Origin of the sequence: Marinospirillum insulare DSM 21763 (genome assembly GCF_000686905.1) — a bacterium.
Classification (GTDB): domain Bacteria; phylum Pseudomonadota; class Gammaproteobacteria; order Pseudomonadales; family Halomonadaceae; genus Marinospirillum; species Marinospirillum insulare.
On record NZ_JMLW01000001.1, the window covers coordinates 1 to 115,343 of the forward strand.

Genomic DNA, 115,343 nt, shown 5'->3' on the forward strand with positions numbered 1-115,343 from the left:
TTTGCTTCTGTTGGTTTAGTACATACTCTAACGGCAGATAATGGTAAAGAGTTTGCTGAGCATCAAGCCATTGCAAAAGCACTGAATTGTGACTTTTACTTTGCAGACCCTTATGCTTCTTGGCAACGTGGATTGAATGAAAATACAAATGGCTTAATACGTCAATACTGCCCCAAAGGTTCATGCTTTAAGCACTTAGATGATGAGCATTTTGAATTCATTATGCATCGTTTAAATAACCGACCTAGGAAAACACTTGGAATGAAAACACCAAATGAAGTATTGTTTGAAGAATTACAGGCTGTTGCACTAGCAAGTTGAATCCAAGAAATATTGCTGAATAGCCTAGCCGCTCATTAAGGTTTATGGGTTACATATTATTTACAAGAGGCTAAAATAGTGCTGACTTAGGAGTAATAAATGAATCTATACCCACTTATTAAATTATTAAGTAATGGACACTTCCATACAGGTACCCAGCTAGGACTTGATTTAGGGGTAAGCCGAACGGCTGTATGGAAACAAATTCAGCAGCTCCCAAATTTAGGGCTAGAAATTATAACTAAAAAAAATGATGGGTATAAATTAGTAAAGCCACTAGAGTTGTTGGACATAGAACAAATTCAAGGATTGTTTCAAGAGCACAATTCATCGCTAACATTAAATTTTTATCCTAGTTTAGATTCTACAAATCTAGAGTTATCCCGACGCTGTTCAGACGGTTCAGGTTTATTAAATAAGCAGCTAATGCTAGTAGAAAAGCAGACTGCAGGGTTAGGTCGCCGTGGTAGAGGGTGGTACAGCCCTTATGCTTCTTCGCTAAGTATGTCTTTAGGGTTTAAAGTAGAGGGTGGTGCAAACGTTCTTCAAGCATTAAGTTTAGCTGTAGCAGTCGTAATTAAGCGTGAATTAGAAACCCAGGGTTTTGTAGGTATTAAATTAAAATGGCCTAATGACCTTTATTTTAATGATGCAAAATTGGGTGGGATCTTAATTGAGTTAAAAGGAGATTTAGCCGGCCCTTGTAGCCTAATAGTTGGCGTAGGGATTAATGTATATCGTACTTCTAACCTACCCGATCTAGACCAACCAATTTCTTTTTTAGATGATCAGCAGGAAGCCATAATTAATAGGTCAGCCTTAGCAGCAAACATTGCTCTAGCAATAGAAAAACTGGTTGATAGCTATCCTGAAACAGGCTTTGAGCCCTATATGGAAGAATGGAACCAAGCCCACCTATGGAAAGGAATGCAGTCTTATATTATGACTAGTAAAGAATCTATACCTGTTACCTTAGGTGGAGTTACTTCTACAGGTGAACTCGAGGTTGTTTATGAAAGTGGTGAGGAGGGATTAATTAATGCTGGCGAAGTAAGCCTGAGGCCAAAAAAATGATATTAGACTTAGATATAGGTAATACATTAACTAAATGGCGATTAAAAAAAAGTAGTAATAATGAAATTATTGATCGTGGATCAATTTGGACACGTGATCGCTGGGAAAACTCTGAATCTATTCCAGATTTTCGTGATATCAAAGTAATGCGTGTCTCTAATGTAGGTGGTAAAGAAGTCTTAGCAGAGGTAGAGCGTATAGCAAGGCGGTTCCGTGTTCCCTTGCATGTTGCTAGGTCAACTATAAAATTTGCTGGTGTAAGGAATGCGTATAAAGAGCCAGAAAAGCTAGGTATCGATCGATGGCTAGGTTTGCTCGCAGCATATCACGGGTTTGGTGCTTGTTTTGTCGTAGACTGTGGTAGTGCAATCACTATTGATTTAGTTAAAGCTGATGGCGGTCACTTAGGTGGGTTTATAGCACCAGGAATAAGGCTTATGAAGGAAAGTTTAAAGCTGGGTACCAAGAATGTAGCGATTGACCCAGATGATAGCCACAAAGGCTTGATGAACTTTGGTCAATCAACACAAGAAGCAGTCAGCCATGGTATTTACCTATCTGCACTTGGTCACATTAGTTTAGCTTATAAACAAGCCTACAATACGACACAACAAGAATTGCCAATAATATTAACCGGTGGTGACGCTTTACTTGTAGGTGGTGGATTAGAGCATGAAAGCTATTGTTGGCCAGATATGGTTTATGCTGGTTTAGAATTGATGTTTCCTGTGACTGATAAAGAAAAACAAGGTCTACTTTCAGGTAAGCCAATAAATAAAATTAAAATAGAGCTTGCCGAACTAGTGGGGAGCTGTTAAAGTTGCCGCCGTTGTCGAGAGAGATAAAGAAAAGTTTGACAACGGCGATAACTAGACTATAATTTGTCGCCTAGTTGGAGGGGTACCCTAGTGGTCAAAGGGAGCAGACTGTAAATCTGCCGCGCGAGCTTCGAAGGTTCGAATCCTTCCCCCTCCACCAAATTCTAAGGCTGCGGGCATGGTATAGTGGCTATTACCTCAGCCTTCCAAGCTGAAGAGGCGGGTTCGATTCCCGCTGCCCGCTCCAAGATTGCTCATGTAGCTCAGGGGTAGAGCACACCCTTGGTAAGGGTGAGGTCGACGGTTCAATTCCGTCCATGAGCTCCATGCTATAGTTTTTATTGAGCAGTAGCTCAAATGCCAGATACAGGCCAGTAGCTCAATTGGCAGAGCGACGGTCTCCAAAACCGTAGGTTGGGGGTTCGATTCCCTCCTGGCCTGCCAATCATCCTCAGATTGGTATTTTATCTATTTCCCAAAACCTGCTGATGCAAGGAGTTATCTTCTCTAATGAAAGCAAAAGCCGAAGCTCAGCCAGCCAGTCTGGATGCACTAAAGTGGTTTGCAGTACTTCTACTCTTGACCTTGGCTATAGCAGGTAATATGTACTACGCTGATTCACCTATGATATATAGGGTGATTGGCGTTGTTGTGCTTTGTGTGCTCGCGGGCTTAGTGTTTATGCTTACTAGCAAGGGAAAGCAGCTTGCTAATCTTGCACGCGAAGCAAGGGTTGAAATTCGTAAAGTGGTATGGCCAACACGTCCGGAAACAACGCAAACCACTCTCATTGTTTTAGCAGCCGTTATTTTGGTTGCTTTTTTGCTCTGGCTAGTAGACTCATTGCTAAGCTGGATCATTAAAAGTCTGATTTATTAGGGGTAGAAAATGTCCATGCGTTGGTATGTTGTTCACGCCTACTCCGGTTTTGAGAAGCAAGTTATGCGCTCACTGCTGGAGCGTATTAGTATTAAAAAGATGGAAGATTTGTTCGGGCAAATTCTTGTGCCAACGGAAGAAGTAGTTGAAATGCGTGATGGAAAAAAACGCAAAAGCGAACGTAAGTTCTATCCTGGTTATGTTTTAGTAGAAATGGATATGAATGATGACAGCTGGCACCTAGTTAAAGAAACGCCTAAAGTTCTTGGCTTTATTGGTGGCACTGCAGAAAAACCCGCACCCATTACATCGCGTGAAGCAGATGCCATTCTGCAAAGGGTTCAAGACGGTAGTGACAAGCCTAGGCCACGCACCATGTTTCAGCCGGGTGAGATGGTTAGAGTTCTTGATGGTCCTTTTGCAGACTTTAGCGGCACGGTTGAAGAAGTGAACTATGAGAAAAGCCGTCTGCAAGTATCAGTTAGTATTTTTGGTCGGCCTACACCGGTCGAGCTAGAATTTGGTCAAGTCGAAAAAGAGTAAGCTTGGCATTTTGAAATGCTGCTTAGGCAGTTTAATAAAACGGGGAGCCGAAAGGCGTTATACCCACTGGAGTTATCATGGCTAAAAAAGTACAGTCGTACATTAAGCTGCAAGTAGCAGCTGGTAAAGCAAATCCAAGTCCACCTGTTGGTCCTGCACTAGGTCAGCACGGTGTAAACATTATGGAATTTTGTAAAGCATTTAACGCTGCTACACAAGATGTAGAGCCTGGCTTACCTACGCCAGTCGTGATCACTGTTTATAGTGATCGTAGCTTTACCTTCATTACCAAAACACCCCCAGCAGCTATTTTATTGAAAAAAGCGCTAGGTTTGCAGAAAGCTTCTGCTGAACCCAACAAAAACAAAGTGGGCAAAGCAACGCGTGAGCAGCTTGAAGAAATTGCAAAAACAAAAGAACCTGACTTAACCGCGGCTGATTTAGATGCTGCTGTTAGAACCATTGCTGGCAGTGCGCGCAGCATGGGTATTGACGTGGAGGGCGTGTAAATGGCCAAGTTAACTAAGCGTCAAAAAACAATTGCAGAAAAAATTGATACAGCCAAAAGCTACAGTGTTGAAGAAGCTGTAGCTCTTTTAGCTGGACTACCTGCGGTAAAGTTCAAAGAAACAGTTGAGCTAGCTATCAACCTAGGTGTTGATCCACGTAAATCAGACCAGGTTGTTCGTGGTGCTACTGTATTGCCTAATGGTACTGGTAAAAGTGTTCGTGTTGCAGTTTTTGCCCAGGGCGCTGCTGCAGATGCTGCTAAAGAAGCAGGTGCAGACTTAGTAGGCATGGACGATCTAGCTGAACAAGTTAAAGCTGGTGAACTGAATTTTGACGTAGTCATTGCTGCGCCTGATGCAATGCGTGTAGTTGGTATGTTAGGTCAAATTCTAGGTCCACGTGGACTTATGCCTAACCCTAAAGTTGGCACAGTAACACCCGATGTTGCTACAGCTGTTAAAAATGCAAAAGCTGGTCAGGTGCGTTTTCGTACCGACAAAAACGGTATTATTCATGCTGGTGTTGGCAAAATCGATTTCTCTGCTGATGCTATACGTGGCAATATTGACGCGCTAATTTCAGACCTTAAAAAGCTTAAGCCTGCATCTGCTAAAGGTGTTTATGTTAAGAAAGTTACTCTTTCTAGCACCATGGGCCCTGGCTTAGCAATTGATACAGCAACTTTAGATTTAAAATAGTTGTGTAACTAACTTTGCGGATGCTGCCAGTTACATTTGCTGGCAGTAGCCTTCAAAGACCGTAGGTGCTTTTAAATTATTAAATAGCTTAATTTCCTACGCAGATGGATGACCGCCTACTTTCTGTAGGTCCAACCATCCTACCAGCTTCGGATCCCCGAAGGGTTGGAAACCGTGGAGTGCGATTCAATCGTATCTCTATATTAGGAGCAAGATAAAGTGGCACTTAATCTAAAAGACAAACAGGCCATTGTTGGCCAGGTCAACGATGCTGCCAAAGCTGCTCAATCTGTAGTTGTTGCTGATTCACGCGGCGTAACTGTTGGCGCAATGAGTGATTTGCGTAAACAAGCCCGTGAAGCTGGCGTCGATATGCGTGTTGTTCGTAACACTTTAGCACGTCGCGCTTTTGCAGAAACTAGCTTTGAATGCTTGACCGAAGAATTTACTGGTCCAACGCTTATTGCTTTCTCTATGGAACATCCTGGTGCAGCTGCCCGTTTGTTCAAAGAGTTTGCTAAAAGTGAAAAAGCTTTTGAAGTTAAGGCTATGGCTTACGAAGGTGAGTACATTCCTGGTACAGATATCGATCGTTTGGCTACCTTGCCAACTTACGACGAAGCGATTGCACAGCTTATGGCAACAATGAAAGAAGCAGCAGGCGGCAAATTTGTACGCACACTGGCAGCTTTACGTGACCAAAAAGAATCAGAAGCTGCTTAAGTTTTGCAGTCTTAATTCTGAATCTAAAAATACACTATTACCTAGGTAAAAAATATCATGGCACTTACTCAAGACGATATCCTCAACGCTATTGCCGACATGTCTGTGATGGAAGTTGTTGAGCTGGTTACAGCAATGGAAGAAAAATTTGGTGTTTCTGCAGCAGCTGCTGTAGTTGCTGGTCCTGCTGGTGGCGGTGAAGCTGCAGCTGAACAAACTGAATTTGACTTAGTTCTAACTGCTGCTGGCGAGAAAAAAGTTGGCGCAATTAAAGCAGTACGTGAAATCACCGGCCTTGGCTTGAAAGAAGCTAAAGCAATGGTTGATGGCGCACCTGCAACTGTTAAAGAAGGCATGTCAAAAGACGATGCTGAAGCAGCAAAAGCAAAACTTGAAGAAGCCGGTGCATCGGTGGAACTTAAGTAATTTGCATGGCAGCTTAAGGCTGCAGCAGAGTGGCTGGTGGTGCAAATGCACTGCCGGCCTTTTTCTGTTCAAAGCAGCTTAATTAATTAACTGCATATCACCATTTTACTGGGTAGATAGCAGCGGGGCGCGCCTCCCCTTGAAGGTGTTGTGACCACTGCGGTCTGGTTTTTGGTGAACAAGCTGGGGAAAATTGATGGCTTACTCGTACACTGAGAAGAAACGCATCCGTAAGGATTTCAGCAAATTGCCGACGGTAATGGATGTGCCTTACCTTTTAGCAATACAGCTAGACTCCTATCGTCAGTTCCTCCAAGAGGACATGGCAGGTGATGCTCGTACCGAAACTGGTTTACATGCGGCTTTTCAATCCGTATTTCCAATCGAAAGCTATTCAGGCAATGCAGCACTTGAATACGTAAGTTATCGTCTTGGAACCCCAGTATTTGATGTTAAAGAGTGTGTTCTGCGAGGAATAACCTTTGCAGCACCCTTGCGCGTTAAAGTGCGTCTGGTTATTTATGATAAAGACTCACCTAATAAAGCTGTAAAAGATATTAAAGAACAAGAAGTTTACATGGGTGAAATGCCACTCATGACTAAGAACGGTACCTTCGTTATTAATGGTACTGAGCGAGTAATAGTTTCGCAGTTGCACCGTTCACCAGGTGTGTTTTTTGACCATGACCGCGGTAAAACGCACTCCTCAGGTAAGCTACTTTATTCAGCTCGTGTTATTCCTTACCGTGGCTCTTGGTTAGACTTTGAATTTGATCCTAAAGATTTAGTTTATGTTCGAATCGATCGTCGTCGTAAACTGCCAGCAAGTATTTTATTGCGTGCTCTAAACTTTAGTTCTGAACAAATTTTAGACATGTTCTTTGATACCAGTAGCTACCATTTCAAAAAAGATGGTATCTATGTGGATTTAGTTCCCGCACGTTTGCGTGGTGAAACCTCCTCTTTTGAAATTAAAGACAAAGATGGCAAGGTTTTAGTTGAACAAGACAGACGTATTACTCAGCGTCATATTCGCTCACTAGAAAAGGCAGGTATTAAGCAATTAGCTGTACCGCTTGAATACTTGCATGGCAAAGTGCTTGCCAAAGATATTATCGATCCGTCCAGCGGTGAGCTACTGATCGAGTGCAATACAGAAATAACTGAAGAAGTCTTAACTAAGCTAAGTGAAGCTAAAATTAAGACCTTCGAAACGCTTTATACCAATGACCTAGATTGTGGTCCGTTTATGTCGGACACTCTGCGTGTTGATCCAACCCGCAGTCAGCTAGAAGCTCTAGTTGAAATTTACCGCATGATGCGCCCCGGCGAGCCGCCAACTAAAGACTCAGCAGAAGGCTTGTTTAATAATCTGTTCTTCTCGCCAGAGCGCTATGACCTTTCCAGTGTAGGTCGTATGAAATTTAACCGTCGCTTACATCGTGATATAGATACAGGCGAAGCTGTTTTATCGCACGACGATATAGTTGATGTGTTGCGTGAGTTACTGAATATTCGTAATGGTAAAGGTGAGGTTGATGATATTGATCACCTAGGTAACCGTCGTATTCGTTCAGTTGGTGAAATGGCAGAAAACCAATTCCGTGTTGGTTTGGTGCGTGTAGAGCGTGCTGTTAAAGAGCGCCTATCTTTAGCAGAAAGCGAAGGCTTAATGCCCCAAGACTTAATTAACGCTAAGCCGGTTGCTGCAGCGGTTAAAGAGTTTTTTGGTTCTAGCCAGCTGTCTCAATTTATGGACCAAAACAACCCGCTTTCAGAAGTGACACATAAGCGTCGTGTGTCTGCGTTAGGTCCAGGTGGTTTAACGCGTGAGCGTGCAGGTTTTGAAGTACGTGATGTTCACCCAACTCACTATGGTCGTGTTTGTCCTATCGAAACACCTGAAGGGCCAAACATTGGTCTAATTAACTCCTTAGCGACCTATGCTCGAACTAACTCTTATGGTTTTTTAGAAACACCTTACCGTAAAGTTGTTGATGGCAAAGTAACCGATGAGCTCGCTTATTACTCTGCAATTGAAGAAGGTAAGTTTGTAATTGCTCAGGCCTCTGCAACATTAAATGAGCAGGGTGAGCTAATTGATGAGCTAGTACAGGTTCGTCACAATGGTGATACTACCTTTGTTACACCAGACCAAGTGACCTTGATGGATGTATCACCTAGGCAGGTAGTGTCTGTAGCAGCCTCGCTCATTCCTTTCTTAGAGCATGATGATGCTAACCGTGCCCTCATGGGTTCTAACATGCAGCGCCAAGCTGTACCAACTCTAAAAGCTGACAAGCCTTTGGTAGGTACTGGTATGGAGCGAGCTGTTGCTCGTGACTCAGGTGTGTGTGCAGTTGCACTTCGCGGTGGTATCGTTGACTCAGTTGATGCGTCACGCATTGTTGTGCGCATTAATGAAGATGAGTTAATAGGTGGTGAAGCGGGTGTCGATATTTACAATCTCACCAAATACACCCGCTCTAACCAAAATACTTGTATCAACCAGCGCCCCATTGTTAAACCAGGGGATAAAATTACCCAAGGCGATATTTTAGCCGATGGACCATCGGTCGACATGGGTGAGTTAGCACTAGGGCAGAATATGCGTATTGCATTTATGCCTTGGAATGGCTTCAACTTTGAAGACTCGATTTTAGTATCAGAGCGGGTTGTTGAAGAAGAGCGCTTTACGACTATTCATATCCAAGAGTTAACCTGTGTATCGCGTGATACCAAGCTAGGTTCAGAAGAAATTACTGCTGATATTCCTAACGTAGGTGAATCAGCACTTTCTAAGCTTGATGAATCAGGTGTTGTATACATTGGTGCTGAAGTTGGTGCTGGCGATATTCTAGTGGGTAAGGTGACCCCTAAAGGTGAAACACAGCTGACACCTGAAGAAAAACTGCTACGTGCAATCTTTGGTGAAAAAGCATCAGACGTAAAAGACACTTCCCTTCGTGTAGCCACAGGGATGAAAGGTACAGTTATTGATGTTCAAGTCTTCACACGTGATGGTGTTGATAAAGACAAGCGTGCTTTATCCATTGAAGAAACACAGCTAAACGAAGTTCGTAAAGATTTAAAAGAAGAATATCGTATAGCCGAAGAAGCGACCTTTGCTCGTTTACGCAATGCCCTATTAGGGCAGGGTGTTAACGGCGGGCCTCAACTCTCTAAAGGTGCAAAAATCACTGGTGAATACCTGGATGATTTAGCCTTTGTTGAATGGTTTAAATTGCGTATGCAAGACGATGCGCTCAATGAGCTACTTGCACAAGCACAAGTGCAGCTTGATGAGCGTAAAACCATCATGGAAGAGAAGTTTGAGGATAAAAAGCGCAAGCTTCAGCAAGGCGATGATCTAGCACCCGGTGTACAAAAAATTGTTAAGGTTTATGTTGCCGTTAAGCGTCGTATTCAGCCAGGCGATAAAATGGCTGGCCGTCATGGTAACAAAGGTGTTGTTTCCGCAATTATGCCGGTTGAAGACATGCCTTATAACGAACAAGGCACACCCGTGGATATCGTTTTAAACCCGCTAGGTGTTCCTTCGCGTATGAACGTAGGGCAAATCTTAGAAACCCACCTTGGCCTTGCATCTAAAGGTTTAGGTGAGCGAATTGCTGAGCTATTAGAAAATGAACGTAGCGCGCAGATTAAAGAAATTCGCAGTTTCTTAGAAAAAGTTTATAACTTATCTGACGGTTTGCGTTTAGAAGACCTAGATAAGCTAAGCGATGATGAAGTAATTGAATTGGCTCATAACCTGAAAAAAGGTGTGCCTATGGCTACACCTGTATTTGACGGTGCTAAAGAGCATGAAATCAAAGCAATGCTTGAGTTAGCAGGTTTGCCGCGTAGTGGTCAAATGGATCTCTACGACGGACGAACAGGTGAGAAGTTTGATCGACCTGTAACTGTTGGCTATATGTATATGCTTAAGCTAAACCACCTTGTAGATGACAAGATGCATGCTCGTTCTACTGGCTCTTATAGCCTAGTAACTCAGCAGCCTCTGGGTGGTAAAGCGCAATTTGGTGGTCAGCGTTTTGGTGAAATGGAGGTGTGGGCACTTGAAGCTTACGGTGCAGCTTACACTCTACAAGAAATGCTTACTGTTAAATCAGATGACGTTAATGGTCGTACCAAAATGTATAAAAACATAGTGGATGGCAACCATAAAATGGAGCCAGGCATGCCTGAATCCTTTAACGTACTGGTTAAAGAAATACGTTCCTTAGCGATAGATATCGATTTGGAATATTAAGAGTAAAGCCGAGTAGTTTTCTACTCGGCATTTTCCAGTTTTACTGGATGAAAAAGATTGCATGACGGGCTTATTGCCCGTCGCCACTCCAACGGGAGCTGCGGCTGATGAAAGATCTGGTTAGTGTGTTACGCAATCAGGGCCAACCTGATGAATTTGAATCATTAAAAATCTCTCTGGCTTCCCCAGACCTGATACGTTCTTGGTCTTTTGGTGAAGTTAAAAAGCCAGAAACAATCAACTACCGTACGTTCAAGCCAGAGCGTGACGGTTTATTCTGTGCCAAAATCTTTGGCCCTACCAAAGACTATGAGTGCTTATGTGGTAAATATAAGCGCATGAAACATCGCGGTATTATTTGTGAAAAATGCGGTGTTGAAGTCACTCAGGCCAAGGTTCGACGTGAGCGCATGGCGCATATCGAGCTTGCATCACCTGTTGCGCATATCTGGTTTTTAAAATCTTTACCTTCACGTATTGGTTTAATGCTTGATATGACGCTACGTGATATCGAACGAGTGCTTTACTTTGAAAGCTTTGTAGTTATTGACCCAGGTATGACTACGCTAGAAAAGGGTCAATTGCTAAACGATGAACAATACTTTGATGCTTTAGAAGAATTTGGTGATGACTTTGATGCCCGTATGGGTGCTGAAGCTGTCCAAGAATTATTGCGTGATATTGACCTAGACGATGAAATAGAAATCATCCGTGAGGAAATACCGCAAACTTCATCTGAAACTAAGATGAAGAAAATAACCAAGCGTCTAAAAATTCTTGAAGCTTTCCGCGACTCTAACAATCAGCCAGGTTGGATGGTTTTAGAAGCACTGCCGGTATTGCCGCCTGATTTACGACCGTTAGTTCCACTCGACGGCGGTCGCTTTGCTACATCAGATTTAAACGACCTTTATCGTCGTGTCATTAACCGCAATAACCGTTTGAAGCGTTTATTAGAGCTTAACGCTCCTGACATTATTGTGCGTAACGAAAAGCGTATGCTGCAAGAATCAGTCGATGCCTTGCTAGACAATGGTCGTCGTGGGCGTGCCATTACAGGAAGCAATAAGCGACCATTAAAATCTCTTGCCGACATGATTAAAGGTAAGCAGGGTCGTTTCCGCCAAAACCTTTTAGGTAAGCGCGTAGACTATTCTGGCCGTTCAGTGATTGTGGTTGGTCCAACCTTGCGTCTGCATCAGTGCGGTCTGCCTAAAAAAATGGCATTAGAGTTATTTAAGCCATTTATTTTTGCCAAGCTAGAAGCGCGTGGTTTAGCGACAACCATTAAAGCTGCCAAGAAAATGGTTGAGCGTGAACTACCTGAGGTTTGGGATATTCTTGCCGAAGTTATTCGTCAGCACCCAGTTATGCTTAACCGTGCACCCACACTGCACCGTTTAGGTATTCAAGCTTTTGAACCTGTCTTAATTGAAGGTAAAGCGATTCAGCTACACCCCTTAGTTTGTGCGGCTTATAACGCTGACTTTGATGGTGACCAAATGGCTGTACACGTACCTCTAACTTTAGAAGCTCAGTTAGAAGCACGTGCCTTAATGCTATCCACTAACAACGTGCTATCACCTTCTAATGGTGAGCCAATCATTGTTCCTTCACAGGATGTGGTTCTTGGTCTTTACTACATGACACGTGAAAAGATTGGTGACCTTGGTGAAGGCATGGTGTTTAGTGGTATAGACGAAGTTGAGCGTGCTCAGGCTACGGGTAGCGTTGCTCTTCATGCAAAGATCAAGGTTCGTATTACAGAAACAGATCAAGAAATTGAAGGCGAAGCGGTTACACGCACAATGCTTGTCGATACAACGGTTGGCCGTGCGCTACTTTCTCGCATTATGCCTTGTGGCCTGCCTTACGAATTGGTTAACCAATCGCTAAATAAAAAGGCAATTTCTCGATTAATTAACGAAGCCTACCGTCGTGTTGGTTTGAAAGACACGGTTATCTTTGCCGACCAATTAATGTACACCGGCTTCCAGTATGCAACCTGGTCTGGTTGTTCTATTGGTGTTAACGACTTTGTTATACCTGAAGAAAAAGCTGCAATCATCGCCGACTCTGAAGCAGAAGTTAAACAAATTGAACAGCAATTTGCTTCGGGTCTAGTAACTCAAGGTGAAAAGTACAACAAGGTGATTGATATCTGGTCTAAAGCCAACGATAAAGTTGCTAAGGCTATGATGGTTGGTATCTCAAAAGAAACAGTGAAAGATAAAGAGGGTGTAGAGTCTGAGCAAGACTCTTTTAACAGCGTCTTTATTATGGCCGACTCAGGTGCGCGTGGTTCTGCAGCGCAGATACGTCAGCTAGCCGGTATGCGTGGTCTTATGGCTAAGCCAGATGGCTCGATCATTGAAACACCTATCGTGGCAAACTTCCGTGAAGGTCTGAACGTACTCCAGTACTTTATTTCTACTCACGGGGCGCGTAAAGGTTTGGCAGATACTGCACTTAAAACAGCTAACTCTGGTTACTTAACCCGTCGTCTAGTGGATGTTGCCCAAGATTTAGTGGTAACAGACCAAGACTGTGGAACAGAAGAAGGCTTAACTATGCACCCAGTTATCGAAGGGGGTGATATCATTGTTCCTCTTTCGCAGCGTGTGCTAGGCCGTGTGGTTGCTCGTGACGTGCTAAATGCGGTAACGGGTGATGTGGTTATTGATAAAGGCACCTTGCTAGATGAGAAATGGTGTGACCGTCTCGACTCTTTAGGTGTAGATGAGATAGTTGTTCGTTCAGCGATCACCTGTGATACACGTTTTGGTGTTTGTTCCCTGTGTTATGGACGAGACTTAGCACGTGGACACCAAGTAAACGTAGGTGAGGCAGTGGGTGTTATTGCGGCTCAGTCTATCGGTGAGCCAGGTACTCAGTTAACCATGCGTACTTTCCACATTGGTGGTGCGGCTTCACGTGCCTCAGCTGTAGATAGCGTGCAAGTTAAGCATGGTGGTAAAGTTCGCTTCCACAACATGAAGTTTGTGACGCGTGAAGATGGTAAGCAAGTAGCTGTTTCACGTTCTGGTTCCTTGGCTGTTGCTGACGTCAAAGGTCGTGAGCGTGAGTACTACAAGCTGCCCTACGGTGCTGAAGTAAGTGTTGCGAATGACGAAGCAGTTGAAGCTGGACAGTTGGTTGCTAAGTGGGATGCACACACTCACCCAATTGTTGCTGAAGTTGCTGGCCGAGTTCAATTCATTGATATGGAAGATGGTATTACTATCAACCGTAACATTGATGAGCTAACGGGCCTTTCTTCAATCGAAATTATTGAAACCCAGCATCGCCCTGCTGCTGGTAAAGATAAGCGACCAATGATGTTGTTGCTTGATGCTCAGGGTAAAGAGGTAACTCTACCAGGTAGCCAAACAGCTGTTCAGTACATCTTGCCAGGCAAAGCCGTTGTTACAATAGATGACGGTGTCGAGGTAGGTGTTGGTCAGGTGATAGCGCGTATTCCGCAAGAAAGCAGTGGTAACCGAGATATTACCGGTGGTCTACCAAGAGTTGCTGACCTATTTGAAGCACGTCGTCCTAAAGAGCCATCGATTATGGCTGAAATTAGCGGCACCATTTCAATGGGTAAAGAAACTAAAGGCAAGCAGCGTATAGTGATTACACCCACTAATGGTGATGATCCTTATGAAGCTCTGATTCCTAAGTGGCGTAAAATCAACGTATTCGAAGGTGAAAACGTTGAGCGTGGCGAGGTAGTTTCAGATGGGCCTTCTAGCCCGCATGATATTCTACGCCTACTAGGTGTTAGCGAGCTGGCAAAATACATTACTACAGAAGTTCAAGACGTTTATCGCTTACAAGGTGTTGTCATAAACGATAAACATATTGAAGTTATTGTTCGTCAAATGCTACGTAAGGTAGAAATTCAAGAAGCTGGCGATTCTAGTTTCTTGGTGGGTGAGCAGGTTGACTACTTCAAAGTCTTGGAAGAAAACGAAGCGCTAATGAAAGCTAAGAAGTTCCCAGCTAAATTCGAGCGTCTACTGCTTGGTATTACTAAGGCATCTCTAGCAACTGAATCATTTATTTCAGCTGCATCTTTCCAAGAGACAACTCGAGTATTAACTGAAGCAGCCGTAAATGGTAAGCGCGACTTTTTACGTGGTTTAAAAGAAAACGTTGTAGTTGGTCGATTAATTCCAGCTGGTACTGGTCTTACTTACCATGCGCAACGTAAGCGTCACCGTGAAGATCAGCAAAATAATTTGGGTGGTCCTAGCGCGAGTGAAGTGGAAGCAGCATTGACTAGTGAGCTGTCTGCACTAGATCAAGACGAAGACTAAGTAATAAAACGAGAGGAATAGGGTTGAATAATCCTACTCCTCTTGACCTTTTATGCTTTATAAACGTAGAATGCGCTTCCTCAAATGAGGGGATAGGTGCGTCTATCCATTTTGTATTATCAGAAATCTGCCTTGTTGACGTACATAAGTACCGAAACAAATATTGGAGATTGCTTGCATGGCAACAATTAATCAGTTGGTTCGCAAGCCACGCAAACGCAGACTAGCTAAAAGCGACGTTCCAGCGCTTCAGGCTTGCCCGCAAAGACGTGGCGTTTGTACTCGTGTTTACACGACTACACCTAAAAAACCTAACTCGGCACTGCGTAAAGTTTGTCGTGTGCGCTTAACTAATGGTTTTGAAGTTTCTTCATACATTGGTGGTGAAGGTCATAACCTTCAAGAGCACTCGGTTGTACTTATTCGTGGTGGTCGTGTTAAAGACTTACCTGGTGTGCGTTACCACACCGTACGCGGTGCTTTGGATACCTCAGGTGTTCAAGATCGTAAGCAGGGTCGTTCTAAATATGGCGCTAAGCGTCCGAAGTAATTTTATTTAATACCGTCTGATAAGAGTAAGGCCAGGCCGTTCACGCTTTATGCATGTCCTGGGGTTACCTGAAGACCGTTTAGAGGGCTTATCATGCCAAGAAGAAGAATTGTGGCAAAACGTGAGATTTTGCCAGATCCAAAATACGGAAGTGACCGTTTAGCTAAATTCATGAACCACGTTATGGAACATGGAAAAAAAGCTACTGCTGAGCGCATTGTTTATGGTGCTCTGAGCAAAGTGGAAGAACGCACCAAAAAAGACCCGCTAGAGCTATTTGAAAAAGCACTAGAAGGTATTCAGCCGTTGGTTGAAGTTAAATCACGCCGTGTAGGTGGTGCTACTTATCAAGTACCTGTTGAAGTTCGCCCTTCACGTCGTACAGCACTTGCAATGCGTTGGTTAGTTGATTTCGCCCGTAAGCGTGGTGAAAAATCTATGGATCTACGCCTAGCTGGCGAGATCATGGATGCTGCCGAAGGTAAAGGTGCAGCAGTCAAGAAGCGTGAAGATGTTCACCGCATGGCTGAAGCTAACAAGGCATTTTCACACTACCGCTTCTAAGGGAGGCCTCAAGTGGCACGTACTACTCCAATCAAATACTACCGAAATATAGGTGTATGTGCGCACGTAGATGCTGGTAAAACTACCACCACTGAACGTGTGCTTTATTACACAGGTGTTAACCATAAGATGGGTGAAACCCATGATGGTGCATCAACCACTGACTGGATGGAGCAAGAGCAAGAGCGTGGTATCACTATCACCTCGGCTGCTGTTACTGCCTTCTGGAAAGGTATGAATCAACAGTTTGATGAGCACCGTGTTAATATCATCGATACGCCTGGGCACGTTGACTTCACTATCGAAGTTGAGCGTTCGCTGCGTGTTCTAGATGGTGCTATCGTAGTTTTCTGTGGTTCTTCAGGTGTTGAGCCTCAGTCTGAGACTGTGTGGCGTCAGGCCAACAAATACGAAGTTCCACGTATCGTGTTTGTAAATAAGATGGACCGTTCAGGCGCAAGTTTTGAGCGTGTTTTAGGTCAAATTAAATCACGTTTAGCAGCCAATCCTATAGCTATTCAAATGCCTATTGGCGCTGAAGAAGACTTCAAGGGCGTTGTCGATCTAGTTAAAATGCAAGCTATTTACTGGAACGAAGCAGATATGGGTTTAACCCATGAATATGCTGATATTCCTGCAGAGCTAGTAGAAGAAGCAGAAGCACTTCGTGAAGAAATGGTTGAAGCAGCTGCTGAAGCTAACGAAGAGCTAATGAATAAGTACCTAGAAGAAGGCGAGTTGACTGTAGAGGAAATTAAAGTAGGTCTACGTCACCGCGTTATCAATAACGAAATTGTACTAGCGCTTTGTGGTACTGCCTTTAAAAACAAAGGTGTTCCAGCGGTACTAGATGCGGTTATTGATTACCTTCCTGCGCCTAACGAAGTAAGCGCTATTGAAGGTGAGTTAGAAAATGGTGAGATTGGTGTTCGTCCAGTTGACGATAAAGAGCCCTTCTCTGCTCTAGCATTTAAAATTGCTACCGACCCTTTCGTAGGTACTCTAACTTACATTCGTGTTTATTCGGGTGTGCTAGAAAGTGGTTCGGGTGTATTTAACTCGGTTAAGGCTAAGCGTGAGCGTGTTGGTCGTATTGTGCAAATGCACGCTAATGACCGTGTTGAAATAAAAGAAGTGCGTGCGGGTGATATTGCTGCATGTATTGGTCTTAAAGATGTTACTACAGGTGATACTCTCTGCGATGCCGACCACAAAATTGTGTTGGAGCGTATGGAGTTCCCTGATCCAGTAATCTCTGTTGCTGTAGAACCTAAATCCAAAGTTGATCAGGAGAAAATGGGTGTTGCGTTAGGTAAGCTAGCACAAGAAGATCCATCTTTCCGTGTTCAGACAGACGAAGAGTCAGGTCAAACAATCATCTCGGGTATGGGTGAGTTACACTTAGATATTATCGTTGACCGTATGCGTCGCGAATTCAAAGTAGAAGCTAACATCGGTAAACCACAAGTTGCTTATCGCGAAACTATCCGTACGGGTGTTGAGCAAGAAGGTAAGTTTGTGCGTCAATCTGGTGGTCGTGGTCAGTACGGTCACGTATTGCTTAAAATTGAACCACTTACCGATAAAGGTGAAGATGGTGAGAAAAGCTATGAGTTCGTTAACGAAATCGTTGGTGGTGTTGTGCCACGCGAATACATTCCTGCAGTAGACAAAGGTTGCTTTGAGCAACTGCAGAATGGTGTTCTTGCTGGCTACCCAATGATCGACGTTAAGGTAACCCTATTTGATGGTTCCTACCATGACGTCGACTCTAACGAAATGGCCTTCAAAATTGCTGGTTCTATGGCAATTAAAGAAGGTGCTAAGAAAGCAGGTGCCATGCTACTTGAACCAATGATGAAGGTTGAAGTGGTTACACCTGAAGAGTACATGGGCGACGTCATGGGCGACTTGAACCGCCGTCGTGGTCTCGTACAGGGCATGGAAGACATACCAGCTGGTAAGGTCATTCGTGCGGAAGTTCCACTGGGCGAAATGTTTGGTTACGCAACAGACTTGCGTTCCGCAACCCAGGGCCGTGCTAGCTACTCCATGGAGTTTGCTAAGTACTCAGAGGCGCCGGCTAGCATTGTTGAAGCCGTCATAAACCAGAAGTAAATTTATAATCTGCCGTTAACTGAAGAGGTTATCGTTGTGGCTAAAGAAAAATTTGAACGTAGTAAACCGCACCTAAACGTAGGCACCATTGGTCACGTTGACCATGGTAAAACAACCCTAACAGCTGCACTTACACGTGTTTGTGCTGAAGTTTATGGTGGTGAAGGTGCAACCCGTGGTTACGACCAAATCGACAACGCTCCAGAAGAGCGCGAGCGTGGTATTACCATCTCAACCTCACACGTTGAGTATGAGTCACCTACTCGTCACTACGCACACGTAGACTGCCCAGGTCACGCTGACTATGTTAAAAACATGATCACCGGTGCTGCGCAGATGGATGGTGCTATCCTAGTTTGTTCTGCTGCTGATGGCCCTATGCCTCAGACTCGCGAGCACATCCTACTTTCTCGTCAGGTTGGTGTTCCTTACATCGTTGTATTCATGAACAAAGCGGACATGGTTGACGATGAAGAGCTACTAGAATTAGTAGAAATGGAGATCCGTGATCTTCTATCTACTTACGAGTTCCCTGGTGATGACACTCCTATCGTTATTGGTTCCGCACTAATGGCGCTAGAAGGTAAAGATGATAACGAATTGGGTGCTACTGCTGTAACTAAGCTAGTTGAAGCGCTAGATAGCTACATCCCTGAGCCTGAGCGTGCTATCGATATGCCATTCCTAATGCCTATCGAAGACGTTTTCTCTATCTCTGGTCGTGGTACCGTTGTTACTGGTCGTGTAGAGCGCGGTATTGTACGTACTGGTGATGAGATTGAAATCGTTGGTATCGTAGATACAGTAAAAACTGTATGTACTGGTGTAGAGATGTTCCGTAAGCTGCTTGACGAAGGTCGTGCAGGTGAGAACATTGGTGCACTACTACGTGGTACTAAGCGTGATGACGTTCAGCGTGGTCAAGTACTAGCTAAGCCTGGTTCTATTAACCCGCACACAGTGTTCGAAGCAGAAGTTTATGTTCTGTCTAAAGATGAAGGTGGTCGTCATACTCCTTTCTTCAAGGGCTACCGTCCTCAGTTCTACTTCCGTACAACTGACGTAACTGGTTCTTGTGAGCTACCTGAAGGCGTAGAAATGGTTATGCCTGGTGACAACGTTAAGTTAGTTGTTACTTTGATTGCACCTATCGCAATGGACGAAGGTTTACGCTTCGCTATTCGTGAAGGTGGTCGTACTGTTGGTGCTGGTGTTGTAGCTAAAATTGTTGCTTAATTTAGCTGATCGCTAGTCCAAAATAAGAGGGCTTCCAAAAGGGAGCCCTCTTTGTTGTTAATCTTTTTTTAATAAAAGTTTGACACGCAAGAAAACACGGCACTATAATGCTGCTCCTTTTTTAGGTGCAGGTGTAAGTGTCTGTACCCATGTAGCCCGTATCGGAGCATTGGATAATGCAAGACCAGAAAATCCGCATTCGGTTGAAGTCGTTTGATCATCGCCTTATTGATCAGTCCGCGCTTGAAATAGTTGAAACAGCTAAGCGTACTGGTGCTCAGGTGAAGGGTCCGATTCCACTGCCGACGCGCAATGAAAAATTTACAGTGCTAGTATCACCGCACGTAAACAAGGATGCCCGTGACCAGTATGAAGTTCGTACTCATAAGCGTGTGCTCGACATAGTTGAGCCAACTGAAAAAACAGTTGATGCGTTAATGAAGCTTGAGCTGGCTGCAGGCGTTGATGTGCAAATTAGCCTTGGTTAATTTGTTTAAGTAGTAAAGTGGTTAGCGTCGCGAGACGCAGTACAATTTAGATAGTGGAATGCCCTGGAAAAGGCAGCCATAGCGGGTGATAGCCCCGTACACTGATAGGAGACATACAATGGCTCTTGCTTTAATCGGAAAGAAAAGCGGCATGACCCGTATTTTCACCGAAGACGGTGCGTCAATACCAGTCACCGTTATTGAAGTCACTCCTAACCGTGTTACTCAGATACGTTCACCCGAGGTGGATGGTTATTCTGCAGTACAGGTTACTGCTGGTTCGCGTAAAGCGAAGCACCTATCCAAAGCGCAAGCTGGGCATTTTGCCAAAGCTAACGTTGAGGCTGGACGCATCGTTCGTGAATATCGTCTTGCTGATGGTGAAGAAGCTCCTGATCTAGGATCTGATTTAACCGTTAGTCTATTTGAGGCCGGTCAGTTAATTGACGTGATCGGTACATCTAAAGGTAAAGGTTTTCAAGGCGGCGTAAAGCGTTGGAACTTTGCCATGCAAGATGCAACTCATGGTAACTCTCTCTCTCACCGTGCACCTGGTTCCATAGGTCAAAACCAAACTCCTGGCCGTGTATTTAAAGGCAAGAAGATGGCTGGTCACATGGGTGCAGAGCGTGTAACTGTGCAATCCCTAGAAATCGTTCGGATCGATACAGATCGTAACCTACTATTAGTTAAAGGCGCTGTGCCTGGATCTACTGGTGGTGATGTTCTTGTACGCCAAGCGGTCAAGGCTCGCAGCTAAGAGGATAAAGACACATGAACCTGAATCTAGCCGGAGCTCAGGGTACTGTTGAAGTATCCGATGCGACCTTTGGTAAAGAATTTAACGAAGCCCTTGTTCACCAGGTAGTTACTGCTTATATGTCTGGTGCAAGACAAGGTACTCGTGCTCAAAAAACACGCGCAGAAGTTGCTGGCGGTGGTAAAAAGCCATGGCGTCAGAAGGGTACAGGTCGTGCCCGTGCTGGTACTGCAACATCTCCAATTTGGCGTAAAGGTGGTGTAACCTTTGCTGCTCGTCCTCAAGACCACTCGCAGAAAGTAAACAAAAAAATGTATCGTTCAGCGATGCGTTCTATACTTTCAGAGTTGGCTCGTCAGGATCGTTTGATCGCTGTTGAAGAGTTTACAGTTGAAGCGCCTAAAACAAAGCTACTAACGACTAAGCTTGATGAAATGAAGCTTAGCAAAGTACTGATTGTTACTTCTGAACTTAACACCAACTTGTATTTGGCTGCTCGTAACCTGCCACACGTTGAAGTTATTGAAGCTAGTGCCGTAGACCCTGTAAGCCTGATCGCCTACGAAAACGTGTTGATGACTGTTTCAGCACTGCGTCAATTCGAGGAGAAATTGGGATGAACCAGGAGCGCATATTTAAAGTGCTACTCGGTCCACACATGACCGAAAAAGCTACCTTGCTAGCTGATGAAAAAAATCAGTATGTATTTAAAGTAGCTACAGACGCGACTAAGCTAGAAATTAAAAAAGCTGTCGAGAAACTGTTTGATGTTAAGGTAAATGCAGTTAGCGTAATTAACGCTAAAAGCAAAACCCGACGCACTCTTCACGGTCTCGGTCGTCGCAAAGGTTTCCGCAAAGCTATGGTTAGCTTAGCGGAAGGACAAGCGATCGATTTCGCTGACGCGGAATAAGGCAAGGGGTTAATCATGGCAATTGTTAAAGCTAAACCAACATCCCCCGGTCGCCGCCACCTAGTTAAGGTGGTGAATAAAGACCTGCACAAGGGTGCACCTTATGCACCTCTGCTAGAAGCACAAAGCAGATCGGGTGGTCGTAATCACAACGGTCGTATCACTACTCGCCATATTGGTGGTGGTCACCGTCAGCATTACCGCATTATAGATTTTAAAAGAAATAAAGACGGTGTAGTAGGTATTGTTGAGCGTTTGGAGTATGATCCAAATCGTTCCGCAAACATCGCTTTGATCAAATACTTAGATGGTGAGCGCCGTTACATTATTGCCCCTAAAGGCGTAGTGGCTGGTGATCGCATTCAGTCGGGTGTAGATGCACCTATCAAAGCTGGTAATACTCTACCACTTCGTAATATGCCGTTGGGTTCTACACTTCACTGTATAGAGTTGAAGCCAGGTAAAGGGGCGCAATTAGCCCGTTCAGCTGGTGCCTCAGTACAGCTTGTTGCCCGCGAAGGTACTTATGCCACGCTAAGACTGCGTTCTGGCGAAACCCGTAAAGTTCTTGTTGATTGCCGCGCCACCTTAGGTGAAGTTGGTAATAGCGAGCACAGCCTACGTGTACTAGGTAAAGCTGGTGCAAGCCGCTGGCGTGGTGTTCGTCCAAGTACTCGTGGTATGGCAATGAACCCGATCGATCACCCTCACGGTGGTGGTGAAGGTCGTACTAAGGGTAAGAATCCAACAACTCCTTGGGGTGTTCCAACCAAGGGTTACAAAACTCGCAAAAACAAGCGTACAGACAATTTAATTGTTCGTCGTCGTAAAGCGAAATAACGTTAAGGGGATCCGCTGTGCCTCGTTCACTGAAGAAAGGTCCATTCATTGACCTTCATCTGTTGAGAAAAGTGGAAGTTGCGGTCGAAGGTAAAGACAAAAAACCAATTAAAACTTGGTCGCGTCGTTCAATGATCATTCCAGATATGATCGGCCTTACAATCGCTGTCCACAATGGACGCCAGCATGTACCGGTATTCATCACTGAAGAGATGGTCGGTCACAAGCTGGGTGAATTTGCTGCAACCCGTACATATCGCGGTCATGTAGCTGACAAGAAAGCCAAGCGCTAATCAGGAGGTTATGATGGAAGTCGCCGCTAAAATGCGTGGTGCACGTCTGTCCGCACAGAAAGCCCGCTTGGTTGCTGATCAGGTACGTGGCAAGAAAGTTGCTGATGCACTTAATTTACTAGCCTTTAGCCCTAAAAAGGGCGCGGTTCTAGTTAAAAAGGTTTTAGAATCTGCAATTGCGAATGCTGAGCATAACGAAGGTGCTGATATAGACGAACTGCGTGTTTCCACTATTATGGTGGATGAAGGTACAACCATGAAGCGTATTAAACCACGCGCTAAAGGTCGTGCCGATCGCATTCTCAAGCGCACTTGCCATATCACTGTCAAGGTTGCAGACCGGTAAGGAGTTAACCCTATGGGTCAGAAAGTAAATCCAACCGGCATACGCTTGGGAATCGTTAAAGAGCATACTTCTACTTGGTATGCTCAAGGTTCTGCTTATGCCGATAAACTGAATAATGACTTAAAAGTACGTAGCTTCTTAGAAGAACGTCTTAAGCAAGCAGCTGTTAGTCGTATTCAAATTGAGCGTCCAGCAAATAATGCCCGCATTACTATTCACACTGCCCGTCCAGGCATAGTGATAGGTAAAAAAGGTGAAGATGTTGAGCGCTTACGTAAAGACGTTTCCGACATGATGGGTGTGCCTGTGCACATCAATATCGAAGAAGTCCGTAAGCCAGAGCTAGATGCCGCGCTTGTTGCTCAAAGCGTTGCTGGTCAGCTAGAGCGTCGTGTAATGTTCCGTCGTGCTATGAAGCGCTCGGTGCAAAATGCAATGCGTCTCGGTGGTAAAGGCATCAAGATTCAAGTTGGCGGTCGTCTAGGTGGTGCTGAGATTGCCCGCTCTGAATGGTATCGCGAAGGTCGTGTTCCACTACACACCCTGCGCGCAGATATCGACTACGCTACTGCTGAAGCTCATACCACCTACGGCATCATTGGTGTCAAAGTGTGGATCTTCAAAGGTGAGATCCTGGGCGGGATCGAAGAGGTTCGTGCCAATGCTGCTAAGCAAGCTCAGCAGCCACAGCATGCACCTAAGAAAAAAGGTTCCAAGTAAGGGGATAGTCGATGTTACAGCCTAAGCGTACAAAATTCCGTAAGATGCATAAGGGTCGTAACCGCGGCCTGGCTCTACGCGGAAACAAGGTCAGCTTTGGTGAATTCGGTCTGAAAGCTACTGACCGTGGCCGTCTAACCGCACGTCAAATTGAAGCAGCGCGTCGTACTATGACACGTCATATCAAGCGTGGTGGTAAGATTTGGATCCGAGTTTTTCCAGACAAGCCGATCACTGGTAAGCCGTTGGAAGTTCGTATGGGTAAAGGTAAGGGTAACGTAGAATACTGGGTAGCCCTAATCCAACCTGGCAAGGTTCTGTATGAAGTTGAAGGCGTGAGCGAAGATTTAGCGCGTCAAGCCTTTGCACTTGCAGCAGCTAAACTTCCTATCCCGACAACTTTTGTTAAACGGACGGTGATGTAATGAATGCTCAAGAATTACGCGGCAAAACTGCGGAAGAGCTAAACGATGAGTTGCACAACTTATTACGTGAGCAATTCCAGCTACGCATGCGCAAAGTGACTGGTCAGCTTGGCCAATCGCATTTGCTTAAGCAATTGCGCCGTGATATTGCACGTATTAAAACCGTGCTGAACGATAAGGCGGGTAACTAAAATGGCCGAAGTCGAAAAGAAAGCTAAAACTGTCACCGGTAAGGTGGTTAGCGACAAAATGGAGAAATCCATTATCGTCATGATTGAGCGTAGTGTTGCTCATCCTCTGCTCGGTAAATATGTTCGCCGCTCCACTAAACTACATGCACATGACGAGAAAAACACCGCTCGCATGGGTGACACAGTAACCATTCAGGAAACACGTCCGATCTCTAAGACAAAATCCTGGAATTTGGTTGAGGTAGTTGAACAGGCAAAAGGTATTTGAGTTAACTCAAATACCCAAGCTGTTCAAGTTTGGAGATAAATTATGATTCAGACACAATCAATGTTGGAAGTTGCTGACAACAGTGGTGCCAAACGTGTCATGTGCATCAAGGTGCTAGGCGGTTCACATCGTCGTTACGCACGTGTTGGTGACATCATTAAGGTCACCGTTAAGGATGCTATTCCGCGTGGTAAGGTCAAAAAGGGCCAAGTCCTTAATGCCGTTGTAGTCCGCACTAGGGCAGCAGTTCGTCGTCCAGACGGATCAGCTATTCGTTTTGACGGCAATGCTGCCGTTATACTCGATGGTAAGGATGCCCCTATGGGTACCCGTATTTTTGGTCCGGTAACACGTGAGCTACGCGGTGATAAGTTCATGAAGATCATTTCCTTAGCACCCGAAGTGCTGTAAGGAGCGAGGCCGGATATGCGCAAGATTAAACGTGACGATGAAGTGATCGTCATTGCAGGCAAAGACAAGGGTAAGCGTGGCACAATAAAGCGTGTTCTTAATGATGATCGCTTTGTGGTGTCTGGTGTGAATATGATTAAACGTCACACCCGCCCAAACCCCTACGCCAATCAACCTGGTGGTATAATTGAGCGCGAAGCGCCCATTCATGCTTCCAATGTTGCCATTTTCAATGCTGAAACTGGTAAGGCTGATCGAGTAGGGTTCAAGGTCCTGGACGATGGTTCCAAGGTACGTATTTTCAAGTCGACTCAAACCGAGATCGGCGCCTAATCAAGTCAGGTATCAGTATGGCTAGATTGAAAGAGCTTTACAGTAAAGAAGTAGCAGCCAAACTGAAAGAAGAGCTTGGCTTAAAAAATGTAATGGAAGTTCCGCGCATTACCAAAATCACCCTTAATATGGGTGTTGGTGAAGCACTTAGTGATAAAAAACTATTGGACAACGCCGTTGCAGATTTAGAGAAATTAAGTGGGCAAAAAGTACTTGTAACCAAGGCTCGCAAATCTATCGCAGGCTTTAAAGTCCGCGAAGATTGGCCAATTGGTTGCAAGGTAACCCTACGCGCTGAGCGTATGTGGGACTTCCTCGACCGCCTAGTTGATGTTGCGATTCCTCGTATTCGTGACTTCCGTGGCCTAAACCCCAAGTCTTTTGACGGTCGTGGTAACTACAGCATGGGTGTACGTGAGCAAATTATCTTTCCTGAAATCAACTACGATAAAGTTGATAAGGTTAGAGGTTTAGATATCACCATCACTACTACTGCCCGTAATAATGACGAAGGCCGTGCGCTATTAACTGCACTTGGCTTTCCGTTTAAGAAGTAAGGGGATATAGATGGCGAAGGTATCTATGGTTCAGCGTGAGCTGAAACGCGCCAAACTGGTAGAAAAGTATGCTGCAAAGCGTGCTGAGCTGAAAGCAATTATTGCCAACCCACAGACTTCTGAAGAAGATCAGTGGGCTGCACTTCAGCAACTCCAGAAGCTGCCACGCGACTCCAGCAAATCACGTCAGCGTAATCGCTGCCGCGAAACTGGTCGTCCGCATGGTTTCTATAACAAGTTCGGCCTGGGCCGCACCGCACTGCGTAGAGCAGCTATGCGTGGCGATGTTCCCGGTCTGCGCAAGTCCAGCTGGTAAGCAGGATCCAGGAGTGCAAAGCGAATGAGTATGCAAGACACCCTGGCGGATATGGTTACCCGTATTCGCAATGCACAAATGGCAACTAAAGAGACGGTCACCATGCCGTCTTCTAAGATGAAAGTCGAAGTTGCTAGAGTGCTAAAAGAAGAGGGATACGTCGTGGACTTTCAGGTCCAGGGTGATGTCAAACCCGAACTGACTGTAACCTTGAAGTATTTTGAAGGCAAAGCGGTCATCGAAAAGATCGAACGTGTTAGCAAGCCAAGTCTGCGTAGCTATAAAGGTAAGAGTAGTTTGCCTACGGTTAACGCTGGACTAGGTGTTGCGATTGTTTCCACCTCTAAAGGTGTGATGACAGATCGCGCAGCTCGTGCGGCCGGTGTCGGTGGCGAAGTCATCTGCACCGTGTTCTAAGGGGAAGGTAAAAATGTCCCGCATTGCAAAACAATCGATAGAATTGCCAGCAGCTGTTGAGTTTAATCTCAACGACAGCAAGGTAACCGTAAAAGGTGCCAATGGCACACTTGACCTTAACCTTAGTAAATTGGTTGACGTTAAAGTGGAAGACAAAACTGTTACGGTTGCACCAAGCAACCCTAACAACAAGGCTGCCTGGGCACTTGCAGGTACCACCCGTTCACTCATCAATAATATGGTGGTTGGAGTTTCTGAAGGTTTTACTAAAAATCTTGAGATTTCAGGTGTTGGTTACCGTGCGCAAGCCAAAGGGCAAACAATTAATCTTACCTTGGGCTTCTCCCATCCGGTGGATTACACCCTACCTGAAGGTATTAGTGCAGAAACTCCTAGCAATACCCTTATTATTCTTAAGGGCGCTGACAAGCAAGTACTTGGTCAGTGTGCTGCAGAGATCCGTGACTACCGCCGTCCAGAGCCTTATAAAGGCAAGGGCATCCGCTATAGCGATGAACAAGTTCGTCGTAAAGAAGCCAAGAAGAAGTAAGGCAGGGTTATGAACGCGAAGAAAGAATCTCGTTTACGTCGTGCCCGCCGTGCCCGCGCCAAAATCCGCGAGCTAGGTGCAGTGCGCTTGTGTGTTAACCGCACACCGCGTCACATCTATGCACAGATTATTTCTGCAGATGGAGGCCAAGTTTTAGCGAGTGCCTCTACTCTCGACGGAAGTCTGCGTACTGGTACGACTGGTAATATCGAAGCCGCCACTAAGGTTGGCAAGCTAATCGCTGAACGTGCTAAAGCTGCTGGCATTAATGCTGTTGCTTTTGACCGTGGTGGTTTTAAATATCATGGTCGCGTAAAAGCCCTGGCTGATGCGGCACGTGAAGGCGGCCTAGAATTCTAAAGGGTGTAACAATGGCGAATAACGAAAAAACAGCCGGTGACCTGCAAGAACGTCTTGTTCAGGTTAACCGTGTCGCCAAAGTAGTTAAGGGTGGACGCATTTTTGCGTTCACTGCCTTGACTGTTGTTGGTGACGGCAAAGGCCGCGTTGGTTTTGGTCGTGGTAAGGCGCGTGAAGTGCCTGTTGCGATACAAAAAGCGATGGAACAGGCACGCCGCAATATGGTCTCCGTTAAACTAGACGGTACCACTTTGCAGCACCCTGTACGCGCTGCGCATGGTGCTTCTAAAGTATTCATGCAGCCAGCTTCAGAGGGTACGGGTGTAATCGCCGGTGGTGCGATGCGTTCAGTGCTCGAGTTAGCTGGTGTGCACAACGTTTTGGCCAAGATCTACGGCTCTACTAATCCAGTAAACGTAGTTCGTGCCACGATTAAGGGTCTGGTTGCTATGCAAGCACCAGAAGACATTGCTGCTAAGCGCGGCAAGACCGTAGAAGACATTCTGGGGTAATACCATGGCGAAAATAAAAGTAACTTTGGTACGCAGCCCCATTGGCATTTTGCCAAAGCATAAGCTGTGTGTTAAAGGTCTTGGTCTACGCCGCATCGGCCATCAGGTCGAAGTGGAAGACACACCCTCAGTACGTGGCATGATCAATAAGGTCAACTACCTACTGCAGGTTGAAGGAGCTTAATCATGCATTTAAACGATCTAAGCCCGGCACCAGGTTCTAAGCCTGCGGGTAAGCGCGTTGGTCGCGGTATTGGTAGTGGCCTGGGTAAAACCGGTGGTCACGGCCATAAAGGTCAGAAATCGCGTTCAGGCGGCACAGTAGCTCCAGGTTTTGAAGGTGGTCAAATGCCCCTTCAGCGCCGTCTACCTAAGTTTGGTTTTACATCTGTAAAAGCACCTCTATCTGCAGAAGTGCGCTTACACGAAATTGCCAAAGTTGAAGGTGAGTTAGTTACTGTACAAACTTTAAAAGATGCAGATGTAATCAAAGATTCAATTCTGTACGTTAAAGTAATTCTGTCCGGCGAAATCGACCGTGCTGTTACCCTACAAGGCGTTAAAGCCACTAAGGGTGCACGTGCGGCTATCGAAGCGGCTGGCGGTAAAGTCGAAGACTAGAAGTCGAGGACGAAATGGCAAAACCAGGAACCCTACCAGGTAAGCAAGGCGGATTAAGTGAACTTTGGATACGTCTAAGGTTTGTATTCTTAGCGATACTTGTCTATCGCTTAGGTGCTCATGTGCCTGTGCCTGGTATTAATCCTGACCAACTTGCTGCTATCTTCGAGCAAAACAAAGGCACCATTCTTGACATGTTCAACATGTTTTCGGGTGGTGCTCTTGAGAACATGAGTATCTTAGCCTTGGGTATCATGCCCTATATTTCTGCTTCGATAATCATGCAGTTGCTTTCAGCGGTTGTACCTAAGCTAGAAGCGCTGAAAAAAGAAGGTGAAGCCGGTCGTCGTAAAATAAACCAGTACACTCGCTACGGCACTGTCGTACTGGCAATATTCCAAGCGATAGGCATGTCAGTAGGTTTGGCCGGGCAAAGTGGCGTCGTCTATATGGCGAACTTCGGGTTTTACTTTGTAGCGGTAACAACACTGGTTTGTGGTGCAGTCTTCCTAATGTGGTTAGGTGAGCAAATTACAGAGCGTGGTATTGGTAACGGTATTTCACTGCTTATTTTCTCCGGTATCGTAGCAGGTTTGCCTGGTGCAATCGGTAGCTCGCTAGAAGTAGCCCGTAGTGAAGGTTCATGGAACCTAATTCCCTTATTGGTAATTGGTGTTCTTGGTGTAGCAACAATTGCTTTTGTGGTGTTTATTGAGCGTGGTCAGCGCCGTGTAACGGTTAACTACGCAAAACGTCAGGTTGGCAATCAAGTTTACGCAGCGCAATCTAATCACTTGCCGTTAAAAGTGAATATGGCTGGTGTAATACCACCCATTTTTGCTTCAAGTATCCTGTTGTTCCCCGCGTCCATAGGACAATGGTTTGGAAGTGCTGAAGGCTTTGGTTTGTTGCAGGACTTGTCGCAGCTTCTTGCGCCAGGTGCTCCACTCTATATCTTGCTTTTTGCACTCAGTGTTGTATTCTTCTGCTTCTTTTATACAGCACTCATGTTTAACCCCAAAGAAATTGCAGATAACCTGAAAAAATCAGGTGCTTTTTTACCGGGCATTCGCCCTGGACCACAAACTGCAAGTTATATTGATGGGGTAGTAACACGCCTAACCCTGTTCGGTGCACTGTATATCACGGCTGTTTCACTGATGCCTCAGTTTCTGCAGGTAGCTTGGGATATTCCTTTCTATGTTGGCGGCACATCACTTTTGATTGTCGTAGTCGTAGTAATGGATTTCATGGCACAACTGCAGTCACACATGATGTCGCACCAGTACCAGAATCAGTCTTTGCTTAAAAAAGCTAACCTTAAAAGCTACGGTCGTCGCTAAGTCTGAGAGCTTGAAAGGTAGGAGTAGAAGATGAAAGTTCGTGCATCTGTAAAAAAGATCTGTCGTAACTGTAAGATCATTCGTCGTCGTGGTTCAGTACGCGTTATCTGTATCGAACCGCGTCACAAACAGCGCCAGGGTTAATCTCTGGACAGGACCATAAAAGGTCTTGCAAAGCTACCCCTTGATATTTTTCTTATCAAGGGGTATGCTTTTTCGCCCTTTATGGACATAAAAACTGGAGTCGGCTTTTACCGGCTTGGAATCGGAGAATTTTGAATGGCACGTATTGCTGGTGTCAACATTCCGGATAACAAACATGCAGTTATCTCGCTAACCTATATTTATGGTGTTGGCAAAACGACTTCTAAGGCTATTTGCCTAAAGTCCGGAATAGAGCCCACTCGTAAAATTGGTGACTTATCTGTTGAAGAACTCGACACACTTCGTGGAGAAGTAGCAGCTTACACTGTAGAAGGTGATCTGCGTCGTGAAGTTACCATGAGTATTAAGCGTCTGATGGACTTAGGCTGCAACCGTGGTATTCGCCACCGTCGCAACTTGCCAGTTCGTGGTCAGCGCACTAAAACAAATGCGCGTACCCGTAAAGGCCCGCGTAAACCAATTCGTAAATAAGCCAATGAGCGTGTAGTTGCATCGCACGCCATTCGTGAATATTCAGGAAAAAAAGTACTATGGCTAACCCGCGTACTCGTAAAAAAGTTAGAAAGTCGGTAGTGGATGGCATTGCCCATATTCACGCCTCTTTTAACAACACGATCATTACGATAACTGACCGCCAGGGCAACACCCTATCTTGGGCTACAGCCGGTGGTTCGGGTTTTCGTGGTTCTCGTAAGAGCACCCCGTTCGCAGCACAGGTTGCTAGTGAACGTGCCGCAACTGCGGCAGCCGAGTATGGTCTGAAGAACGTCGATGTTATGGTCAAGGGTCCAGGCCCTGGCCGTGAATCTGCCGTTCGTGCCCTGAACGCTGCTGGTTTCAAGGTCACCAATATTACCGATGTGACCCCGATCCCACACAACGGTTGTCGTCCACCGAAGAAACGCCGCGTATAAGGAGGCAGACTCATGGCTCGTTACTTAGGTCCAAAATGTAAACTCTCTCGTCGTGAGGGAACAGATTTACTACTCAAGAGCGGTGTAACTGCTTACGAAAAGAAATGTAAGTCTGAATCAGTACCCGGTCAACACGGTCAGCGTCGTAGTCGTTTATCAGACTACGGTTTACAGCTGCGTGAGAAACAAAAAGTTCGTCGTATGTACGGCGTACTAGAAAAGCAGTTCCGTAACTACTATAAATCAGCGGCTCGTCAAAAAGGTGCAACGGGTGAAAACCTTCTGCAGCTTTTAGAAGCACGTTTGGATAACGTAGTTTATCGTATGGGCTTTGGCTCTACTCGTGCAGAAGCACGTCAGTTAGTTAGCCACAAGTCACTTACAGTTAATGGTAAGACAGTTAATGTACCTTCTTACCAGGTTCAGCCCGGTGATGTCGTAGCCGTGCGTGAGAAGGCAAAGCAGCAGCTACGCATTAAAAGTGCATTGCAACTGTCTGGTCAGCGTTCTGACGTTTCCTGGGTTGAGGTTGATTCCACTAAATTAGAAGGTACTTTCAAGTCTAAGCCTGAGCGTACTGATTTATCTGGTGAAATTAACGAAAACCTTATCGTCGAGCTTTACTCCAAGTAATTGGGGTAACCGTCAGGCAGCTAAACAGGTGTTTTTATGCAGCGTTCAGTGACAGAGTTTCTTCGCCCTCGTGACATAAAAGTCGAGACCCATAGTCCGACTCGTGCAAAAATCATTCTCGAGCCTTTTGAGCGTGGTTTCGGACATACCCTAGGGAATGCTCTGCGTCGTATTCTTCTTTCTTCGATGCCCGGTTGCGCGATTGTCGAGGCAGATATAGAAGGGGTTGAGCACGAATACAGTGCTATTGAAGGTGTTCAAGAGGATGTTATCGAAATTCTTTTGAATCTTAAGCAAGTTGCGGTGAAAATGTTTAGCCGTGATGAAGCTATTCTGACGCTGAGCAAAAAAGGCCCGGGTGTTGTTACTGCTGGTGACATCAAAGGTGATCACGATATAGAGATCATCAACCCAGACTTAGTTATTGCCAATCTAAACGCAGGTGCGTCTTTAAATATGACCCTGCGTGTAGAGTCTGGTCGTGGCTATGTTGCGGCTGACGCTCGTCAGGCTGATGAAGACGAAACTCGTCCTATTGGCCGTCTAGCGTTAGATGCTACTTTTAGTCCAGTAACTCGGGTTGCTTATACTGTTGAAGCCGCTCGTGTAGAGCAGCGTACAGACCTAGATAAGCTGGTTCTAGAATTGGAAACTGATGGTACTTTGGATCCTGAAGAGTCGATCCGTCGTGCTGCCACTATCCTACAAGAGCAGTTGGCTGCTTTTGTTGATCTAGAAGCAGATAACCAACAAGAGCCGGAAGAAGAGGAAGATCAAATTGATCCAGTCCTACTCCGTCCGGTGGATGATCTTGAGTTGACTGTTCGTTCAGCTAACTGCCTAAAAGCCGAGAATATTTACTATATTGGTGACCTTATTCAGCGCACAGAAGTTGAGCTGTTGAATACACCAAACTTAGGTAAAAAGTCCCTGACTGAAATCAAGGATGTTCTTGCAGCCCGTGGTTTGTCCTTGGGTATGCGGTTAGAGAACTGGCCACCTGCTAGTTTAAAGAACGACGACAAGGTAACTGCCTAAGCGTCAATTCAAGTCCCAAGGTTTGAAAGGATAAACGACAATGCGTCATCGTAAGAGTGGTCGTAAGCTAAATCGTAATAGTTCACACCGTAATGCTATGTTTAAAAACATGAGCGTTTCTTTGGTTGAACATGAAGTAATTAAAACAACCCTAGCCAAAGCTAAAGAATTGCGTCGCGTTGTAGAGCCGCTAATTACTCTAGCTAAGGTAGACAGCGTTGCTAACCGTCGTCTTGCTTTTGCTCGTACTGGTTCTGATGCTGCTGTGGGTAAACTTTTCACAGACCTAGGTAAGCGCTTTGCTACCCGTCCTGGTGGTTATGTTCGCATTCTAAAATGCGGCATGCGTGCTGGCGACAGTGCTCCTATGGCCTTTGTTGAGTTAGTTGATCGCCCTGAGGCCTCTGAAGCAGCTGAATAATAAGCTGTTTGATCAACCTAAAAAAACCGGCTTATGCCGGTTTTTTTATTACAACTTTTTATTATAAGTTAGAGTTAAGTTATAAAACCTTAGCCAGGAATTGGCCAGTATAAGACTCAGCGCACTTAGCAACCTCTTCAGGTGTTCCTTCTACTACCAGTTCACCCCCTCCTTTACCGCCTTCTGGGCCAATATCTACTAACCAGTCTGCTGTTTTTATGACGTCTAGGTTATGTTCAATAATAACCAAGGTATTACCTTGATCTCTTAAACGGTGTAAAACATTCAGTAGCATACGAATATCTTCAAAATGTAAACCTGTAGTGGGCTCATCTAAGATATACAGTGTTTTACCTGTATCCCGCTTAGCCAGTTCTTTTGCTAGTTTAACCCTCTGTGCTTCACCGCCAGACAGCGTAATCGCACTTTGCCCCAGACGTATATAAGACAAACCAACATCCATTAAGGTTTGTAATCGCCTTGCTACAGCAGGTATGGCACTAAAAAACTCTCGTGCTTCTTCTATGGTCATATCTAGCACTTCGTGAATATTTTTACCTTTATAACGTATTTCTAAGGTTTCACGGTTATAGCGCTTAGCTTTGCAGAGATCACAAGGTACATAAATATCTGGCAGGAAATGCATTTCAACCTTAATAAGCCCATCACCCTGACAAGACTCGCACCTGCCACCTTTTACGTTAAAGCTAAAGCGGCCAATTTTGTAACCTCTAGACCTTGCCTCTTGTGTGCCTGCAAAGAGTTCACGTATTGGTGTGAAAATACCTGTGTAGGTGGCAGGGTTGGAACGAGGTGTGCGTCCTATAGGGCTTTGGTCAATATCAATAACCTTGTCTAATAAATCTAAGCCATCAATAGCAGCGCAGGGCTGAGGTGTTAAGGTGGTTGCACCATTCAAAAGAGTAGCGGCATGTGGGTAGAGGGTACCGTTAATAAGCGTAGACTTACCTGACCCAGAAACACCCGTCACACAAGTCATTAGACCCAATGGAATACTAACGGTAGTTTCTTTTAGGTTGTTACCGCTGGCCTTATGTATGACTAGCTGCTTTTGTGGGTCATTCAAATGCCGTGGATGAGGAATGGCAATTTTACGTTTGCCCGTTAAATAGTCTGCTGTAATGGAACCTTCGCTTGCCATGACTTCTGTAGGGCTACCCTGAGCAACAATTTGTCCTCCATGCACACCTGCACCTGGGCCTATGTCTATTAGCCAGTCTGCTTGGCGAATAGCGTCTTCATCATGCTCAACCACTATAACTGTATTACCTAAGTCGCGTAGGTGGGTCAGAGTTTGTAGTAGGCGCTCATTGTCACGCTGGTGTAAGCCTATGGAGGGCTCGTCCAGAATGTACATAACACCCACTAACCCAGCACCAATTTGGCTAGCTAAGCGAATGCGTTGCGCTTCACCGCCTGAGAGGGTTTCAGCACTGCGCTCAAGTGATAAATAATCTAAGCCTACGTTCACTAAAAATGTTAAGCGCTCAACAATTTCTTGAAGAATGCGTATTGCTATTTCACCGCGTCTGCCCGTTAGCTTTAGGTTTGAAAAATATTCATGCGCTTCACCTAAAGACATGCTCACCACTTCAGGCAAAGTGATTTCACCTACAAACACATTACGAGAAGCTTCTTTAAGTCGGCTGCCTTTACAAGTGGGGCAAGAATGGGTTGTAAGCAAGCGCGATAAATCTTCGCGTAAGCTTTGCGATTCAGTTTCGTGGTAGCGGCGTTCAAGATTAGGAATAACCCCTTCAAAAGGGTGAGCTTTAAGCACTTTTTTGCCGCGGTCACTTATATAGCTGAAGTCTATATCTTCAGTACCGCTACCATGGAGTACAATTTGCTTAACTTTAACGGGCAATTCTTGCCAAGGCGTTTCTAGTTCAAAATCATAATGTTCGGCAAGGTTGTTTAATAGTCCAAAATAATAAACACTACGCCTATCCCAGCCTTTAATTACCCCTTCTGCTAGCGAAAGTTCGGGCGCAACAATTAGTTTATGGTCATCAAAAAACTGCTTCATGCCTAAGCCATCACAAGTAGGGCAGGCACCTGCTGGGTTGTTAAACGAAAAGATACGCGGCTCTAATTCGGCTACCGCATACCCGCAGTGTGGGCAGGCGAAGCTAGCTGAAAAGAGCATATCTGGCTGTTTGCCATCCATAAAGCTTACTAGCGTTAAGCCTTCGGACAGGTTTAACGCTGTTTCAAAAGACTCTGCTAAACGTAACTGCTGATCAGGCTTTACTTTTAAACGGTCTACAACCACTTCAATTGTATGTTTGCGTTTTTTGTCTAGGGTTGGGGTTTCGTCTAGCTCAACAACAGCGCCATCTATACGCGCACGAATAAAACCTTGGGCTCGTAAGTCTGCTAAAAGATTGACCTGCTCGCCTTTGCGGTCTTGAACGACCGGGGCCAAAATTAAAATGCGTGAATCTTCAGGTAATTTAAGTACTTCGTCGACCATTTCAGAAACAGTTTTTGCTTCTAAAGGAACTTGATGTTCAGGGCAGCGAGGAATACCTGTTCGTGCATAAAGTAAACGCAGGTAATCATAAATTTCTGTAATGGTCCCCACGGTAGAACGAGGGTTGTGAGAGGTCGATTTTTGCTCAATAGAAATAGCCGGAGACAGCCCTTCGATGTGGTCTATATCAGGCTTTTCCATCATGGATAAAAACTGCCGCGCATAAGCAGACAGGGACTCTACATAGCGGCGCTGCCCTTCAGCATAAAGCGTGTCGAAAGCAAGGGATGATTTGCCCGAGCCTGAAAGGCCGGTAATAACCACGAGTTTATCACGTGGGATTTCAATCGAAATATTCTTCAGATTGTGGGTTCGTGCTCCGCGTAAACGGATTTTATCCAAGGCCACCTGTTTTCTCCTAGTTAATCGCAACCGCTTATTATAGGTTTTATCTGACCCGCCTGTCTGCCTTTGTCTGGTTAGAAAAGGGTTAGCAGGGTACAATTCCAGCATTAAAGTAGCTTCCACTAGGTAAGCCATCACGAGTAAAAGGTAAAATGCGACAAGATTCACTAGCTAAGACTGAACTAAGAGCCATTAGCGGGTTAGCAGGCTTGTACGGCTTGCGAATGCTGGGTTTGTTTATGGTATTACCAGTAATGCCCTTGTTACTTTTAGAATATGAAGGTGCCGAGCCTTTTATTATTGGCTTAACTATAGGTATTTATGGTTTTACTCAGGCACTACTGCAACTGCCTTACGGCTGGTTATCAGATAAGTTTGGACGCAAGCCACTTATATATCTAGGTTTGCTCATTTTTGCTTTAGGCAGCCTGGTAGCAGCTATGGCCGACTCAATGCTTGGCTTATTAGTTGGTCGCGCTTTACAGGGGGCAGGAGCCATAGCCAGCGTTTTAATGGCGCTCTTAGCAGACCTAACCCGAGATGAAAAACGTACTCAAGCTATGGCTAGTGTAGGTATTAGCATAGGTTTAGCTTTTATTGTGGCTATGGCTGCTGGTCCGCTATTAGCTGGGTGGGTGGGTCTGTCAGGTTTATTCTGGCTGACTGCTGCTTTTAGTCTGCTAGGTATGTTTATTGTGTGGCGCTGGGTGCCTACACCACAAAGGGTAAGAAAACATCTAGATGCTGGGGGTATTGATACCAAGCAGGTCGGCAAGGTGCTGGTTAACCCACAATTGTTGCGTTTAGATTTCAGTATTCTTGTCTTGCACCTATTATTAACGGGTGTATTTATTGCCGTACCAGGCTTGCTTATTAACGCTGGTTGGACACTAACGCAGCATGGCTGGATTTACTTAACCACTATGCTGTTGGGTTTTGGTCTCATGATCCCGCTCATTATAATGGGTGAAAAAGGCCGTAAAATGAAAGCTGTGCTTATGATAGCGGTCAGTCTTATAGCTGCAGCGCTGGTGTTAATGCCAACTAACTTGGGTAGCTGGGCGCTACTGCCTGGTTTGTTGTTATTTTTTACTGGCTTTAACTTATTAGAAGCGAGCCTACCTTCTTTAATTAGCAAGCAGTCACCGGTTCAAGCTAAAGGTACGGCAATGGGTATTTACTCCACTTCACAGTTTGTAGGTGCTTTCTTAGGTGGGGTTTTAGGTGGTTTTATTCTTACCTACTGGGGGCCGGTAGAATTATTATGGAGTGCGGCTAGTTTGTGTCTGCTATGGTTAGTGGTATTGGTAGGATTTAAGCAACCTAGGCATTTGTCGAGCCGCATTTTTACTTTGCCTGCAATCAACAGCCAAGCCTTAGAGGCCCTTAAAAGTGAATTGGCTAGTATGCAAGGGGTGGTGGAAGTGGTTTTTTTAGAAGAAGAAACAACCGGCTACCTTAAACTTGATAAGCAACAATTAAATGAACAAGCCTTAGATAACTTGTTATTGAATTAGCGATAGTTAATTAATTAATATTTTAAAGATTTAAAAGGGGAAAAATATGGCACGCGGTGTAAATAAAGTCATTCTTATAGGTAACCTAGGTAATGATCCAGACATTAGGTTTACTCAAAACCAAAAGCAAGTTGCTAATTTAAGTATAGCAACCAGTGAACAATGGACAGATCGCCAAACAGGGCAAAGACAAGAAAGAACCGAATGGCATAAGGTGGTTTTCTTTGATCGTTTGGCAGAAATTGCAGGCCAATATTTAAAAAAAGGTAGCAAGGTTTACGTTGAAGGTAAGCTGCAAACGCGTAAATGGCAGAACCAGCAAGGTATAGACCAATACACCACAGAAATTGTGGGTAACGAGATGCAAATGCTTGATGGTCGTGGTGATGGCGGTGGTCAAAACTATGGTAATGCAGGCCAACAAATGCAGGGTGGCTACCAACAGCAGCAACCACAAAACCAAGCAGCACCTCAGCAACAAGCCTACGCTAACCCTGTTGCTCAACAGCCACAGCAGCCTGCTCCACAACCACAGCAGCCTGCTCCACAACAGTCTTATGCATCTCAAGCACCACAAGCCATGGCGCAGCAGCAACAGCCTTTTGCTAACAACCCTGCCCCCGTAGCTTCACAACCTGCTATGCAGCCAACGCACCAACAACCAGCACAGCCAGCCGCACCAACTCAAGCGCCTCAGCAGCCAGCGCAACAACCGCAACAATCATCGCCTCAAGCCTTCAATGATTTTGACGATGAGATACCTTTTTAGGATGCACCTAAGGCATGCAAAGTAAAGAACCTCCTTAAAGACCTGTTTTTACAGGTCTTTTTTAATTGTAAGGCTTTATATGGCGAGCTTGTGAACTTTGTCATTGATAGCCTACTATCCTTAAACTTACAAGAAACCAATGATGGAATGACTGGGTCAATAACAGGTCGATTTATAGCTAACTAAAACCCCTCCACACCCATCTCTGCTAAAAAGCTTGTCTGCTTTTTAATTTCCGGATGGTTGAAAAATACTTGCAGGTCTTTAGCTCTTTTTATTCCCACACCCTTTCTTAGTTGCCACTTTTCTAGGCTTTTATTTGAAAGGTTTTGCCAATTAGTTATTTCGCCATTATCAAATAGCCCATTATTTCCAGCTGGTGGCATACCTAAAGCTATTAACCAGGTTTCTAAAGGTTGGCTAGCTGCCAGCTTAAAATTACGAACCAAAAGCCTGCTGCGCTTTATTCCTATGCCTTTCACTTTTTCAAGTTGTTCTTGGGTTAGGTTAATCCAGTTGGTTAAATCAACCAGTAAGCCAGCTTCAAGTAAAGCCTCCCAAGTTGATTCGCCTACACCCTGCATAGCTAAACCTTGTTTAGAGCTTAACCAAGTTAAACGAGCTAAATACTGTTGCTTGCAGCCAATTGGGTAGGGAGAGTTTTGTATATCACTTGCCTTTAAACAGCTTAGGAAGTGAAAAGTATTTTCTGGTGGGTGATTGGCTTTTATTCTGGGTAGGCTTCTAACCAGCACTTCTTTTAACTGTGGAATGGTTAAACCTGCCAGCTGAATCGTTACTAAATCACCTGTTTGTAGATCAAGTTGTTTAAGCTTATTTAAACTACCAAGGCTAGTGCGGCTAAGGGTGCGCTGGTCTAATTCAAAGGGTTCTAACTCTAAAATAGGTGTAATGCGCCCCGTGCGGCCAACTGTATAAACAATTTTACTTACACGGGTAACCGCTTGTTGTGCTGGGTGCTTCCAAGCAATCGCCCAATCGGGTGGTTTGGCTTGCCAGTTTTCTGCCTTGGGTCTTTCTTGCTGGCGAATAACCACGCCATCGGTCGCCATAAATAGCGGCTGGGTGTACCACTGATTTTGCCAATGCTTAACGTCATTCAAACTCTTAACGGGCTGGGTTAAGCCTTGGCTGCGGGTAAAACCCCAATCGGTTAGCTGCCTTACTTGTGCCTGCATAGTTAAATCGGAGTTAGGCCAATCCCAAATATAAATTTCGACTTGCTTAGCTTCTTCAAGGTTGGTTTGCTGGCGCTGCATAAAACCGGCAATTTGGCTGCGTGCGCCTTGGCTATCTTGCTTGGCTTGAATATGCTTTTCTAAACGCCACACCAGCTCACCTTGTAGAACAAGCTGCGGTAAATTGGTGTTTATTTGCTGGGGAATATTAGGTAATTTTTTTACTTTCTCTGTCCAATCTTCACCTAGCTCGCCATTCCCTCGGCTAATGGCTTGGGTTAGCTCCCCATTTAAGTAGACCAAGCTAACTGCAACCCCATCGGCTTTGGGCTGCACCCATAATTCTTTATGTTGGTGTAGAGCTAACCACTTGGCTAGTTCTTGGCTGGAATACACCTTGTTTAAGCCGGTTTGTACAAGAGGGTGCTTAACCTTGTGTGATTGCTGAGGGGTTAAGCTGGGTAGTTGTAGTTGAGGAAAACAGCTTTGTAAAGCCAGAAAACGTTTAAGAGTTTGGTCATAAACATCATCGTTTACTAAAGAAATGCCTTGTTCATAGTAGGCAAGGTTCCACTGGCTGAGTAGTTCAGTTAAGCTTTTAGCTTCTGCGGCTTGGGCTTGGCTAATAGTTTGTTGATGAGTAGAGCAGTCTGCAAAAGTGAGCGTTGAAAAAATTAAACTAGCTAAGACAAAGACTAAACTAATTAATTTGCTGGCTGGCATAGAAGTCCCTCTCTCTCACTTAGGTTTTTTTAGACTAAGCTGTTTTAGTTGCCTTCAATTTGCCGTAATGCACTCACCTTGACCTTGTGACAGATCAAGCTTAAATAGCTTTCTAGTCATGGCTTTCTAAGAAAGGAATTTTATGAACCTACTTGCAGCTTTGGCAGTTGCTGCTGGTGCTAGTTGTGGTGCTTTAGGGCGCTGGTGGCTTTCGTTACAGCTAAACACTAGCCTAGCTTTTATACCTTTGGGTACCTTGTTAGCCAATTTAATCGGTGGTTACTTTATTGGCTTGGCTTTAGCATTTTTTGCCCAAAACCCGAATTTATCACCCGAATGGCGCTTGTTTTTAGTCACGGGTTTGTTGGGCGGCTTAACCACCTTCTCTACTTTTTCTGCAGAAATATTTAGTCTGTTACAGCAAGGACGTTACATTTGGGCTTTGTTAGGTGTTGCGGGGCATTTGTTAGGTAGTTTGTTGATGACGGCTTTAGGTTTTTTTACTTACAGCAGCGTGAAAGGCTTTTTTTAACAAGCTTTATATTCAGATAAAAAAGCCGAGCACTTGGCTCGGCTTCAAAAAAGTAACCTAAGGGTAAATAAGTTACCTACTAGCCTTGGGCTTTTAGCTTCAGGCGGCTGCGGTGCAGAACAGGTTCGGTGTAGCCATTGGGTTGGGCTCTACCGTCAATCACCAATTCTAGGGCTGCTTGGAAAGCAACCGATGCATCGAAGTCTTTATGCATGGGTACATAAATAGGGTCAGCAGCGTTTTGCTCATCCACAACTTTTGCCATGCGTTTTAGGGTTTCAACCACTTGTTCTTGGCTGCAAATGCCGTGGTACAACCAGTTAGCAATGTGCTGGCTAGAAATACGCAAAGTCGCACGGTCTTCCATTAAGCCAATGTTGTTAATGTCGGGCACTTTAGAGCAACCTACACCTTGGTCTACCCAGCGCACTACATAGCCTAAAATACCTTGAGCGTTATTATCTAATTCCTGCTGAATTTCTTCCGCTGACCAGTTAGGGTCAGTTGCTACAGGAATAGTTAAAATATCATCTAGGTTGGCGCGTTCGCGTGATTTCAGCCTTTCTTGAACTTCAGCAACATTCACCTGGTGGTAATGCAGGGCGTGCAAAGTAGCAGCCGTTGGCGAAGGAACCCAAGCAGTATTTGCACCGGCTTTAGGGTGACCAATTTTTTGCTTCAACATTTCTGCCATTAAATCTGGCATAGCCCACATACCCTTACCAATTTGGGCGCGGCCTTTTAAGCCAGTGCTTAGGCCAATGTCCACGTTCCACTGCTCGTAGGCTTGAATCCAGCTAGAGGTTTTCATATCGCCTTTACGAATCATCGGGCCAGCTTCCATGGAGGTGTGCATTTCATCGCCAGTACGGTCTAAGAAACCCGTATTAATGAAAGCAACTCGGTCTTTAGCAGCACGAATACAAGCTTTTAGGTTAACCGTAGTACGACGCTCTTCATCCATAATGCCCATTTTCAGGGTGAAGCGTTCAAGGCCAAGCAGGTCTTCAACCTTGCCAAATAGCTCATCGGCAAACTCAACTTCTTCTGGACCGTGCATTTTAGGTTTAACTATGTACATGCTGCCAGTGCGTGAGTTGGTTAGTTGGTTTTTGCCCAGCAAATCATGCTTAGCGATAAGAGCCGTTACCGCACAGTCCATAATGCCTTCAGGAATTTCAGAACCATCTTTAAGCAGAATGGCAGGGTTGGTCATTAAATGACCTACATTACGAATAAACATTAATGAACGACCGGGTAGCGTGAAGCTTTCACCGTTGGTGTTGGTGTAGTCACGGTCGCTATTCATAGTACGGGTAAAGGTTTTACCACCTTTAGATACAGGCTCTTCTAGATTGCCCTGCATTAAACCTAACCAGTTACTGTAAGCAAGGGTTTTATCTTCAGCATCAACCGCTGCTACCGAGTCTTCACAGTCCATAATGGTGGTTAAAGCGGCTTCCATTAATACGTCTTTAACACCGGCTGCATCAACCTGACCTATGTGATGGTTAGGGTCGATTTGAATTTCTAAGTGCATACCATTGTTTTCTAAAAGTACGCCTGAGGGTTGGTTAGCTTCGCCCGTGAAACCTTTTAACTGAGCAGCATTTTTAAGCCCAGTGGTGCTACCATCTTTTAAGCTAACCGCTAGCTTGCCTTCAACAACTGCATAACCTGTGGCTTCTTTATGGCTAGAGCCTTCGAGTGGAGCGCTTTGGTCTAAAAAGTCACGTGCAAAAGCAATAACTCTTTCGCCACGTACTGGGTTATAACCTGGGCCTTTATCGGCACCATTATCTTCGGGTAGTGCGTCGGTGCCGTAAAGGGCATCATACAAACTACCCCAACGCGCATTCACAGCGTTAAGAGCAAAACGAGCGTTAGTAATGGGTACAACTAATTGTGGGCCAGCTTGAAGGGCTATTTCTGTATCCACTTTGGCAGTGCTGGCTTGGAAGTCTTCGCCTTCAGCTTCTAAGTAACCAATTTCAGTTAAAAAAGCTTTGTAAGCTGTAAAATCAAACTTACCTTTATTGGCTTGGTGCCAAGCGTCAATTTTGGCTTGTAGCGCATCACGTTTTTGTAAAAGAGCAAGGTTTTTAGGAGCCAGCTCGTGAACTAGGGTGTCTAGTCCGGCCCAAAAAGCGTCACTTGTAATTCCGCTACCTGGAATGGCTTGTTCATTAATAAAGTTATAAAGCGTTGTGGCGACTTGAAGTCCGCCGGTTTGAACGCGATCAGTCATGTTAAATCGCCTCTTGGCTGGTTGAGTTAAATAATAATTAAAACCTGTAAACTTGCTAAAAGTTAGTGCTAACGCACTGTTTTATGTAGTAAATTTACAGAGTTGTTTAATTCAGTAATTAAAAGAAGATACAGTAATTTAGTCGGAAATACACCCTGCCTTTAGGTGAAGGGCTGCTGTAAAATTTTAACAAAAATACTAAGGAGGGCTGGATGCTGTGTGCTGAATTTAAAGTAAGGCTAAGGCTTTGGCCAAATAGTTTTGCAGATGCACCTTGGTTGGATAACCTACCTGAAGACTATGCTGCCTATTTAAACTTTTATCAGTTAGCCCATAAAAAAGACCAAAGTGGAATGGGAAAAGCACGAGCGGGGTGGATAATACTGGGTAAGGAAAGAGTATGGGCGCAAGCTTTTTTACCCGTAGCTAGTAAGGCTAGCAATAAAGAGATTAAAGAAGCAGAGGGCACTTTAGTGCACCTGCATGGTTATTATGACCATGGTGCCAGTTATCCTTCTTTACAGCGCTGGGTATTAAAAAATAACCTTAGTTATTTAACAGTAGACTTGCCTGGGCATGGTTTATCGAGTGGTGAGCGAGCGAGTATTGAGAGTTTTGATGATTACCAGCTTGTATTGTCTTCTTTGATAAAGGTGTTGGAAGAAGAAAAATTTCCTCGCCCTTGGATAATTAGTGGTTTTTCAACAGGTGGAGCTATTGCAATTGAGCAGCAGTTAACAGAAAGCAACTTTGATTTCATGTTATTGTTCGCGCCATTAGTTAGGCCGGTTGCTTGGCAAGAAACGTTAGTTAAGTACTTGTGGCTGCCCAGTTTGTTTATAAAAAATTTACCCAGAAAGTTTACTGCTAATTCAAATGACCTTGAGTTTTTAAAGTTTGCTAAGCAACAAGATTGTCTGCAGCCTAAGCAGCTTCCTCTAGCTTGGATTAGAGCGCTAGGGTGCTGGATTAAATTGATAGAAAGCACTCAACCCTCAGATGTGAATGCTTTAATTATTCAAGGTGATGCAGATTTAACGGTAGACTGGCAATATAACTTGGGTGTGTTACATAGGCTTTTGCCTCAAGCTGTCACGCAAGTAATAGAAGGTGGTGCGCATCAATTACTAAATGAGGGTGCAGTACAACGCTCTCAAGTTTTTGAATGCCTAGATAGTTGGCTAACTAAAATTAAAGAAAAGGAATAATGATGAATAAATTATGGGTTACCTTAGCCTTAGCTGGCGCTGTTCTTGTAGGTGGCTGTGCAAGTCTAGATCCAGTACAGCAAGAAAAAATTAGAGTTTATGAAGAGCAAAAGAAACGTGAAAGCATAGATAGATCACAAAGAGAATCAGACTCAGGTGGTCGAAGATTAGATAAAGCTATAAAAAACTAGCTGTTATAAAAGAATCTAAGGGAAGTAAAAATAGTGAAAATGAAGCTGCTAAAATATTTTTTAACCTGCACATTACTTATGTTGGTGGTGGGGTGTGCTAGTCATTCAAATAAAATGGAAGATGCCAAAACACTGATACGTTATGGCGAGTACTCTGCAGCCGCAGCAGAAATGAATGAGTTATTAAATGCGGAGCGTAACAAGCTCTTAAAAGAAGTTGAGTTAGGGGTGCTTAATCAGCTTAAGGGAGATTATCTTGCTAGTTTAGAGCATCTAGAGGTAGCAGACAGACTAGCTGATGAGCTTTATACAGTTAGCTTTGCAGATTTAGCTACTCGGGCTTCCACTAACGCTACCTTTACCACCTATCGCGGCAATATAGTTGAGCGGGTGTATATCAACTACTTTAAAATGCTGAATTATTTTTATTTAGCAGAACAGGCTACTTCTCAGCAAGAAACACAAGCATTGTTAGACTCTGCGCGAGTTGAAGCTCGACGAGCTATGATCTTATTAGATGAAAATGTGTTTAAAGTAGGTGACTATGCGCTAGCCAAAGAAGAAAAAGAGTCTGCTTTATATAAGTTGCAGCGAGTGTTTGCAGCAGTAAATGGCAGTGTTGTAAACCCAAAAGAGCTAGTTTTTAGAGACAATGCTTTTAGCCATTACTTAATTGGCACTCTATTTGAAAAAATGGGAGAGCGAGATTCTGCAAGAGTTAGTTATGAACGATCTGCCAAGCTATATGAGCAAGGCTATGTTAAGCAGTATCAGCTAGATAAGCACACTGCTTCTCAAGCTTGGTTTGATACAGCTCGCATGTTGAAAGCTACAGGCGATAGACGTTGGAATAAAGTTGCTAAAGATAAGCTTAGCTCAAATCAGCGCAATGAACTAAACCAGTCAGCAAAAGGCCAAGGTCAGCTAGTAGTAATACAAGAAGTGGATATGATTGCGCCGCGAGGAGAGCTTAACCTTTGGGTTTTAATTCAAAATAATCGTTTAGTTATTCGTCCAATCGTTACAGGCACACCTAAAGAGCAAGCTTATCAACTCGCTTGGTTTTATTACCTATATGCAGATAAGGGACTGTTAGGTGTCATTGAAAGAATTAGCGCTGAAGATTACCTAGGGCTACTAACTGCTAGTCATGAAAAAAAGCTGCCTATTCCAGGTGTGTTACGCTCTACCTTGGAATCGATAGGTCTTCTAGAAGCAATGAGTAGCACTGGTATACGTTTAAGTGTTCCTCTGCTCTACTACGAAGAACTACCTGTTAAAAAAAGCTATTTAACAATAAATGGAAAAAACCTTGGTAACTTGCATCTAGCCGATAATATTTCTGGTTTGGCTATGGCTCAACATTTGGTTGCAGCCCAAGCAGAGTTAACTAACGCTATGGCTATAGAAGCACTGCGTTTATCTCTATGCATGCAAACTGGAGCGCCTGCGCCACTTTGTGCTTTAGCAGCAGGTGCCAGTACTTCGGCAGATACTCGGTCTTGGTTGTCTCTACCTTATGAGATACGTACCTTACGTACCCAGCTGCCCGCAGGTGACCACCAGATAAAACTAACAAGTGATGTGGCTGGTTATCAAATAGAACAAAAACAGAGTGTGAAAATTGAAGCAGGCAAGGTTCATTTGGTTCGTTTACGAACCTTTGCTGTAGACCCAAGCCAGCCAATACCAGACAAGGTAAAGAAGGTACGTAAAAATAATGGTTTTGAGTTAACAAACACCAAGTAAACTGACATGGCTATTAATAATGGAGAAGAAAATGAAAAAAAATAATTTAGTAATTAAGTTAGCAATACTACTAATAAGTTTAGCTAGCTTAGCATTAACTGGCTGTGGTGGTACAAATGTACAGCGCCTAGATGCCGCAGAAGAAGTAGCTTTAACAGATCGCTGGAATGCTACTGACTCTCGTTTAGTATCTGAAGAAATGATTGATGATATGTTGTCTTTTCCTTGGGTCAGTCGTTGGGCAGAAGCTAATCCTAACCGTAACCGCCAACCTACAGTGATCGTTATGGGGGTTCGTAACCGCTCACACGAACATATTGCTGTAGATACTTTTATTAATGATCTGCGTCGTGCGATGATTCGCTCTGGCCGTGTAGATTTTGTTGCGGGTGGTGATGTTAGAGATGCTTTGCGTGAAGAGCGCAAAGATCAAGAGTTTAATGCTACGGCAGATACTGCCGCCCAGTTAGCAGCAGAGCATGGTGCTAATTTTGCTTTGTCAGGCTCGATTGATTCTTGGGTAGATCAGCTAGATGGTACACGAGTAACCAACTATCAAATCGATCTTACACTGTTAGATATTCAAACAGGTAGGCAGGTTTGGATGGGGCAGAAGAAGCTTCAAAAACAACAGAAACGTAGTAAGTTCGGGTTTTAAGCAATGTTGAATAAACCTTATTATTTCTTAACTGGTTTGCTCTTGCTCTCCTTAAGTTTAGTTGGTTGCAGTGGAAAACAACCTAAAACATCGCAGGTAGCTGCTGGAAATAAGCAGTCAATTTCTATTCAGCCAGAGTGGGTGCATAATCCGCCTAGGCGTGCTGGTTATGCTTATGGTGTTGCTAGCTCAGAAATTTACGGGTCAGAAGCTAGAGCACTAGAAACCGCCAAAGACAAAGCCAAAGCGGATTTGCTGGCTAGTATTCGTGTAGAAATTAGCAGTTCAACCGACTATAGCAAAAATGCTACCATGCAATTTCAAGGTGACATGACGCTTCAAGAAAACCTCAATCAAAAAATTAGTAGTAAAACCCCAGCTGTGGAATTAAGCGGTATAAAAACTACTGAGACTTGGGTTAATGAACAGGGAAAAGAAACTTGGGCGTTAGCAGAGCTAGATACACAAGCTGCAGCAAGGCAGTTGCTAACCGAATTAGCACAACTAGAAGAGCGTCTTCTAAAAAGAGGCGCTCTGCCTGATGCTAATAAACTAGATAGAGTTCGCTATCTAAAACCAAGTTTGCAAGAGTTGGTTGAGAGGCAGCAATTGTTGCAGCAACTAACTTTTTTGGGTGCAGCTACACAGGCTGATGCAGCAAGAAAACAGAAAGTAGAGCAGCTCGAAGTTGAAATTGCTAAATTAATGGCTAGTTTAAGTATTCAACTACAAGCAGTAACAAGTGAAGCGAAAGCTTTAACACCTCTGCTGGCTAGTGCTTTAACTGACCTAGGATTTAATTTAGTTAATAGTCAACCAGACTTACGTTTGGTTCTAGAGCTAAAAACTAGTCAAGTTAAGCGTGGTAATGGTTTAGTTTATGTTGATGCGAGTTCTAGTGGTAAAATAAATACGGCTAAAAACCGTACGTTACATGTTATTAATGCTTCTACTCGTGCAGTATCATCTGAGGCCAGTGTAGCAAATAATAAAGCAGTAACTGAATTAGCAGAAAAGCTAGCTGATTCTTTAATTGAAAGCTTGTACCAAAATCTTTAATTACTTAAAACTTGTGAAGGAACGATGATGAAAAAAAACATTCTATCTCTATCAGCTTTAACGCTAACTTTTGCTGTAATGACTGGTTGTGGCGGTAAAGAGGTTGTAGAGCAGCAACCAGTGCAACCAACCTTTGTAGAACATTGTGAATATGCACCAGGTATTCAAGCCCCTGAGTGGTATTGTAATCCTAGTATTGAAGGTGGTATGGCTGCAATAGGTGAAGCTAAGCCTAATGTAGCAAATGATAATAATATGCAGCGCACTATGGCTATGGCTAATGCTCGTGATGCTTTAGCGCGTCAAACACAAGTAAAGGTGCAAAACTTATTAACTAACTGGTCACGTGCCACAGGTGCTGGTGAAGACCAAACTTACGAAGCCAACTTTGAAAATATTTCTCGACAGGTTTCTAAGCAAACACTTGAAGGAAGTCGCCAGCTAAAGCGCTGGGTTGCTCCTGACCGCACTTTAATCTTGTTAGTAGGTGTTGAAGATTCAGCTTCAATTAAAAATGGTTTAAAGACCAGCTTAAAAAATGAGGAAGCTCTTTGGCAACAGTTCCAAAGCAAGCAATCTTTGGAAGAGCTAGATAAACAAATGGATGCAGAGTTTGATTAAGCCTCCAAACTGGGCAGCTTTAGCTGCCCAATTTTTATTCTCTGGTGTTTCTACAAATAATTTTTAAAAGATATAGGTGTGCAACAAATGGATAGAAGACGTTTTTTACAAGGATTGAGTGTGACGGCAGCATTTTTACCTTTAAATCCAATTTTTGCAGCATCACCTAGTTTTGAAGATTATAAAAAGCAGCAGAATGATGGCTTTGCTAATTACAAAGCTGAATTAGAAAAGGATTTTGCTGCCTACCAAAAAGCTATAGATGAAGAGTTTAAGCAGTTTAAAGGCCAAGTGAAAAAAGTTTGGGGTGATGAAAATATCGGCTCCTCAACAGTTTACGTTAAATATTCAGACGACCTGAAAACCAGAACCATAATTGATTATGAAAAAGGGACCATGACGGTAGAGGTGGTAGCGGATAAAAACGCTACGGGCATGGGTTCTAAAGTTCGTCAGGAGATGATTGAAACAGCTGGCACTAGAGTTAGTGATGCTTATAAAAGTGATCCGCTACTTCAGAGAGTTGAAAAGCGTGTAGATAGCAGTGTCACTCACCAAGAAAAAGCTAGAGTTAGTAATGAGTTTGTTGTGGGTGATGTATTAACTGGAAAAGCTAATCCCACCAAGCAGGAGGTTCAAGAGTCGGTTGTTAAGGCAGCCACTGAAACAGGTAAAGGTAGTAAGCGTGATGCAGCCCAAGCGGGTGCAGCAGTTTTTGCTTTTAGTATTCCTTTAAGTCGTGTACGAATAAGCAATAAGTATGAACAGTTTATGCCAGCTGTTAAAAAATACTCAGCAAAAGAAAAAATTGATCCAGCCTTAGTGTTAGCTATCATGCACTCTGAAAGTGCTTTTAATCCTATGGCTAAGTCGCATATTCCAGCTTATGGTTTAATGCAGATAGTACCTAGGTCAGCAGGTAAAGATGCCTCAGAAAAGGTGTATGGCAAGCAGCGCTTATTATCAGCTTCTTATCTTTATAACAGTGATAATTGTATAAAAATGGGCTGTGCTTATTTGAATATTCTTTACTATCGTTATTTATCTAAAATAGAAAACCCTGAAAGCCGTACCTACTGTGTTATTGCAGCCTACAATACGGGTGCAGGAAACGTAGCTAAAGCTTTTGGTGCAGGAACCAACATTACGCGAGCGGCAGGCACTATCAATAGAATGTCGCCACAACAGGTTTTTAACAAGCTGGTTAGTGATTTGCCTTATGCTGAGACACAGAACTATATGAAAAAAGTAACACCTAGATACAAGGCTTATCAAACAGAAGTTTAGCTAGCTGTGTACAAACAAGTAACAAAAAAACCGCAGACTTATTAAAGCTGCGGTTTTTTATTACAGAAGTTAAGGCTTAGAACAAAACACGGCTGCGTACAGTACCCTTAACATTCTTTAAAGCTTCTAATGCTTGCTGGCTGTACTCACGGTCAACATCCACTACTACATAACCAACTTTTTCGTTAGTTTGTAAATATTGGCTGCTCACATTAATGCCGTTTTCAGATAGCACACGGTTCACTTCTGAAAGCACACCCGGAATATTTTCATGGATATGCAATAAGCGGTGTTTGCCTGGGTGGGCAGGTAAAGCAACTTCAGGGAAGTTAACCGCAAAAGTAGTTGTGCCATTATCACTGTAGCGAATCAGCTTTTCAGAGACTTCTTTACCTATGTTTTCTTGTGCTTCTAAAGTAGAGCCGCCTATGTGTGGTGTTAAAATAACATTGTCTAGGTCACGCAAGGGGCTAACAAATTCATCATCGTTACTGCGTGGTTCAACAGGGAAAACATCTATTGCTGCACCAGCAAGGTGGCCAGATTTTAATACGTCGGCTAGGTCTTCGATAACCACTACTGAGCCGCGTGAAGCGTTAATTAAATGTGCGCCTGCTTTCATCTTGCCTAGCTGTTCAGCGGCAATCATCCATTTAGTGGAATTCAGTTCAGGCACATGCAAAGAGACCACGTCTGACTGAGCCAGTAGCTCGTCTAGGGTATCAACCTGATGCGCATTACCCATGGCTAGCTTAGTCACTACATCATAGTAAATAACCTTTAACCCTAAAGCTTCAGCTAAGACAGACAACTGAGAACCTATATTGCCGTAACCAACGATGCCTAGTGTTTTACCACGTACTTCATAGCTACCTTCGGCAGACTTTATCCAGCCACCTTTATGGCACTCACGGCTTTTATGGGGAATGCCGCGCATTAGCATAATCATTTCACCTAGCACTAACTCAGCTACAGAGCGGGTGTTAGAGTAGGGCGCATTAAATACTGGAATACCACGAATTAAAGCTGAATAAAGTTCTACTTGGTTGGTACCAATACAGAAGCAGCCGACTGCCACTAGTTTTTTAGCTGCAGCAAAAACCTCTTCTGTTAACTGAGTACGAGAGCGAATCCCGACAAAGTAAGCATCTTCAATGGCTGTGAGTAAATCTGCTTCCGATAAAGATTTAGGGTGATACTCTATGTTGGTGTAGCCACTAGCTTTGAAGTTATCAACAGCCGTCTGGTGAACGCCTTCAAGCAGCAGAATTTTAATCTTGCTTTTGTCGAGTGAGGTTTTAGGCATGAGAGGTCAGTGTCCTGATATAAGAGGTAGTACTAAGGTGGAAAAAATGCGGGCAGGCAAGCCAGCCTTAACGCAGCTATGTTACCATATCAAGATCAATATGCAGCCCCCAGAGACAGATTCCCTAGGTGAATTTGACGCAAGTTTAAACTGCGATAGTTTCAATTGAGATAGTTTCAACCTAAGATTTAATTATTACCTTATAAAGAGCCGCCAAGATGACACCCGAGCAAATTAAACAAACCCTTGAAGCCTTAATTGGAAAAGATAGAGTTCGCCTAGATGGTGAAGCGCTCGATATTTATGGCCGAGATTGGACAAAAATTCATTCGCCTAAGCCACGTGCCATTGCTTTTCCTCGTACTACAGAAGACGTACAAAAAATAGTTCAGTTTGCTAACCAAAACCAAGTGGCTATTGTGCCTTCAGGTGGTCGCACAGGTTTGTCTGCTGGTGCGGTAGCTTCCAATAATGAATTAGTTCTTGTGATGGATTACATGAATCAAGTCGTCGACTTTAATCCTATTGACCGTAGTGTGACGGTTCAAGGCGGCATGATAACTGAGCAGCTTCAGGCTTTTGCTGAGGAGCAAGGCTTGTACTACCCAGTCGACTTTGCTTCAGCCGGCTCTAGCCAAATTGGTGGCAATATATCCACTAATGCCGGTGGCATTAAAGTAATAAAATATGGCATGACGCGTGACTGGGTGCTGGGTTTAACCGTAGTCACCGGTAAAGGTGAAATTTTAAACCTGAATAAAGGCTTAATTAAAAATAATACTGGCTACGACTTACGCCACTTATTTATTGGCGCAGAAGGCACCTTAGGTATTATTACAGAAGCAACCATTAAGCTCACTCGTACACCCAAAGACTTAACCGTCATGGTGTTAGGTGTGCCAAGTATGTCAGCGGTTATGGAAGTGCTAAAAACCTTCCAAAATACGATGGACTTAACTGCTTTTGAATTTTTCTCAGAAAATGCACTGGCCAAAGTAACGGCTCACCATCAATTGCAACGCCCCTTTGAAACAGCAACGCCTTATTATGCTCTGCTAGAGTTTGAAGCTGAAAACGAAGGTGTTATGGACACTGCCATGCAGCTATTTGAAGAGTGCATGGAAAATGCTTGGGTAGAAGATGGTGTGATTAGCCAGAATGAAACCCAGCTACAAAACTTATGGAGTTTGCGTGAGTTTATTTCTGAAACCATTAGCCACGAAACGCCCTATAAAAATGACCTATCAGTGATTGTCTCTAAAGTGCCTGAATTCTTACAGGCGGTCGATACCTTTGTGGAAGAGACTTATCCGGGTTTTGAGATAGTCTGGTTTGGTCATATAGGTGATGGTAATTTGCACCTTAATATCCTAAAACCTAAAGACCTAGATCAAGCAGAGTTTTTTGAAAAATGCCATCAGGTTAGTGCCAAGGTGTTTGCTATAACGCAAGCCTTTGGTGGAAGTGTTTCGGCAGAACATGGTGTCGGTCTGGTGAAAAAAGACTTCTTACATTTTAGTCGCAGCCCAGAAGAAATCCTTTATATGCAAGCCATTAAAAATGCATTTGATCCAAACAAGATAATGAACCCAGGCAAAATGCTAGACAGCTAAAGGAAGTTTTCCCTTGAATACAGAACCGCCTAACTTTGAAGAACTCATGCAACAATTAGAAACGCTGGTTGCGAGCATGGAATCGGGTGAGCTGAGTTTAGAAGACTCCTTACAAGCTTATGAAAAGGGTGTGCGTTTAACTCGCCTTTGCCAACAGCAGCTAACCCAAGCAGAACAGCGTGTATTAAGCCTGCAAGAACAAAAAGGCCAAGCCCATTTTGAGCCGCTTAACCTCAAGCCTGAAGCAGGAAACATTTGATGCAGCTAGAAGAGTTAACTAGGCTTTATGCAACCCGTGTTAATGCTGCACTAGACCAACTACTGACAGAAACGGCAGGCCCTAGTGAGCTACTTAAACAAGCCTTAGACTACAGCCTGCTTAACGGTGGTAAGCGTTTAAGGCCCTTATTGGTTTATGCAACAGGGCAAGCCTTAGGGGTAAGCTTAGCTGAGTGTGATCGTCCAGCCATGGCTGTTGAGTTAATTCATGCTTACTCCTTAGTGCATGATGATTTACCCGCAATGGATGATGACGACTTACGGCGAGGTCGGCCCACCTGCCACAAAGCCTTCGATGAAGCCACCGCTATTCTAGTGGGCGATGCTTTACAAACCCTAGCATTTGAAGCCCTTGCAGACGAGCAGCAGCCTTCCGCTTTGGCCATGGTAAAAACCCTAGCCCAAGCTAGTGGCACACAAGGCATGGTGGCTGGACAAATGTTAGATTTACAAGGTGAAGGTCAACAATTAAGCCTAGAAGAGCTAGAGCGTTTACATAGCCATAAAACAGGTGCGCTGATTCGAGCTGCGGTGCGCCTAGGTGGTTTAGCTGCTGGCGCTAATGCAGTTACACTCACTACCCTAGACACCTACGCTAAAGCTTTAGGTTTGGCATTTCAGGTGCAAGATGATCTGCTAGATGTGAAAGGTGATGAGACTACGCTAGGCAAGAAAACTGGTTCAGATGCCCTGCTCCACAAAGCGACCTACCCAGGCTTATTGGGTGTAGAAGGTGCAGAGCAAAAAGCACAAGAATTAGTTAAGCAGGCCTGCGCTAGTCTGAATAATTTATCAGGTGAATGGAGCAGTTTAGTTGCTTTAGCTAACTGGTCGATTAACCGTAATTTTTAATGAGCAATTTATTTCATGTTTGATGCCCTGCCCAAACAAGCACCCCCAACACCTTTGTTAGATGCCCTTAGGCAAACAGCAGATTTAAAAGCCTTATCAGAAAGGCAGTTGCTTTTGTTAGTGCGTGAAGTGCGTGCCTGGTTGTTATGGAGTGTTAGCCAAACAGGAGGCCATTTTGGTGCAGGCTTAGGTGTTGTCGAATTAACGGTTGCGCTCCACGCAGTATTTGACACCCCAGATGATCGGCTTGTTTGGGATGTGGGTCATCAAGCCTACCCGCACAAAATTTTAACCGGTCGTAAAGACTCGCTCTTAACCATTCGCCAAAAAAATGGCGTGGCAGCTTTTCCTAAGCGCAGTGAATCTGATTACGACGCTTTTGGTGTAGGTCATTCAAGCACCTCCATTAGTGCCGCTTTGGGCATGGCGCTAGCAGCTAAAGCACAAGGCAATAAGCGCCGCAGCGTTGCTGTAATAGGTGATGGAGCCTTAACTGCGGGTATGGCATTTGAAGCCCTAGCCCATGCAGGTCACCTTCAGCCAGATTTACTGGTTATTTTGAATGACAACGAAATGTCTATTTCAGAAAGCGTGGGCGGTATGGCAACCTACCTAGCTAGGCTGTTGGTCAGTGAACCTTTTAATCATTTAAGGGAAGGCAGTCGTCGAGTGCTTTCTAAACTGCCCTTAGCTTGGGAATTAGCCCTTAAAACAGAAGAACAGGTAAAGTCATTTATTAGCCCCAGTTCCTTGTTTGAAGAGTTAGGCTTTAATTATATTGGCCCAGTAGATGGCCATGATTTACCCGAGCTAATCAACACCCTTAAAAGCTTAAAGCATTTAAAAGGCCCACAGTTTCTGCATTTGGTCACTAAAAAAGGCAAGGGCTTTATTCCCGCCGAAGCTGATCCCATTGGTTATCACGCACTAAGTAAGTTAGAAAAACCTACTGCAGAACAAGCCCCCACAATTAAAAAACCCAGCTACTCCAATGTGTTTGGGCAGTGGCTATGCGATACAGCCGCGGTGGATAAACGCTTATTAGGTATTACGCCGGCGATGCGTGAAGGTTCAGATTTAGTTAAGTTCTCGCGTGAATACCCTGAAAGGTATTTTGATGTTGCTATAGCAGAGCAACATGCTGTTACCCTGGCAGCAGGCATGGCTTGTGAAGGCATGAAGCCAGTGGTGGCTATCTACTCTACTTTTTTACAAAGAGCCTACGATCAGCTGATACACGATGTGGCAGTGCAAGACTTAGATGTGCTTTTTGCTATCGATCGTGCAGGTGTAGTGGGTGAAGATGGGCCTACTCACCATGGCACCTTAGATATTTCATTTTTACGCTGTGTACCGTCCATGCTTATTATGGCTCCAGCAGATGAAAATGAATGCCGCCAAATGTTGACCACTGGCTATCAATATAAAGGCCCAGCAGCAGTGCGTTACCCACGCGGTAAAGGGCCGGGCGTTTTAATTGAAGAAAACTTAACTAGCTTGCCTATAGGTAAAGCCGAACTAAGGCGCAAAGCAGGCAGCACCAAGGGTAAAAAAGTTGCCCTACTTGCCTTGGGTAGCCTAGTAGCTACAGCGGCAGAAGTAGCAGAAAAAATCGATGCTACGCTAGTTAATCTACGCTTTGTAAAACCCTTAGATGAACAACTACTACTAGAAGTGGCCGCAGACCATGATTTATTAGTTACCCTAGAAGAAAATGTGTTGATGGGTGGGGTAGGCAGTGCTATTAATGAATTTTATGCCAGCCAAAATTTACAGCCAAAGTTACTTAACTTAGGTTTGCCTGATGCTTGGGTCGACCAAGGTTCGCAGCAAGAACTCTTAGCCGACTGGGGGTTAGATACCCAAGGTGTATTAACAGCAATTCAGCAACGCTTGGCATAAGTCATAGGTTTAAGGAATTAAAAACACTTTCCTTGATTATTTTAATTAATGCACCATACTTTTTGAATTAAATTCTTAATTAAAACCAGCAGGTAAAAGCCTATGACGCTAACGGAACTTAAGTATATTGTTACGCTGGAACAAGAAAGGCATTTTGGACGCGCAGCAGAGCGGTGTTTTGTTAGCCAACCAACGCTAAGTGTTGCAGTAAAAAAACTAGAAGAAGAACTGGGTGTTGCACTATTTGAGCGTAGTAAAAGTGCAGTTCAGCTTACACCCATCGGCGAAAAAATAATTGAACAAGCTCACAAGGTACTTGAGCAAACGTCTGTTATTAAAGAAATGGCTCAAGAAGGAAAAAACCAGCTGACTTCACCTTTGCGTCTAGGTGCTATTTACACTATCGGTCCTTACCTTTTTCCCCACCTTATACCCACGCTACAAACCTTAACGCCTGAAATGCCGCTTTATATAGAAGAAAGCTACACGGCAGTGTTGCGACGTAAGCTGCGTTCAGGTGAATTAGATGCCATTATTATTGCCTTGCCCTTTACCGAGGCTGATGTAGTAACGCGTGAACTTTATAGCGAACCTTTTGAAGTGCTGCTACCTAAAAGCCATGCTTGGGCAAAAAGAAAAGAAATTCCCATTAGCGACCTACCTAGTGAAAAACTATTAATGCTAGGAGAAGGACACTGCTTTAGAGATCAAGTGATAGAAGCCTGCCCCGCGCTAGAAATTAATATGAAAGACCCGCGCCAAGGCTTAATTGCTGAAGGTGGTTCTTTAGAAACCATACGCCACATGGTTGCCTCAGGTTTAGGTATTACTGTATTACCCTACTCAGCCATAGGTATGAACCAGTACGCGCCCGATGTTTTAGTCAGTCGCCCTTTTGCTGACCCTGTGCCTTCAAGAAGGGTTGCTTTAGCTTGGCGAGCTAGCTTTCCACGCCCTAAAGCTATTGAAGCTTTAGTACAGGCAGTGGCACAGCTAAAATTGGTATAACATCATGTCGGCCCTGCTGCAAAACCTAGCCTTAACCGAGTTAAAAGGTGTTGGCAAAGCCCTTGAAGAAAAGCTTCAGCGCTTAGGTATTCAAGATATGCAGGGGCTATTATTCCATTTACCTTTACGTTATGAAGACCGCACCAAGGTAAGCAGCTTAGCTAGTCTTAGAGTTGGCAGCACTGCGGTAGTGGAAGGTGAAGTGGTGTCTAGCCAAGTACACCTTGGGAGAAGACGCAGCCTGTTAGTTCGTATTCGTGATGCTACAGGCTTGTTAGGTTTAAGGTTTTTTCATTTTTCAGCCGCCATGAAAAGACAACTAGAGCCAGGTAATCAGCTGCGTTGCTATGGTGAAGCAAGGCCTGGTGCTACGGGGTTAGAAATATACCACCCAGAATTTAAAGTTTTAAATCAAAACCTTGCAGTACCAGAATTAGAGCAACGTCTCACCCCCGTTTACCCCATTACCGAAGGTTTTCAACAGCAAAGATTAAGACAGTTGGTTGAACAAGCGCTCAGCTATTTAGCTAGCCACCCACCTACAGAGCTATTGCCTTTAGCCATTCAACAAGAGCAAGCCTTCCCTCACTTAGCCGATGCACTCTATTACCTGCATCAACCGCCTGCCGATGCAGACTTAGCCTTATTAGAAAGCGGCTTGCACCCAGCTCAAAGACGCTTAGCTTTAGAAGAATTGTTAGCCCAACAATTAGGCATGTTACTTTTACGCCAACAAAGCCGATCACAAGCTGCTTGCCCGCTTTTACCTTATGAAGTGGCTAGCGACACCTCATTAGAAGAACGCTTTTTGGCTAGCTTGCCTTTTAAACCCACCAAGGCACAAGAGCGAGTAACGGCAGAAATTTTTTATGATTTGCAACTTGCTCATCCCATGTTGCGCCTAGTGCAGGGTGATGTGGGTTCGGGTAAAACCCTAGTGGCAGCAAGGGCCTGTTTAAGAGCCATTACCTCAGGCTACCAAGCTGCCTTTATGGCACCCACAGAGCTTTTAGCAGAGCAGCATTTTCAAAACCTTAAACACTGGTTTGAGCCACTGGGGTTAAATGTAGGCTGGTTAACCGGGCGTATGAAAGGCAAGGCACGCGAAGAAGTTTTAGCTCGTTTAGCGGCAGGAGAAATCCATCTGCTAACTGGTACACATGCGCTTTTTCAAGAAGGTGTCAACTTCCAAAGTTTGGCGCTGGTGGTGGTTGATGAGCAGCACCGTTTTGGTGTGCATCAGCGTTTAGCCCTGCGTGATAAAGGCGTCAAGGGAGAGTTTTTACCACATCAACTGGTTATGACAGCAACGCCGATTCCGCGCACCCTAGCCATGAGTGCTTATGCTGATTTAGATATTTCCGTTATTGATGAACTACCCCCAGGTCGACAGCCAGTTACCACTTTGGTGCTGCCCGATACACGCCGCAATGAAGTTGTCGAAAGAGTGCGCCATGCCTGTTTAGAAGGACGGCAAGCCTATTGGGTATGCACCTTAATAGAAGAATCAGAAGCTTTAGAGTGCCAAGCAGCCGAAGTCACTGCTGAAGAACTGCGCCAAGCCTTGCCTGAATTAAAAGTCGGCCTAGTGCATGGCCGTTTAAAAGCTGCCGAAAAAGCGGCAGTAATGGAGACTTTTAAGCAGGGTGAATACCAGCTATTAGTCGCAACCACAGTGATAGAGGTGGGTGTTGATGTACCTAACGCCAGCCTAATGATTATCGACAATGCCGAGCGTTTAGGTTTGGCGCAGCTGCACCAGTTGCGTGGCAGGGTAGGTCGTGGTTCAACCGCCAGCTTTTGTGTTTTAGTTTATCATCCGCCACTGTCTGCTCATGGGCGGGAGCGTTTACAAGTGATGCGTGAAACCAATGATGGTTTTATAGTGGCGCAAAAAGATTTAGAAATTCGTGGGCCGGGTGAGTTGTTGGGCACAAGGCAAACGGGTGAAATAGAGTTGCGTATAGCCGACCTAAAGCGTGACACAGATCTGCTGGCTAACTTAAAACCCCAAGCCCAAAAGTTGCTAGAAGAAACACCAGAAATAGCCCAGCAGTTATTGGCTCGTTGGCGAGGTGATAAGGTGCGTTTTGCACAGGTATAGCCAGTGGAATAGTCGACTTTTAACCAGTTAGCCTTTACTCTATGCCTAGTTATTTTATCAAGTTTTATTAGTGATTTTTAATCTAGCAGACAAGGTGGTTTGCAGCTTCTTGTTATGTTCAAGGGTTCATGTTCAAGGCTTCAAGGAGTCGTTAGTGAGTTCAGGGTCAATGAGTCAAAATACCATGCAAATTAAGCCAAACTACAGTCTTGCTGATTTAAGCAGTGAAGATTTACTGCAACGACTTGTACCACGAAGTCTTGCCACCCCTAATCAACTGCTTCGAAGCACCCTTTTACAAGCGGTAGACGGGTTCAATTTACAAGCAGTTTATCCAGCCCACTGTTTGCTTGATTTACAAAAACTCAATTCAGGTGGAACAGATTGGCGTGCTCGTTCGCCCGATTATCGACGTTCTTTACTAAGAGATTTAAAAATCCAGTCGCTGCCTGCCTTGCCAGGTATTTTATCTATGCCCTTGTGTGTTGACCTAAGCTATGTTGAAGGCGATTGGGTGTTTATAGAGTCGGGTAACCCAGAAAAACTCCTGCGTTTTACAAAAGAAGAATACCAATCACTAACGGAAGCGGCTGAAGCAGAGCAAGATAAGTTCTCGCTACCTTTAACAGAAACCAAACCTAATTTAGATCATCCCCATAGAGATGAAAGTGAAATACGCTCAGCCGTGGAAGCTATTACTCAGCAACGAGTCAGAGCACGTTTAAGTGAATCCATTGAAATAGCACCCCTGCCCTTAAGTTCACAACACCTATTAAGTTTAAAATCTAAAGAAGATGTAAGCGGCACAGAATTGGCCAATGTTATAGAAATGGACCCTAGCCTAGCTTCTCAAGTTATCAGTTGGGCTAATTCACCCTATTATGGTGCGCCGGGTAGCATTCGCTCTATACAAGATGCCGTTATTCGAGTGTTAGGTTTTGATTTAACCATGAACCTAGCCCTAGGTTTAGCCTTGTCTAAACAAATACGCCTACCTAAAGATGGCGTGCATGGTCATAAGCACTTTTGGCGTGATGCCCTATTGCGTGCCCTGCTGGTAGAAAAGTTCGTTAAAAAAATGCCGCCTTTGGCACGACCTTATACAGGTTTAGCCTACTTGGCAGGTTTGCTACATAACTTTGGTTACCTAGTATTGGCTGAAATTTTTCCGCCTTACTTTTCACTTTATTGCCGTAATCAAGAAGCTAACCCGCATGTACCCTCCATGTACCTTGAAAGGTTTTTGTTTGGTATTACCCGTGAACAAATAGCCAGTTACCTGTTCACCACCTGGAGTTTACCCAATGAAATGTGCATTGCTATAAGGCAGCAGCACAACCCTCATTACACAGGCGAGCATTTTAAATATGCTAACCTGCTTTACTTGGCAGAACAGTATTTACAACCTAGCTGGGAGCAGGGTTTAACACGCATTCCCTCAGCCGTATATGATCGTTTACAGCTAACGCCAGAAGATGCTTTAGAGGTAAGGCAAGAGCTAGAAGAACTGCCTAGTGATCAAATGGAAGACCTGGTTAGACTGCTAGACACTACTAAGCGCTGATTAATAGCTATAACACTGGTTGGTTAGTTGGCAGAAAAAAACCATGGAAATAACCGCTTTGCTAGGGAAAAACTAACCACCATGCCGCCATTTATACTGCTTTACGACTCATCTATTGAAGAAACAGTCGAAGACAAAATTCTACCTCTATTAAAAGAACCACCTAGCCTAGTTGCTTGGTCGGCTGGCGAAAAGCTTGCTAACTGGCCTGAAGGCACGCGTGTGGTGACTTACCTGCCTGATGAAGCGCTTTATGAATGCATTCCTTATGTAATTGAAAAAAAATGGGTGCTAGGCTTATTACCCCACCCTGAAATGAAAGAAGTAGCTAAAGGCTTTAAATTCAGCACCAGCCTAGATAAAGCCCTAAAAGAATTAGACCTAGCAGCCGAACCTTTAGCCGTTGACCAGCTTTACTGTAATGAAAAGCTGGTTTTTAACGCAGTCAGTATTGGTGATCCTTTTGGTTTACGTTCCTCTTCTAAAACTGAAAGCCTGAAATCTCGTTGGTTCAGGTTTAAGCGCTTGTTAGCTAGCCTTAATAAAGTTCGCCTAAGGTCTTTTACGTTAACCACGGACAAAGACAAAGTTTTAGAAACAGCAGCCTTAGGCATGGTAGCCGTTGATAGAGGCGATGCTAGTGCTTTTGCCCGTCGAGTGGTTGATGAAGTGCAAGCCGATGATTGCCAGCTGAACCTACTAATTTTATCACCACGCAGTTTAATGCAAGCCTTTAGCTTTTTGATTGCCTCAGTGTTTTTTGGCTTTTTAGGCGTTAATCGCCTTCCTAAATACCTAGGTGTAATAAAAAGCACTGGTGTAAAAATAGAAGCCAGCCAGCCGGTGACCTATATTGTAGATGGGCAAAAATATAAAAGTGACACCATCGAGTTAAAAGTTAAAGCAGGTGCACTAAACCTGCTAGGGAATTATTTGCATACGGGTGATCTGGCTAATAACAAAACCAGCGGTAAAGAATCTTTTAGAGTTAAAGGCTTGCCCACAGGTGAAGCTCGCCGTGAACTGGTTGCCTACCCTTTGCCCTGGATACATCATGCAGGCACGGATGAATTTAAAGATTTATTTCTAGTTTTAAAAGAAAACGCTAAAACCTCAGAGGCTTATTTAACTTTAATGGTGTTAGCTACTCTGCTAGCACTGATTGGTTTATTTGCTAACTCAGCACCCGTGATTATCGGTGCCATGATTTTAGCCCCCTTAATGTCGCCGATTATCTCTTTTTCTATGGGTGCGCTGAGGCAAGATGAACAGCTAATACTAGACAGTGGGCGATCCTTGTTCCTAGGAGTTGGCCTAGCTTTAGCCTGCGCAACAGTGATGACCTGGCTGATTCCGCTTTGGTCGATTAACGAACAAATTGCAGCAAGGCTTAGCCCAACACTGCTTGATTTAGGCGTAGCCATTATTTCTGGTATTGCAGGTGCCTATGCTCACTCACGCGCAGAAGTGGCTAAAAGCTTGGCTGGTGTTGCCATAGCCGTAGCCCTAGTTCCGCCTTTAGCTGTTGCAGGTATAGGTATAGGTTGGTTCGATTGGGCAGTCTTTTGGGGTGCTTTCTTACTCTTTTTAACCAACTTGGCAGGCATAGTTTTAGCGGCTGCCCTCACTTTTATGGTGTTAGGCTTTAGTCCTTTTAAGCTGGCGCGTAGAGGTTTAATTATTGCATTAGTACTAGTTGTGCTGGTGAGTATTCCTTTAGCCAGCAGTTTTGTGCGCATGGTGAATGAGCATGGTTTAACTAGCCGTTTAGAAGGACAGGTGTTTGCTAGCGTAACCTTAAAGGAAGTTAGCGTGAAACCAGGTGATGTTTTGTTAGTGTCTGCTCGTTTACTGGCTTCAGAACCAATCGATTTAGCGGAGCTAGACCTGATAAAGCAAGCCATAGAAGATGATTTGCAACAAGAGATACGCTTAGAGGCAACTTTAGTATTGGTGCGTTAGCTTATTGAGTTAAAATGCATGTAAGCTTAGAAGTACAAAGAATAAAGCAACAAAGACGTTTCCACTTAGAAGGAATTTTATAATGCTATCGAAGTTAACTATGACTCGGAAGTTAATTTTTACACTCTTCCCGCTAACGCTAGTGATTTTCTTAGGAATCATCCAATTTATCCATGTGACTATAGATAAAGCGGTGACCGAGAAAGCAATCATTTCTACTGAGGAGCTGGCTTTAGCTGAAGGTGAGCGAATTGTAGATAATTTAATGACTCGTTTAGGCGGCATAGAAGATTTAGTTACAGCAGTTAAAACAGTTGAGCAGTTCCCTGCCATGCAGCGGCGTAAAATTATTAATAGTTTTTTAAAGTCACACTTAGAAAACTACCCTAACATGCTGGGAACTTGGACTATTTGGGAGCCCAATGCACTCGATAACCTTGATGTGTTTTATCAAAATACCGAAGGTCACGATGCCACCGGGCGCTTTGCTTCCTACTGGGTTCGCCATAAAGGCCAGATTTTAAACGAAGTCATTGTTGGCTACGATGCAGTGGATGCCGATTATTATCAGGTAGCTAAACACACACGCAAGTCAGCTATTATCGATCCCTACATCTACGAAATAGAAGGCGATCAAGTGCTCATGGGTTCGGCTGCGGTACCCATAATTATAGATGGCGAGTTCCTAGGTGTTATGGGTTTTGACTTTAAAGCAGACAACCTGCAAAAGTTTGTGGGCGGTACCAAGCATTACGGCGGTGTATCAGCCTTATTTGGTCAACAAGGTATCATTATTGGTCACCCAGACCCCAGCCGTCTAGGTAAAAACATGCTAGATACAGAGCAGGACTTTATGGGCGATGAGTTACAAGCCGCCACTGATGCCGTTAAAGCAGCTCAACCCTATACAACCCAAATGTATAACGACTTATTTAATGAAAACGCTTTAATTGTTTATGTTCCTATTCCTTTAGGGAAAACAGGCAGCCACTGGTCTTTTGCTATGGCCATGCCTATGAGCGAAGTGCTTAAAGATGTGAATGCCATTGTTCGACAGGTTGTTTTTATTGGAATTGCTGGCTTAATTGTTTTAATGGCAGCTATGTATTGGCTGGCGCGAAGTATTGCACGTCCAATTGAAGCAGCGGCTGCAGCGATGGAAGACGTTGCCAGTGGTGAAGGCGACCTAACTCGCCGTTTAGCAGTAACGGGTAAAGATGAAGTCTCGCGCCTTAGTGTTGCTTTTAATACCTTTGCTGAACAAGTAAGAACAGTGATTGCTCAGCTAGCAGATCATAGCCAAACCCTAGCCAGCACTTCAGCTCAGTTAGAGCATACCAGTGGCAGTGCCTCGCAAGGTGCAAGTCAGCAGCGTAGTGAAATAGACCAGGTTGCAGCGGCAATGGATGAGCTAACAGCAACGGTACAAGAAGTGGCTAATAGCGCTCAACGTGCCTCTGCTGCTACTCAAGCTGGGCGACAAGACGTTGACGAAGGCAGCAAGGTGATTGAAAGTGTAGCTAGAACCATTAGCGGCCAAGCGGGCGAAGTTGAAAAAACAGCACAAAAACTAGCTGAATTAGAAGGCGCTAGTAGTGAAATTGAAGAAGTGATTACTACTATTCAAGCCATAGCAGAGCAAACTAACTTGCTGGCATTAAATGCTGCTATTGAAGCTGCTCGTGCAGGAGAGCATGGGCGAGGTTTTGCTGTGGTTGCTGATGAAGTTCGCAGCCTAGCCAACCGCACCCAAACCTCAACGGAAGAAATTAGCTCAACCATTGTAAGATTACAGACCATGACCGCCGATGCTGTTTCAGCCATGGGTGTGAGTAAAAATCTTTCTGAAGAAAGCGTAGAAAGTGCCAATGAAGGTTTAGCTGCCTTAGAAAAAATTGCTGAACAAATGCGCCAAATAGAAGATATGAACCTACAAATAGCTTCTACTACTGAACAGCAGTCTGCTACTACCGAAGAGTTGGCGCGTAATACTAACCGTATAGGTGAGCTAGCCGATGAAGCCACACAGGGTGCGAATGAAACATCCGAAGGCAGCCAAGCAATAGAAGCTTTAGCTAAAGAGTTAAATAACCTAATAGGTCGTTTTAAATACTAACTTTGTAATACCCAGGTGTTTAATGCAGCAACTCAGTACACAAAAACGCTATGCCACCCTAGAAGCAATGGGTACTCGCTTATGGGTACCTCGCTTTCAACTGCCCGGTGCTGCAACCAGCCAAGCTTGTGACTGGCCAGCACCCGTCAAGAAGTCCAGTGCACGAGAACGCCTACTAGAGCAACAAGCAGCTACACTAGCGCAAGAGACAGCAGCTTCAGCTCAGCCAAAAAGCCAGCCACTAGGTCCGCAGTTAGATCAACCAGCTGCCGAGCCAAATTTAGCAGCTCAACCTCTAGCTCAAACAAGCCAACAGCCCTTGCAGCCAGCAGCAGCTCCCTTGCAAGTGGTTGAGCCGCTCTATGCCGATGTTTGGCTGTTAGCGAATGGCTGGCAATTAGTTATGGAAAACTTAACCGGTCAACCCGGTTTGCAAGAAGTGGATATCAAGCTATTACACAACCTTTTGGTCGCCCTCTACCCAGGTGGGCTAGGCATTATTGGGCAGCAGTTTTTTAGTTGGCCTTTGCCGGGTATCCCTATAGAGGCAGGTAATGAAGGCGAGTTAAATATGAGCTTGCTCGCTTTTTTAACCGGCGCCCGCTTTCAAGGCGTGCAACTAGCTGGTTGTTTAGTTTTTGGTGAGCGGTTGCAAAGTCTAATGAGTAAAGCTGCTTCTAGTTTAAGAGTGTTCCCAGCCCCTTCCCTAAGAGAGCTTCAACAAAGCTCCACCGCAAAACAAGCCTTTTGGCAGCAAGCAGGCAGCTCAGGATTAAGAGCCAGCTTCGCTAGCTCTCCGGTTATTTTATAAATATGAGTTTTGAACAGCTAAATTTATCTAACTTGTTAGAAGTGGTAGAGCTAGCCGAAAGGTCTGATCCTTATGCTTGGCCAGAAGAGCAATGGCGATCTAGCCTAAGAAATGACTGGGTTATTGCCAAGCGAGAAGCAGGCAAATTAGTAGGCTTGTTAGTTTTACAAGCTAGCTTTTTTGAAACCGAACTGCTTTACCTGCTAGTTGCACCAGAAGCTAGGCGCCAAGGTGTAGCTGGCAAACTGCTAGATAAAAGCCTAGAAGAGAGCAAAGAGCTTAATGCCGAGCGAATGTTGCTAGAGGTTAGAGTGTCTAACCTAGCAGCCCTAGCGCTTTACACCAACAAGGGGTTTGTTAGGGAAGGACGACGTAAAAATTATTACCCCCTGCTAACCGAAGATCAATCAACTGAAAGCAGGGAGCGGGAAGATGCTTTATTACTGACACACTGGTTTATAGAAAAACCAGACTAGCTTTAGTCTTCAAGTGTTTCATCTTCTAGGCTAGCTGATTCATCTTGCGCAGTGGCTTCTAGCTCACTAAATTTACTCAGCAGCTGACCAAGCCTAGCTTCCCAAGCTTGTTTTTCATTTCTAAGGATCGTATTTTCCTGCTTTAACTCATCCATTTCCATGCGTAGCATTTCTAGAGAGTCAAGCGTGGTTTGAACCTTCGCTTCTAATTGATTTAGTAATTCCAGGCTCATAAAATACTCCTGCATAAAATATGTAAAATAGTTCAGCTAAACGCCAAAGCTTTGTTATCTAGTGTAGATCGGGGCTATTAAAATCATTTTTATGACTTAACGCAACTGTATTCTTTCTTCTACAGGAAACTAAAGCATATCTTTGAACGGGTTAGACAAATTTAGATTCACTTTTTGTGTATAGCCGGGTATTTCTAGCTCGTCAGCCGTAAATTTAAGCTGCTCACCATCTAGCACATTCACACCAAACTGGTAATTCAGATTAAAGCGCCCTGCCGTAAAGTCAGCATCATGCTGTTCGCTATTGGCTAGAGTGTGTTCTAACAAAGTTTCATACTTTTGTATAGCTTTAGCACCATGTCGACGCGCTAACATGCTTTGTGTAACCTGGGGTGATAAAACCAAGGCACTGGCATTATTGCCACCGAAACCCTTAGCATTTAAAAGCGCCATATCCATCGCTTCTTTGCCAATTTCTTCATGCTTATTGCTAAGTTTTAAGTTTGAATCTTCAATATCGCTAGCAAAATTATCCACCGTGGTAATGCCTGGTAACCAACCCTCAGCCCAAGTACCTAAGGCGCTCATCATTTGATCACCACCAGCAGTACCTTGAGAGTGCCCCACATAAGCTTTAATAGCGGCTACTGGCCAAGCGCTGATACCCATTGCCTTGGCAACTTCATTAATAACATGGGATTCAGTGGTACGATTTTTAGGAGTGCTAGTACCATGCGCATGAACATAGCTACGCTCTTGCAGTGACTCTTCACCTAAGAGGCTTCGACCCAAGGCAGCAGCTTTGGCTAGGGTTAAATAGTTACCAATACCTGGAGCAGAAATAGAACGCTTAAAGCCATCGGCATTAGCAAACACCTCGGGTACAGAACCTAAAATTTGCGCACCCGTATTCACTGCTAAATCATCAGCCACTAATAAAATAAATTGTGCAGATTCAGCAATAGTAAAGCCACAGTTATCAGCAAAGGGGCGGCAAGCGCGGCGATAATGAGCATCGGTGAGCTGCTCAACACTATCTAGGTTACGCAAACTAGTGTTGTCGGCCAAAGCACCCATGGCACGAAAGCCTTCGATAATTTCTGGCGTAACAGGCGCATCAGAAGTACCCACCACGGCAATTTTTATACGCCCAGAACGAATACCATTAGTGGCCGCTTGTAAGTTATACAAGAAGGTTGCACAAGCACCCAAGAGTCCACTAGATTGCCCTACATTGCCCAGCATATAAGCGTTAATAAAGTCGGCAGTCATTTGAGCATAGCCTAAAGGCATTTGCTTAGAGGTAGTTCGCTTACCGATAACTGGGTTTTGTAACAAACCGCCCCAGCCCTCTTGGTCTAGTTGGCCTATGGAATTACTAGCAAATACACCAACTTGATCAGGGTGAACCTTAGCCGCTAAGTCTTGCCAAACAAGGCCACTTTGGCCAAGCAGGTCTGATACACCAAAAACAGCCATTTGCAAGGCGCGGGGATGGTTAGCACTACGGTAATGAGCGCCCGGATTAAAACCTGTAGGCAACATGCCCGCTGCTTGTACTAGCGCTTCTCTTGGGTCTGAAATAGTAAAGTCTTGTGGGCCAGTAATGGTGACTTCAACTTCTGTGGCGGTTAAGTCTCTTAGTTGCCAGTTAGCAGGAATACGCTCGGGAAGCTGGCGCTGACGTAGAGTGAACCTAAGGGGCTGATCGTGTGTTTGTAAAGTAAGAGCGCGTCTGCCAGGTTGGGCATGAACATCAAACCAGTTTGGGTGAATACGGCGAATTAAAGAGTCATCAAGTAGCTGCTGTTGGTAGCGCTCAAGCAAAACTGCAGCAGTTAACCTGTCACCTTGAGCCGTTAACCATTCATCGGCAGCCGTTTGTGTCGCTAGCCCACTTAAACTGGCTAAAGACAACAAGCTGGCTTTCTGTTGGTTTTGTGAAAGCTCACTAACTATTAAGCGTTTAAATGCGTGGTGTCCCGATGTGCGTCCTGCTGGGCTGACGCCGCCCATACCGATAATGACTGGAAGGTGTGACAAAAGACTATCCTCAGGATAAAAAATTCTGCATAGCTTAACACTATATTAAAGCAACCTTAATTCTCTTGCTCTAGTTAAAGCTTGAGTTCGTGAACTGACATCGAGTTTACGCAGAATATGACGTATATGTGTTTTAACTGTATGAAGTGAAATAAATAATCTTTGAGCGATTTCTTTATTTGCTAAACCCTCAGCCACCAATATTAGCACTTGTTCTTCTCTGACTGAAAGCTCCTCTAGCGGGCGAGTTGGGTCTTTGCTAGCAACATTGCTAGAAAGATTAAGCTGACCCAGCAAATGCTGTACAAATTTTAAACTGCTAGAGCCTTTAGCTAATTGTTCTTTCAAGGGTAGTAATAACTCTAAAAGGCTTTTATCAGCATTTAAAAAAGGCATACAAAAGTTTTCTGGCTCTGCAAGTTGCAAGGCTTTACGCAAAGTGGCCAAGGCCTCTTTAGTTTGGCGGCTATGTTTAAGTGCAAGGGCTTGGTGTACCAATAAAAACACCCCAGCTGTTGGGTAGCTGGAAGTAAGGTTTAATTGTTCATTTAGCAGTATTAAGGCTTGATCATAATGGCGGTGGCTCATTAAAGCTCGGCTATAAAGCAGATAAAGTAACTGGTTTTGTAAAGGCAGTTGCACTAAGGCAGGCTCAGGCTCTTTATCAACTAATTGCTGTAGCCAGGTTAAAGCTAGGTCTAATTTACCTTGATCTAACCAAAGACTGGCTTTAAAAGCTGTAATCATCGGCTGCCAGCTAACCGAAGCTGGGTATTGTAAATGCAGTGCTTTTTCTGCTTCTTCTAACCAGTCAAAAGCCGAAGTTAAATTATGATTAGAACGAGCCACAAGGGATAAAATTAAATAACCACTAATTAAATGCTTATCACCACTGGGTTGTAAAAATGCTAGGGCTTCTTCTAGTAGCTGAGTGGCTAAAGCTGCCTTGCCTTGAAGCCAATAAAGGTAGCCTTGCAACAGCATTAACCTAGCCCTGGGTAAGGGTTGGTTACTGGGAAGCTGTAAAGCTTCATTTAATAAGTGTTCAGCTAGCTTTAAATGACCTTTGTTTACCTCTAAGGTAATTTGGTCATAGGCTAAAAGCTGTTGTAGCTCTGGGCTTTTAATTTGCTGAGCCAACATCTGAGCTTCACGGTTAAAGCCTCTGGCTGCACGCAAGTGGTTACGAGAGGTATGCCAGCTAGTAATTAAATGTAGGGCATGAATTGCAATCTCTGGTTTGTTTTCTCTTAGTTCTGGGTAGAGGGTGAGCGCCTCTTGTATTGCTTGGTCATTTTTTTGTTCACTCACCAATAAAAAACAGTTAATTAACCTGGCCTCGGCTAGTGAAGAAAACTCACTGGCATGTAAAAGGTTGCTAGCAGCCTGAGTTTGGTTGGCAAATAGCAAAGCCCAGCAGCTAATAAAAGTTAATGCTTCGGATGAGGTAATTACTTTTATATCCAGTGCATTACGCCAAATTAAGAATTGGCTAGGGTCTAGGCTGCGTAATAAGTGACTGGCTAGCTTTTGCATATAAGTGGCAAGCAAATCGGTTTCTTTGGCTAAAAAAGCCTGTTGAGCAGCAGGAAAAAACAAACCTCGTATAGCTAAGGCCTGAGCTGCACGCTTATGAAAAAGCAAAGTTTCAGTTGAGGCTGGGCTGGTTTTTTGAAAGACCATTTTAGCCAACAAAGGATGCAGCCTAAACCAAGGCTCAGGATTAATAAAATCGGTTGATTTAACGCATTTGGCCGCAGCCGAACAGGGCAGAATTAACCCGACTGCGGCTAGGCGCCAGAGGTCTTGCTCGGTAATTGTGTTAGCAGTGAGTTCGGTTAATAACTCTGCACTAGCTGCATCAAGTGAAGCTAACCAAGCCAATAGCTGCTCTTGCTGGTCTGTTAAAGAGCCAAGCACCTCTTGCTGTAAAAAAGGCCTGACTAGGGCAAGGCTGGTGGTTATATCCTGGCTATTGCTTTGACAAATAAACTTAATGGCTGCAGGCCAGCCGAGGGTGATCTGCCAAATGCTAGTGACAGATGAAAGGTGGATGGTTTTGTTAAGTTGTTGTAATAGCTGCCTAATTTCATCTTGGGTAAAGTCTAAATCATTTCTTTGGATTAGGGTTAGCTGGTCTGTTAGCTGCAAAGGAGTGAGTTGCTTTAAAGGCAGGTAAGCACGACTTGCAATAATTAAACTCAGCTTACTAGGTAGGGCTTGTAATAAGAGGTCTATAAGATTAAGTACGGCTAAATTAGGCTGGTCAGAAGGGCTAAGATTTTCTGCTGCATCTATTACTAACTGGCTGTTACTTTTAAGCCCGGTCTTAATTTCTTCTATTAAAGGTAAAAGCAGTTGTTCTAAGCTACCAGAAGGGTTAGCAGCCAAGCTTTCTAGTGTTGCTTCACCCAGCTTATTAGAAAGTTCACCTAGTTGGCGCAGGCTCTTAACTAAGCCATAAATAAAACTAGCAGGGGTGAGTTGGCTAGAAGTTAAATTGAGCCAAGCAATGGGCAGTCTTTGACTGTTCTTCCACTGTGTTAGTAGCAAGGTTTTGCCACTACCTGCTGGCGCTAATACTAGGGTTAAACGACAGGCTGCAGCCGTTTCAAGCTGGCTAAGAAGGCGGTCACGCACCAGAGTTTGGGCTGGCATTTTGGGGGGAGAAAAACGAAAAGAAAGTAAGCTGTTGGTCATTTAACCCTTTATCTCATTTGCTGCTAGAGCCTTTAAACTAAACCAACTTAGGCTAAAGCAGCAAGTGAGACAAGGAGTTTAAGTTTTAACGACCACCAGTACGGCGTAAAGCAGCAGGGGTAAAGCTACTACGCTTGGCGTTGTAGTCCCAGTTATAACCACGCGTATCGTTGATTAAACCCGACACTAGGTAACGACCATTCACCAAGTCATAAACAGTTTCTGCAGAGTACCAAGGAATTTGTACATCTTGGAATTGAACAGTGTGCCCTTCGGCTACACGCCATAGGTTATCTCGGCCATCGTAGTGGTCAACATGGGCTAGCTGGTAAGTATCTTCATCAAAATACATAACTCGCTTAGCGTAGATATGACGCTGACCATCTTTTAGTGTGCCTTCAACTTCCCAAACACGGTGTAATTCATAACGTGTGTGATCAGGGTTCATATGGCCTGCTTGTACAACATCGCCAACACTTAAATCTGTATCTAACAGCTGGTAAGCGTTGTAGGGAATGTACATTTCTTTTTTGCCAACTAGCTTCCAGTTGTAACGGTCAGGAGAACCGTTAAATACGTCTAGACCATCGGAAGTACGCTGACCATCAGCTGCGGTACCTGGACCGTCATAAGCAACTTGAGGTGCGCGACGCACACGGCGCTGACCGGCGTTGTAGATCCAAGCACGGCGTGGTTCTTTAACCTGGTTCATGGTTTCTTGTACTAGCAGAACCGTGCCCGACAAACGCGCTGGCGCGGTAACCGATTGTAAGAAATAGAAAAGGCTATTTTCTACTGGGTCACCAATAAACATAAATTCTTCAGAAAGGGTAACCGCTGTGTAGCTACCACCGGCTTGCGGAGTTACCAAACTGACTTCACGTTCTGCACCTGTACCTCGGTAGCGAGTGGAGTGGTTCCACACCAGTTCTACACCTGTTTTTGGTAGAGGGAAGGGCGTTACTTCAGTAAAGTTTTCAACCCCGTTACCACCATCAACTAGCTGCGCGGTTTTAGCATTCTTTTTAACCTGATCGTAAACCGACTGAGGGTAGCTAGCGGTACGATGGCTTTTATACACAGGAATTTTATAAGTATCTGGGTACTTTTTAAGCATTTCTATTTGGCCAGGCGCCATGTTTTTTTCATACTGCTGATAGTTTTGGGCAGTAATCACAAACAAAGGCTTTTCGTTAGCAAAGGGGTTGCCATAACCCTCTTTCCAACCACCTGGTGCATTTTTTAAGCCGCCCTCCCAAGCAGGAATTTTGCCATCGGCACTGCCGGCACGTTCTGCACCCATAGGGGTGAGTTTATCACTATCTAGGCTGTCAGCAGCAAAAGCTGAACCAGTGGTTGCCAATAAACCCGCTGCCACTAGGGCTGTTGCCAGCCCGCTTAAAGAAAAGCTTTTAGAGAAATTATGATTTAACTGTTTCATAAGACTTGTCCTTCATGATTGTTTTTATAAGGCTTGGGGAAGCCTTTTGAATGACGTTACTGAAGACGCTAGCACAAGGCATAAAGTTACGAGAAAGCGCAGTTTACAAGTTGGTAAATGAGCATTTTGAGTAAACTTTTAACGCAGTGCTAGCTATGTAAGTAGTTATTCAATGGCTTCCTAAAAGTTTACGCCAACGTTTAGGCTAATAAAGTCACGGTCATCTAAATCCCAGTAATCAGTAGAGAAGTAGTTGGTGTAGCTAAGGTTAGCCGTGTAGGTATTCATATACTCAGCACCTAACGCAGTACCCAAAATCATACGACCTTCATAAAACTGACTGCCTGGCTCTGGGCCGTAACCGCTTACATCATGGCTCCAAGACAGCGTAGGCTTAAGCGTTAAACCACTGATTAAAGCGTTGGTGTACTCCAACTGACCCACTAAACGGTAGCCCCAAGACAGGTCAGTTACATAACCGTTATCGGCAAAGGTTTCAGTTTCGCTGCCGTAAGAACCATAAACCGATGAGCGGCCAAAGCGCATTTCACTGGTGTCGGGCAGGTCATTCACATAGGTAAAGCCCACCTCACCTATTAAGCGCAGGTTATCAGCCGCTAATACACGGTTAAAGTCGTGAATAAAGGTCGATTGGAATTGGAATACATCAAATTCGTTGTAACCTTGTTGTGGACCTGCTTCTAGTAAACCTGCCTCTTTAGGAAGGCGAGCTAATAAAGCTGTATAGGATGCGTGATCAGGGTTATTTTCGTTATAGGTTTCTGGGTCGTACCCTAGGTTACCTAATAAACCTCTAATGAGTACGTCATTAGCATTAATTTGGATAGGTGTGTCTGGACGGTAGGTGAGCTCACCTGACCAAGCTGTACCTGTAGGTAATAGAGTGGCAAAAGAAGCCGCAAAGATTTTTTGATCTTCAGGGAACTCAATAAAGTACTTGGTTGGTTCATCTTTGCCTGCAGCGGCAATCATTGCCTGTGCTCCAGCAATATTTGGATCATTTGCAGGGTTGGTTGCAAGGACTTGGGCTACTTGAGCTACTCCTGCTGCGTGAGCAGGGTCTGTTACATCTAAGCCTTGTCCAGCGGCCATTGTCTTTAGTACCTCAGCATAGGTAGCTGCTTTATGCGGGTCTGAACCTGCGCTCACCTTACCTCCAACTATGGGTAGTCGGCTATGCACATTCTGGAAAGAAAGCCCGAATTCTGTACCGTTAAGCTGTTCTGCATACCATTTTAAAGCCACACCAAATTGCCCGCTAGAACTAGGTTCTTCATCATCCAAACGCTTAGCAATGTTTATATCTGTTTTGCTAAGCCCTAGCTGACCATAGCTATTAGCTAGTGCATAAGCGCCTTCTAGAGTGGCAAAAGGTGTGCCTAGCACTGTGCCTGCGTTATTAGCTTGTTCAGTTAAGCCGCTTTGATAATAAACTGGCCCACAACCCTCTGCGGCAAAGTCACTATTCGCAAAGTAGGTACCGCAAGCATCGGCGCGGGTGCGTTCCCACTCTAGTTGGTAATAACCTTCTAGGTTAAAGTTACCCATTTCATCTAAAGCTATCGAACCTGACAGCATAGTCACAGGTAATAAGGCATCTCTTAGTTCAGCACCCGGACGTCTTAGGGCTTGTACGTCTATTGGGTTGGCTGCGTTTTGCCCACCCTGAATAAAAGTGCTTTGACCCCAGTTAAGTACATGGCGGCCTAAAATGGCTTGAGCAGGAAGGCCAGCTACATCAAACTCACCCCAAATATAGGCATCCATTAATTCGATGCCGCTTTTAGCATCATCAAAGGCTTTGGTGCCTTTCCAGTCGTCTCTCATGCCAGCATTGGTTGGGCCATCTAAATCACTTAAGGCATGGTCATACCAGTAACGAAAACTAACCTTGGCGCCCACATTACGATAGTCATTGTGAGTTAAACCTAGCGTGTGGTTACCGGTAATCACCTGTGAAAAGGCATCGTTTTTATCAAAATTCATATTACCGTTATCAGTGTTACTAGAAGAGTTACCTTGGTAGGTGGGGTTGGCGGAGCTAGCACCCGGCGACACTGCTTCAAGAGTACCTTTGGCTATATAATCATTATTACGTTTTTCTGTACGCCAGCTAGAACCCAGCGTCAGTTTTGAGTCGGCTTTTAAGTTAAATTCACCCATTTCAAAGTCGGCAGCTTGTACTTGTGACATGCCTGCTATGGCTAAAGCCAATAGGCTTAAGCGAGGGAGTTGTTTGGTAAAGCCGCTAGAAGTGCGGCGCTGTTGCTTACTCATGATCTTCACCTCTTGTTGTTATCTGATCTTGCTCGTTGGTGTTTTTATCAGGTTTTCTTTTATTTTGAATGACTGCTTAGCATAGGAATGTTATGTAAACAGGTGTTTGAATAGCTTGGGTTCAGTTTGGTGTGCTTAAAGTTTTGCAGCTATCACTCTTTAGGATGATTTTTCAAACGATTTGCTCAGTTAAGTGTGGGGCTGGGGTGTTAGGTAACACTTTGATGTGGCTTGGTTCACTTTTTAAACCACCTAGCTTGCTTTTTAAACCACCTACTCACTTTAAACCAAAGGTTGCTTGCAGCAGGTTAAGGCAGGTAGCAGAATGGATGCTAAATTTTTTGTGGCTTAGCAATTTTGAGGAAAGCACCTATGCGTCGAGTTGTATTTAATCAGAAGGGTGGTGTGGGTAAGTCTAGCATTACCTGTAATCTGGCGGCTATTAGTGCTGCTAAGGGCGTACCCACCTTGGTGGTTGATCTTGACCCACAGGGCAACTCCACTCATTACCTAATGGGGCAGCCAGCGCAAGATTTAGATTCCAGCATGTTCGATTTTTTTGAACAAACCTTAACTCTAGGTGGTGGTCGTAAATCCATAGCTGATTTAATTTATGCCACACCCTATGAAAACTTGTATGTGTTGGCGGCGCATCCTGAATTAGAAAGCCTAGAAGCTAAGCTAGAGTCACGCTATAAAATTTATAAATTAAAAGAAGCCTTACAGCAGCTAGAAGAAACCTACCCAGCTATTTGGATAGATACCCCGCCAGCACTCAACTTTTTTACCCGCTCTGCTCTAATTGCCGCCCAAAGGTGTTTAATACCTTTTGACTGTGATGCTTTCTCGCGTCAGGCGCTTTATTCATTAAATGAGTCGGTTGAAGAACTAAAGATGGATCATAACGATGCGCTAGAAATAGAAGGCATAGTGGTGAACCAATTTAATGCTCAGGCTAAATTACCTAAGCAACTAATAGATGAGCTACTAGCAGAAGGCCACCCAGTGTTGCCCGTGCACCTAACCAGCTCGGTTAAAATGCGTGAATCGCACCAGGTGTCTAAGCCGCTTAACTATTATGCGCCCAAGCACAAGCTAACTCAGCAGTTCCAAGCCTTGTTTGAGTTGTTACATGCAGGCTAACAAGCTTTCTAGCCCAGTGGTAAGCAACCAAACCCAGCCTTATGAGAAGCTAGCCGAAGTTATACAGCGCCACCAAGAAGCGCCTTTTCAAAAGCCCATTGCTAGTTTTAATCAGCAAGCATTTGATCAAGCAGAGCAGCGTTTAGCAGCGCATGGCGGCCGGCTAATTTTAGATTCGGGTTGCGGAGTAGGGCAAAGCACCCGCCTGTTGGCTGAACGCTTCCCTCAGCATTTTGTTTTAGGCATTGACCGTTCAGCAGACCGGTTAGAAAGAAAGCTGGGTAAGCTGCCAGAGAATGCGGCTTTAATTCGCGCAGACTTAGTCGACTTTTGGCGTTTAGCGGTTGCGGCACAGTGGCAGCCAGATTACCATTTTTTGCTTTACCCTAACCCCAGCCCTAAAAAGAAAGACTTTAAGCTGCGCTGGCACGGTCACCCAGTATTTAACTACCTAGTGGCTTTAGGTGGGCAGTTAGAATGCCGTACTAATTGGCAACTTTATGTATTAGAAATGCAACAAGCACTGAAGTTGATGGGGGTAACGGCCGATCTAAACCCCTTAAATAAAATAGATGAACCCCTAACCCCTTTTGAAAAAAAATACGCTCTTAGTGGTCATCAGCTTTGGCAGCTAAAAGCACAAATTAATTAAGGAAAAAGCATGAACAAGGCGTTGAAGCAGTTTAATCAGATGTTCCCACTCTGGGCATTGTTGCTAGCAACGGTAGGTTATTTTCAGCCACAGTTGTTTATTGGTTTAGGTGACCTGCCCTACCTTACGTTGGGCGATTTAATTTTTTATTTGCTGGCGCTGATCATGTTTTTTATGGGGGTCACGCTAAAAATTAGTGACTTTGTGCGTGTATTTGTTCAGCCGCATAAAGTGCTAATAGGTACGCTTATTCAGTTTACTGTTATGCCCTTGGCTGCGTTTATTATTAGTAAAGCTTTATTGCTGTCTCCTGAACTCACCGCAGGTATGGTGCTAGTGGGTGCAACAGCAGGGGGTACTTCTTCTAATGTGGTGACTTATTTAGCTGGTGGCAAGGTTGCGCTTTCTATCACCATGACATTGGTTTCTACCCTAGTAGCCATAGTTGCTACTCCTTTATTGGTTGATCTGTATATAGGTGGTGAAGCTCTGGAAGGTACAGCCTTAGATGTGCCGGTAGTGGATATGATGAAAGACATAGCCAAAATAGTGATTGCTCCTGTGGTTTTAGGGGTGGTTATTAACAGCTTGTTTAGCCGTAAGCTTCGTAAGGCAGGTAATGCTTTGGCAACTGGCTCTATGCTGTGTATTTTATTGGTTATCGCTATAGTGGTTAGCTTAAACGCTGGCCGTATTGCTAGCCTTGGTCCACTGCTAGCATTAGCGGTTATGCTGCACAATATCTGTGGTTTTGCAGCGGGGTATTTTGGTGCCAAGTTATTGAAATGTAATGAGCGAGAGTGCCGCACTATTGCAATAGAAGTGGGTATGCAAAACTCTGGTTTAGCTGCTGGTTTGGCTACTAAATACTTTGGTGCTGCGGCTGCTTTACCCGGTGCGATTTTCAGCGTTTGGCACAATATATCTGGGGCTGTTTTAGCAGGTCACTGGAGCCGCATTAGAGTAAAAGATGACAGCTGATACTTTTGAACCCACCCCTTCAGCTTTTGAGCTGGAGGTGCGTCGGGTTGCCAATAACCCTAGCAAAGCTGCTTATCCACGCAAGGCATTTAATGCCCGAGGCAGCTTTGTTACCCGCTGCGATGCTTGCCGTATGCCCCGCCTGTATTGCATTTGTAAGTTTCGTACCCCAGTAGCTTCTAAAGCCGTTTTTTGGGTGTTAATGCACAGTAACGAAGCCTACAAACCTACCAATACCGCAAGGTTGATTGGCGACACCCTGCCAGAAACCCAAGTATTTGAATGGAACAGAACCCAGCCGCCCCAAGCCTTTTTAGACTTATTGGCTAACCCTGACTACCAGCCGTTTTTAATTTTTCCAGACGACCAGCCAGATTACCAAGATAGAGTGGTTAACTTACCCACAGCCCGTTTAGGTAATGAGCAGCGTCGCCCGGCTTTTATTCTATTAGATGGTACTTGGCGGCAAGCCAGAAGAATGTTTCGTAAAAGCCCTTGGTTAGCAGATTTGCCAGTGTTGCCCTTGCATAGCACAGAAAAAACCGACTACCGTTTACGCAAGGCTGCTTCAGAAGAACACCTGTGTACAGCAGAAGTGGGAATTGAGTTGTTGAAATTAGCAGGCGAAAAAAATGCTGCCGAAGTGCTGGGTTATTACTTTAAAGTATTCAACCAAGGTTATGCCGCTGCAAGGCACCAGAAGCCCAGTTTAGAGCTAACAGATGCCATGCAATGGTTGGTCGACTATCAGTTAAATCAGTCGGCTAGCGCGTCTAAATAGCGCTCCGCATCTAGGGCGGCCATACAGCCCATACCTGCAGAAGTCACCGCTTGGCGGTAAACATGGTCACATACATCGCCCGCAGCAAATACACCGTTAACACTGGTGGCTGTGGCGTTGCCGTCTAAACCGGATTTAATTTTAATGTAGCCGCTGGTCATGTCTAACTGGTCATTAAAAATATCAGTATTCGGTTTGTGGCCTATGGCAATAAACACACCCGCAACGGGTAATTCTTGAGTAGACGCATCGGCAGTCGATTTTAGCTTTAAGCCAGTAACGCCAGAAGCATCACCCAAAACTTCTTCTAGCTGATGATTCCAAAGAATTTCAACATTGCCGTTTTTAGCTTTTTCTAATAGCTGATCTTGCAAGATTTTTTCTGATCTTAGGCTGTCGCGGCGGTGAACTAGGGTCACTTTTTTGGCGATATTCGATAAATACAAAGCTTCTTCAACAGCGGTATTACCCCCGCCTATCACGGCTACTTCTTGGTTTTTATAGAAAAAACCATCACAGGTAGCACAGGCAGACACACCACGCCCCATAAAAGCTTCTTCGCTAGGTAAACCTAGATACATGGCGCTGGCACCTGTGGCAATAATCAGTGCATCACAAGTATAAGTGCCCTGGTCGCCAGTTAAAGTGAAAGGACGATTTTTAAGTTCAACGGTATGAATGTGGTCAAACAGCACTTCGGTATCAAAGCGTTCAGCGTGTTTACGCATTCTTTCCATTAGCACTGGGCCTTCAACACCTTCGTTATCACCCGGCCAGTTATCTACATCGGTTGTTGTAGTCAGCTGACCACCCATTTGCATACCGGTAATAAGCAAAGGGTTAAGGTTGGCGCGTGCAGCATAAACAGCGGCTGTGTAACCAGCAGGGCCTGAACCTAAAATAATTAATTTGCTATGACGCTTGTTGTTCATGGAAACTCCTGAAAACACAGAAAACTTCTAAAAATTATTAAAAGCCATAAAAAAAGGGGGCGGTTTGCACCGTCCCCTATTTTAGCACTAACTAAAGCTAACTGCCCTAAGGGCTTTTATAGCTAGAACTTACAGCTTGTCAGACTCAGTTGCTAGGTAAGCAGCAACGCCTTCTGGGTTGTCTTTCATACCTTTTTGGCCAGGAGTCCAGCCAGCTGGGCAAACTTCGCCATTTGTTTCGTGGAACTGTAGTGCTTCAACCATACGGATCATGTCATCAACGTTACGACCTAAAGGTAGGTTGTTAACGGTTTGGTGCTGAACGATACCGTCTTTGTCGATTAAGAAAGAAGCGCGTAGTGCAACGCCTTCTTCTGGGTGCTCAATACCGTAAGCGCGAGTAATTTCGTGCTTAACGTCTGCAACCATAGTGAATTTAACTTCACCAATACCGCCATTTTCAGGGCTGGTTTTACGCCATGCGTGGTGAGTAAACTGGCTATCAATAGAAACACCAATCACTTCAACGCCTAGCTCTTCAAACTTAGCCATACGGTTGTCGTGGGCAATAATTTCTGAAGGGCAAACAAAAGTGAAGTCTAAAGGCCAGAAAAATACCATGCGGTATTTGCCATTAGAATCTGACAGCTTGTAGCTATCTACAATAGTACCGTCGCCTTTAACGGCGGGTGCATCAAAATCGGGTGCTTTACGAGTGACTAGTACGCTCATCTTTTATATCTCCTTTGAGAATAATCTAAAGTGTGTTTAGCCCTACTAGCTAAGTATCTAAGCAGGATGTAGCTAAGAATAAGGTGTTAAGCAGGGTTAAGCAACTTGATTAAGTTAATCGACATAATAGCTGTTGGCTATCAAAGCTATAGAGTGTCAAAGTTATTCGCTATACAAATACTGCTGAAAACCAATAAAGGTTTCGCGTATTGTTGCTGTAGAACCTAGCTCTACCGCTGCATCGCTAATGGTATTGTATTTAAGCTCAATAAGGCTACGCATTTTGTTAGCGGCTAATTCTTTTACGCCCTCGGCAACGTATTTATCAAGAATAAAATCAATAAATTCGTGCTGTTTATAATGGGTAAAGGCAGACTTAATTAAGGGTTTGGCGCGTTGAACACGTTCACTGCGTGTACTGGTTTCAGCGGTGTAAGCCACATAAGCCAAAACGTCATACACATCACTGTCTTGGGCATCAATTAGCTCTTTCATGCTGTCTAATTTTTCATCGTCGTAACCCGCTTCTGCTAAGTCTTCTAGCAGTTTTTCACGCGTGGTTGGGTCGCTCCATATTGCTCGTAACTGGTCTTCATCTTTAAAAAATTTGGGCAGGTCGGCAAACATTCGTTCAAGAAACTCTTTTGCAGTAATTGGTTTGCCTTCTGCACTCCAATACATAGCCGATGAAATATGTTTTATTTGCCTTGCACGGCCATCCGATAATTCAATTTCTAGCTTCTCACAAACACAGGGCCGGCTAGCACAAAGCTGGCAAGCTTCAGGTTCTGTCTTTTCACAGTTACAAGGCTTTTGTTCGCATACCTTGCACGCTTCTGGCTCGCCTGTACCTTCGCCAGTATCTTCACATTCGCACGGGGTTTTGCCACATTCTGGACATGCTTCATTTGGAATAGGCTCACCATCCCAAGCTTCGTCGGCAAAGTTATGGTGGGCTTTTACAAAATCGTAAAGGGTAAAATAATCTTTTCCATCGTAGGTACGAGTGCCACGACCAATAATCTGCTTAAATTCAATCATATTATTGCAGGGGCGCATTAACACGATATTACGCACATTACGCGCATCAACACCAGTCGATAGCTTGCGTGAAGTGGTTAGAATGGTTGGAATAGTTTTTTCGTTATCACAAAAGGTTTTCAAATCATTTTCGCCTGCTAGGCCATCATTAGCAGTAACACGCACACAATAATCAGAGTTAGTCGTCCAGCCCTTTTTAACCGCATATTGGTTAATAAAATCGCGCACTATGCCAGCGTGAGCTTGAGTTGCACAGAATACTAGGGTTTTTTCATGGGGGTTGAAGCGATCCATCCAATAGTGAACACGGCGCTCTTCTCGCTTTGGAATGGTAATAATGCGGTTAAAGTCGCTTTCTTTATAAAGCCGGCCCGGCTCTAATTCACCCTTAACGACTAAACCATCACCCGGCAAGTAGGTGTATTCATCCATAGTGCCAACAATTGGTAGCACCTTGAAGGGCGTTAAAAACCCATCGTTAATGCCTTCTTTTAAGGTGTAGCTATAAACTGGCTCACCAAAGTAACTATAAGTGTCGGCATTGTCTGTGCGCTTGGGCGTGGCAGTTAAACCTAGCTGTACGGCGGGGGCAAAGTAATCAAGAATATCGCGCCATGCACTTTCATCATTTGCACCACCACGGTGGCACTCATCAATAATAATTAAATCAAAAAAGTTGGCTGGGTATTGCTGGTGATAGGGGTTGGCATCTGGAATGGTTTTGCCATTTTCTTCGTCTTCGCTACCTTCTACTAGCTGAGTATTTGGCCCACACACCAAGGTTTGGAAAATAGTAAAAAACACACTGCCGTTTTTAGGGACGCTGCCAGATTTTCTAATCTCTGCAGGGCTAATACGCACCAGCGCACCAGGGTTATTGTTTTCAAATGCTCCAAAATCATTAAATGCCTGATTAGCTAAAATATTACGGTCGGCTAAAAATAAAATACGTGGGCGCTTTTTAGCCAAGTTAATGTCTTTTTGCGCGGTTAAGCTCCAACGGGTTTGAAATAACTTCCAAGCCATTTGAAAACCAATACAGGTTTTACCTGTACCTGTCGCAAGGGTGAGTAAAATACGCTGCTTGCCTTGGGCAATGGCTTCAAGTGCATTGTTAATGGCGTTTTCTTGGTAATAGCGTGGGGTCCAATCGCCTTTGGTTTCAAAAGGAATGGCTGAAAAAGCTTCTCGCCAAGCAGTGGTAAAAGCTGCTTCTGGCTTATCATCAGGTTGCTTAAAGGTTAAGTCCCACAGGGTTTGTGGTGAGAGGTACTCATCGACCAGCTTTTCTTCACCCGTTAGCCTATCTATTTGGTAAATAGCCTGTCCATTGGTGGCGTAAGCAATTCGGCATTGCAGGCGTTGAGCATAATCCTTGGCTTGGCGCACACCTTCGCTATAAGGCAAGCTCTCTTTTTTGGCTTCTATTGCAGCTAACTTACGGCCTTTATACACCAGCACATAATCGCAAGGTACAGGGTTAGAACGCTTGCCACCTGCCATAATTTGACCAGGGCAAATAAGCTCACGGCGAATAAAGCTGTTATCTACCACACCCCAGCCAGCAGCTACTAGCTTAGGGTCGATTAAATTTGCGCGGGTATCGGCTTCATTCATAGCCATTTAACTAATCCTTTAAAAATGCTTGTGTAAAAAACTCATATCCAAGTTTTAGCCAGTAACTTTGCTTTGCTGCGTCTGGAATCGAAAAAAAGGCTCTTCTAACTAATTTGAGGAGCTTGTACGCGCCACAAACTCATTTGAGGAGCGCGAATTAAAATATAGGCTCCTCAAAATCATTTGAATACTTCGCGCCCTTCCGCCAAATTGAGCAATTTAGGAAAACATAAAACAGCGGCTCTACGGCCACTTCCTGCTTGTAGCTCCATTAACACTCCAGCCTCTTTAAGCTGCCTTAATAAACCGGGTGTCGTTTTTTCGTGGATACCATGCTCTTGGCTAAAGCGTGTAATTAAGTCGGTTGTTTTAAAAATGGGCTTACTAAACAGTGCGTCTAGCAAGTGAACCGAGTATTGAGAGCGCGTTACCTCATGAATGCGTAATTTCATATCATCGTATAAAGCCATAATGGTTTTCACACGATCACTATTTTGCTTAGCTTGTACGGTAATAGCTTTTAGAAAAAACGCAATCCAGCCGTTCCAGTCACCTTCTTTAGAAATGTTATTTAGGCGTTGGTAATACTCATCTCGATTAGCTTCAAGGTATTCACTTAAATAGAACATGGGTTGCGACAAGACTTTTTTCTGGAATAAAAACAAGGGGATTAATAAGCGTCCAATCCGGCCATTACCATCTTTAAATGGGTGCAATAATTCAAACTGAGCATGAACAACAGCTACTTGCAGTAGAAAGTCGGAATCATCAAAATCCAAATAGTCTTGCCATGCTTGTAAGTGATCTTGTAGTTGCAAGGGTGAAGGTGGCACAAAACTCGCTTCTTCCATGCTGCAGCCTAAACGACCAATCCAGTTTTGGTCTTTGCGAAACTCGCCAGGGGTTTTACCTTGGCCACGCACACTGTTTAATAAAATACGGTGTAGCTCTAAGATAAGCGACAAGCGAATGGGGTAGCCTTTTAAATGCTCGCTGGCTTGAAAGAGAGCTGAGCGGTAATTGGATATTTCTTGAATATCCTTATATTTTTCGCCATGCTTTTCTAAGCCTGCTTCATGCTCTAACACTTCATCCACTGTAGCTTGTGTGCCTTCAATCTTAGAGGATAATACCGCTTCTTGAGTCGTTAAAGGCGATAACATTACCGCAGGATTGGGAATACCCTGCAATAAACCATCGTATCGAGCTAGTTCGGCATTCGCTGCGCCGACTAAAGCAAACAACTGGCGATAATCTAAGTTTTCAAGTGGCAGCGAGTCTGGCTGATAAGGCCTAGAGCCATTAGTGGTATTAGAGTTAGGAAGCATTAGCCTAGCGCTCCTTTAGGGTTGATTAAATTAGCGCGGGTATCGGCTTCATTCATAGCCATTTAACTAATCCTTTAAAAATGCTTGTGTAAGAAAATCATCTTGCACCTTACATATAAATAACCATATATAAAAAAACATTGAGAAATTTACATATGGGTAACGATACCAAGTCTTTCACGTACAGGCACAACCAAGTAAAAACAATTATTTCTGGTTAAGCGGCTAACAATCAAGACAGAACCAAGAAAACAAAAAACATAAGCCATTGATTTAAATGATATAAAAATATAGTAATTAACAAAAAACCACTGATAATCAAGAGCCGATCAAGAAGCCTATGTTCATTTATGTAAAATTTAAAAGCTATTTTTAGCTAGCTCACCAGAGAAAGCTTTTTGCAGAATGGACTGTTTGAGTTCTTCGATATTCTTTGCCTTAGAATTATAAATCTCTTCCAAGCGTTCAATTTCAGACGCTAGTGTTGCCAGTTTTAATGCAATATTTTTTTGTACTGAGGTTGGTGGAATAGGTAATATCGCCTTTTTCACAAGATCTCCACTAATGTTCTTCACAATAGCGCCTGCTGCAAGGCTTTGAAATTGGTCTTTTAAATATGGGGAAGACAGCAGGTAATAAAAATATTCGGTATCAATGTTTTCGGGAAGCCTTAGTACAAACCAGCCATCATGAATGTAGCCTTGTGTTGCCATTATATAGGGTCGCCCAAATGACATTGAATTAGAAAGAATAAAGTCCCCTACATCAACAAAACGTGACTTTTCAGCACCCTTGCGAGTGATCTTTTCTTTCGTTTTTTCGATATATTTCTGACCTTCTTTTGTATCTCCGATTTTTACCCAGTTCACTCCATCAACACTATCGGTTTGATAGTTTTTTATAGGTCTAGGTGAGCTTCCGCGCTCCACTGTTACAGCTTCCCCCAGCGTTTTCTCAACCCACCCCTTACCACGCTGGCTAAATACTTGCTGCAAGTAGCTTTCAAACAGTTCGCGGGCGTTTTTTAGGTTTTGCTCGGTCTTGGCGCGGGCTTGTTCGATACCGGCAAAGGCTTCATCAAGGATGGCGACAAGGCGCTTTTGTTCATCAACGTTAACTGGTACATGCACAATTTCATCGTGGACATGGTTGCGGTTAAGTGTTGGCACACCAGCTCCGCTCGTATACCTACTTAAATTAAAGCTTTCGAGAAGATAAAAAACAAAGCGAGGGTCATTGCCATGGAAATCTTTAATGTAAAGAGTAGTATTTAAAGGCCAGAAATCTTCTTTGATATAGAACACTTGACCGATGCTACCCGAGCGACCTGTAACCACACCGGGACCTTTAACTTTAGCCACAGAGTGGAAGTCAATGTAGCCACTCGAGCTTATTAGCGGGAATTCACCGCTTTTGCGCTGCGCCTTGGGCAAGTCAAATCCCCGCTGTAATATGCAAACGTCCATCAACTTTTTATGAGCCCACCCCATCACAACAACTCCTGAATACTATCCAGAATTGCTTCGCTTTCCTTATCTAATTGCATGATCTCTTTAATAATTTCTTGTGGCGCTCGCAGTGGTGCTTCTTCGGCGACGTTGGGGTTTTTAACCGATAAATCCCAAGTTGCTTTATCTAAATCTGCTGTAGCTAATGACCAAGATTTAGCGCTGTCTTTAAAGTCTTTCTGTAACTCTACAAATTCTTTTAAATCGTTGTCGTTGAGTGGGTTGGTTTTGCCAAGGCTGCGGCCTGGGTCTAGCTGATAGAACCAGGTTTTCTGTGTTGGCTCGCCTTTGGTGAAAAATAACACGACGGTTTTTACCCCTGCGCCTAAAAAGGTTTTGGCTGGGCAATCAAGCACGGTATGTAGATTACAGTTTTCTAGCAGTTCTTTACGCAGGGCTACCGAGGCGTTATCAGTATTACTTAAAAAGGTGTTTTTAATGACGATGGCAGCTCGGCCACCGGGTTTAAGCATCTTCATAAAATGCTGCAAAAACAAGAAGGCGGTTTCGCCGGTTTTAATTGGGAAGTTTTGTTGTACTTCTTTGCGCTCTTTGCCGCCAAAGGGTGGGTTGGCCAATATAATATCGTGCTGCTGGCTGGGGGTTATGTCTTGCAGGTTTTCGCCTAGGGTGTTGGTGTGAATCACGTTGGGCGCTTCGATGCCATGCAAAATCATGTTCATAATGGCAATCACATAAGCTAACGATTTTTTCTCTTTGGCGTAAAAGGTTTTTTCTTGCAGGGTTTTTAAATCGCTGGTGGATAATGACTTTTGGCTGGCTCCACCTTGGCGTAGGTAATCGTAAGCTTCACACAAAAAACCTGCCGAACCTGCTGCACCATCGTAAATGGTTTCGCCTATTTGTGGGTTTAGTACGTCTATCATGGCGCGAATTAAAGGGCGGGGTGTGTAGTATTCGCCACCATTTCGCCCTGCGTTGCCCATGTTTTTAATTTTTACTTCATACAGGTGTGATAGTTCGTGCTTTTCTGCTTGGGAACGAAAGCGTAGCTGGTCTATTTTTTCTAGCGCATCACGCAGTGAGTAGCCGCTTTGGATTTTATTTTTGATCTCGCTAAAAATCTCACCAATTTTGTATTCAATGGTGTCGGGTCTTTCTGCGCGTTGTTTAAAGCTTTTTAAATAGGGAAATAATTCACCATCAACAAAGTCCATTAAGTCGCTGCCGGTTAGGGCGTTGTTGTGGTCAAACTCGCCCTTAGCAGTTTTAGGCGCAGCCCAAGAGCCCCAGCGGTATTTTTCATCAATGATGTAGTGGTAGTCTTCTGCCATTAACTCGGCTTCTTGAGACTTGGTGAACTCTAGGTCATCTAGGTATTTAAGAAATAGCATCCATGAGGATTGCTCGGTGTAGTCTAATTCACTAGAACAGCCAGCATCTTTGTGGAAGATGTCGTCGATATTTTTAAAAGTTTGTTCAAACATGCTGGTGTGGTAATCCCTTAAATGGTTTTGTGCGGCTAAAAGGTAGCTACTTAAACAGCAACTATAGCAAAAAACACAATTAGGGCGTTAATGAGCAAGTGTTTATAGGAGATGATGGCTTTTGGGGGAGGGTGCTGCTATTTTTGAAGGCTTAAAACAAAAAAACAGCCAAGGAGGCTGTTTATTAGTTAAGCTATTGAAAAGCTTGTATTTTTTTAGTGGTGCCGACACCAAGAGTCGAACTCGGGACCTACTGATTACAAGTCAGTTGCTCTACCAACTGAGCTATGTCGGCTTCACTAAAAATTTTTAGGTGGCTGGGGTAGGAGGATTTGAACCCCCGGATGGCTGGACCAAAACCAGCTGCCTTACCACTTGGCTATACCCCAACTGATTACCTAATATTACTGTGTTGATGGTGGCCAGAGGCGGAATCGAACCGCCGACACAGGGATTTTCAATCCCTTGCTCTACCGACTGAGCTATCTGGCCTCAACGGAGACGTATTAAATAGATTTAGTGCTGGTTCGTCAAGTGTTTTCTAAAGATATTTTGTTCTTTTCTTTCAAAGCCTTACAAATCAAGGCTTAGCAAAACAATAGTTTAATCTTCTTTAGGCGGTACATAACCTTCAATTTGGTCAACTTCTTCATTGTTGAAGAATTTTTCCATTTGTTCTTGTAGGTAGCTGCGTGCTTCTGGCTGAAATACTTTGAGTCTTTTTTCGTTGATTAAACGTGTTTGGTGGGTCATCCATTCATCCCAAGCTTGTTTTGAGATGCTGCTTAGAATGTCTTGGCCTTTTTGACCGGGTAGTGGTGCAACGCTTAAAGCGGGTAAATCTTTTTGGTATTTGCGGCAAAATACGGTAGCGGACATGCAGTTTTCTCCTGAGTTGGATTTTTTAGCAAGAAAAGTATTTTTTGATAGGTGCTGCTAAACCTATGTTTCCAAATTTCTTCTGATCATACCAGTTTAACTGGTTGGTGTAGTTGGCAGGGTTTTCTGCTAGTTGGGGTTTGGCTAGTTGTGCTACCCATAGGTGAAGGGTGAGTTGGTAATGGCTAAACAGGTGGCTTTGAGTTATTTTTAGACTTGGTTCAAGTTTTGCTAGGGGTTGGTGGGTTAGTATCCATTCTTCTAGTGCTTGTGGGTCAGTAAATTCAGGAAAGCTCCATAAGCCACCCCAAATGCCTTGATCGGGTCGTTTTTCTAATAGAACAGCTCCTTGGCTGTTTAGTACCACTAAGGCATAGCGTGTTTTTTGAGCTAGTGTTTTTTTAGGTCTGGGAGTAGGCAGTTGCTCGGTTAGGTTTTGTGCTTTAGCGGCACAACCACTGGCAACAGGACAAATTTCGCATTGGGGTTTACTGCGCGTACAAAGCGTTGCGCCTAAATCCATAATGGCTTGAGTGTATTCGGGCAGTTGTTCGTTAGGGGTTAATTGATCTGCTGCTTGCCATAATTGTTTGCTGACTTGTGCTTTGCCGTACCAGCCTTCAATTGCAAAGTAGCGAGCAACCACACGCTTTACATTGCCATCTAAAATAACGGCTCTTTGACCAGTGCTAAAAGCACAAATAGCGGCGGCTGTTGAGGGGCCAATACCGGGTAGGTTTTGCATGGCTTCCAAACTGTGAACTGGAAATTCTCCCTGGTGCTCTGTCACGACTTTTTGCGCGCAGCGGTGGAGGTTTCTGGCGCGGGTGTAATAGCCTAAGCCTGCCCAAAGGTGCATTACTTCATCTGTGGTGGCTGCTGCAAGGCTGTTAACGTCGGGGAAGCGTGCCATAAAGCGTTGATAATAGTCGATAACCGTTACAACTTGAGTTTGCTGTAGCATGATTTCTGAAACCCAAATGTTGTAGGGCAATCGATTTTTTTGCCAGGGTAAGTTTTTACGACCTTGGGTTTGATACCAGTGCAAAAGTTGGTGAGCAAAGCGCTTGCTTGACATAGGTTTCTCTAAGTAAAATTCGGGGCTAGCTTAATGATGATATTAATTTGCATGTTAGGCTTTTAGTGTTTGCATTTGCTAACAGATGGCTATAGATTGACTCGCTAAGATATAAATCTAAAGTTGTATAATAACAAAAAATAAATAGTGCATTTTGTAGGCTTGCGCTAGCTATTCTAGTTGAGGGTGTTTTAGAGATGGATTCTCAAGTTTTAAAGGATGACCAAAAAATAACCGTTGCTCAAAAGCTTAGGTTAAGGCGTTCTTTAATGGCTGTAGGTGCTGGCTTTGCTAATAGTCTAGTTATTACAATTGCATGGCAGTTTGGCTATGTTTTTGTTAGTGGTGAACTGCTTTTTGCTTACCTTGCTGTTTCCAGTATTGGTTATGCTCTCTTTCCTTGGTTAATTCTAACCAAGAAAAATTTGAATTTTTCAGACCCTAGCATGACAAGCTTTCAAATTGGTTGGCAGCTAATAATGATTCTGGTGTGTATGTATGCAGCACCAGGTATTCGAGAACTGCTAATTGTTAACTTCTTGCTGATTCTGCTTTTTTCTGTGTTTCGTTACCATCCTAAGCAATTACCTTTTGTTGCTGCTTTTTTGCTGAGTAGCTACCTACTGGTTATTTTAGCTCAGCTCATGTGGAGTTCTGCACCTATACACTGGCAGTATGAAGTGGTGACTAGCTTGGTGTTTGTGTTGGGTTTAATTGGTGTTAGTTTGCTGGGTGTGGAAATAAGCAGCCTGCGCGTTGCCTTAAAAAGGCGCAATGAGCATTTGGCGTTATTAACTGCAAAAAATGAGCAGCTAGCAGTAACCGATGATTTAACTGGTTTGTATAATCGCCGTCATTTAATGCGTATTTTACGCCGCCAAAAGAGTTTAAGTGACCGGGGTGGCTATCAGTTTTCTATAGGTTTTATTGATTTAGATTTCTTTAAACAGGTGAATGACACCTATGGTCATGCTGCAGGTGATGCTGCGCTTGTAGCTGTCGCTAAAGAAATTAATCGCACCTTGCGTGATGTGGACTATGTGGCGCGTATAGGTGGTGAAGAGTTTGTTGTGGTGCTTTCACAAACTGATTATGCCGAAGCTTTGCGTATTGCAGAGCGTTTGCGTGCAGACATTGCTCAGTTAAAAATTGACTTAGGTGAAGGGCAGCCCACCATTGCTTTAACTGCTTCTTTAGGAGTGGCGACCTACCGTTTAACGGAAACCCTTAATGATTTAATTCATCGGGGCGATAGTGCCGCCTATGCAGCTAAGAGCTGTGGTCGTAACTGCATAGTAGGTGAAAAAGAATTGCCTGAAACTGAGCAGTATAAGAACCCTTTAGCTAGTTCAAAGCTAGAGGATCCAGACTTAGTCTTTCCTGCGATTGTAGACTAATGAGTTAGCGTTTAGGTTTAAAAAAGTCTTCTAGGTGTTTTTTGGCTGCTGCCTGCAGTAAACCACCTTTTACCTCTAACTGATGATTAAACCAAGGTTGTGCGGGTAGGTTGCATACCGATGCAATTGCCCCTGTGCGTGGTTCTTTGGCGCCGTAATAAAGGGTTTTAATGCGGGCATTGAGAATTGCACCTATGCACATGGTGCAAGGCTCTAGGGTGACGTAAAGCGTGCAGTTGTTTAAACGGTAGTTGCTGGTGTTTTGGCAAGCATCGCGAATGGCTTGAACTTCAGCATGGGCAGTTGCATCTTGCTGGCTAATGCATTGGTTAAAACCACGGCCAATAATTTCGCCTTCAGCATTAACAATAACAGCGCCTACAGGCACTTCGCTTAGAGCTGCGGCTTCAGCAGCTAGCTCTAAAGCTCGGTGCATATAGTATTCAGGCTTGTGAGCCATTATTCCCTTTCACCACTATTCCCACTCAATGGTCGCTGGTGGCTTAGATGAAACATCGTAAGCTACGCGTGAGACTTGTGGGATTTCATTGATGATGCGGCTAGAAACCTTTTCTAACAACTCATAAGGCAGGTGTGCCCAGCGAGCGGTCATAAAGTCGATGGTTTCTACTGCGCGTAGGGCAATAACCCACTCGTAGCGGCGGGTATCACCCACTACGCCTACCGATTTAATGGGTAGGAATACTGCAAAAGCTTGGCTGGTTTTTTCGTACCAACCGGCAGCACGTAGTTCTTCAATAAAAATAGCGTCGGCTTCACGCAGAATGTCTGCATAGTCTTGCTTAATTTCACCTAGAATACGCACACCTAAACCTGGCCCTGGGAAGGGGTGGCGGTAAACCATGTCGTGAGGTAAGCCTAGTTCCACACCTATGCGGCGCACTTCATCTTTAAAAAGTTCGCGTAAAGGTTCTACTAGTTCCATGCGCATGGTTTCTGGTAGGCCGCCTACATTATGGTGAGACTTAATAACGTGGGCTTTACCATCTTTAACGGCAGCCGACTCGATAACGTCTGGGTAGATAGTGCCTTGGGCTAGGAAGTCGACATCGGTTAGTTTGGTGGCTTCTTCATCAAAAATATCTATGAAGGTGTTACCAATAATTTTGCGCTTGGCTTCAGGGTCGCTTTCGCCTTTTAGTCTGTCTAAGAAAAGCTTGGCTGCATCTACACGGATAACTCTTACACCCATGTTGTCAGCAAACATTTCCATGACTTGGTTGCCTTCATTTTTGCGTAATAGGCCGTGGTCGACAAATACGCAGGTTAGCTGGTCGCCAATTGCCTTGTGTAATAGGGCTGCCACTACAGAGGAATCGACACCGCCTGAAAGACCTAAAAGGACTTTTTTATTGCCTACCTGTTCACGCACACGGGTGATCATGTCTTCGATGATTTGTGCGGGTGTCCAAAGGGCTTGGCAAGCGCAAATTTCTAGTAGGAAATGTTCTAGCAGGCGCTTACCTTGCAAGGTGTGGGTAACTTCTGGGTGAAACTGAACACCAAAAAAGCGTTTTTCTTCATGACTAATGGCGGCAATAGGGCAGCTAGGTGTTGAGGCGGTTACCTGAAAACCTTCGGGTAGACTAATTACTTTATCGCCATGACTCATCCACACATCGAGCAGCTTTTTGCCATCTTTTAGGTGGTCGCTCATGTCTTGAAATAGGGCAGTTTCGGCTTCTAGCTGAACTTGTGCATAACCAAATTCACGCTGGTCAGAGCTTTGTACTTTACCACCAAGCTGTTCCGCCATGGTTTGCATGCCGTAGCAAACACCTAAGACTGGAACGCCGAGTGTAAACACGGCTTCTGGAGCGCGTGGTGAAGCGTTGGCTGTTACTGACTCTGGGCCACCCGCAAGAATAATGCCTTTGGGTGCTAGGGCTTTTAGGTCGGCTTCTTTCATGTCATAGGCATGAATTTCACAGTAAACGCCCAGCTCGCGAACTCGGCGTGCAATAAGCTGGGTGTACTGAGAGCCAAAATCTAAAATTAAGATTTTATGCGCGTGAATATCTTGCATGCTTTTAGACCCTTTAGCTGACACGGTAGTTAGGCGCTTCTTTAGTAATTTGTACATCGTGAACGTGGGATTCTTGAATGCCCGCGCCGGTGATTTTTACAAAGCTGGTTTTGGTACGCATTTGTTCAACATTGTTGCTGCCTGTGTAGCCCATAGAGGCGCGTAGACCACCCATTAGCTGATGAACTATCGCGTTCATGGTGCCTTTGTAGGGTACGCGTCCTTCAATGCCTTCGGGTACTAGCTTTTCTACGCCAGCATCTTTGTCTTGAAAGTAACGGTCTGATGAGCCTTCGGTTTGACCCATAGCACCCATAGAGCCCATGCCACGGTAAGCTTTGTAAGTACGGCCTTGGAATAGCTCAACTTCGCCTGGTGCTTCTTCTGTACCTGCAAGTAAGCCACCGACCATAATAACGTGAGCACCTGCTGCTATGGCTTTAGCTAGGTCGCCTGAGAAGCGTACACCGCCATCGGCAATCATGGGTACGCCATAGGGTTTTAAGGCTTCTGATACATTAGATACAGCGGAGATTTGTGGTACACCAACACCGGCAACAATGCGGGTAGTACAAATAGAACCTGGGCCAATACCCACTTTAACGCCATCGGCACCTGCTTCTGCTAAAGCCACTGCGGCTTCTGCCGTGGCTATGTTGCCGCCGATCACATCAATTTGTGGAAAGTTGTCTTTAACCCAGCGTACACGTTCGATAACACCCTTAGAGTGGCCGTGAGCGGTATCCACAACAATGACATCGACACCTGCTTCTACCAGTGCTTTAACACGGTCTGGGGTTTCTTCACCTGTGCCTACCGCTGCACCAACTCTTAAACTGCCGCTAGTGTCTTTGGTGGCTAAAGGGTAGGTTTGGGCTTTTTCAACATCACGGAAAGTCACTAGCCCTGAAAGATGGAATTGTTCATCTACTAAGAGCATTTTTTCAATGCGATGCTCGTAAAGACGCGCTTTTATTTCTTCCAGTGGGGTGTTTTCTGGCGCAGTAATTAGCTTGTCTTGGGGAGTCATAATAGCTGCGACAGTATCGCCGCCGTGGGGCTTAACGCGCAGATCACGCCCAGTAACTATACCCACTAGCTTACCTGAGTCGACTACAGGAAAACCTGAGAAGCCATACTCTTCAGCCATTTTTAGTAGCTCGTGAATTTTAGTGGTTGGGGCAACGCTGACGGGGTCTTTGACTACTACACTTTCGTATTTTTTGACCTTGCGTACTTCTGCAGCTTGCTGCGCAATGGTCATGTTTTTATGGATAATACCTAGCCCACCTTCTTGTGCCATTGCAATAGCAAGGCGCGATTCGGTGACTGTATCCATGGCTGCAGAAACTAAAGGGATGTTTAGTTCTACATTGCGAGTGATGCGTGTTTTAAGGCTGACGTCTTTAGGCAGGATGTCGGAATAACCGGGTACCAGCAAAACATCATCGAAGGTGAGGGCTTCTTCAACGATACGTAACATAGATGACCTGCAATTCTGGGAGATGAAAGAAGAAAATATTGGTGCCATTTTAGCTGACCTAGGGATTATCGTAAACGCTAGGTTTTATTAATTGCCTAGTATAGCGCTTAAACACTTGTAAAGGATGGCTCGCATCCTGATCTTGATATGTTAGATTAGTAGGCTTGCTATTGGTTTATTGTTTTAACAAGGATACACGCTTACATGACCGCCTCCAGTACCGGAGAGATTTTCCCACCCCCTAATTCAGTTGGGCTGGTTAAACCTGAAATATGTCAATTTACTCAACCGCTACAACTGGCTAGCGGTAATGTGCTGCATGATTGGCAGTTAATGATAGAAACCTACGGCAAGCTCAATGCTGATGCCAGTAATGCTGTGCTTATTTGTCACGCTTTGTCGGGGAATCATCATGCCGCCGGCTATCATTCAGAAGAAGACACTAAACCTGGCTGGTGGGATGCCTACATTGGCCCAGGTAAGCCGATAGATACTCGGCATTTTTTTGTGGTGGCACTCAATAATTTGGGTGGCTGTCACGGCTCTACCGGACCTTCTTCCATTAACCCCGTAACTGGCAAACCTTTTGGCCCAGACTTTCCTGTGTTAACGGTCAGTGATTGGGTAGATTCTCAAGCACTTTTAGCGGACCGCTTAGGTATTCAACAATGGGCGGCTGTGGTGGGTGGCAGTTTAGGAGGAATGCAGGTTTTAGAGTGGTCTTTACGTTATCCACAACGCTTAGGTCATGCGGTGGTGGTTGCTAGCTCACCTAAGTTATCAGCTCAGAATATTGCATTTAATGAGGTGGCTCGCCAAGCCATTATGTCTGATCCAGACTTTCGTGATGGGCGCTACCAAGAGGCCGAAGTGATTCCGCGTCATGGTGTGGCTTTGGCGCGCATGGTGGGACACATTACTTATTTGTCGGAACACTCGATGGGTGAGAAGTTTGGTCGTGATTTGCGTACCGACAAACTCAATTATGGCTATGATGTGGACTTCCAAGTTGAGTCTTATTTGCGTTATCAAGGTAAAAGCTTTTCTGAACGCTTTGATGCTAATACCTATTTATTGATGACTAAAGCCTTAGATTATTTTGACCCTGCTGAAGCTTTTGACGGTGATTTGGTTAAGGCTTTAGCGCCTATTCAATGTCGTTTTTTGGTGGTTAGCTTTAGTACCGACTGGCGTTTTTCACCCCGCCACTCTGAAGAATTAGTCAATGCTTTAACCGCTGCACAAAAGCGTGTTAGTTATGCACGTATTAAGTCACCCCACGGGCACGATGCATTTTTAATTCCAGATCAACGCTATGAAGCAGTGTTTACTGCTTATATGCAGCGGGTAGCTAAAGAAACTCGGCAAGGGGAGGTTAGTTAAATGCGCCAAGACTTAACCATTATTGCCAACCTAGTTAAACCTACTAGCCGAGTGTTAGACCTTGCCTGCGGTGATGGCGAGCTGCTGCATTATTTAGAAGAGCATAAGTCAGTCACCGGTTATGGTTTGGAAATAGATGCTGAACAGATTACTGCCTGTATCGCCAGAGGTGTCGATGTTTTAGAGCAAGATTTGAACCGTGGGTTAAGTAACTTTGCGGATGGAAGTTACGATACAGTGATTATGACCCAGGCTTTGCAGGTGCTTAGGCGACAAGACCTAGCCTTAGATGAAATGCTAAGGGTTGGTAAAGAGGCCATAGTGACCTTCCCTAACTTTGCGCATTGGACCAACCGCTTTTATTTAAGTTGGAAAGGCCAGATGCCTATGTCTAAAACGCTACCGCACCAATGGTATGACACGCCCAACATTCACTTATTTACCTTTAAAGATTTTGAAGCCTTATGTATGGAAAAAGGCATAAAAATTTTAGACCGCGCTGTGGGTGACTTTGCTTACCAAAGTCATTGGAAAGCACGTTTATGGCCCAATTTATTTGGTGAAGTAGCCATTTATAGAATAGGTCGTTAATTTTTGAGGAGCTGCATTATGCTAGGTCGTAATTTATGTCAAAAGATAAGTCGAAATTTTTCACTAGCCGCCCTGTTCTTGCTTTTAGTAGCTAGCCCTGCTTTTGTAGCGGCCGCTCAAGAGGGTATGGAGCGAGTAGGTGAGTATGAAATTTATTACAATGTTTTGCCTACTAGCTTTTTAAACCCGCAAGTAGCGCAAGGCTATGGTGTGGTGCGTAGTAAAGGTCAAGGCATGGTAAGGGTGACAGTTTTACACCGTTTAGCGGATGGTTCTAGCGAGCCAGTTAAAGCACGTGTTTCTGGTCATGCGGGTAACTTGGCAGGGCAGTTAAATGGGTTAAGTTTTCATACCCATCAGGTGGGGCAAGATAATGGTTATTTTAACCTAGCAACCTTCCGTTTTGCGCACGATGACCCCATGCGTTTTAACCTACGTGTTACTTATAATTCTAAACAGCCGGCTCATGAGCTAAGTTTTATTCGTCGTTTATACATGGACTAAACCTATGACCCAAGCTAAGCAGAAGTTGATTTTAGCCAGTGGTAATGCTGGCAAACTCAAAGAGTTTTCAGGTTTGCTAGCGCCTTTAGGTTGGCAAGTAGAAGCACAGAACTTATACCCAGTGCCTGAAGCAGAAGAAACCGGTTTAACCTTTGTTGAAAATGCCCTAATTAAAGCCCGTAACGCTGCTTTGCATACAGGCTATGCTGCTTTGGCAGATGATTCGGGTATAGAAGTGGATGCCTTACAGGGTGCGCCAGGTATTTATTCAGCACGTTTTGCAGGTGAGGGCAGTAAAGATGCCGACAATAACGCTTACCTGTTAGATAAGTTGCAAGGCTTACCCACCGCAGAACGTACTGCGCGTTATTGGTGTGTTTTGGCTTTTTTGCGTTTTGCCGAAGACCCCACGCCAATCATTGTTCAAGCTAGTTGGGAAGGGCAAATATTAACTGAACCCAAGGGTGAGGGTGGCTTTGGTTATGATCCTTTATTTTGGCTGCCTGAACTTGGCAAAACAGCGGCAGAGTTAAGCAGTGAGTTAAAGAATAAACTTTCGCACCGTGGCATTGCTAGTCAGCAGCTTATTCAGGCATTAAACCAACGCTACCCTGCTAATGACTGAGTTAGCTCAACCTCTGCCGCCCTTATCGCTTTATGTACACCTGCCCTGGTGTGTTCAAAAATGCCCCTACTGTGATTTTAATTCCCATGCGTTAGCTACCAGTGCTGGCGCGGGTGCTAAACCTCGTTTAGATGCCTTAGTTGAAAAGCAATATGTAGAAGCTTTGCTAGCTGACTTAGATTTTGATTTACAAGCTTTTCCAGAGGTGGCAAAACGCCCGTTAGTGTCTATTTTTTTTGGTGGTGGTACGCCTAGTTTAATGTCGCCACAGGGTTATCAAGCCTTTTTTGCTGGTTTGAAAAACCGTTTACAGTTAACTGCTGATTGCGAGATTACCCTAGAAGCCAACCCTGGCACCGTAGAGCAAGGTAAATTCAGCGGCTACCGTGAAGCGGGTATTAACCGCCTTTCAATGGGTGTGCAGTCGTTTGCCGATAAGCAGCTTAAAGCCCTAGGGCGTATTCACAGTGGGCAAGAAGCCGTTGCTGCGGTGGCTGCAGCACGCAAAGCAGGCTTTGATAACTTCAACCTAGACCTAATGCATGGCTTGCCAGAACAAACGCAAAGCTTGGCACTGGCCGATATTCAACAAGCATTAGATTTACAGCCCACCCACTTGTCTTGGTATCAGCTAACCCTAGAACCTAATACGGAATTTTATCGCCGTCCGCCTAAGTTGCCAGAAGAAGATACTCTGGCGGCTATTCAAGATGCCGGTAGTGAGCTGATTCAACAAGCAGGCTTTATTCACTATGAAGTTTCGGCTTTTGCACAAAAAGGTAAGCAGGCTGCACATAACCTAAATTATTGGCGCTTTGGTGATTATTTAGGTTTAGGTGCTGGCGCACATGGCAAGTTAAGCCGTTTTAATTCGTCAGGTAAGCTGGTGATTGAAAGGCGTTGGAAGACTCGTCAGCCTCAGGCTTATTTATCGCGTTTAATTGAAAGGCGTGATTTTTTAGCAGGCACTGAAATTTTAGCAGCTAAAGAATTACCCATTGAATTTATGATGAATGCACTGCGTTTGGCCGAAGGTGTTGAAGCTAAAAGTTATCCACTAAGAACCGGGCTAACTTTAGCTGATTTACAGCCTCAAATTCAGGATTTAAAGCAGCGTGATCTCTGGACAAGTGATGAGAATAGGATTGCTTGCTCTCCTTTAGGCTGGCGCTGGTTAAACACAGTGCTTGAACAGTTTATAACAATTTAATTAACAAAGTTATCCACAGGCAAGGTGCTATGAAAAAACATATAAAATCTAGATTAGTGGTTAGTTTGTTGTTGGCAAGTCTAGTGCTACTAACGGCTTGTTCTAGCGATGAATCTAAATACCCTGAACTACCCCAATTGGATATAACTACTGAGCGTTTATACATTGCTGGTATTTCTTCAGGTGGTTATTTGACGCACCAGTTACACCTTGCTTGGCCTTCTGAAGTGCAGGGTGTGGCTGTGTTTGCGGCAGGTCCCTATGCTTGCGCTAAAGATGGTGTTACTGCTGCTTTATTTAATTGTATGGCGGTTAGCCGTGGTGCACCCAGTGCTAAAACCAGTTTGAAACTAATTAAAAAGGCGGCTGAGGAAGGTGAGCTAGGCGACCCTGAGCTGCTGGCTAAAAGTCGTGTTTATCTTTATCAGGCAGGGGCAGACCCAGTGATCGCTCAGCCTGTTTCTGAAGCCTTAGAAAAAACTTATGCACAGTTGGCGCCTGAAGGTTTGAAAACTCATACACAGGCCTTGGCTGGTCATGGATTGCCTAGTTTAGATGCTGGTGTTGCTTGTAATAAAACAGCTGCACCCTATGTGAATGCCTGTGGTTATTCGGGTGCAGCAGAAAGCTTAAACCACCTAGATGGACCGGCTAAACAATCCGTTCAAGCAGAGCCTCAAGGTCAGTTATTTTCGTTTAATCAAAATACGTTTAAAGCTGAAAAAAGTAAGGGTTTAGCTGAAGAAGGTTTTTATTATGTGCCTGAGCAATGTGCAGCAGGTGGCTGTGGTTTGCAGGTAGTGCTGCATGGTTGTGAGCAGGGCGCTGAAGAAGTAGGTACAGACTTTATGCAATTAAGCGGTTATTTACAGCAAGCCGATGCGCGAGACTTAGTGGTGCTTTTTCCTCAAGCAAAAACCAGCTTGGCTAACCCTAAAGGATGTTGGGACTGGTGGGGCTATGAATCTAGTGAGTTTGCCACTCGTAAAGGCCCGCAGATGCAAGCCATTCATGCTATGTGGCAGCATTTAAGTTTGCAGCCTAAAGTGCAAGAAGCTAATTAGTTTTTACAGTGAAATCAAAATAACTGCCATAGGTGGTGTGAGTATCGGTGGCGGATTGTTCTTGGCCGGTGTTGTTAATTAGCACACTGGCTCGCCACACCATAACGTCTTCAGTGCAAATACTTAAAATGGGGTTAGCGGTAAACCTGCCAAAACCTTGGTATTCCATGGGGGTGCGGTTATAGCCCATGTACATATCCCGCCCTTGTAGGTCTATTTCAACTTGTAGGTTTTCTAACTCGGCATCGCTATAACCTTTTAGTTCTACGCTAAGGGGTAAGGTTTCTAGGGGCTTGGGTTCTGCTTTATGTAAAGTGAAGGTGAATTGCTTGGGCTTTTCTAGCTTAACTAGGCAGGTGTCTTGTGGAAGTTGACAGCCAGAGGCAGAATACCAGGTTACCTGGTCGTCTTGCTTTTCATTCAGGTAACCCGTGACATACCAGACGGCAAGTAGAATGCCGACTAGCGTGACTAGAATCAGCAGATTAACTGGGTAGGGGTTTTTGTGTTTAGCTGCAGGGTTCATGGATTTATATCTCAAAAAAGCAGCTTTTCAGCTTAACAAAGCGCCATCTAAACTGCCTGTGGTTAGATGACGCACAAATAGGAGTTTTAGGTCGATGCTCTCATTAGTTCATGCACTGGGCCCTGTTTTTATGGTTATTCTAGTGGGCGTATTTCTTAAAAAAATAAGATTCCCATCAGTCGAATTTTGGCCGCAGCTAGAGCGCCTTGTTTATTTCTTTTTATTCCCTGCCATGCTCGCCACCCGTTTGGCTTTAGCTGATTTTTCTGATGTGGCAGTAGGGCGAGTGCTTTTAGCTGTATTTTTAGTCTTGCTAGCAATGACTTTATTAATGTTGCTAATACGCCGCTTAATAAGCCGTAACGGTGCAGAATTTACCTCGGTTTACCAAGGTGGTATTAGATTTAATACCTATGTAGCTATAGCCGCATCGGCTGAATTGTTTGGCGGTTTAGGCTTGGCTTTAGCGGCCGTTATTATGGCGCTCATGATTCCGCTACTGAATGTTTTATGTGTGATTGTTTTTTCACTTTATGCAGGCGAGCAGCGTATGGATATGCGTAAAACGCTAGTAACGGTTATTAAAAACCCACTGATACTGGGGTGTTTGCTAGGTATCTTCTTAAATATTACTGGTATAGGTATGCCAGGCTGGACTCAGCCGGTGATGGAAATTATTTCTCGTGCCGCCTTACCTTTAGGTTTGTTAGCGGTAGGTGTGGCACTGAACTTAGCCGCTTTGCGTACAGCGGGTAAACCCTTAATTATTTCTACTCTATTAAAGCTGTTAATTATGCCGTTAGTTGCGGTAGGAATTAGCCTGCTGCTTAATCTAGAAGTGCAAGAGCAGGCTATGCTGGTTCTTTTCTCCGCTGTGCCAACGGCTACCAGTGCTTATATCTTAGCTCGCCAACTGGGTGGCGATGCACCTTTAATGGCGGCTATAGTCACTGCACAAACACTGGTCGCTATGCTAACCCTGCCGCTGGTTATTTATTTAAACCAGTTGGCTTTTGGGCTTAGCTAAGTTCTGAGTGAACAATTTTAGTGCAGGCATCTTCAACGTAAGCAATGCCATGTTTTTCTGCTAGGGCTTTACAGTCTGGGTTGCTGATACCGAGTTGTAACCAAATAGATTGTGCACCTATCTTTACTGCTTCTTCAGCAACGGGCAGGCAATCTTCTGCTTTGCGGAAAATATCCACCATTTCTACTGGGTCTGGAATATCACTTAGGCTGGCATAACAAGGCTGGCCTAGTACTTCTTTATATTGTGGGTTTACAAAGTAAAGCTGGTAACCTGCATTCATTAAATAAACAGCAACCCGATGGCTAGCACGATCAGGTTTGTTTGAGATACCCACAAGGGCAATGGTTTTTGTGTCTTGCATCAACTTTTGTGCGGTGGTATTCATGGTTGGTCCTTTTGCGATGAATAATAATGATTCTTTTGGAGAGCATAGCATGACAAATACAAAAAATGATGCCATTACACTAGCGGATTTAGGCCAAGGTGTGGCTTTATTAACCCTTAATCAGCCAGAAAGCCGCAACAGTTTATCGCTAGCTATGTTGGATTTATTAGACCAGCGTTTAGATGAAGTTAAAGACGATAAAGCATTTAAAGTGATTGTTATTGCCGCAGCAGGCAAGGTGTTTTGTGCTGGTCATAACTTAAAAGAAGTGCAGGGTCAGTTGGGTGATCACCAAGCGCAATTAAAATTGTTTAAGCGCTGTAGTGAAGTGATGCAAAAAATTGTTGAGCTACCTTTAACAGTGATTGCTAGTGTAAGGGGCGTGGCTACGGCTGCAGGATGTCAGCTGGTGGCTAGCTGCGATTTGGCTATTGCTTCAGAAACTTCACGCTTTGCAACACCAGGGGTTAATATTGGTTTGTTTTGTTCAACACCCATGGTGGCTTTAACCCGTAATGTTCACCCTAAACATGCGATGGAAATGCTGCTAACCGGTGAAATGATTTCTGCCGCTCGAGCGGAGCAAATAGGCTTGGTTAACCGAGTGGTAGCCGATGAAGAATTAGAGCAGAAAACCTTTGAGTTTGCTGAATTGATTGCATCTAAATCACCTAAAACCTTGGCGATAGGTAAAGAGGCTTTCTATACCCAAAATAGCATGTCATTAAATGAAGCCTATAACTACACGGCTAAGGTAATGGCAGCTAACCTAGATATTTTAGATGCCAAAGAAGGTATTTGTGCGTTTGTTGAAAAGCGTCATCCCCAATGGCAGGGTAAGTAAGAGTAAGGACAGTAAAAATAACTCAGCCACCTTCAAAAATGAAAGTGGCTGATTTTTAGTAAGAGCTGAGAGAGCTATCTACTCATTTGCTTCTTTTACAACCGCATCAAACTCTTGTTGAACTTCTTCGCTAGGCTCAGGGCTAACTAGGCTCATAACTATCATAGCGATACCTGCCAAAATAAAGCCGGGGACTATTTCATAAAGCTCAAAAATCCCACCGCTCATGTTGGCCCAACTTACTACAGTTACCCCACCCACAACGATACCAGCCATAGCACCTAAGGCCGTAGAGCGCTTCCAGAAAAGTGCTAGCAGTAGAACAGGACCAAAGGTGCCACCAAAGCCAGCCCAAGCATAAGAAACTAAGTCTAATACTGTGCTGTTTTCGTTAAAGGCTAAAAGCATGGCTGCTAGTGCAATAATTACCACGGTTAAGCGACCTACTTTAACGAGTTCTTTTTCACTGGCATCTTTACGGAAAAGTGACTTATAAAAATCTTCGGTCAGTGCTGAAGAAGAAACCAGTAACTGGGAGTCAGCCGTTGACATAACTGCGGCTAAAATTGCTGCTAATAAAATACCCGCAATCAGTGGGTGGAAGAGGGCGTTCACCATAAACATAAAGATGGTTTCGCCATCACCTAGGTCACCTTTAATAAACACCGTACCGATCAGGCCTATTAAGGTAGCGCAAACTAGGGTTAAACCACTCCAAATCACTGCAATTCTGCGCGCTGTTGGAATTTCTTTGTGCGATTTAATGGCCGCAAAACGTGCCAAAATATGTGGCTGGCCAAAATAACCCAGCCCCCAAGCAACGGCACTAATAATACCTATAGCGCTTAAGGCTTTGCCTTCGGCATCACTAAACCAAGTTAAAAGGTTAGGGTTAAGTTCATTGATACTGCTGAAAGTAGCACCAATACCACCTAACTCGCCCATAGCCCAAAGTGGCACTATCGCTAAGGTGGCAGCCATCATTAAGCCTTGTAGTAAATCTGTCCAAGAAACAGCTAAGAAGCCACCGAACATGGTGTAGGACATAACCGCTAAAGTGCCTAAGATAACAGCGATTTTATAATCAACACTGAAAACAGTTTCGAAAAGCTTACCTGCAGCAACTAGGCCTGACGAAGTATAGAAAAGGAAAAACAGCAGAATAAATAAAGCTGAAACGACCCTTAACATATTGGTCTTGTCACGAAAGCGCTGCTCTAAAAACTCTGGCAGGGTTAAAGAGTTGTTAGCTTTAAAGCTGTAAAGGCGTAATCTGGGTGCCATAAATAGCCAGTTCAGCCAAGTACCAGCAAGTAAACCTATGGCTATCCAGCTAGCACTTAAACCTGAAGCGTAGGCTGCACCTGGCAGACCTAAAAGCAACCAGCCAGACATATCCGAGGCGCTAGCTGAAAGGGCGGAACTCCAAGGGCCAAGGCTTCGGCCACCAAGAATATAGTCCGCAAGGTTTTGGGTTCGCTGGTAGGCTATCCAGCCTATTGCCAGCATCACCCCAATGTAGGCAACAAACGTCCAGCCCACGATAGTGTTATTTACAATCATTTTTATTACCCTTTATTTTTATAGTTGAGTCGTATCTTCGTCAGACTGGGCAAGCAGACTGGCGTTGCCCCCTATAGCAGCGGTATTAATAGTACGCGTGCGCTCTGTAGCAAAGCGCAACAAGTAATGTGGACCACCCGCTTTAGGGCCAGTCCCTGACAGCCCCATACCACCAAAGGGCTGAACACCAACAACTGCACCAATTAAGTTGCGGTTGATGTAAAGGTTGCCAACCCTTAGCTGACTATCTAAGTAGGCGGCAAATTGTTCATTACGACTCTGAATGCCACAGGTTAAACCATAGCCAGTACGATTTATACTAGCAATAACCTGATCTATTTCAGAGGCTTTGTAAGTGAGTAGGTGCAAGATAGGGCCAAATTGCTCTTTTTCTAACTCTTCCAGTTGGTCAATTTTTATAGCAACTGGTGCAACAAAAAAACCTTTACTTAATTCACTAGCTAGCTGGGTTTCAGCAATCAGCTGTCCTTTAGTGCGGTATTTATCGATATGAGCCACTAGGCCTTTTTTGGCTTGTTCATCAATTACTGGCCCTACATCGGTCGCTGGGTCACGTGGGTCGCCTAGTTGTAGTTCAGCCATGGCTCCGGTTAATACTTCAGTTAAGCGTTCGGCAATATCTTCTTGTACAAATAGAATACGTAATGCCGAGCAGCGTTGCCCTGCACTGGTAAAGGAGGACTCAACTATGTCTGCAACCACCTGTTCAGGCAGTGCTGTTGAATCAACTATCATGGCATTCTGGCCACCTGTTTCAGCAATTAAAGTGGCTAGGGGAGCGTTTTCACGTGCAGCTAACGAGCGGTTAATAACTTGAGATGTCTCTGTTGAGCCAGTAAAAGAAACCCCTGCAACGCGTGAGTCGCTGGTTAATAAAGGTCCAATTTCTGAGCCCTTGCCTGGTAATAGCTGTAGAGCTGCCCGCGGAACGCCCGCTGCATAAACCAGCTCCATACAACGGCTAGCGACCAGTGAGGTTTGTTCAGCAGGTTTGGCTAACACGCTGTTACCTGCTACTAGGGCTGCTAGGGTTTGACCTAGAAAAATCGCAACGGGAAAGTTCCAAGGGCTAATGGTGACAAAAATGCCTCGTCCAGTTAAATAGAGCTCGTTAGATTCTCCTGTAGGGCCAGGCATAAGTTTTGCTTCAGCAAATTTTTCTTCGGCTTGTAGGGCGTAGTAACGACAAAAATCAACTGCTTCACGAATTTCAGCAATACCATCGCCTAGCTGTTTGCCTGCTTCTCTAGCACATAAGGCCATTAGCTCGGGCATATTCTCTTCTAATAAATCAGCTAGTTTATAAAGGCAAGCTGCTCGCTCGATCACAGGGGTAGCGTTCCAGCTAGGAAAGGCCAGCTCGGCAGCATCGAGTGCTGCGCTGACCTGTTCAGGTGAAGTCCAATGCATTTCTCCAACCTGTTGCGCTTGATCAAAAGGGCTGAAAACTTTACTGCTAGAGACAGTAGGTAATTGAATGGATTCTGCTAGCCAAGGTTTACCCGACCAGAGGTGTTGGTCGTAGCTATGTATGTTTTCTAACAGTGGTTCTAGTTGTGCGTTGATATTCAAGCTAAGCCCCCGAGCATTAATACGGCGTTCACCATACAGATTTAAAGGAAGAGGAATATTAGGGTTAGACCAGGTTTTTTTATTGGCCAGTTGTTCAAGTGGGTGAGTCGATAAGTGTTCAATAGGTACTTTTTCATCGACTAGCTGATGTACAAAAGAGGAGTTGGCACCATTTTCTAATAAGCGTCTAACTAGGTAGGGCAGTAAATCTTTGTGCGCACCAACGGGGGCATAAATGCGGCAGTAACTACCCTGGGGCGCAAGTTCTAGTGCTTGTTTGTAAAGTGCTTCTCCCATGCCGTGTAAACGCTGAAACTCCAGAGGTCTATCACCGGCCATTTCTAATATGCAACTGAGTGTATGGGCATTATGGGTAGCAAATTGTGGAAAAATGCGGTCTTTAGCTAGGTCGGAAAGGGCCAAACGAGAACAGGCTAAATAGGCTAAATCTGTGTTGGCTTTACGGGTATAAACTGGGTAGCCAGCCAAGCCTAATTCTTGGGCATGTTTTATTTCTGTATCCCAATAAGCCCCTTTAACTAAGCGAACAGGAATAACATCGCCCTGTTGTTGCGCCAGTTTTATTAACCAGTGCATCACAGGTAAAGCACGTTTAGAGTAGGTTTGTAATACCAAACCAAACTCTCCCCAACCTTCTGCTGCTGGGCTGGTATAAACTGCTTCAAAAACTTCCAATGATAGCTCTAAACGGTCAGCTTCTTCGGCATCAATAGTGACAGCAACATCTAGCTCTCTAGCCCTTTGAGTCAGTTGCATTAAGCTGGCGGTTAATTCTTTTAAAATACGTTCACGTTTGCCTGCTTCATAGCGTGGGTGAAGGGCAGAAAGCTTAATGGAGATAGATGGTGCAGGGGAGTCGCCAGCTAGTTTGGCACCTTTTTTACCTAGTAGCTCGATTGCTTCTAGGTAGGCATCAAAATAGCGCTGGGCATCTAGGGCTGTTCTTGCTGCTTCACCGAGCATATCAAACGAATAGGTATAGCCCTTTTCGAAAAGTGGCTGACCATTTTTTAAGGCTTCGGCAAGAGTACGACCTAAAACAAATTGATGCCCCATAATTTTCATCGCCTGTGCCATAGCAGCACGAATCATGGGTTCGCCTAAACGGTTAACCAGTTTATTAAGTACGGGCACTGGCTGTTGATTACGTTGATCTAAATTGACCAGCTTACCCGTCATAAGCAGCCCCCAAGTTGAGGCATTGACTAGGAGGGAATCGCTTTGGCCTAGGTGTTGTTTCCAGTCGGCTACGGAAAGTTTGTCACGAATTAAAGCATCGGCTGTTGCGCTATCAGGTACTCGCAGCAAGGCTTCTGCTAAACACATAAGCAGTACACCTTCGTGAGTATCTAAGCTGTATTGCTGGAGTAGTAAATCAATACTGTCCACAGCATCATTTTGTAGGCGAACATTTTTAACTAGCTCTGCTGTGGCTTGTTTAAGGTTGGTAATATCTTCAGGTGAGTGGTTAACAATTTTTACCAGCTCGTCCATAAAGCTGTTTTCATTGGCTAAAGCATGTTGCGTAATCTGCTTTTCAATGGCAGCAAGGTTAGTGTTTTCTAAGTTTGGGTGAAGTAACTGCTCTGCGCTTAGATGGTTAGCGGTTTGATCCCAAGTGTCCATGGGTAACTCCAAATAAGTATTATTGTTGTTTAGTTACCTTATTCTGGCTGCTACTAAGGTAGATTATTTGTTTGTAACTCAGGACATTTTGTTCCAAACTCAGAAGTAGAGTTAATTAGTAGGTCTTTAATAAAGAGTGGCGGCTATGCAGACAACAACAAGAATACGTTGCTTCCCATTACCAACTCAGTGCTTGCACCATGACCATGATTATCACCAGTTGGTCATTGCTTTGTCGGGTAGTGCAGAGTTTGAAATAGCTGGCTATGGTGGAAGGGTGGATGCTTTGCATGGTTGCTTAGTACCCTCGGGTGAAGTGCACTTCTATGAGGGGCTGGGTAAGAATAAGCACCTAGTAATGGACTTGCCTCTGTTGGCAGCAAACCATAACTTTCAGCGTTTATTTGATAAGCCACGTTACTTTAGTGCGGATACTAGCCTGCGTTTATTGCTTAGCTTTATGGCTAGAGAAGCAAGACTTTGGCAGGTTTCAGAGGATTCTACAGAGGGTATGAGCCAGGTGTTTTTGGGGTCGCTTTATCAGCGCTTGTTTAAAGCTAATCCTCAGTTATCTACTTCTCGTAAACGCTTAGATTTAGTCAAACTAGAAATCTATATTCAACAGCATTTAACAGAAAAGCTTCCAGTAGAGCGTTTAGCCGAAGTAGCCTGTGTAAGCCCTGGGCATTTTCACCATTTGTTTCGTGAAGCAACAGGTAAAACCCCCGGGCAGTACTTACTACAGGCTCGTTTAGAAAGAGCTAGAGAGCTATTGATACAAACCCATCTTCCTTTAGAGTTGGTTGCTCATCAAGTAGGCTTTTCTAGCCAAAGCGCATTAACCCATGCCTTTAAGCGAATTTACCAGCAAACCCCAGGGCAGGTAAGACGCTTGCACTGACTTAAAATAGAGTCTTACTATTAATTATTAGGCTAAGACATCTAGTCCTTTTTTTGCTACAAGATTAAGTAGCTTAAGTGAAGGCCCATTAGGTTTTTTTGTACCTTGCTCCCACTTTTGCACGGTAGAAATACTCGTGTTTAAGTAAGCTGCAAACACACCTTGGCTAACTTTAATATGTGTGCGAATACTTTTAATTTGTGATGCTGTGTATTTCTCTACAGGAGGTAAGCAAAGTGCATCAAACTCGCGCAAGGTGGCTAAATCCATTACACCAGCATCATGTAAGTCTTCAGCACTAGAGTGAATGACATCTAAAAGGGATTTATTCATTTTTTGTTACCTCAATTAATGCGCCCTGCAAAAGTACTTTAGTTAGTTCTTGATCACTGTAACTAAAGTAGTCTTTAGCTAGGTTTTTCAACTAAAGGTAAACCACTAAGCTGATGAATTTCTTGCCAATAGCGTTGGTAATCTGGGCTGGCTTCAGCACTGTAGTTGAGGTTTTTAAAGGCGCTGGTTAAGCGAGTGAAGTGTTCGCGTATTGCATCTTTCTCACTTAAAGGTGGATGTTCAAATAAGCAGCGTTCTAGTAGAGCGAACATGGTTTGCTGGCGCTGCATAGAGGTTGAACCATCAACGTCATCAAAAGCATCTTGTTGCAAATACACCTGGTCTAAACACTGTGCACGGTTAAAGATTAAAAAGTCTTCCAAGGTTACCCCTTCTTCCCCCGTGACCTGCATCATCTGCTGCATTTCTTCACCCTGCAGCAGTAGGGTATGCATTTTTTTAACCTTGTTAACCCAGTCTTCACTCAGGTTTTCACCATACCATTCCGAAAGCTGATCTAAATAACGTGACCAAGAAATAAGCGGGTCAACAGCTGGGTAGGCACGTTTATAAGCTCGGTCGGCACTTAAACCTAAGAAGGTTTTTACGGTACGCAGGGTAGATTGAGTCACTGGTTCTTCAAAGTTACCACCCGCTGGGGAAACCGTACCTATTAGGGTTAGGCTACCTAGCTGACCTTCATTATTGGCTATTAACCCAGCTCGTTCGTAAAGGGCACGAACGGAGGAATCTAGGTAGGCGGGGAAGGCTTCTTCACCTGGGATTTCTTCTAAGCGACCTGAGGTTTCACGCATGGCTTGGGCCCAGCGTGAGGTTGAGTCAGCGATAACTAACACGTTGTAACCCATTTGACGGTAATATTCACTGAGTGTAATACCCGTATAAATAGAAGCTTCTCGTGCAGCAACCGGCATAGAAGAGGTGTTACAGATAATGATGGTTCTATCCATTAAGGTGCCACCCTTAGGGTCAGGCAAGGCAGGAAATTCAGTAATGGTTTCAACTACTTCACCCGCTCGCTCGCCACAGGCAACAATCACAACGATATCAACATCTGAAAAGCGTGAAATAAGGTTTTGTAGAACCGTTTTACCGGCACCAAAAGGCCCTGGAATACAGGCCGTTCCACCTTTAGCAACAGGAAAGAAGGTGTCTATTAGGCGGATGGAGGTCAGCATGGGTTCATCTGGGTAGCGTCGTTCACTAAAACGCTGGGCTAAAAGTGGCTGAGAAACAGGAATGCGTACGGGCCACTTTTGTTGCATGGTCATTTCTTTTTCATTGCCATGCTGATCTCGAAAGCGAGCAACGGCGGTATCGACTGTAAAAGTACCTTCTTGAATCCAAGTGATTTCTACTTCACCTACTTGCGCAAAGGGCACCATAATTTTGTGCTTAAAACGGCCTTCTTGAACATGACCTATGGGGTCACCAGCTTTTAATTTTGCGCCTACTTTTACGCTGGGTTGAAAGGCCCATTGTTTTTGAGTGTCGATACCTTCGACTTGTAAACCACGGGGTAGGAAAAAACCATGCTGGGTAGCAATTTGTTCTAAGGGGCTTTGCAGGCCATCATAAACTTCACCCAGCAAACCTGGGCCAAGGGTTACAGAAAGCATTTGTCCTGACTGGCGTACGGGGTCGCCTATAGCTACACCACGTGTATTTTCAAACACTTGCACATCGGCTTCACCATGACGAACACGCAAAACTTCTGCTTGTAAAAATTCTTGGCGACCATCTTCTGGGGTGCGTGTTGGGCAAATATAAACCACTTCATTTTTGACGAGAGGGAATAACTTCCCCTTGTCATCGGCTTCAAGTCGAACGGTGACTATGTCATCGCGTACACCTGCGACTCGAGCAGTAATTTGTGCATCCTTCATTAGGAAAGTTCCTCAAAGGCTGATTCTAAGTGTTGCGTGATGGCTGGAGTGCCCAGCAGTTGCTCACTCATGCGCTTAAATGTAGCGAGTGCGAGCTTGGCATCACTTTTAATTTGTTTTTCGGCTAGTCCCCAGCGGAGTACAAAGCAAATCACTGTTTCTAGAGTGAATTGAAAGCTTCGCTCAACAAAGAGTAAATCTTTCCAGAGTAGCTGGTTAAGCTGGTATTCAAGCTCACCAGAATGACCTTTATTGAGCAGGGGTTGTAGCTTGCCTAAAAAGGGTAGAGCAGCGTCTAAGCCAAATAAGGGATCATGCCAGTTACGGCGAATGCGTTGCGTCCAGCGCCCAAAGCCTTGAAAGTCTTCTGGTCCACTGGATCCATTTTGGCGATAGCGTAAAGCAGCTAAGAGTGTTTGCCATTCAAGACGATTACTAATGCACTCACGTATCGAGGGTGAGGTTATTTTTTCCAGCTGGCGCTGCCAATCAAGCACTAGGGGTTTGTCTGGCAAGTTCTCTAGTGACACTTCACTCTGATGGTAAAGCTTTTCAGCTAACTCTAGCTGTAGCAAGTCTGCATCGCTCAGTAGGGTTAAGCGTTTATTCAAGGCAATTCTTGAAATAGGCAGTTGTTTGCACTCTGCCAAAGGAGGCAGGTTTGGCAAGGCTGTTACCAGAGTGTAATAGTGAGTCACTAGCGAATTACTCCTTCGAGTAGCGCCCTAAAACGTGGTTGTAAATGCCTAAGTAAAAGCTGGGCTATGGCTTTATCGGTTAGGTCTACTTCCACTTCCTTGTCGATTAGGCGAACACGAATGCCCTCGCCCTGATGGCTATTAAAGCTAACACCATCACGCAGCAGGTCGGCTGAAAGTGATTGTACAAATTGGCTTAAACGACCTTCTTTGTACTCACTCGCATTGCGGCGCAGTTCATCTAAACCTATAAACTGGGCGGGTAGAAGCACTTCTAACTTATCTGTTTCGTTTATTTCAGACTGGTCTCTCACCCGGCCTACCAGCTCTAAGATCATTCGCTGCATAAATTCTTGGCTGTCTATCTGCTGTTTTATAAGCCGCTCAACCTGATCTGTAAAACTTCTTGCTAGGCCTTCTTTTACATCAAGGAGCAAATCACGGGCAGCCATTTTTAAAGCATCTTCACCCGCTTGGTGGCGTTGGGCAGCCTCACTTTTAGCCTTGGCTTTAAGCTGGTTTGCTTCGTCTTGTGCTTGCTTAAGCAATAAATTGGCTTCTGCACGGGCATCTTTTAAAATTTGTGCTGCTTCATCACGACCTTTCTGTACGCCTTGTTCTTTCAGTTGGTCGATTAAAGCCTCAATGCCTGAGGAAGCTCGATTTTTTTCTAGTTCAGTCATTTTCAGCTCCTAGACAGGTACACCCGCACTGATAACCAGAGCAAAAATAAAAGCAAAAACAGCAAAGCCTTCAACAATAGCGGCAGGCGCTAAAGACATACCAAAAATTTCTGGACGAATTTTAGATACGTTAATTGAAGAAGCACAGCTGCGACCTTGGTAAATAGCACTGAACATCAAGGCTAAACCACACAGCAAGCCAATAGCTGCTAAGCCGGGTGCATTATCTAAGGTGAGTTCACGGTTAAGTGCAAACATAACCACTATGCCGTAAATAGACTGGGATGAAGGCATAGCAGAAATACCAATATAACGACCATGCCCTGTTTCAGTTTCTAAAAGTGCGCCTGCTGCAGCTTGACCCGCTAAAGAACAGCCAATCATGCTACCTATAGCGCCTAGTGCCATAGGGCCGTAAAGACCAGCCCAGCCAAGGGCGAGTATTAGGTTGTCCAAGGTATTACCTCCTGTTTTGCAAAAGGCTGGAAGGGGTAGCCTTCATCAGCCAAACTCCAGTTATAAAATTCGATTAGGTTTAAGCGCAGGCCATGAATCACCCCGCTGACCACGGTTAAAACAAAGTTTAATAAATGCCCAATAATTAAAATAAGCACTTGTAACAACAAACCTATACCCGGCAAAGCTGCACCTACATCGGCAGCTAGCTGATTAAAGGTTAAGGCTAGAGAAGCACTGGCTAAACCTAGTGCAAATAAGCGCAGGTAGCTGAGTACATCCCCAAAAATTTTGGTCAGGTTGGTTAAAGCCAGCAAACCTGCTACTAGCGTTGCAAGGCTGACATTGGTTTTTTCGCCTGAAAAGAGTAATACCATGACTAGGCCAGCAGCAAAAACACCCCAATAAAGATTGCTAAAGCCGAATATCCAACCTAATAAAGCAACAAAAACTGCCAAAGCCCAGCCTACAGATGACAAGGCTTGCGTTGATTTGCGTCTAACCCAAGCCATCATAAGGTTGCCCAGAATTAGGTGGGCTGCACCTATACAAATAGATAGAGTCATCATGGTGTCGAAGTCATTAACATCGAGCACTTTTAATGAGCCAAGGAAAGGCAGAGGGGCGGAAGCACCAAAATAGCCACCCACCATGACACCCCAAATAAAGCCAGCTCCAGCAAGGGCTGCCCCCATAGCACGCAGGCGACGATGAGTTTCAGTACGACTCATGGCTTTCCAATAGTAGGCAATAATACCGCCTAAAATAAGTGAATAACCCGCATCAGACATGATGATGGCAAAGAAGCTAACGAAAGAGAAAAACACCACGCGTGATGGATCCCAGCTTCGATAGCCGGGTGTTTGGAAAAAGCTGACCACTTCTTGACCACCGCCAACCCTTTCAGAGTTATCCATATAGGTAGGTGGGAGCTCTTCATCTTCAGGGTCTTCTGTTAATAAAACCAGCCCCTGCTGTTCAGCAAACATTTGCAGCTGATCTAAATCCCGTTCAGCTAGCCAACCTTGTAGGGCAAATACTTCATCAAAGTCTAAAGACTGGTTGGCTACTTCAGAGAGTAAAGAAGCATCGGCAGTGCTGGCAATACTGCGCTGTAGTAGATAAGTCCAGCGAGTTAAAGCCTCGCGTTCAGCCTCAGTAGCTTCTAAAGCAATTTCAGCTTCTTCTAGTTTTTCACGTAATTGGCTAATAGGAATATAACCAGTATGGGTACGCGCGACTGGCAGTAAGTTTGCCGCTGGCTCTTCAGGTGAAACCACCACCAGATAACTATTACGGTTACCCTGATGAACCACTGTCCAGGGCAGGCTAAGCGCTTCAACTTCTTTCATTTTAAAGTTGGGTACTAGATAGAACCAAAAACGCTGCTGGTTTAAGTCGTTTAAATCAGGCAGAACAAAGTCACCCCAAGGCTCTAAGTCTTTTATGCGCTTTTCTAAAAAGTCTCGCTCTTCTAGGAGTGAGAGTCTTTCGGAGTGATTTTTTTCAACCGCACTGATTACTTTTTTAAGGTTAAACTGCTTTTCTTGCGTTACTTGGCGGCGTTTGTTCGGGCAGCTCAGCAGGTATTGTAAGGAGCGTTTTAATAGCTCTGGATTAACTTCTTCATCTTCTTCTATTCGCTGGCTGCTTAACTCTTGTAAGGGAATAATATGCATTAAACCTAGTTTTTGTAGCTTATCTAGGGTGTGCATTTTATTTTCTGTTAAGCCGATTAATGAGGCTTTTTTAAGTTGCAGAATACTCATACTTGTTCTGCCTTAGTGCGTTTATTCTTAGCAATTTTAGAAGTAACCACGGCTGCACGCTCATTATCTGAAAGCACAATACGAATTTTACGAATGTTTTTTTCTGCCTGTGGAATAAGTACCTTGTCGAAAAGGTTTAGGCGTTGGGTGGTTTTTTGTACACCTTTATTAAGCAGCTCTAAACGCTTATGAAGTATTTTTTGTTGCAGCTCAATTTCTGTGGATTTAATGAGCAAGTCTGCCAAGTGGTCCATCCAATGGTCGGTAGCTAAAAAAGAGTAGGGCTTAATAGCTAGCTTTAGGCTGGTTATTTCTGGCAGAAGTAGACCCACTAAGTTGACTTGGCTGACTTTAATTTCTTGCACATCAATAAGCTGATCGACTGCACCTGGAAAGTTAGCCAGCATGGGTAGTTGTTGACTGACCTCTTGGTGCAGTGCTTCTAGCTCTTGAGTGCCTTCGGTTAGTGCTAAGCGTGCTTCAGCACGAGCAGCCAGTAGTTGCTTGCGCTTTAAATCCAGCGCAGGAACAAACTTTTGATAGGCTTTAACCTTGGCGTTTTCTTTATTTAATGTACTTTTATTGAGTGCCACTTTTCTCACGGCTGTAACTCCTGTTAGGCGTTTTCAGCAGCGACTTGCTTGGGAAAATACTTATCAATTAAGTTTTGACGCATCAGCAGCTCTTCTTCTTTAAAGCACTCAGCAAGGGTTTGCCAGCCAAGGTCTAAGGCTTCTTCTAAAGGCATACTAATACTGATTTCCATAAAGCGTTCATGGAAGAGTTCACCAAATTTAAGTACCCGCTCGTCAAACTCACTTAAATCAAATGACATAGACTGTTTTTGCTCGGCATCTTGTGCGGCGGCATAAAAGCGAATCAGGGTGTTCATGATTTGACTATGGTCTTCGCGGGTTACCTTGCCAATTACATGCTGCTTTAAGCGAGATAGCGAGCCGAAAGGATCAATAACACCATTATTTAAGTAAAATTGCCCTTCAGTAATATAACCCGTGTTATCAGGTACTGGGTGAGTTACGTCATCGCCGGGCATGGTGGTAACCGACAAAATAGTGACTGATCCAGCGCCTTTGTAGTCACAAGCTTTTTCATAACGTCTGGCTAGCTGAGAATATAAATCGCCGATATAACCACGGTTAGAAGGAACGTGCTCCATTGAAATACCGACTTCTTTTAAAGCATCGGCATAGGCGGTCATATCCGTTAACAGTACTAAAACCCGCTTGCCTTCATTCACGGCATAGCGCTCGGCAACTGCCAGAGCCATATCAGGAACAAGTAAAGCTTCTACGGTTGGGTCTGAGCCTTGATGCACAAACATAGTAGTGCGAGCTGAAACACCTGCGTCTTCAAAGGTTTTACGAAAGAAGTGATAGTCATCAAAAATAAGCCCAATACCGCCAAAAACAATAATATCGGCATCGGCTTGGGATCCAATTCTTGCTAGTAACTGGTTGTAGGGCTCACCTGCTACGGAAAAAATAGGGATTTTTTGACTTTCAACCAAGCTATTGAAGACATCAATCATTGGCACGTCAGTTCTTATCATGCGAGAGGCAAGAATGCGCCTGGCTGGGTTTACCGTTGGGCCATCAATTTCTATCTTAGGTTCGTCTGCTAAAGAAGGGCCGCCATCAATAGGGCTGCCTGTACCAGAAAAAGCACGACCTAAAATATTGGGTGAAAAGGTGACTTCCATAGGGCGCCCTAAAAATCGCACTACCGAATGGGTTGATAGGCCTTTAGTGCCCGAGAAAACCTGTAGTGAGACTTCTTCACCTTTTAATAAAATAACCTGAGCTGTTCTAGGCAATACATCTTGGTTGTCTGTGCTACCTTCAATAAGGGCAAGGTCACCAAAGCTGATTTGTGAAGAGCTATCTTCTGAGGCGGGAACCTGTACCTTGACGATATCACCAATGATTTCAAGGATACGAGAATAACGAATTAACAACTGGGACACTTCCACCTCCATGCAAAGCGGGAACGCTAAAACTGACTACCATTTAAGCAGTTTACATATATTTGGGCAAGCAAATAGTCTTTATAAGACAAAAGATCATTAGATAGATGGTTACGAAGCTCTACTTAGTTGGGTATAATCAGCCAACAAATTTTTAGCTTGAAACTAAATACAACAGGCAACAGCAGGCTTAAGGGTGTGAATCTTATCCTAGTTGCCAAAAAACAGACTAGAGGTGGTGAGAGTGAAACATAACATTCAGGTTGCCCGTATTCTGGCTGCAGCAGCTGTTTTAGGTCTAGGCCTTTTAATTGCAGCTCAAGCCTCAGCCAGCAC

At 44.4% G+C, this 115,343-nt stretch carries 111 protein-coding genes and 7 tRNA genes (1 of these 118 running past the window's edge); 83 read left to right on the forward strand and 35 right to left on the reverse strand.

Features of this window, described 5'->3' with window-relative positions:
- From BP27_RS0100005 to rplQ, 47 genes are all read left to right on the forward strand, one after another.
- On the forward strand, positions 1–321 hold a 321-nt coding region (locus BP27_RS0100005; protein WP_027849786.1), incomplete at its 5' end, for an IS30 family transposase.
- 99 nt (positions 322–420) lie between these two features.
- A complete protein-coding gene (locus BP27_RS0100010; RefSeq protein ID WP_027849787.1) occupies positions 421–1,395 on the forward strand; it encodes a biotin--[acetyl-CoA-carboxylase] ligase in 975 nt (324 codons plus the stop codon).
- Complete coding sequence (locus BP27_RS0100015) at positions 1,392–2,213, forward strand: type III pantothenate kinase (RefSeq protein ID WP_027849788.1); 822 nt, start codon at positions 1,392–1,394, stop codon at positions 2,211–2,213. Before BP27_RS0100010 ends, BP27_RS0100015 begins: the two co-directional genes overlap by 4 nt.
- Before the next feature lie 76 nt (positions 2,214–2,289).
- Positions 2,290–2,373 (forward strand) — tRNA-Tyr (locus BP27_RS0100020).
- Between the two features lie 12 nt (positions 2,374–2,385).
- Positions 2,386–2,460, forward strand: a tRNA-Gly gene (locus BP27_RS0100025).
- A 5-nt stretch (positions 2,461–2,465) separates the two neighbouring features.
- Positions 2,466–2,540: transfer RNA gene (locus BP27_RS0100030), tRNA-Thr, on the forward strand.
- A gap of 41 nt (positions 2,541–2,581) precedes the next feature.
- A tRNA-Trp gene (locus BP27_RS0100035) sits at positions 2,582–2,657 on the forward strand.
- Between the two features lie 66 nt (positions 2,658–2,723).
- Positions 2,724–3,092, forward strand: coding sequence for a preprotein translocase subunit SecE (gene secE, locus BP27_RS0100040; RefSeq protein WP_027849789.1), 369 nt, complete (start codon positions 2,724–2,726; stop codon positions 3,090–3,092).
- Between the two features lie 9 nt (positions 3,093–3,101).
- Positions 3,102–3,635, forward strand: a complete 534-nt coding sequence (nusG, locus tag BP27_RS0100045) for a transcription termination/antitermination protein NusG (RefSeq protein WP_027849790.1) — start codon at positions 3,102–3,104, stop codon at positions 3,633–3,635.
- A 77-nt stretch (positions 3,636–3,712) separates the two neighbouring features.
- On the forward strand, positions 3,713–4,144 hold the full coding sequence (rplK, locus tag BP27_RS0100050; RefSeq protein WP_027849791.1) for a 50S ribosomal protein L11: 432 nt from the start codon (positions 3,713–3,715) through the stop codon (positions 4,142–4,144).
- Entirely contained in the window at positions 4,145–4,843 is a 699-nt protein-coding gene (gene rplA / locus BP27_RS0100055) for a 50S ribosomal protein L1 (protein WP_027849792.1), read from the forward strand.
- 219 nt (positions 4,844–5,062) lie between these two features.
- The gene (rplJ, locus tag BP27_RS0100060) at positions 5,063–5,566 is read left to right on the forward strand and encodes a 50S ribosomal protein L10 (protein WP_027849793.1); all 504 of its coding nucleotides are present in this window, start codon (positions 5,063–5,065) and stop codon (positions 5,564–5,566) included.
- Positions 5,567–5,623: 57 nt separating this feature from the next.
- Complete coding sequence (gene rplL / locus BP27_RS0100065; protein WP_027849794.1) at positions 5,624–5,992, forward strand: 50S ribosomal protein L7/L12; 369 nt, start codon at positions 5,624–5,626, stop codon at positions 5,990–5,992.
- A gap of 196 nt (positions 5,993–6,188) precedes the next feature.
- A complete protein-coding gene (gene rpoB / locus BP27_RS0100070; protein ID WP_027849795.1) occupies positions 6,189–10,268 on the forward strand; it encodes a DNA-directed RNA polymerase subunit beta in 4,080 nt (1,359 codons plus the stop codon).
- A gap of 107 nt (positions 10,269–10,375) precedes the next feature.
- Positions 10,376–14,590, forward strand: a complete 4,215-nt coding sequence (rpoC, locus tag BP27_RS0100075) for a DNA-directed RNA polymerase subunit beta' (RefSeq protein ID WP_027849796.1) — start codon at positions 10,376–10,378, stop codon at positions 14,588–14,590.
- A 178-nt stretch (positions 14,591–14,768) separates the two neighbouring features.
- Positions 14,769–15,140: a 30S ribosomal protein S12 gene (gene rpsL, locus BP27_RS0100080; RefSeq protein ID WP_027849797.1), complete on the forward strand. Its 372-nt coding sequence runs from the start codon at positions 14,769–14,771 to the stop codon at positions 15,138–15,140.
- 93 nt (positions 15,141–15,233) lie between these two features.
- On the forward strand, positions 15,234–15,704 hold the full coding sequence (gene rpsG, locus BP27_RS0100085) for a 30S ribosomal protein S7 (RefSeq protein WP_027849798.1): 471 nt from the start codon (positions 15,234–15,236) through the stop codon (positions 15,702–15,704).
- A 12-nt stretch (positions 15,705–15,716) separates the two neighbouring features.
- Entirely contained in the window at positions 15,717–17,822 is a 2,106-nt protein-coding gene (fusA, locus tag BP27_RS0100090; protein ID WP_027849799.1) for an elongation factor G, read from the forward strand.
- A gap of 36 nt (positions 17,823–17,858) precedes the next feature.
- The gene (tuf, locus tag BP27_RS0100095; RefSeq protein WP_027849800.1) at positions 17,859–19,058 is read left to right on the forward strand and encodes an elongation factor Tu; all 1,200 of its coding nucleotides are present in this window, start codon (positions 17,859–17,861) and stop codon (positions 19,056–19,058) included.
- A gap of 176 nt (positions 19,059–19,234) precedes the next feature.
- Entirely contained in the window at positions 19,235–19,546 is a 312-nt protein-coding gene (gene rpsJ / locus BP27_RS0100100) for a 30S ribosomal protein S10 (RefSeq protein ID WP_027849024.1), read from the forward strand.
- A 118-nt stretch (positions 19,547–19,664) separates the two neighbouring features.
- Positions 19,665–20,306 (forward strand): 50S ribosomal protein L3, encoded by a 642-nt coding sequence (gene rplC / locus BP27_RS0100105; RefSeq protein ID WP_027849801.1) that lies wholly within the window; start codon positions 19,665–19,667, stop codon positions 20,304–20,306.
- Positions 20,307–20,320: 14 nt separating this feature from the next.
- Positions 20,321–20,926, forward strand: coding sequence for a 50S ribosomal protein L4 (rplD, locus tag BP27_RS0100110; RefSeq protein ID WP_027849802.1), 606 nt, complete (start codon positions 20,321–20,323; stop codon positions 20,924–20,926).
- Positions 20,923–21,219 (forward strand): 50S ribosomal protein L23, encoded by a 297-nt coding sequence (gene rplW / locus BP27_RS0100115; protein ID WP_027849803.1) that lies wholly within the window; start codon positions 20,923–20,925, stop codon positions 21,217–21,219. Before rplD ends, rplW begins: the two co-directional genes overlap by 4 nt.
- A gap of 15 nt (positions 21,220–21,234) precedes the next feature.
- Positions 21,235–22,059 (forward strand): 50S ribosomal protein L2, encoded by an 825-nt coding sequence (gene rplB / locus BP27_RS0100120; protein WP_027849804.1) that lies wholly within the window; start codon positions 21,235–21,237, stop codon positions 22,057–22,059.
- A 17-nt stretch (positions 22,060–22,076) separates the two neighbouring features.
- The gene (gene rpsS, locus BP27_RS0100125) at positions 22,077–22,352 is read left to right on the forward strand and encodes a 30S ribosomal protein S19 (protein ID WP_027849805.1); all 276 of its coding nucleotides are present in this window, start codon (positions 22,077–22,079) and stop codon (positions 22,350–22,352) included.
- 10 nt (positions 22,353–22,362) lie between these two features.
- A complete protein-coding gene (gene rplV, locus BP27_RS0100130) occupies positions 22,363–22,698 on the forward strand; it encodes a 50S ribosomal protein L22 (RefSeq protein ID WP_425411352.1) in 336 nt (111 codons plus the stop codon).
- A gap of 12 nt (positions 22,699–22,710) precedes the next feature.
- Positions 22,711–23,418 carry a 30S ribosomal protein S3 gene (gene rpsC / locus BP27_RS0100135; RefSeq protein ID WP_027849806.1) on the forward strand — a complete coding sequence of 236 codons (708 nt, stop codon included), beginning with the start codon at positions 22,711–22,713 and terminating at the stop codon, positions 23,416–23,418.
- A gap of 11 nt (positions 23,419–23,429) precedes the next feature.
- Positions 23,430–23,843 (forward strand): 50S ribosomal protein L16, encoded by a 414-nt coding sequence (rplP, locus tag BP27_RS0100140; RefSeq protein WP_027849807.1) that lies wholly within the window; start codon positions 23,430–23,432, stop codon positions 23,841–23,843.
- Complete coding sequence (gene rpmC, locus BP27_RS0100145) at positions 23,843–24,034, forward strand: 50S ribosomal protein L29 (protein WP_027849808.1); 192 nt, start codon at positions 23,843–23,845, stop codon at positions 24,032–24,034. The genes rplP and rpmC overlap by 1 nt, the downstream gene beginning before the upstream one ends.
- A gap of 1 nt (position 24,035) precedes the next feature.
- On the forward strand, positions 24,036–24,302 hold the full coding sequence (gene rpsQ, locus BP27_RS0100150) for a 30S ribosomal protein S17 (protein ID WP_027849809.1): 267 nt from the start codon (positions 24,036–24,038) through the stop codon (positions 24,300–24,302).
- 42 nt (positions 24,303–24,344) lie between these two features.
- Positions 24,345–24,713 (forward strand): 50S ribosomal protein L14, encoded by a 369-nt coding sequence (rplN, locus tag BP27_RS0100155; RefSeq protein ID WP_027849810.1) that lies wholly within the window; start codon positions 24,345–24,347, stop codon positions 24,711–24,713.
- A gap of 15 nt (positions 24,714–24,728) precedes the next feature.
- Positions 24,729–25,046, forward strand: coding sequence for a 50S ribosomal protein L24 (rplX, locus tag BP27_RS0100160; protein WP_027849811.1), 318 nt, complete (start codon positions 24,729–24,731; stop codon positions 25,044–25,046).
- A 17-nt stretch (positions 25,047–25,063) separates the two neighbouring features.
- On the forward strand, positions 25,064–25,603 hold the full coding sequence (rplE, locus tag BP27_RS0100165; protein WP_027849812.1) for a 50S ribosomal protein L5: 540 nt from the start codon (positions 25,064–25,066) through the stop codon (positions 25,601–25,603).
- A 10-nt stretch (positions 25,604–25,613) separates the two neighbouring features.
- A complete protein-coding gene (gene rpsN / locus BP27_RS0100170; protein WP_027849813.1) occupies positions 25,614–25,919 on the forward strand; it encodes a 30S ribosomal protein S14 in 306 nt (101 codons plus the stop codon).
- A gap of 24 nt (positions 25,920–25,943) precedes the next feature.
- The gene (rpsH, locus tag BP27_RS0100175; RefSeq protein ID WP_027849814.1) at positions 25,944–26,336 is read left to right on the forward strand and encodes a 30S ribosomal protein S8; all 393 of its coding nucleotides are present in this window, start codon (positions 25,944–25,946) and stop codon (positions 26,334–26,336) included.
- A gap of 13 nt (positions 26,337–26,349) precedes the next feature.
- Positions 26,350–26,886, forward strand: coding sequence for a 50S ribosomal protein L6 (gene rplF, locus BP27_RS0100180; protein WP_027849815.1), 537 nt, complete (start codon positions 26,350–26,352; stop codon positions 26,884–26,886).
- A gap of 9 nt (positions 26,887–26,895) precedes the next feature.
- Positions 26,896–27,246: a 50S ribosomal protein L18 gene (rplR, locus tag BP27_RS0100185; RefSeq protein ID WP_027849007.1), complete on the forward strand. Its 351-nt coding sequence runs from the start codon at positions 26,896–26,898 to the stop codon at positions 27,244–27,246.
- An 11-nt stretch (positions 27,247–27,257) separates the two neighbouring features.
- On the forward strand, positions 27,258–27,758 hold the full coding sequence (gene rpsE, locus BP27_RS0100190) for a 30S ribosomal protein S5 (RefSeq protein WP_027849816.1): 501 nt from the start codon (positions 27,258–27,260) through the stop codon (positions 27,756–27,758).
- A gap of 4 nt (positions 27,759–27,762) precedes the next feature.
- A complete protein-coding gene (gene rpmD, locus BP27_RS0100195; RefSeq protein ID WP_027849817.1) occupies positions 27,763–27,942 on the forward strand; it encodes a 50S ribosomal protein L30 in 180 nt (59 codons plus the stop codon).
- 2 nt (positions 27,943–27,944) lie between these two features.
- The gene (rplO, locus tag BP27_RS0100200; protein WP_027849818.1) at positions 27,945–28,379 is read left to right on the forward strand and encodes a 50S ribosomal protein L15; all 435 of its coding nucleotides are present in this window, start codon (positions 27,945–27,947) and stop codon (positions 28,377–28,379) included.
- Positions 28,380–28,393: 14 nt separating this feature from the next.
- Complete coding sequence (gene secY, locus BP27_RS0100205; protein ID WP_027849819.1) at positions 28,394–29,722, forward strand: preprotein translocase subunit SecY; 1,329 nt, start codon at positions 28,394–28,396, stop codon at positions 29,720–29,722.
- A 30-nt stretch (positions 29,723–29,752) separates the two neighbouring features.
- The gene (gene rpmJ, locus BP27_RS16900) at positions 29,753–29,866 is read left to right on the forward strand and encodes a 50S ribosomal protein L36 (RefSeq protein ID WP_072326876.1); all 114 of its coding nucleotides are present in this window, start codon (positions 29,753–29,755) and stop codon (positions 29,864–29,866) included.
- A gap of 135 nt (positions 29,867–30,001) precedes the next feature.
- Entirely contained in the window at positions 30,002–30,358 is a 357-nt protein-coding gene (rpsM, locus tag BP27_RS0100210) for a 30S ribosomal protein S13 (RefSeq protein ID WP_027849820.1), read from the forward strand.
- A gap of 59 nt (positions 30,359–30,417) precedes the next feature.
- On the forward strand, positions 30,418–30,801 hold the full coding sequence (rpsK, locus tag BP27_RS0100215) for a 30S ribosomal protein S11 (RefSeq protein ID WP_027849821.1): 384 nt from the start codon (positions 30,418–30,420) through the stop codon (positions 30,799–30,801).
- A gap of 12 nt (positions 30,802–30,813) precedes the next feature.
- On the forward strand, positions 30,814–31,434 hold the full coding sequence (gene rpsD, locus BP27_RS0100220; RefSeq protein ID WP_027849822.1) for a 30S ribosomal protein S4: 621 nt from the start codon (positions 30,814–30,816) through the stop codon (positions 31,432–31,434).
- A gap of 36 nt (positions 31,435–31,470) precedes the next feature.
- Positions 31,471–32,472: a DNA-directed RNA polymerase subunit alpha gene (locus BP27_RS0100225; protein WP_027849823.1), complete on the forward strand. Its 1,002-nt coding sequence runs from the start codon at positions 31,471–31,473 to the stop codon at positions 32,470–32,472.
- A gap of 40 nt (positions 32,473–32,512) precedes the next feature.
- A complete protein-coding gene (gene rplQ, locus BP27_RS0100230; protein ID WP_027849824.1) occupies positions 32,513–32,893 on the forward strand; it encodes a 50S ribosomal protein L17 in 381 nt (126 codons plus the stop codon).
- Positions 32,894–32,972: 79 nt separating this feature from the next.
- Here rplQ and uvrA read toward each other — a convergent pair whose 3' ends face one another.
- Positions 32,973–35,792 carry an excinuclease ABC subunit UvrA gene (gene uvrA, locus BP27_RS0100235; protein WP_027849825.1) on the reverse strand — a complete coding sequence of 940 codons (2,820 nt, stop codon included), beginning with the start codon at positions 35,790–35,792 and terminating at the stop codon, positions 32,973–32,975.
- Positions 35,793–35,947: 155 nt separating this feature from the next.
- Here uvrA and BP27_RS0100240 point away from each other — a divergent pair, with 155 nt between their 5' ends.
- Positions 35,948–37,312, forward strand: coding sequence for an MFS transporter (locus BP27_RS0100240; RefSeq protein ID WP_027849826.1), 1,365 nt, complete (start codon positions 35,948–35,950; stop codon positions 37,310–37,312).
- Between the two features lie 46 nt (positions 37,313–37,358).
- Positions 37,359–38,081, forward strand: a complete 723-nt coding sequence (gene ssb / locus BP27_RS0100245; protein WP_027849827.1) for a single-stranded DNA-binding protein — start codon at positions 37,359–37,361, stop codon at positions 38,079–38,081.
- Between the two features lie 182 nt (positions 38,082–38,263).
- Here the strand turns inward: ssb and ligB are convergent, their stop codons facing one another.
- The gene (ligB, locus tag BP27_RS0100250; protein ID WP_027849828.1) at positions 38,264–40,003 is read right to left on the reverse strand and encodes an NAD-dependent DNA ligase LigB; all 1,740 of its coding nucleotides are present in this window, start codon (positions 40,001–40,003) and stop codon (positions 38,264–38,266) included.
- Between the two features lie 142 nt (positions 40,004–40,145).
- Here ligB and crcB point away from each other — a divergent pair, with 142 nt between their 5' ends.
- Positions 40,146–40,535 carry a fluoride efflux transporter CrcB gene (crcB, locus tag BP27_RS0100255; protein ID WP_027849829.1) on the forward strand — a complete coding sequence of 130 codons (390 nt, stop codon included), beginning with the start codon at positions 40,146–40,148 and terminating at the stop codon, positions 40,533–40,535.
- Between the two features lie 79 nt (positions 40,536–40,614).
- Here crcB and BP27_RS0100260 read toward each other — a convergent pair whose 3' ends face one another.
- Complete coding sequence (locus tag BP27_RS0100260; protein WP_027849830.1) at positions 40,615–42,783, reverse strand: malate synthase G; 2,169 nt, start codon at positions 42,781–42,783, stop codon at positions 40,615–40,617.
- 212 nt (positions 42,784–42,995) lie between these two features.
- Between BP27_RS0100260 and BP27_RS16575 the strand changes: the two genes are divergently transcribed.
- The 7 genes from BP27_RS16575 to BP27_RS14685 all read left to right on the forward strand — a co-directional run bounded on the left by BP27_RS16575 (position 42,996) and on the right by BP27_RS14685 (position 49,556).
- A complete protein-coding gene (locus BP27_RS16575) occupies positions 42,996–43,991 on the forward strand; it encodes an alpha/beta hydrolase (RefSeq protein WP_051610035.1) in 996 nt (331 codons plus the stop codon).
- Positions 43,991–44,182, forward strand: a complete 192-nt coding sequence (locus BP27_RS0100270; protein WP_211251261.1) for a hypothetical protein — start codon at positions 43,991–43,993, stop codon at positions 44,180–44,182. Before BP27_RS16575 ends, BP27_RS0100270 begins: the two co-directional genes overlap by 1 nt.
- Positions 44,183–44,221: 39 nt before the next feature.
- The gene (locus tag BP27_RS0100275; protein ID WP_211251262.1) at positions 44,222–45,931 is read left to right on the forward strand and encodes a COG3014 family protein; all 1,710 of its coding nucleotides are present in this window, start codon (positions 44,222–44,224) and stop codon (positions 45,929–45,931) included.
- A 31-nt stretch (positions 45,932–45,962) separates the two neighbouring features.
- On the forward strand, positions 45,963–46,589 hold the full coding sequence (locus BP27_RS0100280) for a penicillin-binding protein activator LpoB (protein ID WP_027849833.1): 627 nt from the start codon (positions 45,963–45,965) through the stop codon (positions 46,587–46,589).
- A gap of 3 nt (positions 46,590–46,592) precedes the next feature.
- Positions 46,593–47,648 carry an LPP20 family lipoprotein gene (locus BP27_RS0100285; protein WP_027849834.1) on the forward strand — a complete coding sequence of 352 codons (1,056 nt, stop codon included), beginning with the start codon at positions 46,593–46,595 and terminating at the stop codon, positions 47,646–47,648.
- A gap of 27 nt (positions 47,649–47,675) precedes the next feature.
- Positions 47,676–48,269: an LPP20 family lipoprotein gene (locus tag BP27_RS0100290; protein ID WP_027849835.1), complete on the forward strand. Its 594-nt coding sequence runs from the start codon at positions 47,676–47,678 to the stop codon at positions 48,267–48,269.
- An 87-nt stretch (positions 48,270–48,356) separates the two neighbouring features.
- Positions 48,357–49,556, forward strand: coding sequence for a murein transglycosylase domain-containing protein (locus BP27_RS14685; protein WP_051610037.1), 1,200 nt, complete (start codon positions 48,357–48,359; stop codon positions 49,554–49,556).
- Positions 49,557–49,632: 76 nt separating this feature from the next.
- Here the strand turns inward: BP27_RS14685 and serA are convergent, their stop codons facing one another.
- The gene (gene serA, locus BP27_RS0100300) at positions 49,633–50,862 is read right to left on the reverse strand and encodes a phosphoglycerate dehydrogenase (RefSeq protein WP_027849836.1); all 1,230 of its coding nucleotides are present in this window, start codon (positions 50,860–50,862) and stop codon (positions 49,633–49,635) included.
- A 218-nt stretch (positions 50,863–51,080) separates the two neighbouring features.
- Here serA and BP27_RS0100310 point away from each other — a divergent pair, with 218 nt between their 5' ends.
- From BP27_RS0100310 to BP27_RS14695, 11 genes are all read left to right on the forward strand, one after another.
- The gene (locus BP27_RS0100310; RefSeq protein WP_027849837.1) at positions 51,081–52,475 is read left to right on the forward strand and encodes an FAD-binding oxidoreductase; all 1,395 of its coding nucleotides are present in this window, start codon (positions 51,081–51,083) and stop codon (positions 52,473–52,475) included.
- A 13-nt stretch (positions 52,476–52,488) separates the two neighbouring features.
- Entirely contained in the window at positions 52,489–52,734 is a 246-nt protein-coding gene (locus BP27_RS0100315; protein ID WP_027849838.1) for an exodeoxyribonuclease VII small subunit, read from the forward strand.
- A complete protein-coding gene (gene ispA, locus BP27_RS0100320; RefSeq protein ID WP_027849839.1) occupies positions 52,734–53,606 on the forward strand; it encodes a (2E,6E)-farnesyl diphosphate synthase in 873 nt (290 codons plus the stop codon). Before BP27_RS0100315 ends, ispA begins: the two co-directional genes overlap by 1 nt.
- Before the next feature lie 15 nt (positions 53,607–53,621).
- Entirely contained in the window at positions 53,622–55,508 is a 1,887-nt protein-coding gene (dxs, locus tag BP27_RS0100325) for a 1-deoxy-D-xylulose-5-phosphate synthase (RefSeq protein ID WP_036238918.1), read from the forward strand.
- A gap of 102 nt (positions 55,509–55,610) precedes the next feature.
- Positions 55,611–56,516, forward strand: coding sequence for a hydrogen peroxide-inducible genes activator (locus tag BP27_RS0100330; RefSeq protein ID WP_027849841.1), 906 nt, complete (start codon positions 55,611–55,613; stop codon positions 56,514–56,516).
- A gap of 4 nt (positions 56,517–56,520) precedes the next feature.
- Complete coding sequence (recG, locus tag BP27_RS0100335) at positions 56,521–58,620, forward strand: ATP-dependent DNA helicase RecG (protein ID WP_027849842.1); 2,100 nt, start codon at positions 56,521–56,523, stop codon at positions 58,618–58,620.
- 154 nt (positions 58,621–58,774) lie between these two features.
- The gene (locus BP27_RS14690) at positions 58,775–60,184 is read left to right on the forward strand and encodes an HDOD domain-containing protein (RefSeq protein ID WP_150112000.1); all 1,410 of its coding nucleotides are present in this window, start codon (positions 58,775–58,777) and stop codon (positions 60,182–60,184) included.
- A 27-nt stretch (positions 60,185–60,211) separates the two neighbouring features.
- Positions 60,212–62,146, forward strand: coding sequence for a TIGR00341 family protein (locus tag BP27_RS0100345; protein ID WP_051610041.1), 1,935 nt, complete (start codon positions 60,212–60,214; stop codon positions 62,144–62,146).
- Between the two features lie 82 nt (positions 62,147–62,228).
- Positions 62,229–64,262, forward strand: a complete 2,034-nt coding sequence (locus tag BP27_RS0100350) for a methyl-accepting chemotaxis protein (protein WP_027849844.1) — start codon at positions 62,229–62,231, stop codon at positions 64,260–64,262.
- A gap of 22 nt (positions 64,263–64,284) precedes the next feature.
- On the forward strand, positions 64,285–65,073 hold the full coding sequence (locus BP27_RS0100355) for a hypothetical protein (protein ID WP_027849845.1): 789 nt from the start codon (positions 64,285–64,287) through the stop codon (positions 65,071–65,073).
- Between the two features lie 2 nt (positions 65,074–65,075).
- Positions 65,076–65,549 carry a GNAT family N-acetyltransferase gene (locus BP27_RS14695; protein ID WP_051610046.1) on the forward strand — a complete coding sequence of 158 codons (474 nt, stop codon included), beginning with the start codon at positions 65,076–65,078 and terminating at the stop codon, positions 65,547–65,549.
- A 2-nt stretch (positions 65,550–65,551) separates the two neighbouring features.
- Here BP27_RS14695 and zapB read toward each other — a convergent pair whose 3' ends face one another.
- The 5 genes from zapB to BP27_RS0100385 all read right to left on the reverse strand — a co-directional run bounded on the left by zapB (position 65,552) and on the right by BP27_RS0100385 (position 74,264).
- On the reverse strand, positions 65,552–65,782 hold the full coding sequence (zapB, locus tag BP27_RS0100365) for a cell division protein ZapB (protein WP_027849846.1): 231 nt from the start codon (positions 65,780–65,782) through the stop codon (positions 65,552–65,554).
- Between the two features lie 129 nt (positions 65,783–65,911).
- A complete protein-coding gene (locus BP27_RS0100370; protein WP_027849847.1) occupies positions 65,912–67,825 on the reverse strand; it encodes a beta-ketoacyl synthase in 1,914 nt (637 codons plus the stop codon).
- 45 nt (positions 67,826–67,870) lie between these two features.
- The gene (locus tag BP27_RS0100375; RefSeq protein ID WP_027849848.1) at positions 67,871–70,525 is read right to left on the reverse strand and encodes a LuxR C-terminal-related transcriptional regulator; all 2,655 of its coding nucleotides are present in this window, start codon (positions 70,523–70,525) and stop codon (positions 67,871–67,873) included.
- 85 nt (positions 70,526–70,610) lie between these two features.
- Entirely contained in the window at positions 70,611–71,966 is a 1,356-nt protein-coding gene (locus BP27_RS0100380) for a DUF1329 domain-containing protein (RefSeq protein ID WP_051610048.1), read from the reverse strand.
- A gap of 180 nt (positions 71,967–72,146) precedes the next feature.
- The gene (locus tag BP27_RS0100385; protein WP_027849850.1) at positions 72,147–74,264 is read right to left on the reverse strand and encodes a DUF1302 domain-containing protein; all 2,118 of its coding nucleotides are present in this window, start codon (positions 74,262–74,264) and stop codon (positions 72,147–72,149) included.
- Positions 74,265–74,636: 372 nt separating this feature from the next.
- Here BP27_RS0100385 and BP27_RS0100395 point away from each other — a divergent pair, with 372 nt between their 5' ends.
- Genes BP27_RS0100395 through BP27_RS0100410 form a run of 4 tightly spaced genes read left to right on the forward strand, consistent with a single transcriptional unit; the run spans position 74,637 to position 77,821 of the window.
- Complete coding sequence (locus BP27_RS0100395) at positions 74,637–75,407, forward strand: ParA family protein (protein ID WP_027849852.1); 771 nt, start codon at positions 74,637–74,639, stop codon at positions 75,405–75,407.
- On the forward strand, positions 75,397–76,059 hold the full coding sequence (gene trmB, locus BP27_RS0100400; protein ID WP_027849853.1) for a tRNA (guanine(46)-N(7))-methyltransferase TrmB: 663 nt from the start codon (positions 75,397–75,399) through the stop codon (positions 76,057–76,059). Before BP27_RS0100395 ends, trmB begins: the two co-directional genes overlap by 11 nt.
- Before the next feature lie 9 nt (positions 76,060–76,068).
- A complete protein-coding gene (locus BP27_RS0100405; protein ID WP_027849854.1) occupies positions 76,069–77,040 on the forward strand; it encodes a bile acid:sodium symporter family protein in 972 nt (323 codons plus the stop codon).
- Complete coding sequence (locus BP27_RS0100410; RefSeq protein ID WP_027849855.1) at positions 77,030–77,821, forward strand: tRNA-uridine aminocarboxypropyltransferase; 792 nt, start codon at positions 77,030–77,032, stop codon at positions 77,819–77,821. Before BP27_RS0100405 ends, BP27_RS0100410 begins: the two co-directional genes overlap by 11 nt.
- On the opposite strand, the gene trxB is transcribed toward BP27_RS0100410, so the two are convergent.
- The 11 genes from trxB to mutY form a co-directional block, all read right to left on the reverse strand.
- A complete protein-coding gene (gene trxB, locus BP27_RS0100415; RefSeq protein ID WP_027849856.1) occupies positions 77,797–78,753 on the reverse strand; it encodes a thioredoxin-disulfide reductase in 957 nt (318 codons plus the stop codon). The two genes, BP27_RS0100410 and trxB, sit on opposite strands and share 25 nt — an antisense overlap.
- A 129-nt stretch (positions 78,754–78,882) precedes the next feature.
- Positions 78,883–79,485 carry a peroxiredoxin gene (locus BP27_RS0100420; RefSeq protein WP_027849857.1) on the reverse strand — a complete coding sequence of 201 codons (603 nt, stop codon included), beginning with the start codon at positions 79,483–79,485 and terminating at the stop codon, positions 78,883–78,885.
- A 162-nt stretch (positions 79,486–79,647) separates the two neighbouring features.
- Complete coding sequence (gene hsdR / locus BP27_RS0100425) at positions 79,648–82,149, reverse strand: EcoAI/FtnUII family type I restriction enzme subunit R (protein ID WP_027849858.1); 2,502 nt, start codon at positions 82,147–82,149, stop codon at positions 79,648–79,650.
- A 173-nt stretch (positions 82,150–82,322) separates the two neighbouring features.
- Positions 82,323–83,471 carry a Fic family protein gene (locus tag BP27_RS0100430; protein ID WP_084324463.1) on the reverse strand — a complete coding sequence of 383 codons (1,149 nt, stop codon included), beginning with the start codon at positions 83,469–83,471 and terminating at the stop codon, positions 82,323–82,325.
- A 359-nt stretch (positions 83,472–83,830) separates the two neighbouring features.
- Entirely contained in the window at positions 83,831–84,961 is a 1,131-nt protein-coding gene (locus tag BP27_RS0100435; protein ID WP_051610050.1) for a restriction endonuclease subunit S, read from the reverse strand.
- A complete protein-coding gene (locus BP27_RS0100440; protein WP_027849861.1) occupies positions 84,961–86,427 on the reverse strand; it encodes a class I SAM-dependent DNA methyltransferase in 1,467 nt (488 codons plus the stop codon). The genes BP27_RS0100435 and BP27_RS0100440 overlap by 1 nt, the downstream gene beginning before the upstream one ends.
- A 219-nt stretch (positions 86,428–86,646) precedes the next feature.
- Positions 86,647–86,722: transfer RNA gene (locus BP27_RS0100445), tRNA-Thr, on the reverse strand.
- A gap of 19 nt (positions 86,723–86,741) precedes the next feature.
- A tRNA-Gln gene (locus BP27_RS0100450) sits at positions 86,742–86,816 on the reverse strand.
- Positions 86,817–86,843: 27 nt separating this feature from the next.
- A tRNA-Phe gene (locus BP27_RS0100455) sits at positions 86,844–86,919 on the reverse strand.
- A gap of 111 nt (positions 86,920–87,030) precedes the next feature.
- Entirely contained in the window at positions 87,031–87,306 is a 276-nt protein-coding gene (locus BP27_RS0100460) for an oxidative damage protection protein (RefSeq protein ID WP_027849862.1), read from the reverse strand.
- A gap of 25 nt (positions 87,307–87,331) precedes the next feature.
- A complete protein-coding gene (gene mutY / locus BP27_RS14700) occupies positions 87,332–88,384 on the reverse strand; it encodes an A/G-specific adenine glycosylase (protein WP_036238922.1) in 1,053 nt (350 codons plus the stop codon).
- 197 nt (positions 88,385–88,581) lie between these two features.
- On the opposite strand from mutY, the gene BP27_RS16580 reads away from it, so the two are divergent.
- Positions 88,582–89,781, forward strand: a complete 1,200-nt coding sequence (locus tag BP27_RS16580) for a GGDEF domain-containing protein (RefSeq protein WP_051610051.1) — start codon at positions 88,582–88,584, stop codon at positions 89,779–89,781.
- A gap of 4 nt (positions 89,782–89,785) precedes the next feature.
- Here the strand turns inward: BP27_RS16580 and tadA are convergent, their stop codons facing one another.
- The 3 genes from tadA to guaB are packed head-to-tail and all read right to left on the reverse strand — an operon-like array spanning position 89,786 to position 93,311.
- A complete protein-coding gene (gene tadA, locus BP27_RS0100475) occupies positions 89,786–90,241 on the reverse strand; it encodes a tRNA adenosine(34) deaminase TadA (protein WP_027849863.1) in 456 nt (151 codons plus the stop codon).
- Positions 90,242–90,256: 15 nt separating this feature from the next.
- Complete coding sequence (gene guaA, locus BP27_RS0100480) at positions 90,257–91,828, reverse strand: glutamine-hydrolyzing GMP synthase (protein WP_027849864.1); 1,572 nt, start codon at positions 91,826–91,828, stop codon at positions 90,257–90,259.
- Positions 91,829–91,841: 13 nt separating this feature from the next.
- Positions 91,842–93,311, reverse strand: a complete 1,470-nt coding sequence (guaB, locus tag BP27_RS0100485; RefSeq protein ID WP_027849865.1) for an IMP dehydrogenase — start codon at positions 93,309–93,311, stop codon at positions 91,842–91,844.
- A gap of 204 nt (positions 93,312–93,515) precedes the next feature.
- Between guaB and metX the strand changes: the two genes are divergently transcribed.
- The 6 genes from metX to BP27_RS16585 are packed head-to-tail and all read left to right on the forward strand — an operon-like array spanning position 93,516 to position 98,688.
- Positions 93,516–94,694 carry a homoserine O-succinyltransferase MetX gene (gene metX, locus BP27_RS0100490; RefSeq protein ID WP_036238924.1) on the forward strand — a complete coding sequence of 393 codons (1,179 nt, stop codon included), beginning with the start codon at positions 93,516–93,518 and terminating at the stop codon, positions 94,692–94,694.
- Positions 94,695–95,285, forward strand: a complete 591-nt coding sequence (gene metW, locus BP27_RS0100495; RefSeq protein WP_027849867.1) for a methionine biosynthesis protein MetW — start codon at positions 94,695–94,697, stop codon at positions 95,283–95,285.
- A gap of 18 nt (positions 95,286–95,303) precedes the next feature.
- Entirely contained in the window at positions 95,304–95,789 is a 486-nt protein-coding gene (locus tag BP27_RS0100500) for a DUF4426 domain-containing protein (RefSeq protein WP_051610052.1), read from the forward strand.
- Between the two features lie 4 nt (positions 95,790–95,793).
- Positions 95,794–96,414 carry an RdgB/HAM1 family non-canonical purine NTP pyrophosphatase gene (gene rdgB / locus BP27_RS0100505; protein ID WP_036238926.1) on the forward strand — a complete coding sequence of 207 codons (621 nt, stop codon included), beginning with the start codon at positions 95,794–95,796 and terminating at the stop codon, positions 96,412–96,414.
- Entirely contained in the window at positions 96,407–97,624 is a 1,218-nt protein-coding gene (gene hemW / locus BP27_RS0100510; RefSeq protein ID WP_027849870.1) for a radical SAM family heme chaperone HemW, read from the forward strand. The genes rdgB and hemW overlap by 8 nt, the downstream gene beginning before the upstream one ends.
- A gap of 29 nt (positions 97,625–97,653) precedes the next feature.
- On the forward strand, positions 97,654–98,688 hold the full coding sequence (locus tag BP27_RS16585) for an extracellular catalytic domain type 2 short-chain-length polyhydroxyalkanoate depolymerase (protein WP_051610054.1): 1,035 nt from the start codon (positions 97,654–97,656) through the stop codon (positions 98,686–98,688).
- On the opposite strand, the gene BP27_RS16590 is transcribed toward BP27_RS16585, so the two are convergent.
- On the reverse strand, positions 98,681–99,214 hold the full coding sequence (locus BP27_RS16590) for a hypothetical protein (protein WP_027849871.1): 534 nt from the start codon (positions 99,212–99,214) through the stop codon (positions 98,681–98,683). The two genes, BP27_RS16585 and BP27_RS16590, sit on opposite strands and share 8 nt — an antisense overlap.
- A gap of 94 nt (positions 99,215–99,308) precedes the next feature.
- Here BP27_RS16590 and BP27_RS0100525 point away from each other — a divergent pair, with 94 nt between their 5' ends.
- Complete coding sequence (locus tag BP27_RS0100525) at positions 99,309–100,241, forward strand: AEC family transporter (RefSeq protein WP_027849872.1); 933 nt, start codon at positions 99,309–99,311, stop codon at positions 100,239–100,241.
- Here the strand turns inward: BP27_RS0100525 and BP27_RS0100530 are convergent.
- The gene (locus BP27_RS0100530) at positions 100,234–100,629 is read right to left on the reverse strand and encodes a CoA-binding protein (protein WP_027849873.1); all 396 of its coding nucleotides are present in this window, start codon (positions 100,627–100,629) and stop codon (positions 100,234–100,236) included. The genes BP27_RS0100525 and BP27_RS0100530 overlap by 8 nt on opposite strands.
- A 49-nt stretch (positions 100,630–100,678) precedes the next feature.
- On the opposite strand from BP27_RS0100530, the gene BP27_RS0100535 reads away from it, so the two are divergent.
- Positions 100,679–101,473 (forward strand): enoyl-CoA hydratase, encoded by a 795-nt coding sequence (locus BP27_RS0100535; protein ID WP_027849874.1) that lies wholly within the window; start codon positions 100,679–100,681, stop codon positions 101,471–101,473.
- Positions 101,474–101,551: 78 nt separating this feature from the next.
- On the opposite strand, the gene putP is transcribed toward BP27_RS0100535, so the two are convergent.
- Together putP and putA are read right to left on the reverse strand one after the other, a co-directional pair.
- On the reverse strand, positions 101,552–103,036 hold the full coding sequence (gene putP / locus BP27_RS0100540) for a sodium/proline symporter PutP (protein WP_027849875.1): 1,485 nt from the start codon (positions 103,034–103,036) through the stop codon (positions 101,552–101,554).
- Positions 103,037–103,054: 18 nt separating this feature from the next.
- A complete protein-coding gene (putA, locus tag BP27_RS0100545) occupies positions 103,055–106,276 on the reverse strand; it encodes a bifunctional proline dehydrogenase/L-glutamate gamma-semialdehyde dehydrogenase PutA (RefSeq protein ID WP_027849876.1) in 3,222 nt (1,073 codons plus the stop codon).
- A 145-nt stretch (positions 106,277–106,421) separates the two neighbouring features.
- Between putA and BP27_RS0100550 the strand changes: the two genes are divergently transcribed.
- Positions 106,422–107,177 (forward strand): AraC family transcriptional regulator, encoded by a 756-nt coding sequence (locus tag BP27_RS0100550; RefSeq protein WP_084324464.1) that lies wholly within the window; start codon positions 106,422–106,424, stop codon positions 107,175–107,177.
- Between the two features lie 27 nt (positions 107,178–107,204).
- Here BP27_RS0100550 and BP27_RS0100555 read toward each other — a convergent pair whose 3' ends face one another.
- The 8 genes from BP27_RS0100555 to BP27_RS0100595 form a co-directional block, all read right to left on the reverse strand.
- Positions 107,205–107,510: a helix-turn-helix domain-containing protein gene (locus tag BP27_RS0100555; protein WP_027849878.1), complete on the reverse strand. Its 306-nt coding sequence runs from the start codon at positions 107,508–107,510 to the stop codon at positions 107,205–107,207.
- A gap of 74 nt (positions 107,511–107,584) precedes the next feature.
- The gene (locus tag BP27_RS0100565; protein ID WP_027849879.1) at positions 107,585–109,417 is read right to left on the reverse strand and encodes a V-type ATP synthase subunit A; all 1,833 of its coding nucleotides are present in this window, start codon (positions 109,415–109,417) and stop codon (positions 107,585–107,587) included.
- The gene (locus tag BP27_RS14720; RefSeq protein ID WP_051610056.1) at positions 109,417–110,115 is read right to left on the reverse strand and encodes a hypothetical protein; all 699 of its coding nucleotides are present in this window, start codon (positions 110,113–110,115) and stop codon (positions 109,417–109,419) included. Before BP27_RS14720 ends, BP27_RS0100565 begins: the two co-directional genes overlap by 1 nt.
- A complete protein-coding gene (locus tag BP27_RS0100575) occupies positions 110,115–110,798 on the reverse strand; it encodes an ATPase (protein ID WP_027849880.1) in 684 nt (227 codons plus the stop codon). Before BP27_RS0100575 ends, BP27_RS14720 begins: the two co-directional genes overlap by 1 nt.
- Positions 110,799–110,807: 9 nt before the next feature.
- Positions 110,808–111,254, reverse strand: coding sequence for an ATP synthase subunit C (locus BP27_RS0100580; RefSeq protein ID WP_027849881.1), 447 nt, complete (start codon positions 111,252–111,254; stop codon positions 110,808–110,810).
- Positions 111,242–113,023, reverse strand: a complete 1,782-nt coding sequence (locus BP27_RS0100585) for a V-type ATP synthase subunit I (RefSeq protein ID WP_027849882.1) — start codon at positions 113,021–113,023, stop codon at positions 111,242–111,244. Before BP27_RS0100585 ends, BP27_RS0100580 begins: the two co-directional genes overlap by 13 nt.
- Entirely contained in the window at positions 113,020–113,625 is a 606-nt protein-coding gene (locus BP27_RS0100590) for a V-type ATP synthase subunit D (protein ID WP_027849883.1), read from the reverse strand. Before BP27_RS0100590 ends, BP27_RS0100585 begins: the two co-directional genes overlap by 4 nt.
- A 14-nt stretch (positions 113,626–113,639) precedes the next feature.
- On the reverse strand, positions 113,640–115,007 hold the full coding sequence (locus BP27_RS0100595; protein WP_027849884.1) for a V-type ATP synthase subunit B: 1,368 nt from the start codon (positions 115,005–115,007) through the stop codon (positions 113,640–113,642).
- 244 nt (positions 115,008–115,251) lie between these two features.
- Here BP27_RS0100595 and BP27_RS17340 point away from each other — a divergent pair, with 244 nt between their 5' ends.
- Positions 115,252–115,343: the 5' portion of a c-type cytochrome gene (locus tag BP27_RS17340; RefSeq protein WP_245597792.1), read on the forward strand. The gene runs 343 nt beyond the window's last position; only the first 92 of its 435 coding nucleotides appear in the window; the start codon lies at positions 115,252–115,254; its stop codon lies beyond the right edge, outside the window.

Coding starts and splice junctions, on each gene's coding strand:
- BP27_RS0100010 (WP_027849787.1), top strand. CDS start 421: ATGAATCTATACCCACTTATTAAATTATTAAGTAATGGACACTTCCAT.
- BP27_RS0100015 (WP_027849788.1), top strand. CDS start 1,392: ATGATATTAGACTTAGATATAGGTAATACATTAACTAAATGGCGATTA.
- secE (WP_027849789.1), top strand. CDS start 2,724: ATGAAAGCAAAAGCCGAAGCTCAGCCAGCCAGTCTGGATGCACTAAAG.
- nusG (WP_027849790.1), top strand. CDS start 3,102: ATGTCCATGCGTTGGTATGTTGTTCACGCCTACTCCGGTTTTGAGAAG.
- rplK (WP_027849791.1), top strand. CDS start 3,713: ATGGCTAAAAAAGTACAGTCGTACATTAAGCTGCAAGTAGCAGCTGGT.
- rplA (WP_027849792.1), top strand. CDS start 4,145: ATGGCCAAGTTAACTAAGCGTCAAAAAACAATTGCAGAAAAAATTGAT.
- rplL (WP_027849794.1), top strand. CDS start 5,624: ATGGCACTTACTCAAGACGATATCCTCAACGCTATTGCCGACATGTCT.
- rpoB (WP_027849795.1), top strand. CDS start 6,189: ATGGCTTACTCGTACACTGAGAAGAAACGCATCCGTAAGGATTTCAGC.
- rpoC (WP_027849796.1), top strand. CDS start 10,376: ATGAAAGATCTGGTTAGTGTGTTACGCAATCAGGGCCAACCTGATGAA.
- rpsL (WP_027849797.1), top strand. CDS start 14,769: ATGGCAACAATTAATCAGTTGGTTCGCAAGCCACGCAAACGCAGACTA.
- rpsG (WP_027849798.1), top strand. CDS start 15,234: ATGCCAAGAAGAAGAATTGTGGCAAAACGTGAGATTTTGCCAGATCCA.
- rpsJ (WP_027849024.1), top strand. CDS start 19,235: ATGCAAGACCAGAAAATCCGCATTCGGTTGAAGTCGTTTGATCATCGC.
- rplC (WP_027849801.1), top strand. CDS start 19,665: ATGGCTCTTGCTTTAATCGGAAAGAAAAGCGGCATGACCCGTATTTTC.
- rplD (WP_027849802.1), top strand. CDS start 20,321: ATGAACCTGAATCTAGCCGGAGCTCAGGGTACTGTTGAAGTATCCGAT.
- rplW (WP_027849803.1), top strand. CDS start 20,923: ATGAACCAGGAGCGCATATTTAAAGTGCTACTCGGTCCACACATGACC.
- rplB (WP_027849804.1), top strand. CDS start 21,235: ATGGCAATTGTTAAAGCTAAACCAACATCCCCCGGTCGCCGCCACCTA.
- rplV (WP_425411352.1), top strand. CDS start 22,363: ATGATGGAAGTCGCCGCTAAAATGCGTGGTGCACGTCTGTCCGCACAG.
- rpsC (WP_027849806.1), top strand. CDS start 22,711: ATGGGTCAGAAAGTAAATCCAACCGGCATACGCTTGGGAATCGTTAAA.
- rplP (WP_027849807.1), top strand. CDS start 23,430: ATGTTACAGCCTAAGCGTACAAAATTCCGTAAGATGCATAAGGGTCGT.
- rpmC (WP_027849808.1), top strand. CDS start 23,843: ATGAATGCTCAAGAATTACGCGGCAAAACTGCGGAAGAGCTAAACGAT.
- rpsQ (WP_027849809.1), top strand. CDS start 24,036: ATGGCCGAAGTCGAAAAGAAAGCTAAAACTGTCACCGGTAAGGTGGTT.
- rplN (WP_027849810.1), top strand. CDS start 24,345: ATGATTCAGACACAATCAATGTTGGAAGTTGCTGACAACAGTGGTGCC.
- rplX (WP_027849811.1), top strand. CDS start 24,729: ATGCGCAAGATTAAACGTGACGATGAAGTGATCGTCATTGCAGGCAAA.
- rplE (WP_027849812.1), top strand. CDS start 25,064: ATGGCTAGATTGAAAGAGCTTTACAGTAAAGAAGTAGCAGCCAAACTG.
- rpsN (WP_027849813.1), top strand. CDS start 25,614: ATGGCGAAGGTATCTATGGTTCAGCGTGAGCTGAAACGCGCCAAACTG.
- rpsH (WP_027849814.1), top strand. CDS start 25,944: ATGAGTATGCAAGACACCCTGGCGGATATGGTTACCCGTATTCGCAAT.
- rplF (WP_027849815.1), top strand. CDS start 26,350: ATGTCCCGCATTGCAAAACAATCGATAGAATTGCCAGCAGCTGTTGAG.
- rplR (WP_027849007.1), top strand. CDS start 26,896: ATGAACGCGAAGAAAGAATCTCGTTTACGTCGTGCCCGCCGTGCCCGC.
- rpsE (WP_027849816.1), top strand. CDS start 27,258: ATGGCGAATAACGAAAAAACAGCCGGTGACCTGCAAGAACGTCTTGTT.
- rpmD (WP_027849817.1), top strand. CDS start 27,763: ATGGCGAAAATAAAAGTAACTTTGGTACGCAGCCCCATTGGCATTTTG.
- rplO (WP_027849818.1), top strand. CDS start 27,945: ATGCATTTAAACGATCTAAGCCCGGCACCAGGTTCTAAGCCTGCGGGT.
- secY (WP_027849819.1), top strand. CDS start 28,394: ATGGCAAAACCAGGAACCCTACCAGGTAAGCAAGGCGGATTAAGTGAA.
- rpmJ (WP_072326876.1), top strand. CDS start 29,753: ATGAAAGTTCGTGCATCTGTAAAAAAGATCTGTCGTAACTGTAAGATC.
- rpsM (WP_027849820.1), top strand. CDS start 30,002: ATGGCACGTATTGCTGGTGTCAACATTCCGGATAACAAACATGCAGTT.
- rpsK (WP_027849821.1), top strand. CDS start 30,418: ATGGCTAACCCGCGTACTCGTAAAAAAGTTAGAAAGTCGGTAGTGGAT.
- rpsD (WP_027849822.1), top strand. CDS start 30,814: ATGGCTCGTTACTTAGGTCCAAAATGTAAACTCTCTCGTCGTGAGGGA.
- BP27_RS0100225 (WP_027849823.1), top strand. CDS start 31,471: ATGCAGCGTTCAGTGACAGAGTTTCTTCGCCCTCGTGACATAAAAGTC.
- rplQ (WP_027849824.1), top strand. CDS start 32,513: ATGCGTCATCGTAAGAGTGGTCGTAAGCTAAATCGTAATAGTTCACAC.
- BP27_RS0100240 (WP_027849826.1), top strand. CDS start 35,948: ATGCGACAAGATTCACTAGCTAAGACTGAACTAAGAGCCATTAGCGGG.
- ssb (WP_027849827.1), top strand. CDS start 37,359: ATGGCACGCGGTGTAAATAAAGTCATTCTTATAGGTAACCTAGGTAAT.
- ligB (WP_027849828.1), bottom strand. CDS start 40,003: ATGCCAGCCAGCAAATTAATTAGTTTAGTCTTTGTCTTAGCTAGTTTA.
- crcB (WP_027849829.1), top strand. CDS start 40,146: ATGAACCTACTTGCAGCTTTGGCAGTTGCTGCTGGTGCTAGTTGTGGT.
- BP27_RS0100260 (WP_027849830.1), bottom strand. CDS start 42,783: ATGACTGATCGCGTTCAAACCGGCGGACTTCAAGTCGCCACAACGCTT.
- BP27_RS16575 (WP_051610035.1), top strand. CDS start 42,996: ATGCTGTGTGCTGAATTTAAAGTAAGGCTAAGGCTTTGGCCAAATAGT.
- BP27_RS0100270 (WP_211251261.1), top strand. CDS start 43,991: ATGATGAATAAATTATGGGTTACCTTAGCCTTAGCTGGCGCTGTTCTT.
- BP27_RS0100275 (WP_211251262.1), top strand. CDS start 44,222: ATGAAGCTGCTAAAATATTTTTTAACCTGCACATTACTTATGTTGGTG.
- BP27_RS0100280 (WP_027849833.1), top strand. CDS start 45,963: ATGAAAAAAAATAATTTAGTAATTAAGTTAGCAATACTACTAATAAGT.
- BP27_RS0100285 (WP_027849834.1), top strand. CDS start 46,593: ATGTTGAATAAACCTTATTATTTCTTAACTGGTTTGCTCTTGCTCTCC.
- BP27_RS0100290 (WP_027849835.1), top strand. CDS start 47,676: ATGAAAAAAAACATTCTATCTCTATCAGCTTTAACGCTAACTTTTGCT.
- BP27_RS14685 (WP_051610037.1), top strand. CDS start 48,357: ATGGATAGAAGACGTTTTTTACAAGGATTGAGTGTGACGGCAGCATTT.
- serA (WP_027849836.1), bottom strand. CDS start 50,862: ATGCCTAAAACCTCACTCGACAAAAGCAAGATTAAAATTCTGCTGCTT.
- BP27_RS0100310 (WP_027849837.1), top strand. CDS start 51,081: ATGACACCCGAGCAAATTAAACAAACCCTTGAAGCCTTAATTGGAAAA.
- ispA (WP_027849839.1), top strand. CDS start 52,734: ATGCAGCTAGAAGAGTTAACTAGGCTTTATGCAACCCGTGTTAATGCT.
- dxs (WP_036238918.1), top strand. CDS start 53,622: ATGTTTGATGCCCTGCCCAAACAAGCACCCCCAACACCTTTGTTAGAT.
- BP27_RS0100330 (WP_027849841.1), top strand. CDS start 55,611: ATGACGCTAACGGAACTTAAGTATATTGTTACGCTGGAACAAGAAAGG.
- recG (WP_027849842.1), top strand. CDS start 56,521: ATGTCGGCCCTGCTGCAAAACCTAGCCTTAACCGAGTTAAAAGGTGTT.
- BP27_RS0100350 (WP_027849844.1), top strand. CDS start 62,229: ATGCTATCGAAGTTAACTATGACTCGGAAGTTAATTTTTACACTCTTC.
- BP27_RS0100355 (WP_027849845.1), top strand. CDS start 64,285: ATGCAGCAACTCAGTACACAAAAACGCTATGCCACCCTAGAAGCAATG.
- BP27_RS14695 (WP_051610046.1), top strand. CDS start 65,076: ATGAGTTTTGAACAGCTAAATTTATCTAACTTGTTAGAAGTGGTAGAG.
- zapB (WP_027849846.1), bottom strand. CDS start 65,782: ATGAGCCTGGAATTACTAAATCAATTAGAAGCGAAGGTTCAAACCACG.
- BP27_RS0100375 (WP_027849848.1), bottom strand. CDS start 70,525: ATGACCAACAGCTTACTTTCTTTTCGTTTTTCTCCCCCCAAAATGCCA.
- BP27_RS0100380 (WP_051610048.1), bottom strand. CDS start 71,966: ATGAAACAGTTAAATCATAATTTCTCTAAAAGCTTTTCTTTAAGCGGG.
- BP27_RS0100385 (WP_027849850.1), bottom strand. CDS start 74,264: ATGAGTAAGCAACAGCGCCGCACTTCTAGCGGCTTTACCAAACAACTC.
- BP27_RS0100395 (WP_027849852.1), top strand. CDS start 74,637: ATGCGTCGAGTTGTATTTAATCAGAAGGGTGGTGTGGGTAAGTCTAGC.
- trmB (WP_027849853.1), top strand. CDS start 75,397: ATGCAGGCTAACAAGCTTTCTAGCCCAGTGGTAAGCAACCAAACCCAG.
- BP27_RS0100405 (WP_027849854.1), top strand. CDS start 76,069: ATGAACAAGGCGTTGAAGCAGTTTAATCAGATGTTCCCACTCTGGGCA.
- BP27_RS0100410 (WP_027849855.1), top strand. CDS start 77,030: ATGACAGCTGATACTTTTGAACCCACCCCTTCAGCTTTTGAGCTGGAG.
- trxB (WP_027849856.1), bottom strand. CDS start 78,753: ATGAACAACAAGCGTCATAGCAAATTAATTATTTTAGGTTCAGGCCCT.
- BP27_RS0100420 (WP_027849857.1), bottom strand. CDS start 79,485: ATGAGCGTACTAGTCACTCGTAAAGCACCCGATTTTGATGCACCCGCC.
- hsdR (WP_027849858.1), bottom strand. CDS start 82,149: ATGGCTATGAATGAAGCCGATACCCGCGCAAATTTAATCGACCCTAAG.
- BP27_RS0100430 (WP_084324463.1), bottom strand. CDS start 83,471: ATGCTTCCTAACTCTAATACCACTAATGGCTCTAGGCCTTATCAGCCA.
- BP27_RS0100435 (WP_051610050.1), bottom strand. CDS start 84,961: ATGGGGTGGGCTCATAAAAAGTTGATGGACGTTTGCATATTACAGCGG.
- BP27_RS0100440 (WP_027849861.1), bottom strand. CDS start 86,427: ATGTTTGAACAAACTTTTAAAAATATCGACGACATCTTCCACAAAGAT.
- BP27_RS0100460 (WP_027849862.1), bottom strand. CDS start 87,306: ATGTCCGCTACCGTATTTTGCCGCAAATACCAAAAAGATTTACCCGCT.
- mutY (WP_036238922.1), bottom strand. CDS start 88,384: ATGTCAAGCAAGCGCTTTGCTCACCAACTTTTGCACTGGTATCAAACC.
- BP27_RS16580 (WP_051610051.1), top strand. CDS start 88,582: ATGGATTCTCAAGTTTTAAAGGATGACCAAAAAATAACCGTTGCTCAA.
- tadA (WP_027849863.1), bottom strand. CDS start 90,241: ATGGCTCACAAGCCTGAATACTATATGCACCGAGCTTTAGAGCTAGCT.
- guaA (WP_027849864.1), bottom strand. CDS start 91,828: ATGCAAGATATTCACGCGCATAAAATCTTAATTTTAGATTTTGGCTCT.
- guaB (WP_027849865.1), bottom strand. CDS start 93,311: ATGTTACGTATCGTTGAAGAAGCCCTCACCTTCGATGATGTTTTGCTG.
- metX (WP_036238924.1), top strand. CDS start 93,516: ATGACCGCCTCCAGTACCGGAGAGATTTTCCCACCCCCTAATTCAGTT.
- metW (WP_027849867.1), top strand. CDS start 94,695: ATGCGCCAAGACTTAACCATTATTGCCAACCTAGTTAAACCTACTAGC.
- BP27_RS0100500 (WP_051610052.1), top strand. CDS start 95,304: ATGCTAGGTCGTAATTTATGTCAAAAGATAAGTCGAAATTTTTCACTA.
- rdgB (WP_036238926.1), top strand. CDS start 95,794: ATGACCCAAGCTAAGCAGAAGTTGATTTTAGCCAGTGGTAATGCTGGC.
- hemW (WP_027849870.1), top strand. CDS start 96,407: ATGACTGAGTTAGCTCAACCTCTGCCGCCCTTATCGCTTTATGTACAC.
- BP27_RS16585 (WP_051610054.1), top strand. CDS start 97,654: ATGAAAAAACATATAAAATCTAGATTAGTGGTTAGTTTGTTGTTGGCA.
- BP27_RS16590 (WP_027849871.1), bottom strand. CDS start 99,214: ATGAACCCTGCAGCTAAACACAAAAACCCCTACCCAGTTAATCTGCTG.
- BP27_RS0100525 (WP_027849872.1), top strand. CDS start 99,309: ATGCTCTCATTAGTTCATGCACTGGGCCCTGTTTTTATGGTTATTCTA.
- BP27_RS0100530 (WP_027849873.1), bottom strand. CDS start 100,629: ATGAATACCACCGCACAAAAGTTGATGCAAGACACAAAAACCATTGCC.
- BP27_RS0100535 (WP_027849874.1), top strand. CDS start 100,679: ATGACAAATACAAAAAATGATGCCATTACACTAGCGGATTTAGGCCAA.
- putP (WP_027849875.1), bottom strand. CDS start 103,036: ATGATTGTAAATAACACTATCGTGGGCTGGACGTTTGTTGCCTACATT.
- putA (WP_027849876.1), bottom strand. CDS start 106,276: ATGGACACTTGGGATCAAACCGCTAACCATCTAAGCGCAGAGCAGTTA.
- BP27_RS0100550 (WP_084324464.1), top strand. CDS start 106,422: ATGCAGACAACAACAAGAATACGTTGCTTCCCATTACCAACTCAGTGC.
- BP27_RS0100555 (WP_027849878.1), bottom strand. CDS start 107,510: ATGAATAAATCCCTTTTAGATGTCATTCACTCTAGTGCTGAAGACTTA.
- BP27_RS0100565 (WP_027849879.1), bottom strand. CDS start 109,417: ATGAAGGATGCACAAATTACTGCTCGAGTCGCAGGTGTACGCGATGAC.
- BP27_RS0100575 (WP_027849880.1), bottom strand. CDS start 110,798: ATGACTGAACTAGAAAAAAATCGAGCTTCCTCAGGCATTGAGGCTTTA.
- BP27_RS0100585 (WP_027849882.1), bottom strand. CDS start 113,023: ATGAGTATTCTGCAACTTAAAAAAGCCTCATTAATCGGCTTAACAGAA.